Annotated in this window: 101 protein-coding genes (1 of these 101 only partly in view); 51 read left to right on the top strand and 50 right to left on the bottom strand. The window is 69.0% G+C overall.

What is annotated here, in order from left to right; translation table 11 throughout:
• Both ABD298_RS05930 and ABD298_RS05935 read right to left on the bottom strand, forming a co-directional pair.
• Positions 1-1,413 (bottom strand): FAD-binding oxidoreductase (locus ABD298_RS05930; protein ID WP_344298719.1); only part of this gene is annotated, 1,413 nt, incomplete at its 3' end.
• 191 nt (positions 1,414-1,604) lie between these two features.
• Entirely contained in the window at positions 1,605-2,690 is a 1,086-nt protein-coding gene (locus ABD298_RS05935) for an inositol-3-phosphate synthase (RefSeq protein WP_344298720.1), read from the bottom strand.
• Between the two features lie 113 nt (positions 2,691-2,803).
• On the opposite strand from ABD298_RS05935, the gene ABD298_RS05940 reads away from it, so the two are divergent.
• Complete coding sequence (locus ABD298_RS05940) at positions 2,804-3,115, top strand: PLD nuclease N-terminal domain-containing protein (protein ID WP_344298721.1); 312 nt, start codon at positions 2,804-2,806, stop codon at positions 3,113-3,115.
• Positions 3,116-3,175: 60 nt separating this feature from the next.
• Here ABD298_RS05940 and ABD298_RS05945 read toward each other — a convergent pair whose 3' ends face one another.
• Together ABD298_RS05945 and ABD298_RS05950 are read right to left on the bottom strand one after the other, a co-directional pair.
• On the bottom strand, positions 3,176-4,186 hold the full coding sequence (locus tag ABD298_RS05945) for an aldo/keto reductase (RefSeq protein WP_344298722.1): 1,011 nt from the start codon (positions 4,184-4,186) through the stop codon (positions 3,176-3,178).
• 36 nt (positions 4,187-4,222) lie between these two features.
• Entirely contained in the window at positions 4,223-5,119 is an 897-nt protein-coding gene (locus tag ABD298_RS05950) for a diacylglycerol/lipid kinase family protein (protein WP_344298723.1), read from the bottom strand.
• 177 nt (positions 5,120-5,296) lie between these two features.
• On the opposite strand from ABD298_RS05950, the gene ABD298_RS05955 reads away from it, so the two are divergent.
• Both ABD298_RS05955 and ABD298_RS05960 read left to right on the top strand, forming a co-directional pair.
• Positions 5,297-5,560 carry a GlsB/YeaQ/YmgE family stress response membrane protein gene (locus ABD298_RS05955; protein ID WP_208709711.1) on the top strand — a complete coding sequence of 88 codons (264 nt, stop codon included), beginning with the start codon at positions 5,297-5,299 and terminating at the stop codon, positions 5,558-5,560.
• Between the two features lie 211 nt (positions 5,561-5,771).
• On the top strand, positions 5,772-6,281 hold the full coding sequence (locus ABD298_RS05960; protein WP_344298724.1) for an Hsp20/alpha crystallin family protein: 510 nt from the start codon (positions 5,772-5,774) through the stop codon (positions 6,279-6,281).
• Positions 6,282-6,360: 79 nt separating this feature from the next.
• Here the strand turns inward: ABD298_RS05960 and treZ are convergent, their stop codons facing one another.
• The 4 genes from treZ to ABD298_RS05980 all read right to left on the bottom strand — a co-directional run bounded on the left by treZ (position 6,361) and on the right by ABD298_RS05980 (position 13,494).
• The gene (gene treZ, locus ABD298_RS05965) at positions 6,361-8,397 is read right to left on the bottom strand and encodes a malto-oligosyltrehalose trehalohydrolase (RefSeq protein ID WP_344298725.1); all 2,037 of its coding nucleotides are present in this window, start codon (positions 8,395-8,397) and stop codon (positions 6,361-6,363) included.
• On the bottom strand, positions 8,390-10,942 hold the full coding sequence (locus ABD298_RS05970) for a malto-oligosyltrehalose synthase (protein ID WP_344298726.1): 2,553 nt from the start codon (positions 10,940-10,942) through the stop codon (positions 8,390-8,392). The genes treZ and ABD298_RS05970 overlap by 8 nt, the downstream gene beginning before the upstream one ends.
• 27 nt (positions 10,943-10,969) lie before the next feature.
• On the bottom strand, positions 10,970-13,180 hold the full coding sequence (glgX, locus tag ABD298_RS05975; RefSeq protein WP_344298727.1) for a glycogen debranching protein GlgX: 2,211 nt from the start codon (positions 13,178-13,180) through the stop codon (positions 10,970-10,972).
• Positions 13,181-13,251: 71 nt separating this feature from the next.
• On the bottom strand, positions 13,252-13,494 hold the full coding sequence (locus tag ABD298_RS05980) for a hypothetical protein (RefSeq protein ID WP_344298728.1): 243 nt from the start codon (positions 13,492-13,494) through the stop codon (positions 13,252-13,254).
• 154 nt (positions 13,495-13,648) lie between these two features.
• Between ABD298_RS05980 and ABD298_RS05985 the strand changes: the two genes are divergently transcribed.
• Positions 13,649-14,155: a MarR family winged helix-turn-helix transcriptional regulator gene (locus ABD298_RS05985; RefSeq protein WP_344298729.1), complete on the top strand. Its 507-nt coding sequence runs from the start codon at positions 13,649-13,651 to the stop codon at positions 14,153-14,155.
• Positions 14,156-14,190: 35 nt separating this feature from the next.
• Here ABD298_RS05985 and glgX (ABD298_RS05990) read toward each other — a convergent pair whose 3' ends face one another.
• Entirely contained in the window at positions 14,191-16,341 is a 2,151-nt protein-coding gene (glgX, locus tag ABD298_RS05990) for a glycogen debranching protein GlgX (protein WP_344298730.1), read from the bottom strand.
• A 128-nt stretch (positions 16,342-16,469) separates the two neighbouring features.
• Here glgX (ABD298_RS05990) and ABD298_RS05995 point away from each other — a divergent pair, with 128 nt between their 5' ends.
• Together ABD298_RS05995 and ABD298_RS06000 are read left to right on the top strand one after the other, a co-directional pair.
• Positions 16,470-17,195 (top strand): hypothetical protein, encoded by a 726-nt coding sequence (locus ABD298_RS05995; protein ID WP_344298731.1) that lies wholly within the window; start codon positions 16,470-16,472, stop codon positions 17,193-17,195.
• A 111-nt stretch (positions 17,196-17,306) separates the two neighbouring features.
• Entirely contained in the window at positions 17,307-17,660 is a 354-nt protein-coding gene (locus ABD298_RS06000) for a hypothetical protein (RefSeq protein WP_344298732.1), read from the top strand.
• Positions 17,661-17,665: 5 nt separating this feature from the next.
• Here the strand turns inward: ABD298_RS06000 and ABD298_RS06005 are convergent, their stop codons facing one another.
• The 4 genes from ABD298_RS06005 to ABD298_RS06020 form a co-directional block, all read right to left on the bottom strand.
• A complete protein-coding gene (locus ABD298_RS06005; protein ID WP_344298733.1) occupies positions 17,666-18,382 on the bottom strand; it encodes a CGNR zinc finger domain-containing protein in 717 nt (238 codons plus the stop codon).
• Positions 18,383-18,553: 171 nt separating this feature from the next.
• On the bottom strand, positions 18,554-20,077 hold the full coding sequence (locus ABD298_RS06010; protein ID WP_344298734.1) for an FG-GAP repeat domain-containing protein: 1,524 nt from the start codon (positions 20,075-20,077) through the stop codon (positions 18,554-18,556).
• Positions 20,078-20,306: 229 nt separating this feature from the next.
• Positions 20,307-22,196 carry an FG-GAP repeat domain-containing protein gene (locus ABD298_RS06015; protein WP_344298735.1) on the bottom strand — a complete coding sequence of 630 codons (1,890 nt, stop codon included), beginning with the start codon at positions 22,194-22,196 and terminating at the stop codon, positions 20,307-20,309.
• Positions 22,197-22,211: 15 nt separating this feature from the next.
• Positions 22,212-23,672 carry an FG-GAP repeat domain-containing protein gene (locus tag ABD298_RS06020; protein WP_344298736.1) on the bottom strand — a complete coding sequence of 487 codons (1,461 nt, stop codon included), beginning with the start codon at positions 23,670-23,672 and terminating at the stop codon, positions 22,212-22,214.
• 233 nt (positions 23,673-23,905) lie between these two features.
• On the opposite strand from ABD298_RS06020, the gene ABD298_RS06025 reads away from it, so the two are divergent.
• Both ABD298_RS06025 and ABD298_RS06030 read left to right on the top strand, forming a co-directional pair.
• Positions 23,906-24,619 (top strand): class E sortase, encoded by a 714-nt coding sequence (locus tag ABD298_RS06025; protein WP_344299060.1) that lies wholly within the window; start codon positions 23,906-23,908, stop codon positions 24,617-24,619.
• A 2-nt stretch (positions 24,620-24,621) separates the two neighbouring features.
• Positions 24,622-24,789, top strand: a complete 168-nt coding sequence (locus ABD298_RS06030; RefSeq protein ID WP_344298737.1) for a hypothetical protein — start codon at positions 24,622-24,624, stop codon at positions 24,787-24,789.
• 36 nt (positions 24,790-24,825) lie between these two features.
• Here ABD298_RS06030 and ABD298_RS06035 read toward each other — a convergent pair whose 3' ends face one another.
• Both ABD298_RS06035 and rfbB read right to left on the bottom strand, forming a co-directional pair.
• Positions 24,826-26,292, bottom strand: coding sequence for a sugar nucleotide-binding protein (locus ABD298_RS06035; RefSeq protein ID WP_344299061.1), 1,467 nt, complete (start codon positions 26,290-26,292; stop codon positions 24,826-24,828).
• Positions 26,293-26,297: 5 nt separating this feature from the next.
• On the bottom strand, positions 26,298-27,293 hold the full coding sequence (gene rfbB / locus ABD298_RS06040) for a dTDP-glucose 4,6-dehydratase (RefSeq protein ID WP_344298738.1): 996 nt from the start codon (positions 27,291-27,293) through the stop codon (positions 26,298-26,300).
• Between the two features lie 54 nt (positions 27,294-27,347).
• Between rfbB and rfbA the strand changes: the two genes are divergently transcribed.
• Together rfbA and ABD298_RS06050 are read left to right on the top strand one after the other, a co-directional pair.
• A complete protein-coding gene (gene rfbA / locus ABD298_RS06045; protein ID WP_344298739.1) occupies positions 27,348-28,217 on the top strand; it encodes a glucose-1-phosphate thymidylyltransferase RfbA in 870 nt (289 codons plus the stop codon).
• Positions 28,218-28,852: 635 nt separating this feature from the next.
• A complete protein-coding gene (locus tag ABD298_RS06050) occupies positions 28,853-29,965 on the top strand; it encodes a hypothetical protein (RefSeq protein ID WP_344298740.1) in 1,113 nt (370 codons plus the stop codon).
• A gap of 118 nt (positions 29,966-30,083) precedes the next feature.
• Here ABD298_RS06050 and ABD298_RS06055 read toward each other — a convergent pair whose 3' ends face one another.
• From ABD298_RS06055 to ABD298_RS06115, 13 genes are all read right to left on the bottom strand, one after another.
• Positions 30,084-31,202, bottom strand: a complete 1,119-nt coding sequence (locus tag ABD298_RS06055; protein WP_344298741.1) for a glycosyltransferase — start codon at positions 31,200-31,202, stop codon at positions 30,084-30,086.
• 64 nt (positions 31,203-31,266) lie between these two features.
• Entirely contained in the window at positions 31,267-32,247 is a 981-nt protein-coding gene (locus tag ABD298_RS06060) for a glycosyltransferase family 2 protein (protein WP_344298742.1), read from the bottom strand.
• A gap of 148 nt (positions 32,248-32,395) precedes the next feature.
• A complete protein-coding gene (locus tag ABD298_RS06065) occupies positions 32,396-33,550 on the bottom strand; it encodes a hypothetical protein (RefSeq protein ID WP_344298743.1) in 1,155 nt (384 codons plus the stop codon).
• Positions 33,547-34,596 (bottom strand): glycosyltransferase family 4 protein, encoded by a 1,050-nt coding sequence (locus ABD298_RS06070; protein ID WP_344298744.1) that lies wholly within the window; start codon positions 34,594-34,596, stop codon positions 33,547-33,549. Before ABD298_RS06070 ends, ABD298_RS06065 begins: the two co-directional genes overlap by 4 nt.
• Complete coding sequence (locus ABD298_RS06075; protein WP_344298745.1) at positions 34,596-35,729, bottom strand: glycosyltransferase family 4 protein; 1,134 nt, start codon at positions 35,727-35,729, stop codon at positions 34,596-34,598. Before ABD298_RS06075 ends, ABD298_RS06070 begins: the two co-directional genes overlap by 1 nt.
• Positions 35,683-37,926 carry an N-acetylneuraminate synthase family protein gene (locus ABD298_RS06080; RefSeq protein WP_344298746.1) on the bottom strand — a complete coding sequence of 748 codons (2,244 nt, stop codon included), beginning with the start codon at positions 37,924-37,926 and terminating at the stop codon, positions 35,683-35,685. Before ABD298_RS06080 ends, ABD298_RS06075 begins: the two co-directional genes overlap by 47 nt.
• Positions 37,923-38,639 carry an acylneuraminate cytidylyltransferase family protein gene (locus ABD298_RS06085; RefSeq protein ID WP_344298747.1) on the bottom strand — a complete coding sequence of 239 codons (717 nt, stop codon included), beginning with the start codon at positions 38,637-38,639 and terminating at the stop codon, positions 37,923-37,925. The genes ABD298_RS06080 and ABD298_RS06085 overlap by 4 nt, the downstream gene beginning before the upstream one ends.
• Positions 38,636-39,673, bottom strand: a complete 1,038-nt coding sequence (locus tag ABD298_RS06090; RefSeq protein ID WP_344298748.1) for an RNA-binding protein — start codon at positions 39,671-39,673, stop codon at positions 38,636-38,638. Before ABD298_RS06090 ends, ABD298_RS06085 begins: the two co-directional genes overlap by 4 nt.
• Entirely contained in the window at positions 39,664-40,407 is a 744-nt protein-coding gene (locus ABD298_RS06095) for a CgeB family protein (RefSeq protein WP_344298749.1), read from the bottom strand. Before ABD298_RS06095 ends, ABD298_RS06090 begins: the two co-directional genes overlap by 10 nt.
• 248 nt (positions 40,408-40,655) lie before the next feature.
• Entirely contained in the window at positions 40,656-41,723 is a 1,068-nt protein-coding gene (locus tag ABD298_RS06100; RefSeq protein WP_344298750.1) for an NAD-dependent epimerase/dehydratase family protein, read from the bottom strand.
• Positions 41,720-42,301, bottom strand: a complete 582-nt coding sequence (locus tag ABD298_RS06105; RefSeq protein WP_344298751.1) for an acyltransferase — start codon at positions 42,299-42,301, stop codon at positions 41,720-41,722. Before ABD298_RS06105 ends, ABD298_RS06100 begins: the two co-directional genes overlap by 4 nt.
• Complete coding sequence (locus ABD298_RS06110; RefSeq protein ID WP_344299062.1) at positions 42,298-43,182, bottom strand: glycosyltransferase family 2 protein; 885 nt, start codon at positions 43,180-43,182, stop codon at positions 42,298-42,300. The genes ABD298_RS06105 and ABD298_RS06110 overlap by 4 nt, the downstream gene beginning before the upstream one ends.
• A gap of 169 nt (positions 43,183-43,351) precedes the next feature.
• A complete protein-coding gene (locus tag ABD298_RS06115; RefSeq protein ID WP_344298752.1) occupies positions 43,352-44,836 on the bottom strand; it encodes an oligosaccharide flippase family protein in 1,485 nt (494 codons plus the stop codon).
• Positions 44,837-45,369: 533 nt separating this feature from the next.
• On the opposite strand from ABD298_RS06115, the gene ABD298_RS06120 reads away from it, so the two are divergent.
• From ABD298_RS06120 to ABD298_RS06130, 3 genes are all read left to right on the top strand, one after another.
• Positions 45,370-46,482 carry an acyltransferase family protein gene (locus ABD298_RS06120; protein ID WP_344298753.1) on the top strand — a complete coding sequence of 371 codons (1,113 nt, stop codon included), beginning with the start codon at positions 45,370-45,372 and terminating at the stop codon, positions 46,480-46,482.
• 265 nt (positions 46,483-46,747) lie between these two features.
• Positions 46,748-47,761 (top strand): UDP-glucose 4-epimerase GalE, encoded by a 1,014-nt coding sequence (galE, locus tag ABD298_RS06125; RefSeq protein WP_344298754.1) that lies wholly within the window; start codon positions 46,748-46,750, stop codon positions 47,759-47,761.
• 232 nt (positions 47,762-47,993) lie between these two features.
• On the top strand, positions 47,994-49,466 hold the full coding sequence (locus ABD298_RS06130; RefSeq protein ID WP_344298755.1) for a sugar transferase: 1,473 nt from the start codon (positions 47,994-47,996) through the stop codon (positions 49,464-49,466).
• 168 nt (positions 49,467-49,634) lie between these two features.
• Here the strand turns inward: ABD298_RS06130 and ABD298_RS06135 are convergent, their stop codons facing one another.
• Positions 49,635-49,760 (bottom strand): hypothetical protein, encoded by a 126-nt coding sequence (locus ABD298_RS06135; RefSeq protein ID WP_255405261.1) that lies wholly within the window; start codon positions 49,758-49,760, stop codon positions 49,635-49,637.
• 14 nt (positions 49,761-49,774) lie between these two features.
• Between ABD298_RS06135 and ABD298_RS06140 the strand changes: the two genes are divergently transcribed.
• The 16 genes from ABD298_RS06140 to ABD298_RS06215 all read left to right on the top strand — a co-directional run bounded on the left by ABD298_RS06140 (position 49,775) and on the right by ABD298_RS06215 (position 69,796).
• Positions 49,775-50,014: a hypothetical protein gene (locus tag ABD298_RS06140; protein ID WP_344298757.1), complete on the top strand. Its 240-nt coding sequence runs from the start codon at positions 49,775-49,777 to the stop codon at positions 50,012-50,014.
• Positions 50,011-50,280 carry a hypothetical protein gene (locus tag ABD298_RS06145; RefSeq protein ID WP_344298758.1) on the top strand — a complete coding sequence of 90 codons (270 nt, stop codon included), beginning with the start codon at positions 50,011-50,013 and terminating at the stop codon, positions 50,278-50,280. Before ABD298_RS06140 ends, ABD298_RS06145 begins: the two co-directional genes overlap by 4 nt.
• Positions 50,281-50,340: 60 nt before the next feature.
• Positions 50,341-51,414: an FAD-dependent oxidoreductase gene (locus ABD298_RS06150; protein WP_344298759.1), complete on the top strand. Its 1,074-nt coding sequence runs from the start codon at positions 50,341-50,343 to the stop codon at positions 51,412-51,414.
• A gap of 53 nt (positions 51,415-51,467) precedes the next feature.
• Positions 51,468-51,836 carry a DUF3467 domain-containing protein gene (locus ABD298_RS06155; protein ID WP_344298760.1) on the top strand — a complete coding sequence of 123 codons (369 nt, stop codon included), beginning with the start codon at positions 51,468-51,470 and terminating at the stop codon, positions 51,834-51,836.
• Entirely contained in the window at positions 51,833-52,510 is a 678-nt protein-coding gene (locus ABD298_RS06160; protein WP_344298761.1) for an SGNH/GDSL hydrolase family protein, read from the top strand. Before ABD298_RS06155 ends, ABD298_RS06160 begins: the two co-directional genes overlap by 4 nt.
• A gap of 269 nt (positions 52,511-52,779) precedes the next feature.
• On the top strand, positions 52,780-53,940 hold the full coding sequence (locus ABD298_RS06165; RefSeq protein WP_344298762.1) for an extracellular solute-binding protein: 1,161 nt from the start codon (positions 52,780-52,782) through the stop codon (positions 53,938-53,940).
• Positions 53,937-54,902 (top strand): ABC transporter permease, encoded by a 966-nt coding sequence (locus tag ABD298_RS06170; protein ID WP_344298763.1) that lies wholly within the window; start codon positions 53,937-53,939, stop codon positions 54,900-54,902. Before ABD298_RS06165 ends, ABD298_RS06170 begins: the two co-directional genes overlap by 4 nt.
• The gene (locus ABD298_RS06175; protein ID WP_344298764.1) at positions 54,902-55,726 is read left to right on the top strand and encodes an ABC transporter permease; all 825 of its coding nucleotides are present in this window, start codon (positions 54,902-54,904) and stop codon (positions 55,724-55,726) included. The genes ABD298_RS06170 and ABD298_RS06175 overlap by 1 nt, the downstream gene beginning before the upstream one ends.
• A 7-nt stretch (positions 55,727-55,733) precedes the next feature.
• Entirely contained in the window at positions 55,734-56,837 is a 1,104-nt protein-coding gene (locus ABD298_RS06180; protein ID WP_344298765.1) for an ABC transporter ATP-binding protein, read from the top strand.
• A 5-nt stretch (positions 56,838-56,842) separates the two neighbouring features.
• The gene (locus ABD298_RS06185) at positions 56,843-58,522 is read left to right on the top strand and encodes an inositol monophosphatase family protein (protein WP_344299063.1); all 1,680 of its coding nucleotides are present in this window, start codon (positions 56,843-56,845) and stop codon (positions 58,520-58,522) included.
• Positions 58,512-59,471 carry a DUF6454 family protein gene (locus tag ABD298_RS06190; protein WP_344298766.1) on the top strand — a complete coding sequence of 320 codons (960 nt, stop codon included), beginning with the start codon at positions 58,512-58,514 and terminating at the stop codon, positions 59,469-59,471. Before ABD298_RS06185 ends, ABD298_RS06190 begins: the two co-directional genes overlap by 11 nt.
• Positions 59,472-59,694: 223 nt before the next feature.
• A complete protein-coding gene (locus ABD298_RS06195; protein ID WP_344298767.1) occupies positions 59,695-61,392 on the top strand; it encodes a phospholipase C in 1,698 nt (565 codons plus the stop codon).
• Positions 61,393-61,601: 209 nt separating this feature from the next.
• Entirely contained in the window at positions 61,602-63,266 is a 1,665-nt protein-coding gene (locus ABD298_RS06200) for a phosphodiester glycosidase family protein (protein WP_344298769.1), read from the top strand.
• Between the two features lie 110 nt (positions 63,267-63,376).
• On the top strand, positions 63,377-65,839 hold the full coding sequence (locus ABD298_RS06205) for an alkaline phosphatase family protein (protein WP_344298770.1): 2,463 nt from the start codon (positions 63,377-63,379) through the stop codon (positions 65,837-65,839).
• A 142-nt stretch (positions 65,840-65,981) separates the two neighbouring features.
• Entirely contained in the window at positions 65,982-67,547 is a 1,566-nt protein-coding gene (locus tag ABD298_RS06210) for a CehA/McbA family metallohydrolase (protein WP_344298771.1), read from the top strand.
• Between the two features lie 272 nt (positions 67,548-67,819).
• Entirely contained in the window at positions 67,820-69,796 is a 1,977-nt protein-coding gene (locus ABD298_RS06215) for an APC family permease (protein WP_344298772.1), read from the top strand.
• A gap of 48 nt (positions 69,797-69,844) precedes the next feature.
• On the opposite strand, the gene ABD298_RS06220 is transcribed toward ABD298_RS06215, so the two are convergent.
• The 3 genes from ABD298_RS06220 to ABD298_RS06230 form a co-directional block, all read right to left on the bottom strand.
• Entirely contained in the window at positions 69,845-71,449 is a 1,605-nt protein-coding gene (locus tag ABD298_RS06220; protein ID WP_344298773.1) for a bifunctional ADP-dependent NAD(P)H-hydrate dehydratase/NAD(P)H-hydrate epimerase, read from the bottom strand.
• 63 nt (positions 71,450-71,512) lie between these two features.
• Positions 71,513-71,863 (bottom strand): holo-ACP synthase, encoded by a 351-nt coding sequence (locus tag ABD298_RS06225; protein WP_208709797.1) that lies wholly within the window; start codon positions 71,861-71,863, stop codon positions 71,513-71,515.
• 30 nt (positions 71,864-71,893) lie between these two features.
• Positions 71,894-72,691 carry a dioxygenase family protein gene (locus ABD298_RS06230; RefSeq protein WP_208709799.1) on the bottom strand — a complete coding sequence of 266 codons (798 nt, stop codon included), beginning with the start codon at positions 72,689-72,691 and terminating at the stop codon, positions 71,894-71,896.
• A 318-nt stretch (positions 72,692-73,009) separates the two neighbouring features.
• Here ABD298_RS06230 and ABD298_RS06235 point away from each other — a divergent pair, with 318 nt between their 5' ends.
• The 4 genes from ABD298_RS06235 to ABD298_RS06250 all read left to right on the top strand — a co-directional run bounded on the left by ABD298_RS06235 (position 73,010) and on the right by ABD298_RS06250 (position 76,082).
• Entirely contained in the window at positions 73,010-73,840 is an 831-nt protein-coding gene (locus tag ABD298_RS06235) for an endonuclease domain-containing protein (RefSeq protein WP_344298774.1), read from the top strand.
• A gap of 254 nt (positions 73,841-74,094) precedes the next feature.
• On the top strand, positions 74,095-74,658 hold the full coding sequence (locus tag ABD298_RS06240) for a mycothiol transferase (RefSeq protein WP_344298775.1): 564 nt from the start codon (positions 74,095-74,097) through the stop codon (positions 74,656-74,658).
• A 91-nt stretch (positions 74,659-74,749) separates the two neighbouring features.
• Positions 74,750-75,730, top strand: a complete 981-nt coding sequence (locus ABD298_RS06245) for a polysaccharide deacetylase family protein (protein WP_344298776.1) — start codon at positions 74,750-74,752, stop codon at positions 75,728-75,730.
• A gap of 67 nt (positions 75,731-75,797) precedes the next feature.
• Positions 75,798-76,082, top strand: a complete 285-nt coding sequence (locus ABD298_RS06250; protein WP_344298777.1) for a hypothetical protein — start codon at positions 75,798-75,800, stop codon at positions 76,080-76,082.
• On the opposite strand, the gene ABD298_RS06255 is transcribed toward ABD298_RS06250, so the two are convergent.
• The 5 genes from ABD298_RS06255 to ABD298_RS06275 all read right to left on the bottom strand — a co-directional run bounded on the left by ABD298_RS06255 (position 76,079) and on the right by ABD298_RS06275 (position 84,638).
• The gene (locus ABD298_RS06255; RefSeq protein ID WP_344298778.1) at positions 76,079-79,270 is read right to left on the bottom strand and encodes a YcbK family protein; all 3,192 of its coding nucleotides are present in this window, start codon (positions 79,268-79,270) and stop codon (positions 76,079-76,081) included. The genes ABD298_RS06250 and ABD298_RS06255 overlap by 4 nt on opposite strands.
• Before the next feature lie 10 nt (positions 79,271-79,280).
• Complete coding sequence (locus ABD298_RS06260) at positions 79,281-80,408, bottom strand: hypothetical protein (RefSeq protein WP_344298779.1); 1,128 nt, start codon at positions 80,406-80,408, stop codon at positions 79,281-79,283.
• 19 nt (positions 80,409-80,427) lie between these two features.
• The gene (locus ABD298_RS06265; protein WP_344298780.1) at positions 80,428-80,853 is read right to left on the bottom strand and encodes a hypothetical protein; all 426 of its coding nucleotides are present in this window, start codon (positions 80,851-80,853) and stop codon (positions 80,428-80,430) included.
• A gap of 66 nt (positions 80,854-80,919) precedes the next feature.
• Positions 80,920-82,188 (bottom strand): hypothetical protein, encoded by a 1,269-nt coding sequence (locus tag ABD298_RS06270; RefSeq protein ID WP_344298781.1) that lies wholly within the window; start codon positions 82,186-82,188, stop codon positions 80,920-80,922.
• Positions 82,185-84,638, bottom strand: coding sequence for a hypothetical protein (locus ABD298_RS06275; RefSeq protein WP_344298782.1), 2,454 nt, complete (start codon positions 84,636-84,638; stop codon positions 82,185-82,187). Before ABD298_RS06275 ends, ABD298_RS06270 begins: the two co-directional genes overlap by 4 nt.
• Positions 84,639-84,874: 236 nt before the next feature.
• On the opposite strand from ABD298_RS06275, the gene ABD298_RS06280 reads away from it, so the two are divergent.
• Positions 84,875-85,564: an AfsR/SARP family transcriptional regulator gene (locus ABD298_RS06280; protein ID WP_344298783.1), complete on the top strand. Its 690-nt coding sequence runs from the start codon at positions 84,875-84,877 to the stop codon at positions 85,562-85,564.
• 351 nt (positions 85,565-85,915) lie between these two features.
• Here the strand turns inward: ABD298_RS06280 and glmS are convergent, their stop codons facing one another.
• On the bottom strand, positions 85,916-87,793 hold the full coding sequence (glmS, locus tag ABD298_RS06285) for a glutamine--fructose-6-phosphate transaminase (isomerizing) (RefSeq protein ID WP_344298784.1): 1,878 nt from the start codon (positions 87,791-87,793) through the stop codon (positions 85,916-85,918).
• Between the two features lie 73 nt (positions 87,794-87,866).
• On the opposite strand from glmS, the gene coaA reads away from it, so the two are divergent.
• Positions 87,867-88,832, top strand: a complete 966-nt coding sequence (gene coaA / locus ABD298_RS06290; RefSeq protein WP_344298786.1) for a type I pantothenate kinase — start codon at positions 87,867-87,869, stop codon at positions 88,830-88,832.
• Positions 88,833-88,957: 125 nt separating this feature from the next.
• Here coaA and ABD298_RS06295 read toward each other — a convergent pair whose 3' ends face one another.
• Positions 88,958-89,230: a GIY-YIG nuclease family protein gene (locus ABD298_RS06295; RefSeq protein WP_344298787.1), complete on the bottom strand. Its 273-nt coding sequence runs from the start codon at positions 89,228-89,230 to the stop codon at positions 88,958-88,960.
• A gap of 210 nt (positions 89,231-89,440) precedes the next feature.
• On the opposite strand from ABD298_RS06295, the gene ABD298_RS06300 reads away from it, so the two are divergent.
• Together ABD298_RS06300 and mscL are read left to right on the top strand one after the other, a co-directional pair.
• Positions 89,441-91,591 (top strand): transglycosylase domain-containing protein, encoded by a 2,151-nt coding sequence (locus ABD298_RS06300; protein WP_344298788.1) that lies wholly within the window; start codon positions 89,441-89,443, stop codon positions 91,589-91,591.
• A gap of 82 nt (positions 91,592-91,673) precedes the next feature.
• On the top strand, positions 91,674-92,063 hold the full coding sequence (mscL, locus tag ABD298_RS06305; RefSeq protein WP_344298789.1) for a large conductance mechanosensitive channel protein MscL: 390 nt from the start codon (positions 91,674-91,676) through the stop codon (positions 92,061-92,063).
• 292 nt (positions 92,064-92,355) lie between these two features.
• Here mscL and ABD298_RS06310 read toward each other — a convergent pair whose 3' ends face one another.
• Positions 92,356-92,826, bottom strand: a complete 471-nt coding sequence (locus tag ABD298_RS06310) for a hypothetical protein (protein WP_344298790.1) — start codon at positions 92,824-92,826, stop codon at positions 92,356-92,358.
• A 192-nt stretch (positions 92,827-93,018) separates the two neighbouring features.
• On the opposite strand from ABD298_RS06310, the gene ABD298_RS06315 reads away from it, so the two are divergent.
• Positions 93,019-93,468, top strand: coding sequence for a hypothetical protein (locus ABD298_RS06315; protein ID WP_344298791.1), 450 nt, complete (start codon positions 93,019-93,021; stop codon positions 93,466-93,468).
• A gap of 177 nt (positions 93,469-93,645) precedes the next feature.
• Here ABD298_RS06315 and ABD298_RS06320 read toward each other — a convergent pair whose 3' ends face one another.
• The 8 genes from ABD298_RS06320 to rplM form a co-directional block, all read right to left on the bottom strand.
• The gene (locus ABD298_RS06320) at positions 93,646-94,722 is read right to left on the bottom strand and encodes a methyltransferase (RefSeq protein WP_344298792.1); all 1,077 of its coding nucleotides are present in this window, start codon (positions 94,720-94,722) and stop codon (positions 93,646-93,648) included.
• 142 nt (positions 94,723-94,864) lie between these two features.
• Complete coding sequence (locus tag ABD298_RS06325; protein WP_344298794.1) at positions 94,865-95,194, bottom strand: hypothetical protein; 330 nt, start codon at positions 95,192-95,194, stop codon at positions 94,865-94,867.
• Positions 95,195-95,299: 105 nt separating this feature from the next.
• Positions 95,300-96,649 (bottom strand): phosphoglucosamine mutase, encoded by a 1,350-nt coding sequence (gene glmM, locus ABD298_RS06330; protein ID WP_344298795.1) that lies wholly within the window; start codon positions 96,647-96,649, stop codon positions 95,300-95,302.
• Between the two features lie 69 nt (positions 96,650-96,718).
• Positions 96,719-97,654 carry a polyphosphate kinase 2 gene (gene ppk2 / locus ABD298_RS06335; protein WP_344298796.1) on the bottom strand — a complete coding sequence of 312 codons (936 nt, stop codon included), beginning with the start codon at positions 97,652-97,654 and terminating at the stop codon, positions 96,719-96,721.
• A gap of 81 nt (positions 97,655-97,735) precedes the next feature.
• Positions 97,736-100,090 (bottom strand): coiled-coil domain-containing protein, encoded by a 2,355-nt coding sequence (locus tag ABD298_RS06340; RefSeq protein WP_344298797.1) that lies wholly within the window; start codon positions 100,088-100,090, stop codon positions 97,736-97,738.
• 261 nt (positions 100,091-100,351) lie between these two features.
• Positions 100,352-102,034, bottom strand: coding sequence for a PxKF domain-containing protein (locus ABD298_RS06345; protein ID WP_344298798.1), 1,683 nt, complete (start codon positions 102,032-102,034; stop codon positions 100,352-100,354).
• Between the two features lie 249 nt (positions 102,035-102,283).
• Positions 102,284-102,787: a 30S ribosomal protein S9 gene (gene rpsI / locus ABD298_RS06350; protein WP_208709852.1), complete on the bottom strand. Its 504-nt coding sequence runs from the start codon at positions 102,785-102,787 to the stop codon at positions 102,284-102,286.
• A gap of 38 nt (positions 102,788-102,825) precedes the next feature.
• Entirely contained in the window at positions 102,826-103,269 is a 444-nt protein-coding gene (gene rplM / locus ABD298_RS06355; RefSeq protein ID WP_208709854.1) for a 50S ribosomal protein L13, read from the bottom strand.
• Between the two features lie 521 nt (positions 103,270-103,790).
• Here rplM and ABD298_RS06360 point away from each other — a divergent pair.
• From ABD298_RS06360 to ABD298_RS06420, 13 genes are all read left to right on the top strand, one after another.
• A complete protein-coding gene (locus tag ABD298_RS06360; protein ID WP_344298799.1) occupies positions 103,791-103,988 on the top strand; it encodes a Flp family type IVb pilin in 198 nt (65 codons plus the stop codon).
• Positions 103,989-104,073: 85 nt separating this feature from the next.
• Positions 104,074-104,442, top strand: a complete 369-nt coding sequence (locus ABD298_RS06365) for a TadE/TadG family type IV pilus assembly protein (RefSeq protein WP_344298800.1) — start codon at positions 104,074-104,076, stop codon at positions 104,440-104,442.
• Between the two features lie 44 nt (positions 104,443-104,486).
• A complete protein-coding gene (locus ABD298_RS06370) occupies positions 104,487-105,452 on the top strand; it encodes a pilus assembly protein TadG-related protein (protein WP_344298801.1) in 966 nt (321 codons plus the stop codon).
• A gap of 77 nt (positions 105,453-105,529) precedes the next feature.
• Entirely contained in the window at positions 105,530-106,270 is a 741-nt protein-coding gene (gene cpaB / locus ABD298_RS06375) for a Flp pilus assembly protein CpaB (protein ID WP_344298802.1), read from the top strand.
• Positions 106,267-107,463, top strand: coding sequence for a CpaE/TadZ family protein (locus tag ABD298_RS06380; RefSeq protein ID WP_344298803.1), 1,197 nt, complete (start codon positions 106,267-106,269; stop codon positions 107,461-107,463). Before cpaB ends, ABD298_RS06380 begins: the two co-directional genes overlap by 4 nt.
• A gap of 209 nt (positions 107,464-107,672) precedes the next feature.
• Positions 107,673-108,989 carry a TadA family conjugal transfer-associated ATPase gene (locus ABD298_RS06385; RefSeq protein WP_425564347.1) on the top strand — a complete coding sequence of 439 codons (1,317 nt, stop codon included), beginning with the start codon at positions 107,673-107,675 and terminating at the stop codon, positions 108,987-108,989.
• A 5-nt stretch (positions 108,990-108,994) separates the two neighbouring features.
• Positions 108,995-109,936, top strand: a complete 942-nt coding sequence (locus ABD298_RS06390; RefSeq protein WP_344298806.1) for a type II secretion system F family protein — start codon at positions 108,995-108,997, stop codon at positions 109,934-109,936.
• A 10-nt stretch (positions 109,937-109,946) separates the two neighbouring features.
• Complete coding sequence (locus ABD298_RS06395; RefSeq protein WP_344298807.1) at positions 109,947-110,825, top strand: type II secretion system F family protein; 879 nt, start codon at positions 109,947-109,949, stop codon at positions 110,823-110,825.
• Positions 110,822-110,989 (top strand): Flp family type IVb pilin, encoded by a 168-nt coding sequence (locus tag ABD298_RS06400; RefSeq protein ID WP_344298808.1) that lies wholly within the window; start codon positions 110,822-110,824, stop codon positions 110,987-110,989. The genes ABD298_RS06395 and ABD298_RS06400 overlap by 4 nt, the downstream gene beginning before the upstream one ends.
• A gap of 138 nt (positions 110,990-111,127) precedes the next feature.
• Positions 111,128-111,910 carry a hypothetical protein gene (locus tag ABD298_RS06405; RefSeq protein ID WP_344298810.1) on the top strand — a complete coding sequence of 261 codons (783 nt, stop codon included), beginning with the start codon at positions 111,128-111,130 and terminating at the stop codon, positions 111,908-111,910.
• An 82-nt stretch (positions 111,911-111,992) separates the two neighbouring features.
• The gene (locus ABD298_RS06410; protein ID WP_344298811.1) at positions 111,993-112,574 is read left to right on the top strand and encodes a TetR/AcrR family transcriptional regulator; all 582 of its coding nucleotides are present in this window, start codon (positions 111,993-111,995) and stop codon (positions 112,572-112,574) included.
• Positions 112,575-113,046: 472 nt separating this feature from the next.
• Positions 113,047-114,246, top strand: coding sequence for a hypothetical protein (locus tag ABD298_RS06415; protein ID WP_344298812.1), 1,200 nt, complete (start codon positions 113,047-113,049; stop codon positions 114,244-114,246).
• Positions 114,247-114,304: 58 nt separating this feature from the next.
• Positions 114,305-114,601 carry a hypothetical protein gene (locus ABD298_RS06420; RefSeq protein WP_344298813.1) on the top strand — a complete coding sequence of 99 codons (297 nt, stop codon included), beginning with the start codon at positions 114,305-114,307 and terminating at the stop codon, positions 114,599-114,601.
• A 7-nt stretch (positions 114,602-114,608) separates the two neighbouring features.
• Here ABD298_RS06420 and ABD298_RS06425 read toward each other — a convergent pair whose 3' ends face one another.
• Positions 114,609-114,851: a hypothetical protein gene (locus tag ABD298_RS06425; protein WP_344298814.1), complete on the bottom strand. Its 243-nt coding sequence runs from the start codon at positions 114,849-114,851 to the stop codon at positions 114,609-114,611.
• A 225-nt stretch (positions 114,852-115,076) separates the two neighbouring features.
• Positions 115,077-115,343, bottom strand: partial view of a tRNA pseudouridine synthase A gene (locus ABD298_RS06430; protein ID WP_344298815.1) — the final stretch only. 612 nt of this gene lie beyond the right edge of the window; only the last 267 of its 879 coding nucleotides appear in the window; its start codon lies beyond the right edge, outside the window; it ends in the stop codon at positions 115,077-115,079.

Here is a 115,343-nt window from a genome sequence, read left to right on the forward strand (position 1 = left end):
CGCCGCTTCGGTCGACGCCGGCTCCGCGCCTTCGCTCGCGTGCGCGGGCTTGATGTTCTGGTTGATGTGGAAGAAGTTGTCCGGGTCGTAGACGGACTTGACCTGCGCCAGCCGGGCGAAGCTGGGGCCGTAGTTCGTCTCGATGCGCGCCTGGTCGTCGGCGTCCTGGAAGTTGATGTACCCGGCGGGCTCGGTGAACTCGTGCAGGGCGCTCCAGTAGCGGCGCACCCAGTCGATGTTGGCCTCATTGTCCGCCGGGTCCTCCCACGCCCCCGCGATGACGGGCGCGAAGTTCACGTCCCGGTAGGGGAACGCGGTGGCGCCGGCCGGCACGCGCTGCACCGCCCCGTCGATCGGGTAGAAGTGGTTGGCGGTGGAGAGGCTCGGAACCGTCGATCCGAACTGCTGGGCCACGCGCAGGATGTCGTCGCTGAGCTCGCGCGCGAAGTCCGCCTTCCAGTAGCCCTGCATGCCCGGCGGGTTGGCGGCGTCGAACGCGGCGTTGAGGAACGGGTACGGCATCGGGGCCACGAGGGACCCGACCGTCGGCGCTGCCTTGAGCACAGGGGCCCACCGCGACTCCCCCTCGGCGAGGTCCCCGGTCCACATCCCCACGATCAGCGCCACGTGCCGGCCGTGCCACTCCTCGGGGATGAACGGGACCGGCGGCGCCTGGTGGTAGGCGAAGAACGCGCCGAACTCCTCGGGCTGGGACGCGATCCAGTCGCGGTAGAACTCCCCGACGGCGATGCCCTCGGCGGCGGGGAACGCGACGATGCCCACGTGGACGGTGTCGACATCATGCAGCGCGAACTCGAACGAGGTCACCACGCCGAAGTTGCCGCCACCGCCGCGCAGGGCCCAGAACAGGTCCGGCTCGGATTCCGCGCTGGCCCGGACGAACCGGCCGTCGGCGAGGACCACGTCCGCGGAGAGGAGGTTGTCGCAGGCGAGCCCGTGCTTGCGTGCCAGGTAGCCGATCCCGCCGCCGAGTGTGAGCCCGGCGACGCCGGTGGTGCTGAGGATGCCGCCGGTGCTCGCGAGCCCGAAGGCGTGCGTGGCGTGGTTGTAGTCGCCCCACGTCGCCCCGGCCTCTGCCCGGGCACGCTTCTCCTGCGGGTCGACCCAGACGCCGCGGCGTACGGAGAAGTCGAGGACGAGTCCGTCGTCGACCGTTCCGAAGCCGGGTGCGCTGTGGCCGCCGCCCCGGATGGCGAGGTCGAGCCCTGCGTCGCGCGCGAACCGCACCGCGGTGATCACGTCGGCAGTCTGCGCGACGCGCAGGACCGCGGCGGGATGTTTGTCGACCATCCCGTTGAACACGTGCCGGGCGGCCTCGTAGCCCTCGTCATCGGGCTCGATCACGGCGCCGCGGACGCTCTCGCGGAGCGCGTTGAAGGCTGGGGTGGACATGTCCCCTCCTGAGGGGGTTCCATCCGAGACCAAGCCATGGCCGACCGCGCCTCCCGCGCCCCGCCGGTCGGCCCCTGACACCAACGGTCTACGCCTGCTGCGGCGAGGACACAAGGGGTCGTCAGAAGAGCGCACGACGGCGGGTGCGCCGCCGCCGCGGGCCGGGCACCCGCCGTCGTGCGCGGGGGGCGTCAGCGCTCGAGCTCGCCCCGGATGAAGGCCTCGACGTCGGCGCGCGCCGCGTCGTCGTTCTTCTGCACGGGCGGGGACTTCATGAAGTACGCGCTCGGGGACGTGAGCGGCCCGCCGATCCCGCGGTCGAGGCCGATCTTGGCCGCGCGGACGGCGTCGATGATGACGCCCGCGGAGTTGGGCGAGTCCCAGACCTCGAGCTTGTACTCGAGCGAGACAGGCGCGTCGCCGAAGTTGCGGCCCTCGAGGCGCACGAACGCCCACTTGCGGTCGTCGAGCCACTGGACGTAGTCCGAGGGGCCGATGTGCACGTCGCGGGCGGCGAGCTCGGCCTCGACATTGGAGGTCACGGCCTGGGTCTTGGAGACCTTCTTCGACTCGAGGCGGTCGCGCTCGAGCATGTTCTTGAAGTCCATGTTGCCGCCGACGTTGAGCTGGTACGTGCGGTCCACCGTCACGCCGCGGTCCTCGAACAGCTTCGCGAGGACGCGGTGGGTGATCGTCGCGCCGATCTGGCTCTTGATGTCGTCGCCCACGATCGGCACCCCGGCCGCGCGGAACTTCTCGGCCCACTCCGGCGTGCCGGCGATGAACACGGGCAGCGCGTTGACGAACGCGACGTGCGCGTCGATCGCGCACTGTGCGTAGAACTTCGCGGCCTGCTCGGAGCCGACCGGCAGGTAGCAGACCATGACGTCCACGCGGGCCTCGCGCAGCGCCGCGACGACGTCGACCGGCTCCTCGGCGGACTCCTCGATGGTCTCGCGGTAGTAGCGGCCCAGTCCGTCGAGGGTGTGGCCGCGCTGGACGGTCACGCCCGTGGGGGGCACGTCCGCGATCTTGATCGTGTTGTTCTCGCTCGAGACGATAGCGTCGGCCAGGTCGAAGCCGACCTTCTTGCCGTCCACGTCGAACGCGGCGACGAACTCGAGGTCGCCCACGTGGTAGTCGCCGAACTCGACGTGCATGAGGCCGGGGACGGTGCCCGCCGGGTCGGCGTCCCGGTAGTAGTGCACGCCCTGCACGAGGGAGGCGGCGCAGTTCCCCACGCCCACGATGGCAACACGGATCTTCTTCTCTGACACGTCACTCCTTGCGTTCACTGGGCCCAGCGGCGCTGCTGCGACGCCAGAGCACAGCCATCCTAACGGCGCGGCGCCCTTCCCCAGCCCGTGTGTCACCTGCCTACACTGGCCGCATGGCACGCAAGAAGAAGTGGAGTGAGCTTTCCGGCGGACAGCGCTTCGGGGTGGTGGTCGGCGCGGTCATCCAGATCGCGCTCCAGGCCGCAGCCCTGCGGGACCTCAAGAAGCGCCCGGCGGACCAGGTCAACGGGCCCAAGGTCGCGTGGGTTCTCGGGTCGTTTGTGAACACCCTCGGCCCGATCGCCTACTTCCTGTTCGGCCGGAAGTACGGCACCTCCGCCGCCTCGCGAGGCACCGGGGACAGCGCGTCCTCGGCCGGGCTCAAGACGTCCATGGGCGTCAACATCGGCAAGCGCATCGGCTGACCCCCTTCCCTCTGGGGGTCACCTCCGGGGGGTCACCTCCTGGGGGTCACCTCCGGGAGGTCAGGCCGCCAGGATCGCGTCGATGCGGTCCAGCTCCTCGGTGCTGAACGAGAGGGTGCGCAGGGCGCCGAGGCTGTCCTCGAGCTGCCGGACCGACGACGCCCCGATGAGCGCCGACGTGACCGGCGGCGCGCCGTTGGGCCGCGGGCGCAGGACCCACGAGATGGCCATCTGCGCGAGCGTCTGCCCGCGCTCGGCCGCGAGGTCGTTGAGCTTCCGGGCGGTGCCGAGGCTCTCCTCAGTCTGGGCCGTCGTCAGGAAGTGCTCCTGCGAGGCGCGGGATCCCTCGGGGATGCCCGCGAAGTAGCGGTCGGTGAGCCGGCCCTGCGCGAGCGGGCTGTAGACGATGGATCCGGCGCCGGCCTGGTCGAGGGCCTGGTACAGGTCGGGGCTCCCCTGCTCGGTCCAGCGGTCCAGCATCGAGTAGCGCGGCTGGTGGATGAGCAGGGGCGTGCCGAGGTCCTTCAGGATCGCCGCGGCCTCGAGCGTTTTCTCCGGCGAGTAGGAGGAGATGCCGGCGTACAAGGCGCGCCCCGAGCGCACGGCGTAGTCCAGGGCGCCCATCGTCTCCTCGAGGGGCGTCTCCGGGTCGAAGCGGTGGCTGTAGAAGATGTCCACGTACTCCAGGCCCATCCGGGCGAGCGACGCGTCGAGGCTCGAGATGAGGTACTTCCGCGAGCCCCACTCGCCGTAGGGCCCGTCCCACATGAGGTAGCCGGCCTTGGTCGAGATGACGAGCTCGTCCCGATACGGCCGGAAGTCCTCGCGGAGGTGCCGGCCGAAGTTCCGCTCAGCGCTTCCCGGGGGCGGGCCGTAGTTGTTGGCGAGGTCGAAGTGGGTCACGCCGAGGTCGAAGGCCCGTCGGAGGATGTCGCGCTGCACCTCGAAGGGCTTGTCGTCCCCGAAGTTGTGCCAGAGGCCCAGGGAGATGGCCGGGAGCTTGAGGCCGCTGCGGCCCACGCGCCGGTACTGCATTGAGGGGTAGCGGTCAGCCGCTGCGGTGTACGTCACAGTCCACGATCCTAGCCGCAGCGTCCGGCGGGCGTCCTAGGCCGGAATCCGCACCGTGAGCGCCCGGGGGTCCACCCGCACGGCGAGCGTCCTCCCAGTGCCCAGGTGGTCGCCGTCGATCTGGATGTCGTGGGGACGGGACGCGGCGACGTGGATGGTCTTGCCGGTGTAGTGCCCGAGGTCCGGGGGCGTGTGGCGCCGCCAGCGGGACAGGAGCGAGCTGGCCACCCGGAACCAGCCGACCACTCCGCTCGGCGCGACGGCGAGGACGTCGAGGATTCCGTCGTCCACGGTGGCGCCGGGGAAGACCTCGACGTCGCCCTGGATCTTCCCGCAGTTGCCGATCATGACGCCGCGCTGGCGACGCTGGAGCTCGAGCTTGCCGTCGACGTAGACCTTGATGAGGTACGAGTCCCCGACGATCGTCTGCGCCGCCGCGACGATGTAGGCGAACCAGCCCGCCTTGGCCTTCAGGTCGTCGTTCGTGTTCGCCATGATGGTCGCGTCGAGGCCCATCCCGGCCATCACTGCGAAGGCGAGCTCGTCGCCGTCGTCCACCTTCGCCCAGGCCACGTCCACGTCCCGGGTGGCCGTCCCGAAGGCGGCGTCGAGCGCCGTGCCGGGGTCGTCCACGGGGATCCCGAGGTTGCGGCAGAGCAGGTTGCCGGTCCCCAGAGGCACGACGGCGAGCGGGACACCGCTTCCGGCGAGCTCGCCGGCCGCCGCACGCACCGTCCCGTCCCCGCCGCCCACGACGACGAGCCCCGCCCCGCGCTCGAGGGCCTCCCGCGCCATGCCCCCGCCCGGGTCCTCGACCGTCGTCTCGAGGACGAGCGGCTCGTAGCCCTCGGCCTCGCACCGGCCGCGGAAGTCCGCGGTGAGCGGCTCCGCCCCGGCCTTGCTCGGGTTCACGATGAGTGCGCAGCGTTCCACGCGGTCTTCCCCTCCCGGTCGGCGCCAATGACCGCTACGTTACCGAACCGAAGCCGAGTAAAGATGTGGTGAAGGCGCGCTCTCGGGTCGTGACGGCGTGCGGCATCGGTGTTAGTACTGAGGAAGCTTGGGCACCATGCAAGCACCGGACATGATCGCACCACACAAGGAGTTGACATGAGCTTCATCGGTTTCCTCATCCTCGGCCTCATCGCCGGCGCTATCGCCAAGGCCATCCTGCCGGGCAAGCAGGGCGGCGGCTGGCTTGCCACCCTCCTCCTCGGAGTCGTCGGCGCACTGCTCGGCGGCTGGATCGGCGGCATGATCTTCAAGCAGGACCTCATGAACTCCTTCTGGAGCCTGAGCGCCTGGATCACCGCGATCATCGGATCCCTCGTGGTCCTGCTCATCTGGGGCCTCGTCACGAGGCGCCGCGCCTAGTCCCCCATCCCGTGGAGAGGGGCCGCACCCGCTGGGTGCGGTCCCTCTTCGCGTGCCCAGCGCTTTCCCCGCCCTATCCGGAAAATCCCCCGAAAAGGTCTTGGCACTCGCTGGGTGAGAGTGCTAAATAAGTGTGTGTCGGGAGCGTGCCCGACACCGAAGACAAGGAGAGACAACACGCCCGTTGGGGCAGACCTGAGGAGTGATTCCCATGGCTGACTTCGACCCGATCCGCGAGCTCGACCGCTTCGCCACGGCCCTGCTCGGGCAGCGCAGCGGCATGAGGCTCATGCCGATCGACCTCTTCCGCGAGGGCGACCACTACATCGTCCACGCCGACCTGCCCGGGATCGACCCGGGGTCCGTCGACATCGACGTCGACGGCCAGCTCCTCACGATCCGCGCGGAACGGACGGTCCGCGGGCGCGAGGGCGTGGCCTGGATTGCGCGGGAACGCGAGGGCGGCACTTTTTTGCGCCAGCTGACCCTCGGCCAGGGCATCGACACGGAGAACATCACCGCGAACTACAGCAACGGCGTCCTCGCGGTGACCATCCCCGTCTCCGAACGAGCCCGACCGCGCCGTATCCCCGTCGCGACCGACCAGGGCGGCGACATGAAGGTGATGGGCCACCGGAGTGGCGACGCCGCCCCGCAGGACCTCGGCGAGCGCCAAGGGGACCAGGGCGCGGCCGGCGGACAGAAGTCCGTCTCGGCCTGATCCGGACCCGCAGGACGTGACCTTCAGGAGCTGACCTTCAGGAAGTGACCTTCAGGAGGTGACCTCCAGGAGGTGACCCCTAGACGGAAGGAGGGAGGGCGAGCACGACGGCGGCGAGGCCAGCCAGGCGGACGGCTGCGCCGCCGTCGTGCGTCGCCTCGACGGAGCAGTCCTCGCTGGTCGCGACGGCAATCTGCGCCTGCGCGCCTGCGGGCAGCGGGATCTCGACGGGCCCCGGCCCGAAGCCGATGCACACCATGGCGCCCGGCCGCCGCCACGCGACCCACCGGGCCCCACCGTCCACGTCGCCTGCGCCGGCCTCTCCCCGTCCGGAGGTCACCTCGGTCTCGTCGAGCCGCCCCTGCCACAGCCCGGGCAGCTCCGCGCGCACTGCAATGAGCCTGCGGTAGAGGTCCAGCATGCGCGCCCCCTCGGGGGCCTCGGCCTCGGCCCAGTCCAGGACGGACCGCTCCCGCGTGGCAGGGTCCTGGGGGTCCGGCACGAGCGCCGGGTCCCAGCCCATGCGCGCGAACTCCTCGATGCGGCCCTTGCGGGTGGCCTCGGCGAGCTCTGGCTCGGGGTGGGAGGTGAAGAACTGCCACGGGGTCGTGGCCCCGTACTCCTCCCCCATGAACAGCATGGGCGTGAACGGCGAGGCGAGCGTCAGCACGGCCGCCACGGCGAGCCCGTCGCGGGACAGGGTCGCGCTGGGGCGGTCGCCGGTGGCGCGGTTGCCCACCTGGTCATGGTTCTGGCTGCAGACCACGAGCTGCGCGGCGTCCACGAGCGAGGGGTCGACGGGGCGCCCGTGCACCCTGCCGCGGAAGCTGGAGTACGACCCGTCGTGGTAGAACCCGCCCCGCAGCACCTTCGGCAGCGCGTCGGGGTCGGCGAAGTCCTCGTAGTAGCCGGACGTCTCCCCGGTCAGGGCGACATGCAGGGCGTGGTGGTAGTCGTCGCTCCACTGGGCGCCGAGCCCGTAGCCGGCGGGCCGGGGCTCGAGCAGGCGCGGGTTGTTCATGTCGGACTCGGCGATGAGCACCTTGCGGCGCCCGGTCCGCGCCTCGATGTCCTCGGCCAGCAGCTGCAGCTCCTCGAGCAGCGTCAGGGCGCGCCGGTCCACGAACGCGTGGACCGCGTCGAGCCTGAGCGCGTCCACCCGGTAGTCCTCGAGCCACATGCGGGCGTTGCCCAGGATGAAGGCACGCACCTCGTCGGAGGCGGCGGAGTCGAGGTTCACCGCGTCCCCCCACCCGGTCGCCGCGCCCGGGACGAGGTAGGGCCCGTACTGGGGCAGGTAGTTCCCGCTCGGGCCGAGGTGGTTGTACACGACGTCCTGCACGACGGCGATCCCCGCCGCGTGCGCCGCGTCGACGAACCGCTGGTAGGCAGCTGGGCCCCCGTAGCCCTCGTGGACGGTGTACCAGAGGACCCCGTCGTAGCCCCAGTTGTAGGGGCCGTTGAACCCGTTCACCGGCAGGAGCTCCACGAAGCCGACCCCGAGCTCGGCCAGGTACGGCAGCCGGGCGGCCGCGGCGTCGAGCGTGCCCTCGGGGGTGAAGGTGCCGACGTGCAGCTCGTACACGACCGAGCCGGCGAGCTCGCGCCCGGCCCAGCCCTCGTCGGCCCACTCGTGCGCGTGGGGGTCGAAGCCCGCCGAGAGGGCGTGGACGCCCTCGGGCTGGCGCCGGGAGCGGGGGTCGGGGAAGGGTCCGGCCCCGTCGACGATGTAGCCGTAGCGCTCCCCCGCCGCCAGAGCCCGGGCCACCCGGTCCCGGTCCGCGGCGGGCGGGGCCCACCAGCCGGAGCCGGGGCCGCCCGTCGGGTCGGACTCCTTGGCCGGGCCGGTCGGGACGGGCTCGAGCTCGATCCGCTCGTCGCCGAGCACGAGCTCGAGGTCTTCCGGGGCCGGGGCCCAGACGCTGCCAAGCGGGGGTTTCGACTCCGCTGCGCTCCGCTCAACCACCGTGGACTCCGCTGCGCTCCGCTCAACCACCGTGGACTCCCCTGCGCTCCGCTCAACCACCGTCGACTCCGCTGCGCTCCGCTCAACCACCGTGGACTCCGCTGCGCTCCGCTCAACCACCGTGGACTCCCCTGCGCCCCGCTCAGTCATGGTGGGCCTCCTCCGGGACGAGCAGCGCGACCGGGAGGGCGCGCAGGATGTCTGCGACCGGCACCTCGCCGGCCTCGAAGAGCTCGCCGGTGAACGCGCAGCGCGCATCTCGGGCGAGCCGCACCGTCGTCGTGCCCCAGCCGCCCGCAGCGGCGAGCCCGGCCGGCAGGCGCGTGGTGAGGGCGACGACGCCGCGCTCCCCCCGCCGGAAGCCGAACAGGTGCGCTGCGGCGGGGCCGGACGCCTCGACGGGCGCGTAGCCCGAGAAGAGCTCCGGCCGGTCGCGGCGCAGCCGCAGGGTCCGGGACACGACGAGGAGCTTGGCCTCCTCGGCGAGGGGCGAGATCACGGGCGCGCCGGCGTCGAGCGCGGCGAGGGCCTCGGCGCGGGCGGCGAAGTCGACCTCGCGGCGGTTGTCCGGGTCGCACAGGGACCGGTCCCAGAACTCGGTGCCCTGGTAGACGTCCGCGACGCCGGGCATGGCGAGCTGGACGAGCTTGGCGGAGAGGCCGTTGGAGGCGCCGAACAGCGCGATCCGGTCCGCGAACTCCGCGAGGAGGGTGTGCGCCTCGCCGGGCTCGGTGGCGGCGTCGACGAGCGCGCGCAGGCCGTCTTCGAACTCCTGGTTCGGGTCGGTCCAGAGCGTGTGCACCCCGGCCTCGCGCGCGGCCTTCTCCGCGTACTGCAGGAGCCGCTCGCGGTCCGCCGGCCACGCGCCGAGGACCGCCTGCCACAGCAGGTTCGCGAGGGGGCCGTCCACGGCGGCGGCATCCGGGGTCGCCGCGATGAGCCGCGGCAGCAGTGCGGCCCACTCGTCGGCGAGCTCGGCGAGGACCGTGATGCGGGCGCGGGTGTCCTCGCTGCGCTTCGTGTCGTGGGTCGTGAGGGTCGTCATGGAGTGCGGCTGGCGGCGCTCGCGCTCGGCGGCGGCCGCGTGGAACTCCGCTGGCGGGAGCGCGAACCGGGTCGGGTCGCCGCCCACCTCGGTGAGCGTGCCGAGGCGCGAGTAGCGGTAGAACGCGGTGTCCTCGACGGCCTTGGCCATGATCATGCCGGTGGTCTGCTGGAAGCGCCGGGACAGTTCCTCGCCCGGGTCGGCGAGCCGCGGGGCGAGCCCCTCGACCGTCGCGGCGAGGTCGGGGCGCACGACGGCGGCCTGCTCGCACGCGCGCGCCAGCACGGCGGCGTCGTGCTCGCCTGCGTCCCCGGCGCCGGTGCGCCCGGGGGCCAAGTACGTCCGGTAGACGGGGAACTGGGCGGCGATCTCGGCGAGCGCGTCGGCGAGCGTGTCGATGCCGAGGGGTTTCGACTCCGCTTCGCTGCGCTCAACCACCGTCGCCGTGTCGATGCCGAGGGGTTTCGACTCCGCTTCGCTGCGCTCAACCACCGTCGCCGTGTCGAGGCCGAGGGGTTTCGACTCCGCTTCGCTGCGCTCAACCACCGTCGCCGTGTCGAGGCCGAGGGGTTTCGACTCCGCTTCGCTGCGCTCAACCGCTGCGGCCGGGACCGCGGCCAGCCGCGCGAGCCGGCGGATCTCGGCGTTGAGGAGGCCGTCCGCCATCCACCGCTTGGTGCCATGGATCATGGCGGCGTAGTCGGCGGCCTCGCCGCGGAGCTTGGTGTCGAGGTCTGTCAGCGGCGCCTCCCCCGCCGGGTCCACGAAGACCCGGTCGATGAGGCCCAGGGCGTCGTAGCCGGTGGTGCCCTCGCACTCGAAGTCCTCGGGCAGCTCCTCACCGTCCTCGAGGATCTTCTCCACGAGCGTGTACGCGCCGCCCGAGAGCTCCCGCAGGCGGACGAGGTACTCGGCGGGGTCGAAGAGCCCATCCGGGTGGTCGATCCGCAGCCCGTCGACGAGCCCCTCCTCGATCCACCGCCTCACCTCGGCGTGGCTCTGCTCGAACACCCACGGCACCTCGACCCGCACCCCGGCGAGGCTGTTCACGGCGAAGAAGCGCCGGTAGTTCAGCTTCGTGTCCGCCTCGCGCCACGGGATGAGCCGGTAGTGCTGCCGCTCGTGCACCTCCTGGGCGGAGTCGCCCTCGGTCCACGAGCCCGGCGCGAGCGGGTACAGGTGCTCGTAGTAGCGCAGCCTGTTGCCCTCGATCGCGAGCAGGTCGAGGTCCTCGGCGCTGCCCAGCACCGGCAGGAGCACCTTCCCGCCGCCGGCGTCCCAGTCGACGTCGAACGCGTCCGCATAGCGCGAGGAGCGCCCCTCCCTCAGGAGCGACCACCACCACGGGTTCTCCTCGGGGGACGCGACGCCGAAGTGGTTCGGCACGATGTCCACGAGGACGCCCAGGCCGGCGTGGTGCGCCGCCGCGGCGGCGGCCGCGAGGCCCTCGCGCCCGCCCCGTTCCCGGTCCACCCGGTAGGGGCCGGAGACGTCGTAGCCGTGCTCCGAGGAGCCCACGGACTCCAGCAGCGGGGACAGGTAGAGCCAGTCCACGCCGAGGGAGTGGAGGTAGGGCACCAGGTCCGCGGCGTCGTTGAGCGTGAAGCCGGGGCGGATCTGGAGGCGGTAGGTCGAGGCGGGGGTCTTCATCGCGTTCCTTCGCTGGTCGGCACGCGGCTACGTCCCGCTGGCGCTGGTCGAGGGCTGGTTCGACGTCGACGATCCGGCCTGGGCGGCGAGGGATGCCGCCACCGAGTGGTCCACTTCCTCCGCGACGGGCTCGTGCGCGCGCAGCACCGCCATGCTCTTGGCAGCCACTGTCAGCACGGCCTCGGCCTTGATCTCGGCATCGCCCGCTGACTGCCCGGAGGTGTCCAGGAGCATGTCCCATCCGGGCGCGTACTCCTGGCCGGGGAGGTGGAAGTCCACGTCCGAGTCATCGGCGTTGAAGTACATGAGGAAGTGCGCGTCGGTGATGGGGCGGCCGTAGAGGTCTTGGCCGCGGATCCCGTGGCCGTTGAGGAACACGCCGACGCTGCGGCCCAGTGCGCTGTCCCAGTCCTCCGGGACCATGGGCTCGCCGTCGGCCCGGATCCACTCGATGTCCGGCAGCGGCTGGCCCTCTCCGCGGCGCACGGGCCTGCCGTCGAAGAAGCGGCTGCGCCGGAAGGTCGGGTGTTCGGCGCGCAGCCGGGTCACGGCCGCGGTGAATTCGATGAGGGGGTTGTCCGAGCTCTTCCAGTCGAGCCAGGAGAGCTCGTTGTCCTGGCAGTAGACGTTGTTGTTGCCCTGCTGGGTGCGGCCGAGCTCGTCCCCGTGGGCGATCATCGGCACGCCCTGGGAGAGCAGGAGCGTGGCGATGAAGTTGCGCTGCTGGCGGGCGCGCAGCTCGAGCACCGCCGGGTCGTCCGTGGGGCCTTCGGCCCCGCAGTTCCAGGAGCGGTTGTGGCTCTCGCCGTCGTTGTTGTCCTCGCCGTTGGCGTCGTTGTGCTTCTCGTTGTAGGAGACGAGGTCCCGCAGGGTGAAGCCGTCGTGGGCGGTGACGAAGTTGATGGACGCCACAGGGCGGCGGCCGTTGTGCTGGTAGAGGTCCGCGGAGCCGGTCAGGCGCGAGGCGAACTCGCCGAGCGTGGCGGGCTCCCCGCGCCAGAAGTCCCGCACGGTGTCGCGGTACTTGCCGTTCCACTCGGTCCACTGCGGCGGGAAGTTGCCCACCTGGTAGCCGCCGGGGCCCACGTCCCACGGCTCGGCGATGAGCTTGACCTGGGAGATGACCGGGTCCTGCTGGATGATTTCGAAGAAGCTCGAGAGCCTGTCCACGTCGTAGAACTCGCGCGCCAGGGTCGCGGCGAGGTCGAACCGGAACCCGTCCACGTGCATCTCGGTGACCCAGTACCGCAGCGAGTCCATGATGAGCTGCAGCGAGTGCGGGTGGCGCACGTTGAGCGAGTTGCCGGTGCCCGTGTAGTCCATGTAGTACTGCTGGTCGTCCTCGACGAGCCGGTAGTACGCGGCGTTGTCGATGCCACGGAAGGACAGCGTGGGGCCCAGGTGGTTGCCCTCTGCCGTGTGGTTGTAGACGACGTCGAGGATCACCTCGATGCCCGCGCGGTGGAGGGTCCGGACCATGGCCTTGAACTCCTGCACCTGCTGGCCCGTGTCCCCGCTCGAGGAGTAGCCGGCGTGCGGGGCGAAGAAGCCGATCGTGTTGTAGCCCCAGTAGTTGTGCAGGCCCTTGTCCTGCAGCGTGCTGTCGTCCACGAACTGGTGGACGGGCATGAGCTCGATCGCGGTCACTCCGAGCTTGGTGAGGTGGTTGACCACCGCCGGATGCGCGACGCCGGCGTAGGTTCCGCGGAGCTCGTCCGGGACGTCGGGGTGGAGTTCGGTGAGGCCCTTGACGTGGGCCTCGTAGATGACCGTGCGGTGGTACGGGATGCGCAGCTGCGCGTCGCCCTGCCAGTCGAAGAACGGGTTGGTCACGACGCCGAGCATCTGGTGCTTGGCCGAGTCCTCGTCGTTGCGGCTGCGCGGGTCGCCGAAGTTGTACGAGAAGAGCGGCTGGGCCCACTCGGGCTGGCCCATGACCGCCTTCGCGTAGGGGTCCAGGAGCAGCTTCTTGGGGTTGAAGCGGGCCCCGCTGTCCGGGTCGTAGGGGCCGTGGACGCGGTAGCCGTAGAGCTGTCCGGGCTGGACCTGCGGGAGGTAGCAGTGCCACACGAACCCGTCCACCTCGGTCATGCGCACGCGCGTCTCCTTGCGCCGGGCACTGAACAGGCACAGCTCCACCGACTCTGCGCCCTCACTGAACAGGGCGAAGTTCGTGCCCGTTCCATCGAAGGTGGCGCCAAGCGGGTAGGCGGTGCCAGGCCAGATGTCCTTCTCCATGAATCAGCTCCTTGCTGTGCGGCCGCGGTTGGCCGTGTGGGCATCTTAGCGAGTGTATGTGACCGCTCTGCTCACGCGGCGGAGGCTTCCAGCACGCTGGTTTGACCGGTGAACGCGAGGGGAATCATCCCTGCGTCCATCCGCAGCCCGCAGGCGCAGCGCCACTCGAGCAGGCCTCTTCCGAGGGCGGATCCGGGCGCCACGGGTTCCGAGACGAGCCGCATCGGGGCCTGGCAGTGGAAGGGCGCTCCGCTCCCCGCGCTGATCCGGGACGGGGTCGCGAGGACATGGACGGTGGCAGCGGACTCAAGCATCATCGGATCCCATCGCTAGTTAGATTATTTAGTAGCGTGTCAAGCTACTTACTTATATCCAACTCTCGGATTGTTGTCTAACCGCACCGATCCGGGGCGCTCCGCAGCCCGCGTATGATTAGCTAGCTCTTCTAGCTATCCGAAGGGAGCCCGGATGGAGACGCCTCACACCGGGGGCTACTGGTACGAGCAGGACCCGCCGCGCGGATCTCTGCCCGTCGCGGTGCTCAACGCGCTGCGCGACTACCGGGCCTCCGAGTCCGCGATGCGGCGGCGCACCCGAGAGGCCATGTCCATGGGCGAGACGGACCTGCTGGCGCTGCGGTACCTGCTGGAGGCGCAGGCCCGCGGCGTCTCTGTGAGCCCGAAGGACCTCCGGGGGCGCCTCGGGATCACCTCGGCGTCGATGACGAGCCTCGTGGACCGCCTCGTCCGCAGCGGCCACGTGACCCGCGAGCCGCACCCGACGGACCGGCGCGCGCTCATCCTCCGGCCAACCCCCGGCTCGGACCAGGAGGTCCGCCAGACTCTGGGCAGCATGCACGAGCGCATGATCGAGGTGGCCCGGTCCCTCAGCGAGGACGAGGCCAAGACCGTCCTGGCCTTCCTGACCCGCATGCGCGAGGCCGTCGACACGATCGACCCCGCGGCCCACCCGTAGCGGCCACCCGTAGCGGCCACCCGCAGGGCCCGGCCCTACCTCCGCGCGACCTCCTCGAGGACGACGGCGCTGCGTGCCGGCACGATAAAGTCCTCGCCCGCCGCGGTGGTCTCCCCCACGAGGTGGTGTGCGCACGTGGTCAGGACCGTGGACCACTTGGACGGGAAGTCCCCGCCCGGGATCCGGTACTCGACGTCGTTGGCCGCGGCGTTGAGGATCACGAGGAAGTCCGAGTCCCCACCGGAGCCGTGCCGTCCGGTCCCGGGGACGGCGTTGCCGTTGAGGAACGCCGCGAGGGACCGGGCCCAGTCCTTGTCCCAGTCCTCGGGCCCCATGGCGGTCCCGTCGGCGTCGAGCCAGACGATGTCCGGCAGGGCGTCGCCGTCGGCCGGGTCCACGGCGCAGCCGTCGAAGAAGCGCCGGCGCCGGAAGACGGGGTGGTCGGCGCGCAGCCGCACCAGGCGCCGCGTGAAGTCGAGCAGCTCCGTGTCCGCGTGCTCCCAGTCGATCCAGGTGGTCTCGTTGTCCTGGCAGTAGGCGTTGTTGTTGCCGCCCTGGGTGCGCCCGAGCTCGTCGCCGTGGCTGATCATCGGCACGCCCTGGGCGAGCACGAGGGTCAGGAGCAGGTTGCGCTGCTGCCGCGCGCGCAGCTCGAGCACCCCCGGGTCGTCCGTGGGGCCCTCGGCGCCGCAGTTCCAGGAGCGGTTCATGCTCTCCCCGTCGCGGTTGCCCTCCCCGTTGGCCTCGTTGTGCTTGTCGTTGTAGGAGACGAGGTCCCGCAGCGTGAAGCCGTCGTGCGCCGTGACGAAGTTAATGGACGCGCTGGGCTTGCGGCCGTCGTCCTGGTAGAGGTCGGCGGAGCCGGTGACGCGCATCGCGAGCTCGCGGAGCGTGCCCGGCTCGCCGCGCCAGAAGTCGCGCACGCAGTCCCGGAACCGCCCGTTCCACTCGGTCCAGCGGGCGGGGAAGTTGCCCACCTGGTACCCGCCCGGGCCGATGTCCCACGGCTCGGCGATCAGCTTGACGCGGGAGAGGACCGGGTCCTTCGCCACGAGTTCGAAGAACGGGGAGACCATGTCCACGTCCCCCTCCTCGCGCGCCAGCACGGTCGCGAGGTCGAACCGGAACCCGTCCACGTGCATCTCCGTGACCCAATATCGCAGGGAGTCGATCACGAGCGACAGCGCCAGCGGGTTCCCCACGTTGAGGGAGTTCCCGGTGCCGGTGTAGTCGGTGTAGTGGAACTCGTCTCCCGGAACCAGGTGGTAGTACGCCGCGTTGTCGAGCCCGCGGAAGCTCAGCTGCGGCCCGAGGTGGTTCCCCTCCGCCGTGTGGTTGTAGACGACGTCGAGGATGACCTCGATGCCCGCCCGATGGTAGGCCTTGACGAGCTCCTTGAACTCGTAGATCTGCTGCCCGCGGTCCCCAAGGGACGAGTAGAAGGAGTGCGGGGCGAAGAACCCGATGGTGTTGTAGCCCCAGTAGTTCACCAGGCCCTTCTCGCGCAGGCTGCCGTCGTTGACGAACTGGTGCACGGGCATGAGCTCGAGCGCGGTCACCCCCAGCTCGGCGAGGTGACGCACGACGGCGGGGTGGGCGGCTCCCGCGTACGTCCCGCGGAGCGCTTCGGGAACCTCGGGATGGAGCTGCGTGAGCCCCTTGAGGTGGGCCTCATAGATGACGGTCTCGTTGTACGGGGTGCGGGGAGGGGCGTCGCCCTCCCAGTCGTACTCGCCGTGGTCCACGACCACGCACAGCATGCTGTGGCCCAGCGAGTCCGAGGTGTCCATGGTCGCGGGGTCGCCGAACCGGTAGGCGTGCATCTCCTGGCCCCACTCGTTGCGGCCGGAGACGGCGAGCGCGCGCGGGTCCTGGAGGATCTTGGACGGGTTGAAGCGCAGCCCGCGGGACGGCTCCCAGGGGCCGTGGACGCGGTAGCCGTAGAGCTGGCCGGGCCGCACGTCGGGAACGGTCGTCTCCCAGCGGACGTCGCCGCCGTCGCCCGTTCCGGCCCGGGTGAGGTCCACGGTCCGCTGCCGGCCGTCCGCGTCGACGAGGCAGAGCTCCACCCTCTCGGCCTCGGGGGCGGTCGCGAGGGCGAAGCGGGTCCCGCGCGCCGTAGGCTGGGCCCCCCAGAAGGAATCTGTCCCGAAAGAATCCGTTCCTGCGTATCCACCCGTCGTCATGGGTAGGACGATAATGGACGGCATCGACAGTTCAGGGTGAACAGGTCCGGGTTCAGTGATGGGCTTGGACTGTCCCGGGTCTCCGCCGGTCCACAGCGTGAGGCGTCACAGGAGGGAAAGGCTCTGACATGGCCACAGCAGTCGATTTCGATTTCGAGTTCGAGGAGGTCGACGCTCCGGCGCCCGTGCGCCTGGGTCTCTGGCTGGGCGTCGTGGGGGTGGCCGCGCTGCTGCTGGTCCTCTTCGTCCTCGCTCCGAAGATCGCCTTCGCCTCCGGGCTCGTGGTGCTGGCGGCGGTTCCGCTGGCCGTGCTGGCAGGCGACGAACGCACCCGGCGCCCCCTCGTCGTCGCAGCCGCCGTGGCGCTCATGACACTGGGCGCCTCCGCGGCCTCGCTCGCCGCGCAGGCCCAGGGGGCCTACTCGGCCCGCGTCGCCGCGGCGCACAAGGTCTCGGACCGTGCTGTGGGCGAGCTCTCCGCGAACCCCGCGCCGGTCGCGGCCTCGGTCTCCCCCGCCCGGCCGCTCCCCGCGGCGGCCGACATCAAGCCGGCCCCGCCGGAGGCGTCTCCCGCCCCCGCCGAGCCTGCCCCCGACGCCGTGGCAGCGGCGGCTGTGCAGCCGGCTGCCCCGGCGCCCGAACCGGCACCGGCACCGGCACCCGCCCCGGTCGCCGCGCCCGTCCCCGCGCCGGAGCCCGCACCTGTCGCCGTCCCGGATCCGGCGCCCCTCCCCGTCGAGCAGAGCGTCGTGCAGAACGTCGGGTGGGGGAAGCTGTCCGCCGGGGCGAAGGATAAGTTCTGCGAAGCCGCCGAGGAATCAGGCGCCCAGCCCCCGAAGGGCATCTGCCACTAGCCCTGGTGGTGATCTGCGTCACATTTCCTGTGCGCGATGAAACATAGGGACTGCGCGGGTGTAAGCGCTTACGCTTGATCGGCACGCACTCGTTCTAGCAGGAGGACGACGATGGATTTCCGTGTCCTCTCCCTCGGGGACAAGGTGGTGTTCCACGACGCCGGCCCCCAGCCCTTCAACGTCCGCGCGGTCTCGCCGGACCACAGGATCGTGATCCTGAGCCGTCCGCTTGAGGGCGGGACCTCGGCCGAGTACACGATGATCGACTGGGACAAGGAGCGCCGCGGCGTGGACGGCACGAACGGCCGCGGCTTCGTGGTCGGCTCGAGCGTCCACGGCCACCTGCACCGCTTCTTCCACGGCCACCGCCAGGACGCCGGCGCGGAGCACCTCGCGACCCAGTCGGTCATGACCTTCGGCAACTGGACCATGGTGTCCATCGCCACCGTCAACGGCCAGCCGTAGCGCGCTCAGCCTGGCCCGAGCCCACGCCCCTCCGTCGCGGTCCCGGCACGGCGTTCCCGATGCCGCCGGGTGCTCGCCCGCGAGGTGCACTTCGCGGAGCAGTAGCGCCGGCGGGCGGAGTGCGTGCGGTCCAGGAACAGCGTCCCGCATTCGAGGTCCGCGCACGTGCGCATCCGCTCACGCCGCTCCGCCGGGGCGAGCAGCATGGCCGCCGGGACGAGCACGGCGGCGAGGCAGGAGACCACGTCGACCCTCGTGGGAAGGACCCGGGGCCTGCCCTCGTCGTCGACCGCCGGGAAGAGCCCGTACTGCCGGCTCATCTCGTTGAGCATCTCCGCCCGCCGCGCGCCGTCCGGTTCCGCGAGTGCCGCGGCGAGGCCGTCGCGGAGGTCCGCCACCGGCTCCACGTCGGCCTCGACGGGCGAGGGGCAGAGCATCCCCCACTGTGCGGCGGCGGCGCCCTCGTCCTCCCTCTCGGCGTCCGCTGACTCCCCCTCCCCCGCCGCGTCCCCGGCGTCCGCGCCGTACAGCCGCTTCCGGAGGTCGGCGAGGTAGGCGTCGAGGTCGTACTCGGGCTCGATCGGGACGCCCGCGACGCCCGCAATCCGCCGCAGCTGGCGCGGGTAGTGGAGCCCCTCGGGGATGCCGGGGATGCTCGTGCTGAGCAGTGCGAAGAGCGCGGCCAGGCCGGGCTCCTGCTCGGAGTTCGAATCGGCGGTCACGGACAGCACCCTTCCTCCTGCGCGGTGACGGGTCAAACCGCGTCTGACCCGTCACCCCGAAAGTGGTGACCCGCCCCGCCACCGAGCCCCCGCCGTCGTCCGCCAGCCCCCCCGCGGCGAGCGGCCCCGTCAGAAGGGCGAGCGGCCCCGTCAGAAGGGCGAGCGGCCCCGTCAGAAGACCGCCGTCATCCCGCCCCAGCCCCAGCCGATTGTGGCCTGGCCCTTGAAGCGGGCCGCCGCGTCGTAGCGCGTCATATCGGTGCCGGCTCCCCAGTACATGGTGAGCTGGCCGGCGGAGTCGATGGCGAAGAGGTCCACGTCGCCGTCGCCGTTGAAGTCCCCGGGCGCACCGACCGTCTTCAGGTCCCACCAGCCCCAGCCGACCGTGGTCGGAGCCGCGGTGCGGAACCCCCCGTCGCCGGCCCCGAGGTAGAGCCGCAGGGGGCCCTGGCCGTTGAGGTAGTCGACGCCGAAGACGTCCGGGGCGTGGTCGCCGCTGAAGTCGTCGGCGGAGGTGATGTGGTGCAGGGCCTGCCATCCGAGGCCCACCACGGAGGGCTCGAGCCAGCCCCCGCGCCCGTTGCCCGGGTAGAGCCAGAGGGCGCCGTCGGGGTCGCGGGCGAGGAGGTCGTTGGTGCCGTCCCCGTTGAAGTCCCCCGGGGCGATGATGGCGGTGAAGCCCTGCCACCCCTGGCCGACCTGCACGGCGTTCTTCCATCCGCCGCTGCCGTTGCCCTGGTACAGGTACAGGCGCCCCTGGTCGTCGCGGCCCATCACGTCGGTGAACCCGTCGCCGTCGAAGTCCCCGGGCGCCAGGAGGAGGTTGAAGCCGCCCCAGCCCCAGCCGATGGTCTGCGGGGCGAGCCAGCCGCCGCGCCCGTCTCCGGGGTACAGGAGGAGGTCGCCGGCGGCGTTGCGTGCGAACACGTCCGCCGTGCCGTCGGCGTTGAACCCGGCGCCCCGGCGGGTGGCGGGAACGAGGACGCCCGCGGCCGCCGCGGCGGAGGAGCCGTAGGTGCTCACGGTGACGGTGACCTCGAGGCGGTGGCCGCGGTCCTCGGACGTGACCGTGTAGACGGCACCCGTGCCACCGGGGATCGCGGTGCCGTCGCGCGTCCACGCGTAGGCGTACGTGAGCGGCAGCGGCGGCGTCGTCGCGGGCACTGCGGTGGGGGCAGGCTGGGGGTTCCCGGGGAACTCGGGCCAGAGCTTGGATCCGGCGTCGGGCTGGCCGATCACCGCCATCCGCGGGACGGTGATCCTGGTGGCCAGGGGCCCGACCTGGGCGGAGGCGCCGTGCTCGGTGCCGGTGTCGGTGACCTCGTCGGCGGTGACGCTGAGGAGCCTGCCGGAGTCGTTCTTCGGGTCGCGCCAGTAGCAGCGGTTGTCGAGGTCCGCGATGGACGCCCCGTCGAGGGACCACGTGTAGTGTGCGCGCCCGGCGGTGGTCCAGGGCACCACCGCGCACAGGTACGTGTCCGCGGTCGTGTCGCCGGTGACGGTGATGACGGACGCGGGCGCCGAGGCGCTCGGCGTCGGGGTTGGTGTGGGAGTGGGCGTCGTCGTCGCCGCGGCCGGTCCGGCGGGGAGCACGAGGCTCGCGCCCACCACGGCGGCGAGTACGACGGCGGCCGCCCGCCTGAGCCTCGCGGCTGCGGCTGAGGCGGATGCAGCTGGGCGCGGTACAAGGTTCATGCGAAGCCCCCCACTAGGCAGCCGGCGGAGACTGCTCTCCGACCGGGACGTCCCTGTCGCGCCGACCGTATCCCACCGCGGGCCTCGGAGGGATGGGACTTTGGGCCTGACGTCGCCGCGGCTCCGGGAAACATGTGTCCTCCTGCGGGGTGACGGGTCAAACCCCGGTTGACCCGTCACCCCGCAGGCGGGAACCCCTCCCGGCGGCCGCAGGTCAGAAGTCGGCTGCTCAGAAGACGGCCGTGAACCCGCCCCAGCCCCAACCGATGGTCGCGGCGCCCTTCCAGCCGGACGCACCGTTGCCGAAGTACATGGTGAGCCGGCCCGCGTCGTCGATCCCGAAGACGTCCGGCTTGCCGTCCGAGTCGAAGTCCCCGGCGGTGCCAATACGCTTCATGCCGCTCCAGCCCCAGCCGATGGCTGTCCCGGTGCCCGGGGCGAAACCGCCTTTGCCGTCGCCGGCGTACAGGCGCAGCGCGCCGGACGCGTCACGGGCGAGGACGTCATTGGCGCCGTCGCCGTTCACGTCACCGGGTGCGATGATCTGGTCGAGGCCGCGCCATCCCCACCCCACGGTGCGCGGAGGCAGGAAGCCGACTCCGTCGTCGCCCGGGTAGAGCACCAGGTCACCGGAACGGGTGCGGGCCAGGAGGTCGTTGGTGCCGTCGCCGTTGAAGTCGCCAGCGGGCACGATCGAGTCGAAGATGTCCCAGCCCTGGCCAATCTGGGTGTTCACGCGGCCGTCGCCGTTGAAGTAGGGCATCTCCCAGCCGCCCCGCCCGTTGCCGGCGTACAGGAGAAGCCGGCCGGCGGCGTCGCGCGCAATGACGTCCCCGCTGCCGGAGTTGTCGAAGGAGCCAGGGGCGAGCACGGCGTCGAAGGCGTTCCACCCCGTGCCGATCAGGCGCGGGGCAAGCCACCCGCCCCGGCCGTCGCCGGGGTAGAGCATGAGCTCGCCCGCGGCGGTGCGGGCGAACACGTCGGCGTTCCCGTCGAGGTCGAACCCCTGGGAGCGGTGGACGGCCGGGACCACCCGCTGCGCGGACCTGGTCGTCGCGGCGCTGGGGCCGAAGGAGATGGTGACCTCAACCGACAGCGTGTGCAGCCTGTCCTCGGGAGCCACGGTGTACCGGGCGGTGGTCGCTCCGGGCACAACCACGCCGTCCCGCTTCCAGATGTAGCTGTAGACGGCCTCCCCGCCGGCCGGTGTGACGGTGACGGGTTCCGGGCTGGTGAAATCGGGGTACAGGTCCTTGCCCGCCGCAGGGGTCCCCGCGATGCGGATCTGCGGCGCCGAAACAGGCCGCGGCATGGGGCCGAAGCCTGCGGAGGTGACCACGACCTCGCGGTAGCCCGGGGTCCGCGCGGTGACCTGCACGCTGATCATGGCCCCAGCATCCCGGGAGGGTTCGAACGCATACGTGTTCCCGCTGCGGCTCTCGATCGGCACGCCGTCCCGCAGCCACGTGTAGTTGAACAGCGTGTAGGGCGGCCAGGCGCCCATCTCGGCCTTGAGATAGGGGAAGTGCGGCTCGTACTGGTTGACCAGGGTCGGGGTGGGCGGGGACACGTGGTCGGCGAGGATCCTGTCTGGGTTGTCGACCGAGTAGTCGCCAGGCTCGAGCGCGATCGGGGCCACCTCAGTCACGCCGGGGACGCCGAAGACGTCAGTCTCACCGTTGCGATAGATCCACACGGTGGCCTGCCCGTCACGGAATTCGATGATGACGCTGTGCAGCGTGTAGGCGCCGCTCCAGTGGTGGGCCTGGACGGTGCCGCTGGCCACGGCCTCCAGCGGGCCCGAGCCCGTGGGGGTTCCCGTCCATTCGAGCGAATACCCGGCGTTGCCCTCCTCGTTGGCGTACACGAACCGCACCCTCTGGGCGGGCGCCGAGAGGGTGAAGCGTGTCTGCGCGATCTCGCCGGGCTTGAGGCTTGCTCCCGGGCCGACCACGGACGTGAGTGCCGGGACTGCTGTCCCGTCGGCGGCGGCTGGCCCAACGGCCAGCGCGACGAGGCTCGCTGCAAGCAGCAGTGCCGCGGTGAGCGCTGAGCGCACGACGGCGCTGAGCCGCCTCGCGCGCGATGGCGCGCCGGAGCGCGGGTCGACAGTGACCAAGGAGTCCCCTCCAGCTCAGAAGACGGCCGTGAACCCGCCCCAGCCCCAGCCGACCTTCGAGGCGCCCTTCCAGTAGCCCTCCGCCAGGCTGCGGCCCTTGGCCGTCGCGTTGGTGAGGTACATCGAGAGGCTCCCGCCGGCGTCGACCGCGAACACGTCCGGGTCTCCGTCGCCGGTGAAGTCGCCCACGGTGCCGATTCGCGAGAAGCTCCAGCCGGTGCCGATCGTCTGCGCGCTGACGTTCATGAACCCGCCGGCGCCGTCGCCGCGGAAGAGCCGCAGGCTGCCCTGCTGGTCGCGGGCCACGAGGTCCGTCTTGAAGTCGCCGTCCATGTCCACGGCGGTGAGCTGGTCCAGGCCGTCCCAGCCCCAGCCGACGGTGGCCGGGGCGAGCCAGCCGCCGCGCCCGTCCCCCGGGTACACGACGATGGTGTTCTGCGCGGTGCGGGCGAGGACGTCGTTGAAGCCGTCGCCGGTGAAGTCGCCGGCGCCGACGATGTCCTTCATGCCCTGCCAGCCCGCGCCGACCTGCCGGCTGCCCTTCCAGCCGCCCGCGCCGTTGCCGGCGTAGAGGAAGAGCCGCCCGGCGGCGTCGCGCGCGAGGACGTCGGTGGCGCCGTCGCCGTCGAAGTCGCCGGGGGCGAGGAGCTTGTCGAACCCGCCCCAGCCCCAGCCGACCGCGCGGGCGGGGAGCCAGCCCCCGGCGCCGTTGCCCGGGTAGAGCATGAGCGTGCCGTCGGCGGTGCGGGCGAAGACGTCGGCCCTGCCGTCGGCGTCGAAGCCACTCGTCTGGGCCGCGGCCCTGGCCCGGACGGCGGGCGTCGTGACGGTCTTGCTGGAGAGGCCGCCGTCGTAGGAGAGGGTGAAGTCGACGCTGAGGAGGTGGGCCACGTCGTCGGCGGTCACGGTGTACTGGGGCTGGACCGCCCCGGGGATGGGCGCGCCGTCGCGCTTCCACGCGTAGGTGTAGGTGGGGGTACCGCCGTCGGGGATGACCGAGGGGGGCACCGGCGAGCCGAACTCGGGGCGGATGCTCCCGCCGAGGGCGGCGTTGCCGGCCATGACGACCCGCGGGACCAGGACGGTGCGGGCAGCGGGTCCGTAGGGGGCGCTGGTGAACTGCGCGGGCTGGTAGCCCGGCGCGGTGGCGGAGACGGCGAGGGTGAGGTTCGTGCCCACCTCGGGGAGCCCGAGCCCGTAGTCCGGATTGGTGGCGCCGGGGATCGGCTGGCCGTTGCTGGACCACTGGTAGGTGAGGTCCGTGCCGGCCGGCCACGTGGTGGGGTTCCCGAGGAAGAGCCGCAGCCCGGGGACCCGCTCCTCGTTGATCTGCGGCGTGTACGCGGGGAATTCCAGCGTGTCCGCGGCGTGGGCGGCGGGTGCCAGGAGCACCGCGGCGAGGATGGCAGAGAGCACGACGGCGGCGAGTCGCCGCAGGCGTGCGGGCGCGCCGGAGCGCGGGTCGGCAGTGACCAAGGAGTCCCCCAAGGACGAGAGCGGCGGGGCGGTGCGGTGCCCGGCCGGATCGGATGCGATGAAGGAACTGTATCCCGGATTGGTATTCTGCTTTGGACCGGCGAACGAAGGGGGATCCGTTGCCAGCCGCGCCCACGGAGACAGACGCGAGTACTGACTCCGGCTCTTCTGGAACTGCGCTCCGACGGCGCCGCCGTGCCCCGCGCCCTCCCGCCCGCGGGGGGCTCTTCGCCCTGCAGGTGGTCGGGGAGCTGGTCTGCACGGTCGGGGCGATCATCGTGCTCTTCGTGGTGTGGCAGCTGTGGTGGACGAACGTCGAGGCCGACGCCCGCCAGGGCGCCGTGGTCCGCGAGTTCGTCCAAGACGCGGCCACGCCGGACCCCGCCCCCTCCCCCACCGCCACGGCGGCGCCGAAGCCCGGCGACGGGCCGGCGCCGGTCCCTGAGCAGCCGGGCAATCTGGGCGTGATCGGCGTGATGTACATCCCGCGGTTCGGGGAGGCGTATGCGCGGCCGGTGCTCGAGGGCACGGGCCGGGACGTCCTGGACACGCTCGGGCTGGGCCACTACGGGTCCACCTCGATGCCCGGTGCGCCGGGGAACTTCGCCCTCGCCGGCCACCGCCAGACGCACGGCGCGGTGCTGGACAACATCGATCTGCTGGAGCCCGGTGACAAGATCTACCTGCAGACCAAGGACGCGTACTACACGTACGTGTTCCGCAGCGGCGAAATCGTGCTCCCGGACGCCCTCGACGTCCTGCTGCCCGTGCCGCACAAGCCGGGCGCGAAGCCGACGGAGAGCCTCCTGACCCTGACCACCTGCCACCCGCGCTACGGCTCGACGGAGCGGTTCATCGCCTACTCGACGCTCGACTCCTGGCGCCCGACGTCGGCCGGTCCCCCGCCCGAGATCGCCGCCACCGTGGCCGCCGCCCAGAAAGGCTGACGATGTACGCCTGGATCTTCCGGAACCTCCCCGGCCCGCTGTGGCTGCGCATCCTCACCAGCCTGCTGCTCGTGGCGGCGGCGCTGTTCCTGATGGTGCGGTTCCTGTTCCCGTGGCTCGCTGAGGTGACGCACGCGGGCGAGAACACGGTGGGCATGCTGCTGTTGTGAACGGGCGGGGCCAGCGCGTGCTGGCCCGCCCTGCGTTCAGCGACCTTGAGGGACTCGTACCTGATCGTCGGCCCCGAGATAGGTGCGGAGTCGGTCTTCCCAGCGGTGGGGGATGAAGCCGGTGGCCTCGATCTTGCGCAGGTCCAGCGCAGAGTTCAGCGGCCTGGGAGCGGCGCCGGGCTTGTCGGCGAAGTAGGCGGCGGTGGTGGTGCGCTGGATGTCCCCGGGGTGGCGTCCGAGGACGGCGAACACCTCGGCGGCAACGTCGGCCCAACTGGCCACCTCCCCCGAGCAGCTGAGGTTGTAGGTCCCGTACGGAGCCCGGGTGTCGAGGAGGTAGCGGATGGCCGCCGCGAGGTCCTCGGTGAAGGTGGGCCGGCCAAACTGGTCATCCACCACCGCCGGGTTCACCTCGCGAGCAGCTAGGCGTGCCATGGTGCGCACGAAGTTGTCCCCGTCTCCGATCACCCAGGACGTGCGCACTGTGTAGTGCCTCGGCAAGGCGCCCACCGCGGCGTCCCCCGCCGCCTTGGACTGCCCGTACACCCCCAGTGGCGAGAACGGCTCATCCTCCGCATGCACTGCCACGGTGCCGTCGAAGACGTAGTCGCTGGAGACGTTGACCAGGGTGATCCGGTGCTCGGCCGCGACCCTGGCCAGCTTCGCCACCGCGGCGGCGTTGACCGCCCACGCGTCCCGGCGCCCCTCGGGCGTCTCTGCCTTGTCGACGGCGGTGTAGGCGGCGGCGTTGATGATCGTGGAGTACTGGGACCAGTCCCGCGAGGCGTACGAGTCCGGGTCGGCGAGGTCGAACTCGGAGCGAGAGGCGAAATCGACAGCGGCAGGTGAGTCATCGGCTCCGTACGCATTGCGGAGTGCCTTGCCGAGCTGGCCTCCGGCGCCGAGCACGAGGACCTTCTTCGGCCGCATCGGCTCAACGTCGGCCAACCGCGGGTGGGCGCGGTCCTTCTCCGACAGCTCCGCGTCCTCCAGCGGGATCGGCCACGGGATCGCCACGGTCTCGTCGGCAAGGTTCAAGAACGTGTACTCGCCCTGGGCCTCGGCAGACCAGTGGTCGTTGACCAGGTAGGTGTAGGCCGTGCCGTCCTGGAGGGTCTGGAACGCGTTGCCCACCCCGCGCGGGACGAACACTGCCCGCGACGGGTCCAGCTCGGCAGTGGCCACCGCCCCGAACGTGGGGCCCTGGCGCAGGTCCACCCACGCGCCGAAGATCCGCCCAGTGGCGACCGAGATGTACTTGTCCCACGGCTCGGCGTGGATCCCCCGCGTGGTCCCGGCAGTGGCGTTGAAGGAGACGTTGTTCTGCACCGGGGCGAAGTCCGGCAGCCCCAGCGCGCCCATCTTCTGACGCTGCCAGTTCTCCTTGAACCAGCCCCGGTTGTCGCCGTGGACAGGGAGGTCGTACAGGACGACGCCGGGGATGGTCGTCTCGTGCGCCGTGAGGGGCTTTGAGAACTCGATGCGGGATTCGTCGCCGGACATTGCGGTCACTGGCCCTGCACCTTGTACTTTGCCTCGGTGGCGGCCTTCTGCGGGCGCCACCAGTTCTCGTTGTCCCGGTACCACTGGATCGTGGCCGCAAGGCCAGTCTCGAAGTCCCCGTACTGCGGGCTCCAGCCGAGTTCGGTGCGCAGCTTCGTGGAGTCGATCGCGTAGCGCAGGTCGTGCCCGGCCCGGTCCACGACCAGGTCATACGCGTCCGGTGCCTGGCCCATCTCCTTGAGGATGAGTTCGACGACGTCCTTGTTGTTCTTCTCGCCGTCGGCGCCGATGAGGTAGGTCTCCCCGATGGCACCATTCTCGAGGATGGTCAGGACCGCCGAGGAGTGGTCGTTCGCGTGGATCCAGTCCCGCACGTTCTCGCCCTTGCCGTACAGCTTCGGCCGGACGCCGTCGATCACGTTGGTGATCTGGCGGGGGATGAACTTCTCCACATGCTGGTAGGGGCCGTAGTTGTTCGAGCAGTTGCTGATGGTGGCCTCGAGCCCGAACGAGCGCACCCACGCCCGCACCAGCAGGTCCGATCCGGCCTTGGTCGCCGAGTACGGGCTCGAGGGGTTGTACGGGGTGGACTCGGTGAACCGCGCCGGGTCCTCCAGCGCCAGGTCCCCGTACACCTCGTCGGTGGAGATGTGGTGGAACCGCGTCCCATGCCGGCGCACGGCCTCGATCAGGGTATACGTGCCCACGATATTCGTCTCCAGGAACGGGCGCGGGTCCCGCAGCGAATTGTCGTTGTGGCTCTCCGCCGCGTAATGCACCACCGCGTCCGCCCCCGCCACGAGGGAATCCACCAGGGTCGCATCCGCCACATCCCCCCGCACGAACCGGAACCGGTCCCCCGCCAGCCCCTCCAACGACGCCAGATTCCCCGCGTACGTCAACTTGTCGAGCACACATACTTCGTGCTCTGTGTTGTTAATCACATAATGAACAAAATTGGAGCCGATGAATCCCGCTCCCCCGGTGACGAGTACTCGCATGCCGTGAATGTATCGGTTTTGGGAACAGCGGCGCGAACCGTAAAGATGACTTCCATGAAGGGAATCATCCTGGCAGGGGGCACCGGGTCCAGACTCCACCCCATCACCCTGGGCGTGAGCAAGCAGCTCGTGCCCGTGTACGACAAGCCCATGGTCTACTACCCGCTCTCGACCCTGCTGTTAGCAGGCATCCGGGACGTACTGGTCATCACCACCCCGATGGACGCCCCGTTCTTCGAACGCCTCCTCGGCGACGGCAGCCAGTTCGGCATCTCCATCACCTACGTCCAGCAGCCATCCCCTGACGGCCTGGCCCAGGCCTTCATCCTCGGCGCTGAGCACATCGGCGCCGACACAGTGGCTCTCGTCCTCGGGGACAACATCTTCTACGGCCCCGGCCTGGGCGCACAACTCAGCCGTCACCATCACATCGATGGGGCCTGCATCTTCGGCTACTGGGTGAAGGACCCAAGCGCGTATGGAGTGGTCGAGTTTGACGGCGCGGGTCGCGCGGTCTCCATCGAGGAGAAGCCCGCCCAGCCCAAGAGCAACTACGCCATCCCTGGCCTGTACTTCTACGACAACGACGTCGTCCCCATCGCCAAGGACCTCAAGCCCTCCGCCCGCGGCGAGCTCGAGATCAGCGACGTGAACCGTAAGTACTTGGCCTCCGGGAAACTGCATGTCGAAGTCCTCCCCCGTGGCACCGCATGGCTCGACACCGGGACGATCGACGACCTCAACGACGCCTCCAACTTCATCCGCACCATCGAGAACCGGCAGGGACTCAAGATCGGCGCACCCGAGGAGATCGCCTGGCGCCAGGGCTTCCTCAGCGACGAAGAACTGGGAGCACGCGCAGAAAAATTGCTCAAGAGCGGTTACGGAAAATACCTTCTCGAACTCCTCGATAACCCCCGGTGAAGTGCCGAGGGCCGCGGAAGCACCCTTAGCTGCGATATCCGATTCGGTCTTCGCCTCTAACGTGCCAGCAAAATGATACAATTGCCCCCGACGTAGCGCCATGTGTGAGGGATAGAACTATGAAGTCATCATCGGTCGCCCGGTTTAGCGTCGCAGTCGCTACGATGGCCTTATTGGCGGGGTGCACCTCGCTAGTGAGCAGCGCTCCCGATACCGACGCTAATTCGAATTCAATTTCGACAGCACTTGCTGGCACTCGCCCGACATCGTATGCGCAAACGTACACTGTCGATCCCGCCAATGCAGGAGGCGGTGCCGGAGCCTATGCGACACTAGCCGCGGCTGTTTCAGCCGCGCAGAATGACATCAAGGCCGAAGGTAGTGGGATCCCATCGGACCTCGCTCGCTCCACTCCCGCCCAGCGGCGTCTGATAACAGTTGCTCCCGGCACATACAACGAACAGGTCAAGATGCCAAGTCACGTTGATATCCGTGGCCTAGGGAAAAGCCCGTCGGACACTGTCTTCACTTGGTCAGGGACGACGACTGGTGCGACGTTGGAGACAAGCGGCGCGTCTACGCACGTTTCGAACCTGAAAATCATCGACACATCCTCAGTGGACACTCGCCATCCCATGCGCGACGCCGGCACTGGCGGAGACGCGGATAAATTGCTCAATCGCGCACCTCGAACGGTGGTGATTGAGGATGTCGAGCTCGTCAGCTCGCCAACGTCCGGCGCGAAGGGGGGCGCGATCGATATGAGCCCTGGGCAAGGAACCGTGATGCTGTTCAACCGCGTTACCTTCGATGCGTATGCTCAGCCGCAAGCTATCAGTGCAGTCCTAGGCAAAGGCACGAATACCGACCCGGGCACCACAGTCACATTTGCCGACTGCACGATCATCGCCAACAAGTCAATTCCAGCTGGGGCAAGTGATCGACCAACATCCGAAGCGCATCCGGTTGGCCTCACGGACTTCGGCGGTGGTTCGCAGGACAGGTTCTTCTGGTATGGGGGCACCTTCGACGTTGCGGGTTTCGCCCCACTAGCAGGCGAGATAACGGCTAACTACGAGGCCCTCGCGGGGGGTAAACCGGCGGTTCAATGGTTTGTTGACCCAAAGGTTTCTGTAAAGGACCAGACTAAAGGCGCAGGAGTCCACTCGGTAGAAGAGGCTGAACCGGAAATCCCAAAGAAGGGGGTTTCCCGCGAGGAGGAAAGAGCCTACCTCCCCGACTTTGACAGCAACCCATCCTCTGGCGTCGCGCTCACGCCAAGTGCAAGGCCGACTCAAAAGGGGACCCTCGCTGCCGGCCGAATCTACTACGTGAAAGTGAGGGTCACAGAGGCCATGCGTCCAATCGCGGTGCGCATTGGGGTTGGAAGCGGGCCGGGAAAGGTCGCGGCAGGTTTTTATCTCGACCAGGCAGGGGAGCCAGCATCGGACGGGAATCTGCGCGGTATCGCTAGACCTGTCGAGGCGCGCGAGGGCGAGCAATCCATCCAACTACAAGCCCGCCGTCGTATTTGGCCAGGCCACCGGTACGTATGGATTGCTTTCGCCACATCGAACTCCGCTACCACAGTCGACGTGGTGGCGGACGCCGTAGCTGCGGGCTTCACTGTGAAGTATCAAGATGGATGGGACGGCGTATCCGCATTGGGAGCACCCGGGTCGTTGTCAGATCTGCCAGCCGGGCAGCCTGCGCCCATCCCGGCTCTGGTCCCGTTCGGATCACAATAGTGCGCAAGACAGGCCGCCCTTGACATTGGTCGGGACACGTCCGGCGTTTTCGGGGAGCCTGCCGCCTTCGGATCGCGCCGGTATCACCGGGCGGTGGCCGCGTCTGCGGACGGGTTCCTTATGCTCGCACCAGCCCCAGCACTTCTTGCCTGAGCCTCTCCCGAAATCGCTCCTCTGAGAACTGTTCGGTGTGCTTTCGAATAACGTCTGCATTCCATACTTCAGCGCGGAAGCTCTCTACGGCCTGCCTGATGAGCGCGGCAGTCGGTTCCTCGATGAACTGCCCAGTCACACCCTCTACGATTGTGTCGAGGTATCCACCGGCGCGTAGAGCGATCGTCGGCTTCCCCCAAGCTCCGCCCTCGAGCGGAGTGATGCCGAAGTCCTCATAGCTGGGCGCTATCACGGCTTTGGCGGACGCGTACGCCCACCGCATCTGAGCGTCACTGAGATGCGAAGCCAAGCGGACATTGTCCGGCATGTTCGCACGCAGTTTCTCTGCCATGGGCCCGGCTCCTATCACAAGCAGCTTGTCGTCGAGTCCGCGGAATGCCTCCACGGCCTGGTCGACGTTCTTGTAGGGCAGCAGGCGTGAGACGGTCAGGAAGTGGCCACCGCCGACAATGAAGTCTTCGAGTCCTGGTATGGGCTCGCGAATGCCTTGAATGTCCACGCTGTGTGGGGGGTGGACGACGTCGACTGTCTTGCCGTAGACCCTTCGGATGCGGTCTTGGACGATTGTGGAGTTGGCTACATACTTATCTGCCATTGCGGCTGAACGGCGATCCCAGCGGATCAGAAACGGCTTGAGTGCAGCAAGGGCGAGAGCCTTAGCGCCGCGCTGGCGGCCAGCGCCCAGGTATTGATCGGTCAAGTAGAGCCATCGGGCTGGAGAGTGGCAATAGACGAGCATCTGTCCGTCCGTGTCGAAGCCGTGCGCCCAACCGCTCGAGGATGCCAAGACGATATCTGCTGGAACTTTGAGCGCGCTCGAAGCCGGGGCGAGAAACGGTAATGCAGCCCGGTGGTCTCGCCGGAGCGCTGGGATGCGGTTAAGGGCCGACGTGACAATGTTCGCCTCCCGGAACTCAGGATACGTTCCTTCAGGATCGTAGAGCGTCGTGTAGATCTTCGCCGCGGGGAACGTGCGATGCATCGCCAAGACGACGCGCTCGGCGCCGCCCCGCTGCGTTAGGTAGTCGTGGGCGATCGCAACGACAGGATCAGAGCGGGTCACGGGCAGTCTCCTAGAAGGGTCTGTGCTGGCGAGAACGGCGGTACTGATTCAGGAGTATTCACTTTCAAAAGTCTTCGCTGGCTCGCTCTGGGCGTTGTGCGCCAGCTAGTCCTGCCGACTCGACTCCCAGTGCTATCAGCTTCTCTGCCAGCTTTATGGGAACGAAAGGAGCGATGGTGTCGACCGCCGCCCCGTAAGCCCGAAGGGTGCGCGTCGTCGCGAATCGCGCGCCCGCACCCACGATGAGGCCCCACGCACCGCCGCCGGCCGACGGCTCGGGCAGTGCCTGGGTTCCGTGAATCCCTACGAACGTTTCGCGTGCGCTGCCGGAATGCAGGGCTCGAACCGTTCGAACAGCGGTCGTCGTCGACGCACCATGATGGATCGCCATGAGATCCGGTGCCACGACAACGCGGACTCCCGCTGCATGCAGCCGATAGCCAAAATCAACGTCTTCCCAGCCATAGCGGCGGTACCGGGAATCGTAACCTCCCAGGTTCCGGTGAATGATCTTGGAAACTGAGACGTTGGCTGCCCAGAGTCGCCAGGTTGAATGTTCTGGCAGACGAAGGGCGTCCCGGATGAATCTACGGTCAGCTGCTCTCCCATAGGCGCGCGCGAAAGGAGTGTCCGGGTAGTGGTTCGTCGTCAGGCCCACAACTCCAATCGGGCCAGTCGCATGGCTGTGGTGGGCAATGTGCCCCCTTACGAAGCCGAAACCGGGTTCGAGATCGTCATCGGAACGGATGAGGATTTCCCCACTGGCTAGATCTGCACCAGCGTTGAGCGCCGCCGAGCGTCCGAGATTCTCAGGGAAAACGATCGTACGCAGCGGAAGTCGATCCGACCAGGAATCCAAGAGTCGAGCTGTTCCATCGATATCACCGTCAACGACGACAACCACCTCGAAGTCGTCCGTGTCCTGTAGAGAGAGTGCCCTCAAGAGCACGGGAAGCCGCTTGGCTCCGCCACGCGTCGGAACGACAATACTAGCTGCAGGGTTCACTTCACCGTCACCACCTTTCGTCGAAGCGTCATCAAGCATGTGCGCATGAGTTGGGTCCCCCTTTGCTCACCCAAGTAGTGCAGACCCCAGGCCGCGAGGAGAACCGCGTACGCTCCCGTGAAGTGGTAGACGACCACGGCTAGCAAAGCGATCACACGAAAGCCATCCAGCTCCCTGAAACGCCTCATCAGGCCCCCCTGTAGAAACGTTGGTCGACTGCTGGCCGAAAGGCCGCCCGCGACACAAGCAGGCATCCCAGAAGCAGAAATCCACTGAGTGACAGGAAGACTTCACCGAGCTTGAGGCCGCAAATCAGCAGTGCGACCATCGCTCCCTCAAGCGCAGGGATCCGACGGTATGCATGGCGCGACAATGGGCCGAGACCTAGAACCACAAAGAGGCCGACGACGCCGAAAAGCGCAACCCATCCGCCCTCGACATACAGTCCGAGATACGAATCATGGAAGAACCACGGGTGGCCGTTGATGGTTGTCATGGCTTCCCCCAGGCCGAGCCCATAGGGCGGAGACGTGGCGGCTTTGGCAGCGGCAGCCTCCCCGATCCGCTCGCGCAGCTCATCACTCCCGGCGCGGTCCTTGAAAATCCATGACTGGGAGAAATTTTCCTCGAGGTAGTTCACTAGTAGCATCGCGAGTGCAAGAACCGGAAGCTGGAAGACCCGGGGCATCCGCTTGGTCATCGTCAGCCATCCCACGGCAATTGCGAAGGCAGTCAACGATGTGCGGGAGCCCGTCAGGAATACCGTAACAAACCCATAAACCACCAAAGTTTTCCTCAGGCCGGCCCGTTCGACAAATGGCAGTAGAAGAAGCGGCGTGAGGCAGTAGAACATTCCCGCAACGTTTTTGTCGCCTAAGTATCCCATGAGGACTCCGCCATAGGTGTTTGGGGCAACGCCGAGATAGAAGAGAACGACATTGACTGCACCGCCCGCAAGCACTCCGACAAGTCCGTTGCGTAGGTTTACTCGGCCTGTTGCAATGACCATGGTGAGCGTCACCATGAGGCCCAAACGGGTCGCGCGGCGCACCCAATCGGCTTCGTTGACTATAGATTCGACCGCCAGATAAAAAAGGAGCCCAATCCAGAATGGAAGGTACCATTGCGCCGACGCCAGAGAGGCCCGGGGCCTTCGAAACAGCGTCCAAGCCACGAGTATCAGGACAGCAATGTCAGAACCCGGGACTGGCACCCCTGGGATGACCGCACCCTCAAGGACAAAACATGCGAACAGCAGAAACTCGAGGAACGAGGAGACTCGAATCTCCGCAACGGCCGAGAGCGCGGTCGGTCGGCTCCGGACCAGAGTCTGGGCCATCATGAGACATCCGTCCTTGTCATCGAGTCAGTGCCGGAGAGTTCCCAGCGCCGCATCATGCTGGCCGTCCGTCGCCGTCCTGCTTTCGGTGACCATTCGCGTTCCCACCGTGCGAATCCCTCCTCGGCACTCTCCCGCTTGCGTGGACTCTCGGCTGCACGACGAATCGCGCGCGCCAAGTCCACGGCATCTTCTGGGGTCGTAAGCCAAGCTGAGGCGCCCGTTACCTCGGGCAGGGCTCCGCTCCTACTGGCTACGATAGGGACTCGTGCTGACATGGCTTCTGCTGCTACTAATCCGAAGGGCTCGTTCCAGACGGACGGACATGCAAAAAGGTCCACTCTGCTAAAAAGGTTCCCCGGCTCAACCCAGCCGAGGCGGTCAACATTGGGCGCAATGCGGTCCAGCGCTTGGTCGACGAATCGCGCTGCCTTGTCGCTGACAAATCGCGGTTCGCCCGCGACGACAAGTCGGCAGTCAAAGCCCTCGTCGTTGAGGATCTGCACTGCCTCAGCGAGGACGTGTATCCCCTTGTCCGAGGAAAGCCGGCCTAGGAATCCGATGCGCAGCACATCCTCAGGGGCCGGCCTCACCGCTTTCACCTGCTCGACCCAGTTGCCAAAGACGATGCTTCCGGGCACATGGTGTGACATCCAATGCGACGGGACAAGGGTGTCAAGCGCTCCCTTGCGGGCGAGCGAGGCAAGCCATCGCTGCCCGCCTAGCGGCAGCTGATGCAGATGGACGATGCGGCGGCCCAGACCGGAGAGGGCAAAGGCTGGGACAAGGCCGTTGCACCACAGCAGCATGTTCCGCCGGGAGCGTGCCCAGAGGCGCAGGCGCAACGCGTACTCCCAGCGCGTTCGGCTCGCGATCCCGATAACGTCAAAGCCCCTCTGGCGCGCGGCCAGGACTACCCCGTTCGGCTGGGCCGGTCCTACGATAACGACACTGACGGCGAGCTCGCGAAGTGCCTCGGCAATGTTCAGGAGCATGACTTCGCCCCCGCCGATGTCTCCGTTGTTGCTCAGAAGCGCGACCGTCTGCATCAGGAGGTCCTCTCGTATACGGACACCGTCCGCTCGGCCATGTCCTCTCTTGTCAGCCACGCCGACGGGGGCCGGAACCCTGCCGCGGCCTGAGCCGCAATCGTGGCAGCGACGGCAGCAGTGTCGCTGGCATCCACGAGGCAATGGTCGGGGAGGATCTCCGGATTCCCGCCGACGGGAGTCGCGACGACGCCGAGTCCTGCTGCGATCGCGTCCAGGAGTGTGTAGGAGCAGTTCTCCCATACCGAGAGCTGTACGACGACATCGACCTGGGCCATTGCTGCGCCGGCATCGACGAAACCAGGGAAGGTCACTGCGTCTTCGAGGCCGAGCTCTTTTGCCCGGGCCTGAAGATCCTCCCGGTCCGGCCCCTCTCCGGCGATGGTGAGCGTCGCCTTTGGATGCGTGCGACGCATCTCGGAGAACGCGAGCAGAAGTTCGGGTATGCGCTTCTCAGGGGAGAGCCGTGAGAGCGAGAGGATCCGAGGACCCTCTCCTGACTGAACTGACTGGCCGACCTGAACCGAATGGACCGCGCGTGACCGTACCTCCTGGGCATCCACACCGTTTGGGACCACCACGATGTCCTGGGCGGGACGCCACTTGCGGACCATCGCGCGCTTGGTCGCCTCGGACACGGCGATGACGGCGCGTGCTCGTCTCAGCCTGGCGGTGTGGAGGAGTGCCTTAAGCTGGGACCTCCAGGCCCTGCCGTGGTAGACGGTATCGTCGGCGGCGATGCCGTGCTCAGTGGTCACGTAGCGAGCACCAGTGCCGATCGTAGCGACGGCCGCGACAACATCCGCGTAGGCCAAGTGTGCGTGCACCACGGAAGGCTGCAGCGCCCGAATGTTCGTTCGCAGCGTGCTCACCGAGGCGCGGAAGCCCGCATCGGGACCGAACGCACCGGTCAAGACTGCGGCGCCCATCCCGCGCAGGCGTGTGGCGAGCGGGCCCTCGGGGCACAGGACCACGAGCCTCCAGCCGGGGAGCCCCACCGCCGCCATGTCAAGGACGTGACGGGCTACACCCCCAATGTTGGACACCGGGATGGCCCACAAGGCGATTGGCTGCGGCACGAGAACCTCAGAACCAGGCTTCGAGCCGGTCGAGCGCAGTCCAGAAGCCCTCACCCGAATTGACGTGCCCCTGCCAGATTTCTGGGATGAAGCCGACGCCGGGCGCAAGCCGGTCGAGCTGTTCGGCCAGAGCGGCCCAGTCCACCTCGCCCTCGCCCACCTGGACGCCCTCGCCGTCCACGCCGGTCGCGTCGACCAGATGCAGGTGGATGGTGTGCGGCGCGAGCAGTTCGACTGCCTCCGAGAAGGGGATGCCGAGGTGGTTCGCGGCGAGCTTCGAGTGCGAGATGTCAAGGCACAGCTTGGTACCTGTCGATCCGGCAAAGTCGGCGGTGTCCCTCGGGTCGAGGAAGAGGTTGTGGAACTGCTGGCCGCCCATGAGCCACGGGTACGGCGGGAGGGTCTGAGCGGCGATCCGCACACCCGAGGTGTCCAGCCGCCCCAGGGCGTCCGCGATCCGCGCGTACATGGCGGCCCGCTCGGCGGGCTGCACATGGTGGTCCTTGGTGAACCCGCCCATCGTGACGACCATGATCGGCTCGTCCTCCCGCTTGAACCACTTCGTCAGCGAGCGGGTGATGTCGATGGTCCGCTGGACCTCGGCGATCGAGCGCTCCCACACCTCGGGGTCGGCGGAGGCAAGATCCACGAGGAAGTCGCCGGCGAACAGGTCCGGCAGGTGGGTCGTGAAGCCCATGTCGAGGGGCTCGGTGAAGGCGGTGTCGGGATCGATCTCGAGGTCCTTGTAGGAGAAGTGGAACTCGAGGAAGTCCGGGGTGCAGTCCGCGATGAGCGCGGCGTGGTCGTGGTAGCGCACGGGCAGGCCCCACGGGCGGCGGAAGCGGAAGTCGCGGCCGATGGGCACCACATCGGCGAGGTCGCCGTCGAAGAAGAAGTCGCCTTCCGCGAGGTCACGTCGCAGCGTGCGGCCCAGGAGCTTGGGCAGGGCGTTCGGCTGGAGGCCACGTCCGGGGCTTTTGACGTCCACGTCAGCCTCGCTGATGACGGTACCCCGTGGAATCGAGCGTGCCGCGACCAGGGATTTGGCGAGGTTGACGCGATTCATCATCTCCCCCGTGGAAACCTGCCGCGGTGTGCTCTCGCCGATCGACTCCTCGACCTCGCGGATCCGTACCACCATGGCGGCGAACTCCTCGGGGAGGAGGGACACCTTGTGATCGTTGCCCTCCATCGAGGTATCCACGGTGAAGTGCTTCTCGATGATCTTGGCCCCGCGAGCCACAGCGGCGACGGGCACGTGGTAGCCGCGCTCGTGGCCCGAGTACCCGACCGGGGCTTGGGAGAGCTCCGCGAGCCGTTCCATATAGGCCAGATTGATGTCCTTGAACGGTGCCGGGTAGGTGGACTGGCAGTGCAGCATCGCGAAGGCGGTGCCCTGTCCGCGCAGCACCTCGACCGCCTCCCGGATCTCTTCTTCGCGGGACATTCCGGTGGAGAGGACGAGCGGGACGCCACGGGATCCGGCGTCGCGGATCAGTTCGTGGTTCGTCAGATCGGCGGAGGCGATTTTGAAGCCGGGCACGCCGTACTCGGCGAGCACCTGCACTGATGGCACATCCCACGGGGTGCACATCGCCGTGATCCCGCGCTCGGCCGCGTGGTCGAAGACCGTCACGAGCTTTTCGGCAGGGAGCGAGTACTTGGCCAGGAGGTCGAGGGTGTACTGGGCGCCGAGATCCTCCCCCGCGCTCGAACCGCCGGACTGCCGGTAGAGGGCGTCCAGATCGCGCAGCTGGAACTTCACGGCGTCCGCGCCGGCCTCGGCGGCGAGGTCCACGAGCCGTTTGGCAAGGTCCACGGAGCCGTTGTGGTTGTTGCCGATCTCGGCGATGACGAAGGCGGGGCTGCCCGGGCCGATCTGGTGCCTGCCGATCCGCAGGACGTCCGACCGGTCCACGGCGATAGCCATGAGGTGTCCGCGCGCATCGACGAGGGGCAGGTGGGTGACGTCACGCGCCATGTACGCGCCGAGCTCTCGGGGCGGCGTCGTGTGGCTGACACTGCGGACGCTGCGATTGGCAACGTCGAGGGCAGAGACCGTCAGGCCCGCGGTGGGGTTCTCGACGATCCAGCGGCGGAAGTCGCCATCGGAAAGGGAGCCTTGGAGGATGCCGTGCTCGTCGACACAGAAGACGATCCGCTCCTGGTTCGCCGTGATCTTCTGCAGTGCCGTGAGGACTGGGTCCTCCGAAAAGACGACATATGGCGTAATGTTCCGCTCGACTATCATCGCGCGCGATCTCCCCCCTCCAGCTCCTTCCGGAACCGGCTTAGCTGCTGTTCGGCGATGGAGAGGTCGAGCTCAGTGTCGACGTCGATGCCCTCCCCCTCATCCATCACGAACAGGCCGATCCGACCACCGAGGCGGTTGTCGAACTGTTCGTAGATGTCGGTCCGCGTCAAGTAGAGGGACCCGGTCTCACGGTACCGGTAGTCCTGCTCCCCGAGATCCTGACGGCGCGGCCTGCGACCCACAGTGTACGCGGCGCTCGGGCGCTCCCCGTCCGCGCCCATCGTCCAGAGGAACGGGGTCTGCGGCACAACGCCCACGAGGGAGTCGACCGCTGTCCGCTCGAACTGCTCGACGGCGCGGTCCAAGGTGCCGTGGAAGCGCACGGGCGAGGTGGCCTGCAAGAGCATGACGACCTCGGGCCTGCGGCCCTGGGCGGTGCGGAAGTCGATCGCGTGGCGGACCACGGGCTCGGTCGCCGTGGTGTCCTGGGCGAGCTCGGCAGGACGCAGGAACGGGACGTCGGCGCCGGCCTCGCGGGCGACGTCGGCGATCTCAGGATCATCGGTTGAGACGAGCACGTCGAGTCCGCTGGCACTCAGCGCCTGCTCGATCGTCCAGACCACGAGCGGCTTGCCCGCCACCGGGCGGATGTTCTTCCTTGGCACGCCCTTGGAGCCGCCGCGGACGGGGATGACGCAGAGGATGATCATGATGTCTCTCCAGAAAGTCTGAGGACTGCCGCGAGAATGCTCTCCACTGGTCTGCTTGCGGGCAGTGGGGGGGCTGGCGTGGGACCAACGTCGACGGCCCAGCGACTCATGCGGTACCGCGTCCAGAACTCGGAAAGCCAAGCTGGAGGCGAGGGGTAGTAGACCCAAGCGGGAATCCCTCGTGCAGCGGCTTCGAGGACACCCGTCGAAAAAGCGGCAACAACGGGCGCGGAGATCTCCGACAGCGGTTTCCCGCTCAGGTCGATCGCCATCCCCCGCTTCGACCACAGCGAATGCTGAAGCCTTGACAAGCGATCCGTCTCCGACGGGTGGGGTCGGTATAGGCACCCAGTCTGCCGCCAGAACTGACCCGCGGCACGGCTCATACCCCATCGGGAAAGCTCTGCGCCATGCAGCTGGCCCAGGAACACAGGCTGCCCATCGAGATCAGCTGAGTTGCCTTTGGCGTTGGCGGCGTCCCAGAACAATTGCGAACCGACGACCTCGTACGTGATATCCGTCCGTCCTGATTTCCAGAACTCGGCGTCACTCTCGCTGATGGCGAGCAGGTGCCCATTCGGGGGAAGCGGAGGCGCGAACGGCGTCATGAGGCCATGCTGGACGACCACGTGAGATGTATTCCGCGTCCTCGCCCAGGCTTCGGCTGCCGCACCTGCTGGGAGAAAATGACCAGCTGAAACGACGGTTTTCACAGAATCGGGGATCGCCGCTGCGTCCGAGACCCTCTCGGATGGTGCGCCGACAATCTGGGTCAGCCCTTTGGTGTCATGCACCGAACTCAGCACGGCGAGATCGAGGTCAGCGGCCAAGATTCCATATAGCGAACGAACCGTTGTCACGGATCTCGAATCGAGCGCCAGAAGCACTTTCGGATGAGCACCTCGCACGGAAAGGGAAAGGTGCTCGGGGCGTTTCCTGCTGGCATTGAACAGTGTCTGCCACCGTCGCAGACCTTTACGGCGTTCCTGCCAGGCCTTCCAGTCGTCAAGGTTCTCCGGGTGAATCACGCCCACAATGTCTCCAATGTCCGCATCCGGTGAACAAGCGTATGTTCCGCCAAGGTGCGCTTTCGGCCCCGCTCTCGAATACTGCCAGCCCAAACCGGATCCGCGAGCACGCGGTGACAGATCTCTGCCAGTTCCTCCTCGGTACTGAAGACCAAGGTTTCAGCACCAATCTCGTAGTGCATAGCAACATCCTGCCGATCGCAGATGTGCACCGCCCCAACACCTGGCGCTTCGAACGTGCGCATCGTGAAGCCGTCCTGATCGCCGTGGAGATTTAGGGTCGCCGCCGAAGCTTTCATGAGCCCATAGGACTCCGAGCGGTCCAGCTGCGGGCCACTTGCCACGCCAGGATGGCGGAACTGGCCGCTGCGAATGATATCAAGGGGCCTACGGGACCACCCCCTGCCGAATGCCTTGACGGTCACCCCGGCCGCCACTAGCCGGCGAAGCGTGGCTTCCCTGCCCGGATACCTCGCCCCTACAAAACTGATGCCTTCGTGACTTCGATCGACGACGTCGGCCAGAGCGTCAAATCCAAGGGGAACGTGTGTGACCGTTATTCCTGACGCAGCCAGTGTTCGCACATCGCAGGCACTATAAGTGGCAATGGGTCCGACGACCGAGAGCTGTTCGGCCGAATAGCGCATGCGCCGCAACTCATCGTAGAACCAGGTGACGTGAGGCACACCCGATTCTGACAGCGCCTCCCACCAATCGGAGCCAAACTGGTCCCCTTTCACGACCAACACTGCTTCAGGCCTGATGGACCGGAGGGCCCCGATCGCCCTGACAGTTAGTTCGGCTCTCGCCCATACCGCTTGACCACCCTCCGGTGGGCGGTGCAGGAGCCGCATGCCGACGCGACTCCTCATGTCGACCGGGCGATCATATAAATGAACGCTCACCTCATGTCCTATGGCACCGAGGGCCATAGCCATCGCCCTCGCGTACCCGTGGAATGCAGGGCTGACGAGTAGGACTCGCACAGCTACTCCGTCAATCCTCGAGACGTCAACTCGCTTAGCGCGGTTGACCAAGCAGATACAGCCGCTCCCTGCTTGTCCCAAGAATCCCGAACGAAGTCCGCGATTGCATCTTCGGTGGTCCACATAGGCATCGGCGCACCCGTTCGCAGCACGTGGCGGAGGTCTGCACACGCGTGGTCGATGTCGCCCGCACGCTTGATGTCCACATGCTTGATCTCCGTCTCCACACCGGGTGCGGCATCGATGCAATACCGGGCCACATCGTCGAGAGTCGTCCTCACTCCCGTACCACAATTGAGCACCCGTGGATCCTCCAGAACCCCTGGAAGATTGTCGAGATTCCACATGATGAGCCGCGCGACATCCTCCACATGCACGAAGTCGCGGGTCTGAGTGCCATCTCCATACACGGTGAGATCCGCCCCTTCCTTGAGCATGGCCACGAACGCGGCGAGCACACCGGTGTACGGATTGTGCAGAGCCTGTCCTGGCCCGATCACGTTCTGGGGCCGGAGGACCACTGACGGAACCCGGCCTAGGACGACGCCTCGGAGCGCATTTTCGGCTTCAGATTTGGACTCGCCGTAGACCGACAAGGGCGCATGGGCGTCTTCCTCGTGCGATGGCCTGAGTGTGCCGTCTGGGCCCGTGTCAAAGATCCCAGGCAACGAGGGTCTCGGAAAATCAAGCCGTCGCCCTTCGCCATATACCGCCCGTGAACTCAGGAAGACGATCGGCGCACCCCAGCTCACAGCAGTCTCGGCCGCCAGCTTCGTTCCCCTGACATTGACGCGACGATAACGGTCCTGTTCGTACATTGACTGTGCTGTACCGGTCTCTGCGGCTAAGTGGACAATCGCGTCGTGCACCGGGAGGTCGTCCCAACTTCCGGATTCGGCCACATCCGCTTCAATGAGGCCCCCGGGGAAGGCTGCACGGTCACCGTCAACGTCTTGGTGAACTTGCGGCAGCATCGTATCCATGGCGGTTACTGCGTGGCCACTCGCCGCAAGAAGCCTCGCAAGGTGCCTTCCGATAAAACCGGCGCCGCCCGTAATGAGAATCTTCACAGCCGCCCCTTCATTTCTGTGCGAATCGCAGCGGTTCGTCCATTGTGAAGGGGCCGCGCAGGAACTCCACCCACTACCGTCCCCGACGGGACATCGCGAGTCACGACCGCTCCCGCGCCGACGATCGCACCATCCCCAATGCTTACGCCCCCTAGGACTGTGGCGTTCTGTCCAATGAAGCAATCCCGTCCGATGACTATTGCGCCTGAGCCCACCGCAGATTTTGCATTGTCCATCACATGCCCGCCCGAGCTGATGAGTACGCCATCGGCAAACATGCAACCGTCCCCGACGGTGATGTCATCTACCGCGTGAAGATGCACTCTATGGCCAAGGTATACGTTGTCGCCGACCGACAGACGCGCATGTGGCTCAGCTTCAAGCCAACAGCCCTCATAGATGGCCGTGTTCGAGCCGACGCTAATTCTTTCTGTCCCGCGCAGCCTCTGCGGTGACACTATGACGGAACCATGGCCGAATGATCGGAAGGCATGACGCCAAACCAGTCCCGTTGCCAACTGCCCCAAGCGCCACCTCAACGACGGAGGCGCCTCTGTGATCATTCGCGCGATGTTCATCTGCTGCCTTCCCGAAGGTATGCCAGTTCTTGCCGTAGCGTTGCCAAAGCATCGATATCGCGGCCAGCGAGCTGGCGCAGCACGTTGACGCCGAAGTTCAGGGCAGAGGCGGCCGCCAAAGAAGCTCTGAGCTCCGCTGCTCCTCCCCACTTCCGGGCATAGCGCAAGCGCGAATCGACGACCCACTGGCGCCGACGCTGAGGATCCGAGGATCCACCGCCCTCATGCTGAACCGAGACTCCGCCAACAAAGACGCTGGGAATCCCCAGTCTGCGCAGCCGGCGTTGGAGGTCCACCTCTTCGGCGTTCATGAAGAATCCTTCATCGAACCCGCCCAGTGCTCGAACCTCTTCCGTTGGAAGAAGCATTACGGCGCCCACGACCCAGTCCACACAGACAGTGACACCATCGACACAACGCGTGTCATGGCCCACGGCTTCATGAAGGGTACGCAGGTCGCGATAACGGGCGAGGGGGGTGAGCCATTCTATGAACTGATGCTTCACGGCCGGGAAATGCCGGCCAACCCACTGTGGGCTGCCGTCAGGGCTGTGCACCTGAGGGCTCACCACGGCAGGCATCCAAGGCTCCGCGGCAGCGAGAAGATCGTCAACGAATGTTCGCCCCACCTCAACGTCGCTGTTGAGTACGAGTGCGTATTTCGTATTGACCAGCGCCAAGCCAGAGTTTACAGCGGACCCGAAGCCACCGTTCGTCCTACGCTCAACAAGTTGCACTCCCTCCGTCTCGGGGAATCGAATGGGCGACGCATCGTCACAAACGATGACCTCAGCCAATGCATCACCAGCCTGGTTCTGCAGGCTGCGCACAAGGGACATTGTCGGTTCGATATCACCGTAATGCGGAATTATCGCCGTCACGCACGACTGACCCAACCCAAAGCCCCCAAACAATAAGCCGAAGCCGCGGATGCCACATCCGCGAAACCCGAAACGATCGACAGCGGACAGGAATCCCTGCTGCCCGGGATGGTGACCTAACGACACAGGCCCCAAAGTCACCTATACCACACCAACTTTGACACTTTGCCTACACCAAGCGCTTCACGGTACGGATGACCTGCAGCACCTCGCGCCTCACCACAGGCACGAGCATGGCGACACCCGGAAAGGCCATGACTCCCGCTGCAATAGCGGTCAACGAAGGCCAAGGGGCCCAGTCGCTGGTCCGAAGGCCCGCAATGAAGCCCAGTCCCGCGGCCGGCGCCCAGATCAGAATCGCTCTGACTCCCTGCTCGATCAGCGTACGGGTCTCAACTCCCGACACCCTGCGAACAATGAGCAACGATACAACCCACATAACGCAATGGCTCACGAAGAAGCCGATTGCAACGCCATGCGGGCCCAGGAACCCCATGGCCGCCATGACAGCGATCCGAATGCACGTCGCCCACGCTGTAAAGCGGGCCAAGCTTCCCGCGATCCCCATCGCTGAGAAGATCCAATTGGCGCCACCCGCCAAAGTTGACATGGCTTCTCCCGCAATTAGCAACTGCAGGTATGGAACAGCGGCGGTCCACCGTTCTCCCAGAACGAGGGGCACCATGACCGGGGCAGCCGCCACGGCGAAGGCAGCTAGTGCGAGGACCGGATATACGACGACGACATTTGCGGAATTGACATATCGAACCAGGATCTCTTTCTCCGACTGAACCTTCGACAGCGCGGCGACGCCCACTTGGTCCAGGGGGCCGCGGAACTGATTCAATGGGACTCTGGCCAGTTGAACGGCGCGATTATAGAGTCCAGTCGTCGAGGGCGAATGCAGGATGCCCATTATAACGGTATCAGCATTATTTCCAACGTAATGAAAAAGCTGCGAAATAAAATAGCCTCCACCGATCCGCCAGAACTGCCCCATAGGCACCCCTCGGTCATACCGCTTTGGAATCCAACCGGCGAGCACCGAAATACCGATCAAAGAAAACACGCCCCCTGCAAGCTGCTGCAGGACGAGGGCTTGGGCGCCCCATCCAGAAAGAGCCGCAGCTACGCCTGCTGCGAGCCCAAGGAACCCGCAAGAAATGTCAACCGCCGTTAGCGCCCCGACCCGGAGCTGTCGCGCAAAACTAGCTCGGTACTGCGTTGTAAGCGATGCCAAGAAGATAGTAGGCGCCAGCCCAAGCGTTACCCCCAATACGTCTGGGTTCCTGTAGAGCACTGCCAGGATAGGCGCAATGAGAAAGCCGGCCATAGTCAAGGCCAAGCCGATTCCAGCATTCATCCAGAAAAGATTAGAACGCTGAGCAGGCGAGACCCGCAAGGCCTGAACGGCCGCGGTCGCCAACCCGGCATCCTTAACAATATGCCCTATTCCTATGATCGCCCATGACATTGCAAACACGCCGAAATCGACATCCGTGAGAACGCGCGCGAGCAAGATCAGGTTGAGCGCCTGAAGCGTGAAACGGACTACTTGTCCTCCCACCATGTGGGCCGCACCCCTGGCTGCCCTCGATGACAGCGGCCGCTGAAGGTGCTCAGCTTCGGAGTCAACTTCTGGAATGTCGCTCACGATCCTCCCCCAACGACCGGCTCCCCAAGCCCATAGCAATTCACCACGCCGACGACCAGCCTATACCTCGTCGACGCCGCTGAAATCTTGACCATGCCCGACGAAGTTTGGGGCCACGGCCACAAGACCAGCATGAGCATACTCGCGCTCGCGGCCCTGACTCGACCCTGACCTAGCGAGCGTCTCGGGCGTGCTCCCTCCCGGACGAGGATCCTGCCAACGTGAACTCGGGCAGCTTTCTCGCCAAACACCACTGCACAGCAGGACCAGACCAGGTCCACTACGGAGGGAAAGTGACGAACTTCACAAATGAAATGGCCGCTTTGGCTGCAGGCGTGCCCGTACGAAGGCGCTAGTCTGACGCCAGAAGCCGGATGGGCCGCTCGTCCGCACTTTCCCCCTGTGCTGGCCGAGCCCTCCGCGCGTTTGGGATTGATCCGCTCATTTTGGCTCAGTGGCAGAAAATTGGTGCGGCCATCGGCGGCGCCTGTCACTGCTAGCAATCAACCATTTCTGAAGGATGCGCGGCCTTTATGAATACCATACCGGTGAATGTGACGCTGCGGGAGCGACTAAGAGAACGCAACAACAGTTTGAATATCCTTCGGCTGATGCTTGCATCTCTGGTTATTGTCGGCCACGCTTGGCCGCTCACTGGCAGCAATACCGAACCGCGGTTGGAGTTTATCAGCCATGTCGCCGTTGACGCCTTTTTTGTGATAAGCGGCTATCTCGTTTCAGCAAGTCGAGTCAGCGCCAATTTGCTAGTCTACACTTGGCGGCGAATTCTCCGGATCTTCCCTGGACTAGTCGTCTGTCTCACTATTACTGCCGGAGTCGCGGCACCTCTCGCCGCTTGGGTCGCTGGAACTTCTCTCTCTTGGCCCAGTGCCCTCAATTACGTGGCGAAAGGATCGCTCCTGCTCAACCGCCAGTGGGGAATCGACGGAACTCTCACGGCGGTGCCTTACCCCAACGCTTGGAACGGCTCCCTGTGGACACTCCAGTTCGAATTCTTAGCCTATGTTATGCTTGCTGCGTTGCTTACCCTTCCCTGGGTCCGCAGGCACTCCACCTTCGCTATTCCGGCGCTAAGCATTGTCGCGATCATCTCGTGGGCAATGGCGCCCGGCCTCCTCAACATACACACAAATTTCTATCTCAGTGCTCTCCGTCTCGGGAGTTACTTCCTGACCGGTGTGGCGTTCTTCTTCCTCTCGCCACATATCCGCATCCGCCCCGTCGTGAGCGCCGCCTCTGCCTTGATCCTCATTGGGCTTTCATTTCTGGGCATTGCAGGTAATATCGGGCAGATTCCACTGGCGTATCTCCTGCTACAGATTGGCTCACTGAGCACGTCGAGCCCATTCACCAAGACCGACGTCTCGTACGGCGTCTACATCTATGCGTGGCCGATACAACAGCTGCTTGCGCTTTGCGGGTCGGCTTCGTGGGGCGTCATCGTCAATTCACTTTTGACTCTAGTCCTCACACTTCCTATTGCTTGGTTGTCGTGGACATTCGTTGAGAAGCCGATGCTTCGATTCAAGGAGGTTATGGGCGCAAGGAAAAAGTCTGGAGGGGTCGAGCTTGTGACCACCGCTCCGCAGTCCACCTTGGCTTCGGGGGCAGAGCCGCGAGCGTGATCTTATCGGTGTTCTTCGTTCGGTACTATGACGGGTATTGAGTTCCCGCCGGCCGCTGTCCTCTTGAGCGTGGCCGTGCCGTTGGAACGTCTTCGCTTTCTTTGGGGGGGTAATGAGCGCAGAGTGCCTTCAGATCGGGAGGCCGGAATCAGTGGTGCGCCCGGAGATGCGGCAGGGCTTCCCTGTCGCAGGGGGCGAGAGCGCACCCAGGGCGGTGAGGATATCACGCCTTCGAAACCGCATCCTGTTCAAAGGGGTCCGCTGAATGCGGGTCCTCGTGACCGGCGGAGCCGGATACCTCGGCACACATACGTGCGTTGCGCTGATGTCCGCGGGACACACGGTCGTCGCCTTCGACAACCTATCGAACTCGTCGAGGGAAGGCCTCCGGCGCGCATCGCAACTCGTCGGCCAGCACGTTCCCCTGATTGAGGGAGACCTCCTCGACCCTGCCGCTCTCGAGGAGGCCATCCACGCCACCCAACCGGACGCCGTCGTGCACTTCGCTGGGCTCAAGGCGGTAGGTGAATCCAGCGCGCGGCCACTCCGCTATTTTGACACCAACGTTTCCGGCACCCTCAACCTCCTCGGAGCCATGGACGCCCTGAGCGTCCGCCGTATCATCTTCTCCTCTTCCGCGACGGTATACGGCGCCACCGAGGCGGTACCGGCTCGTGAGGATCATGCCCTCTTGGCGACCAATCCGTATGGACGTACCAAGATCATGGTCGAGGAGATTCTGCAGGACCTGGCGGCGGCTGACCGGCGGTGGAGCATTGGGATCCTGCGTTACTTCAACCCGGTCGGAGCGCATCCCTCCGGCAAAGTCGGCGAGGACCCTCGCGGCGTGCCGAGCAACCTTGTCCCATTCGTCGGACAGGTGGCCGTGGGCCGCCAAAAGATGGTCAGCGTCTACGGCGACGACTACCCCACCATCGACGGCACCGGCGTGCGGGACTACATCCACGTCATGGACCTAGCAGAAGGACACGTGGCAGCGCTCGCACGGGTAGCGGCCACCAGTGGGGTGAACGTCTGGAACTTGGGCACTGGACGCGGACACTCGGTGCTCGAGGTCATCAACACCTACGCTGATATCTCCAGACAACCCGTTCCTTATCGGATTGTGGGGCGCCGTCCGGGAGATGCCGCCGTAAGCTACGCAGACCCATCCAAAGCCGAACGCGAACTGGGATGGACGGCTTCGCGGGAGATCGCGGAGATGATCGAAGACCACTGGCGTTGGCAGTCGACTAACCCGGACGGCTACGGGGATTGAACTCCATGCTTTCGAACGCAAGAGGGGGCAACGTGATCGCCGACAGAAGTCGGTCGATCTGTTGTGCGGCCTGGGCCACGAAAGCGCTGTCAGCCAGTTCTGTTGTCCGCGCAGGTCATACAAATGTGGACGTCGGCCGTGCTGAAGCGCTGCCTAGCAGCCAAAGCCCAAAATCGACGTCTTCTGATGGGGGAATCATGACAACTGAATTGATCGAGAAGCGTGCTGTCCGATGAGCCTTCCGCAGACTCTCCACTCAGCGGCCCAGCGCCGGGCTTCTGAAGCCTCGAAGCACCGACGCCGGCTCCAGCTGACTGATCTGGGGTGCGTCATCTGGTCCGCCACAGGCGCCCAATTGGTGCGCTTCGGCACGGTCAACGACTCACTCGTCGGCAGCTCGCACGAATGGCATGCGCCCTACTGGCTCGTGACGATCGTCCTGGCTGCCCTCTGGTGGGTGGTCCTCGGCGCCTGGGGCACAAGGGAGACAAGCATTCTGGGCTACGGGCCCGAGGAGTACAAGCGCGTCGTCACGGCGTCCCTGTGGCTCTTCGGCGCCATCGCCATCGTCTCCTACGTCTTCCAGCTCGACACCGCGCGCGGGTATGTCGCCGTCGCGTTGCCGCTGGGCATCGTGACTTTGCTCGGAGCCCGGTGGGTCATGCGTGCTGTCTTGGTGTCGGCTCGCAGCAACGGCAAGCACCTGCGGCGGGTGCTCGTCGTCGGCTCCCCCGCGGCTGCCGCCCACACCGGGCGTCAGCTCAGCGAGCACCTCGAGGCCGGCTACCTCCCGATCGCCGCCTACCTGCCCGGCTACCCTGGTGCCGAGCTGCGGACGCCGGTGCGCGAGCTGCCCGTCCTGGGGTACGCCGAAGACCTCGACAGCATCGTGAGCATCGTCGAGCGGACGGGTGTCGACGCCGTCGCCATCTCGGGCGCGGCCCTCCCCCCGCAGGTCCTCCGGCAGCTCGGATGGCAGCTCGCCGCCCGCGACGTCGGAATGATCGTGGCCCCCGCGCTCACCGACATCGCCGGGCCCCGCATCCGGACCCAGCCCGTAGCGGGCCTGCCGCTCATCCACGTGACAACCCCGAAGCTCACGGGCGGCAAACGGGTCCTCAAGCGGAGCGTGGACATCGTCGCGAGCCTCGCCATCTTGGCAGTGCTGAGCATCCCCATGCTCCTCGTGGCCCTCGCCATCTTCATCGACGACCCTGGGCCCGTCATCTTCCGCCAGACCCGCATTGGCCGGGCCGGCAAGCCGTTCCAGATGCTCAAATTCCGCTCCATGGTCGTCGACGCCGAGGCACGCCTCAAGGAACTCCAGCGCGACAACGAGGGCGCTGGGCTGCTGTTCAAGATGAAGCACGATCCCCGCATCACGCGGCTCGGCCGCTTTCTGCGCCGCTACTCCGTCGACGAGCTCCCCCAGCTGATCAACGTGCTCCGGGGCGAGATGAGCCTCGTCGGACCCCGTCCGCCGCTTCCCTCCGAGGTGGCCGGCTACGACGACTTCGCCCACCGCCGGCTCCTCGTCAAGCCCGGCGTCACGGGCCTCTGGCAGGTCTCCGGGCGCAGCGACCTCTCCTGGGAGGACTCCATCAGGCTCGACCTCTACTACGTGGAGAACTGGTCGCTTACTCAGGACTTCATGATCGTGCTGCGGACCCTCCGAGCCGTGGTCGGGAAGAGCGGGGCATACTGAGCCGGGACTTCCGGCCCTGCTCAGCCGGCCGCCCGCTCAGCTGCCCGCCGCCGTCCGCACCCCCGTCTCGATCGCTCCGCTTCGAGCGCGCGTTCCCTCGAGGAACAGGACGGACCGCGCCGCCGTGCGCACGCCGGAGTAATTGGATCGGCGCCGCTGCCGGCCCTGCTACCGGTTCAGGTTCAGCAGGATGAACGCGGCCACGGCCAGCGCGGCGGCCACCACCAGGACGCCCGAGACGGCGTTGATCCTGTGCTCGTTGCGCAGCGCCCATTCACGGCGCCGGTAGCTCATCTTCCGACTCATTCTTGGCCCCCATCGTCTTGACCGGCGCGGCAACGGAAACCGCGGCAGCTGCTGCTGCAGCACCAGACTGGCAGGGCGCTGGCACGAATTCAAAACAGGCGCAAGTCAATGACGAAATGCTACCGAAAGGGGCGCTCGCGAAGGGGTATATCATTCGTTTTGGGGATTCCAGCGCGCGCCGCTGGACCTGGACGAATTTCTTCGCCGGCTTGGCCGGCATCTTGATGGGGGACACATCATGAAGTGGCGTTATGCCCTGCCTTTTTCCGTCTGCGCTGCGCTCGTCGCGGCCGCGATCCTCGGATCGGGGGAGGTGCCAGAGGCCACCGCCGTCGTGCTCTGGGCGGGCGCAGGAACGTTCGGCTTCGTCTACGGCGTCGTCGTCGCCCTGACCTCCCGGCGGGGTGCGCCGCGCACCCGGGGCCCGCTCGCCGCGGCCCCGACGAAGCCGCTCCCCGCGCCAGCAGCCGCAGCCGCGCCCGCGCCGGAGCTGCAGCCGGCCACCTGACCTGAGGACCGCCAGCGAGCGGGCCGAGCAGCCGCGACTGCGGAGCAGTAGCGTGGAGGCATGAAGGGCACAGCAGCCATTGTCGGTGCCGGCATCGCAGGCCTCGCCGCCGCCCGCTCGCTCACCGAGGGCGGCTGGGACGTGCAGGTCCTCGAGCGCAGCAGCACCCTCTCCACCTCAGGGACGCTCATCGGGGTATGGCCCACGGCCTACACGGCGCTGGAACGACTCGGCGTCGCGGACCGCCTGCAATCCATCGACATCACCTCCGGCACCCTCCTCCGCCCGGACGGCCGGGTCCTGGCCAGCCTCACGCTGCCGCAGAAGTCCCACGCGGTGAGTCGTATCAGCATCAACGAGGGCCTCTACGCGGGCCTGCCGGAGGGCACCGTCCGCTTCGGGGCCGCCGTGCGCTCGCCCGCGGACCTGCCCCAGGCGGACGTGGTCATCGCGGCCGACGGCGTCCACTCCTCCGTGCGCGCCGCCGCCTTCCCCGACGCGCGCCTCAGGGACGGCGGGACGGTCGCCTTCCGCGGCGTCGCGCCCGTGGCAAGCACCGGGCCCACCGAGACGTGGGGCCGCAACCTCATCTTCGGCCGAGCGCCCTTCCCCGGCGGCGGCTCCAACTGGTACGCCGGCGTCCGCGCCGACCTCGCCGGCACCCGCGACGACGATCCCCTCGCCGTCCTCCAGGCCCTCTACAGGGACTGGCACCCGGCCGTCCACGAGGTCCTCGACTCCCTCACGCCCCAGGACATCGACCGCCGCCGCATCGAGGACCTGGCCCCGCTGAAGAGCTACGTCTCCGGGAACATCGTCCTCGTCGGCGACGCCGCCCACGCCATGTCCCCGCACCTGGGCCGCGGCGGGTGCGAGTCGCTCGTCGACGGACTGGCCCTCGGCGAGGCCCTCCTGGCCGCGCCCAGCGTCGCGGAAGGCCTCGCGCGGTACGACGCCGAGCGGCGTCGTCCGAGCCAGAAGTCCGTCCTGGGCTCCCGCATCATGGCGCGCCTCACCAACCTCCAGTCCCACCCGTGGGCCCGCGACACGCTCGTCGCAGCGGTCGGCGCGCTGCTCGCACGACGCCGCCCCGCGCCGTCGTCCGCCGGCTCGCCCGGGCGGGCCGCGCCGTGAGCCGGGCCGGACGGCACTTCGCGTAGCGCGCCGGGCTGCACCATGATGGGGGGATGACCGACGACGAGCTACCCAAGGTCTTCCAGATCTCCCTGCCAGAGGAAAACATCGAGGGCCGGTTCGCCGACTTCGCGAATCTATGGCACACGCCGAACGTGTTCGTGCTCGACTTCGTCGCCCTGACGCAGCCCCCGACCCCCGGCGAGGGGCCCGAGGGGACCCCGTCCGAGCTGATTCCCGGCCGGGTCGTGAGCCGCATCCGCATCCCCCCGGAGCAGGTCTTCGAGCTCGCCGCCGCCCTCACCCGCCAGCTGGGGCTGTGGGAGCAGGAGACCGGGCGGAAGCCGCCGGCGCGGCCGCTGTTCGACTCCCAGGGCCGTGAGATCCGCATCGACGACGAGGGCGTGGACGGCGAGCCGTGAGCCGTCGCACGCGGTGGGCGTCCGCGCTCGTGGGAACGGTCGCCGTCGTGCTGGCGGCGGCCGCCGTCACCGCGCCCCGCTGGGCAGGCGCCGGCCTCGACCCGCGACAGCTGTTCGGTGTCCCCGCGCCGGCGGGGACCGAGACGGTGAGCGTGCTCGGTGACTCGCACTCGGGGTGGCCGGGCTCGTGGTTCCGGCAGTCCGTGGGCGACGGCGGTGTCCCCGGCGCCCAGCTCGGCACCCTCGCCTCCTACCCCGGCTGGACCTCCGTGGCGCTCCTGACCCGCGTGCCTGAGGCCACCCGGCGCGGCGGGACCGTCCTGGTGCAGGCCGGGACCAACGACATGCTGCTCGCCGGCTCCTCCCCCGCCCGGGCCGCGGACGACGTCGAGCGGCTGGTGGGCGCGGTCGGCGAGCGCAGCGTGCGCCCCATCCTCGTCTCGGTGCCGCCCTCGGCGACGCAGGGGCCGCAGGTGCTTCAGCTGAACGCGCGCCTGCACGGCTGGGCTGACGAGCGCGGGATCGGGTGGCTGGACGTTACCTCCCCCGTCATGGCACCGGACGGGACCTGGCGCGCGGGCCTGAGCGACGACGGCATCCATGCGAACGCCTCGGGCGGGTCGCTGATGGCCGAGGCCGTGGTGGCGGAGCTGCCGGCGCTGCTGCGCGGGTGAGGCCATCCGGCGACCCGCAGTGCTTTACCTTCCAGTAACCCTGACTTTGACCGTTAGTCAGGACAAGCCTGTTTAGTTTCGGTGGGGGTCGGCGCCGTCACGCGGCGCGCCGACGCGCTCTGCCCGGTTGAGGTGGGGCGCGGTGACGACCTATCGAAACCAGACGAAGGGCCCGGGCGGCCGCTCCTGTACGCGCACACTGTGCCTGCAGGAACCGGCAGAACGCGCGCCTCCGGCGTGCCCTTCGTCCACGCTCTTGGGAGAGATCCATGAAGATCACTACTGTGCTGCGCTCTGCTGCCGCAGTCACCGCGCTGGCGTTTGCCGTCACCGGGTGCGCTCAGAGCAGCACGGCCGCGAAGAACAATGCGGCCGGTGATGCGGGCTCGAAGACCGTCCGGGTCTTCATCAGCGGCGACACCAACATCCAGAACCTGTGGGAGAAGGAGCTGGCCCCCGCCTTCGAGAAGGCGAACCCCGGCTACAAGGTCCAGGTCCAGATCGACCTCCACGGTGAGCATGACGCGCAGACGCTCGCCAAGCTCACGAGCTCGGTCGAGCAGAAGAAGGACGCGGACTTCGACCTGGTCGACGGCGGGTTCGTCGCCAAGGCCTCCGGAGCGGGCCTGCTCGAGCCGATGGACACCGGCAAGGTCGCCGCGCTGGGCGACGTCCCCGCGGACGTGGTGAAGGCCGGGGGCACCGGCGGCATCCCGTATCGCGGCTCGTCCGTGCTGCTCGCGTACGACACGAAATCCGTCCCGACACCGCCCAAGACCCTGGATGACCTGCTGGCCTGGATCAAGGCGAACCCCGGCAAGTTCACCTACAACTCGCCGAAGTCCGGCGGATCCGGCGCGTCGTTCGCCGCCACCGTGCTCGACAAGTACATCCCGGCCGACGCGCGCCAGAAGATGACGGTCGGCTACGAGAAGGACCTCGAGTCCACGTGGGACCAGGGCTTCGACACGCTGCGGAGCCTGAACCCGTACGTGTACCAGAAGGGCGTCTACCCCAACGGGAACAAGCAGACCCTGGAACTGCTGGCCAGCGGCCAGATCTCCATGGCCCCGGTCTGGTCGGACCAGTTCATCACCGGGTCCGCGAACGGCTCCATTCCCGCGACGGTCAAGGCCGCCCAGATCTCGGACCCCTCCTTCACCGGCGGAGCCGCCTACCTCGGGATTCCGGCGAACACCCCGAACAAGGACGCCGCCCTCAAGCTCGCCAATTTCGTCCTCGAACCGGAGCAGCAGGCGGAGATCGTCAAGGAGATCTCCGGCTACCCGGCGATCTCCCTCGACAAGCTTCCCGCTGACGTCCGGGAGAAGTTCCAGAACGCGGACACGAACAACCTCCGCAAGGGCTACTTCGACCAGATGTCCAAGGACATGAACAACCTCTGGGACCAGAAGGTCCCCGGCCAGTGACAGCCGAATCCACCAAGGTCCGCGAGCAGCCGCCCGCTCCCGCCCGTCCCCTCCGCCCGACCGCGCGGCGGGCGGGGGCGGGCCGGGCCGCCGGCTTCGCGATGGCCCTGCCGCCCATCGTCCTGATAGCGCTCTTCATCGGTTTCCCGATCGTCCTGGCGTTCGCCTTCAGCCTCGGCTTCACCGGCGGCCTCAACCGCACCATCTCGGTGATCGGCCAGAACGTGCACGAGGCCGACGGCGGCGCCCCCACCCTCGGCGCCTACACCGACATGTTCACGAGCCCGCGGTTCCTCGGCGACCTCGCCGTGACCGTCGTCGTCACCCTCGTGAGCACCACGGTGGTGGTGCTGCTCGCCGCCGGGATCGGCCTCTACCTGAAGTTCAGGGGCGGCATGATCGGCAAGGTGCTCTCCGCGCTGGCCGTCGTGCCGCTGTTCATCCCCGTGGTGATCGCCTCGTGGGCCATCCTCGGCTTCTACTCGGCGGATGGCTTCCTGCGCAGCGCCGCGGCCCAGCTCGGGCTGGACTTCCCGGTGTGGTCCTTCACCATGGTCACGGTGGTCATCGGGTCGGTGTGGACCTCGCTTCCCTTCGCGACCCTGCTCGTCACCTCCGGGCTCCAGGCCGTGCCCCAGGCGATGATCGACGCCGCGCGCGACGCCGGTGCCTCCTTCTGGAGGGTCGTCACCGCCGTCGTGGTCCCCATGGCAGGGGTCCCGATCATCATTGCCACGACGTTCACGGCCATCGGCATCCTCGGCTCGTTCACCGTCCCGTACTTCACGGGCCCGAACTCGCCGAACATGCTCGGGGTGGACATGTCGAACTACTTCTCGGCGTTCAACCAGCCCCAGCAGGCCGTCGTCATGGCGTTCGTCGTGTTCGCGATCGCCTCGGGCATCGCCGCCGTCTACGTCTGGGCCAACTTCCGCTCGGCCAAGGAAAGCGGGGCCGTCTGATGCAGAGCTCCTCGGCACGCCGTGCCCTCACCGGAACCCTCGCGGTCCTCTTCGCCCTGGCCTTGGCCGTGTTCATCATCGGCCCGCTCGCATGGCTGGCTGTGCGCGCGTTCGCCACCAACTGGACCTACCCGAACCTGCTGCCGGACGGGTGGACCCTGAAGTGGTGGGGCCTGGTGTTCAACGACAGCGCCCTCGGCGTCGCGGTGCAGAACTCGCTGTTCTTCGCCCCGATCACCGTCCTGGCCTCCGCGGTGATCTGCCTCCCGGCCGCCTACGCGTTCGCACGCTTCGAGTTCCCCGGGCGGCGGTTCTTCCTCATCGGGCTCTTCGCGGCCAACGCCTTCCCCAAGATGGGCCTGTTCGTCTCCCTCGCGGCGCTCTTCTACACGCTGAACCTCATGAACTCGATCCTGGGCATCCTGATCGTGCACCTCCTCGGCACCGTCGTGTTCATGACGTGGATCCCGTCGGCCGCGTTCGCAGCCGTGCCCCGCAGCCTGGAAGAGGCTGCGCGGGACGCCGGTGCGTCGAAGCTGCGCGTGTTCTTCTCCGTGACGCTGCCCATGGCACTGCCGGGCATCCTGGTCGCGGCGATCATGAGCTTCCTGGCCTCGTTCGACGAGGCCCAGGGCACGTACCTCGTGGGCGCCCCGGACTACTTCACCATGCCGACCCAGATGTACACGCTCGTGCTGAACTACCCGACCCAGGTGGCGGCGGTCTTCTCGATCCTGCTCGCCATCCCCTCCGTGGCGCTGCTCCTGGCCGCGCACAAGCACATCGTCGGCGGCCAGCTCGCCGAGGGCTTCCAGATCAAGTAGAGGCACCATGAACACCACGACCTCCACCACACCGAACACCGACAGCGCGAAGGCGTCCCCGGCCGCAGGACGCGTGCCGTCCGCCGCCGGGCTCGAGGTCCGCGGGCTGCACAAGGTCCTGGGCGGCCGCACCATCATCGACAACCTCGACATGGCCGTCCAGCCCGGGGAGCTCGTCTCCCTCCTCGGCCCCTCGGGCTGCGGCAAGACCACCACGCTGCGCATGATCGCCGGCTTCCTGGCCCCGGACTCCGGCTCCATCAGCGTCGGAGGCCGCGAGGTGGCCCACCTGGGACCCGAGCAGCGGCCCAGCGCCATGGTCTTCCAGAACTACGCGCTCTGGCCCCACATGACCGTGGCGAAGAACGTCGGCTTCCCGCTCAAGCTCCGCAAGAGGCCCAAGGCTGAGATCGCCGAGCGGGTGGACGCCGCCCTGGCCCTGGTGAACCTGCTCCACCACAGGGACTCGCGGCCCGCGCGGATCTCCGGCGGCGAACAGCAGCGCACGGCGCTGGCCCGCGCGCTCGTCCAGGAGCCCGAGCTGCTCCTGCTCGACGAGCCCCTCTCCAACCTGGACGCCAAGCTGCGCGTCAAGGTCCGCGAGGACATCCGCGAGATCCAGCAGCGCCTCGGCATCACGACCCTCATCGTCACGCACGACCAGGAGGAGGCCATGTCCATGTCCGACCGGATCGCCGTCATGAACGAGGGCCGGATCGAGCAGTTCAGCACGCCGGCCGAGCTCTACAGCGCCCCGGCCACCGAGTTCGTGGCAACGTTCATCGGGAGCCTGAACCGGCTCGAGGGCCGCATCCAGGACGGCCGCCTCACGCGCGGCAGCGGGATGGTCGGAGTCCGTCCGGAGGACGTGGTCTTCACCGCGGACGTCCTCGGGACGGATGCGACGGGAAGCGGCTGGACGCCGGCGACCGTCGACCGGGTGGTGCCGCGCGGCCATTTCGCCGAACTGCACCTCACACGGGAGGACGCAGCCCTGCGCAGCTTCGTGACGGGGACCCCGCCCACAGTGGGGACCCGGGGGTACGCGAGGATCACCAAGTGGCTGGACTTCGAGGACGGCAGGCTCTCCGGAAAGGGCTCGGCCGCGTGAGCGCGATGCCTGCACGGGCGCCCTTCGAGGTCCGAACCGGCGCCCCGAGCGCCCACGGCCCCTTCGCCACCGCCCACCGCGGGCATGTCGAACGGCACCGCGAGAACACCATCGCGGCCGTCCGGGCGGCGGTGGAGGCGGGTGCCGACTTCGTCGAGATCGACGTCCGCGTGACGCGCGACGGGCACGTGGTGCTCCTCCACGACGCCACGCTCGAGCGACTCTGGAACGACCCGCGGCACATCGCCGACATCGACTGGGCCGAGGCCGCAGGACTGGGCGACGGCGACTGCCGGATCCCGCTCCTCGCCGACGCCCTCGACGCCGTGGCCGGGACTCCCTCGGTGCTGGTCATCGACATGGACGAGCCCCGCCCCGCCGAGGCGAGCGTCGCCGTCGTGCATGCCCATGCGGAGGCGGCGGCCCGAGCGGGACGTGAGGCGGCGCGGGTGGCGTGGTGCGGGAACCTCGAGGCCATGACGGTGATCCGCGACCTTGATGCGGACGCGTGCGTGTGGCTTCCGTGGAACCGCCGGGACCTGCCCCCGGGAGAGCTCCTGGAGCGGCTCCGCCCGGCCGCGGTCAACTCCGACTACGCCGTCCTGAGCCCGGCGCTCGTGGACGCAGCGCACGCCGCGGGCGCGCTCATGACCTGCTGGACGGTCGACTCGGCGGACGGGATGCGCTGGGCCCTGGCCCTCGGCGCGGACGCGATCACCACCAACCGGCTCTCGCTGCTGCACCGCGTCATCGCGGAAGCCCCCGAGACGTGGGCTGCCGCCCAGCCGCCGCGGCACCTCGCCGGAGACGAACTCCTCGCGGCCGCTGCCGTGGCCCACGAGCTCGCCCAGTGGGCCATCGACCACACCCGCGCCGCCGCCCTGGGTACCGTGCGGACCAAGGCGAACGCCGCCGACCACGTCACGGACGTCGACCTCGCGGTAGAGCGCCACGTGCGGGAGATCATTTCAGCCCGGCTCCCGGGCCACCTCGTGGTGGGAGAGGAATTCGGCGGCGCCCCCGAGCCGGGCGTCCCCTGCTGGTACGTCGACCCAGTCGACGGCACGGCGAACCTCGCCAACGGCATGCCGTGGACCGCCTTCTCGCTCGCCCTCGCCATCGACCGCGAACCGCTCGTCGCCGTCGTGGCGGACGTGTGGCGCGGGCACCTGTACTCCGCCGTCGCAGGCTACGGCGCCGAGGCAGACGGCACCCGGCTGCACCTCGCCCCCGGGCAGTCGCAGGCACCCACCGAGCACGACGGCGACGCCGCCGCACAGGCGAGCACGCTCGCCGGCACCGTGGTCGCCACGGAACTGCTCGGGCATGAGCCCTGGCCCGGCTTCGACGGCTTCCTCGCGGCGCTCAGCGCGCGGTTCTCCACACTCCGCGTCATGGGATCTGGGACGCTCACGCTCGCGGGTGTCGCCGTCGGGCGGGGCGCCGGCAGCGTGATCGCCCGCTTCAGCCCCATCGACCACCTCGCCGCCGCACTCCTTGTGCGCGAGGCCGGCGGGACCCTGCTCGACGAGCAGGGCCGGGAGACGGCATGGCCCGAGTCCGGGGGCATCATGGCGGCCCGGCCCGACCAGGCGGCTGAGCTGCACGCAGTCTGGTCCGCGGCCCTGCGCGCCGGACGGGAACGCTCGCGAACCGTGGCTGTGGAGGCGCCCCGTGTGGGCTGAACCCGTACGGGACGGCAGCCTCTCAGCCGAGGTCGCCGGCTGGACCCGGCGCACGGGCTTCGAGCTCGTGCGCCGGCTCCCCCTCGCCTTCGCCACCCACCACCCGCAGGGCATGACCCTCGCCGCTGGCCGGGTCTTCCTCACCACCGTCGAGGTCCTCGACCCGCCTGAACCCCTCGCCGACGCGGACGGCGACCCCGCCCGCCGCTCTCCGGGCCGTGGGCGCGGCCACGTGCTCGTCATCGAGAGCGACGGGACGCTGGCCGCGGACATCGCCGTGGGCGAGGGCGACGCCTACCATCCGAGCGGGATCGACTACACCGGCGGACTGCTGTGGGTCCCGGTGGGCGAATACCGTTCCCACTCGCGCAGCCTCATCTACACGCTCGACCCCGTGACCCTCGACCTCGTCGAGCGCTTCGAGGTGGACGACCACATCACCTGGCTCGTCCCGGACCCGCAGCGGAACATGCTCCACGGTGCGAGCTGGGGATCGCGGCGCTTCTACCGCTGGAGGCTCAGCGAGGCAGCGGGTGGCCGGCTCGTCGCCGGAGAGCCCGACGTCTGGGACAACCCGAGCCAGCACCTCGACTTTCAGGAAGCCCAGCACGACGGCGCCGGCAGGCTCATCTGCGCGGGCATCAGCGAACTGCCCGACGCGCACGGTGGGACGTATGAGCTCGGAGGCGTCGCCGTCGTCCATGTCGACGAACGCCGGATCGCCGCGGACGTCCCGGTGGCCCTCTTCAGCCCGGCGGGGCACAGCGTCTTCCGCAACCCGTTCGTGCTGACCCGCGAGGGCGACGACGTGCTCCTGCACGTGGCGCCGGACGACGGCCATGAGCGCTGCGGGACCGAGATCCTCACCTACCGGGTCATGCGTGCCTCCGAGCCCGCACCCCGGTCCGGAAGACTGTGCTCCGGCGCCGCCGATGCCCCCGCGCGGTGAGGCCTCCTCGGACTCGGAGGAAACCGGTTGTTCACCCCCGGTTCAATCCACGCCGGTAGGGTGCCGAGGGCACACGGAACCTCGACGACACTCCGAGTCCTGCCGTCAAGCAGAGGGGGCACGCTGCGGCTGGGGCGCCTGGTTCCGGTACCCGCACCTGTGGAGAGATGGAGCCGCCGGGAGACCGATCCCGGACGGTAGGCACCGAAACGATTGGACTCCCATGCACAACCCCTCACGGCCTCGGCCGCGCCGGCGCCTTCTGGCCGCCACCGGCGCCGCCGCCCTGGCCACCACTGCCCTGACCGCCGGGGCCCTGGGCCTCGGCTCAGCGCCGGCCACCGCCGGCGAGCAGGCGTCCACCGCGACCCCCATCAAGCATGTGGTGGTCATCTTCGGGGAGAACGTCTCCTTCGACCACTACTTCGCCACCTACCCCAACGCGAAGAACGCCGCAGGCGAGACCCTCCAGGGCTCCACAGCGAAGGCCCCCTCGTTCACCGCCTCCGATGACACGCCGAAGGACATCGCCACCCTGTCCCACGATGGCCTCCTGGCCCCGAACAACCCGAACACTGTCCAGCCCGACCGGCTCAGCCCGATGCAGGCCGTCACGTGCGACCAGGACCACACCTACACGGCCGAGCAGAAGGCGTACAACGGCGGCGCCATGGACAAGTTCGTCCAGTTCACCAGCCGCGACGCGTGCGCGCCGGGGCAGTACGGGCGCCCCGGCCTGACGATGGACTACTACGACGGGAACACCGTCACCGGGATCTGGAACTACGCCCAGAACTACGCCATGAGCGACAGCCACTTCAGCACCGTCTTCGGCCCATCCTCCCCCGGCGCGATCAACCTCGTCTCCGGCCAGACCCACGGGACCCGGGAGTTCACGGCCGCCGGCCAGCCCGTGGTGCCCACCGCGAGCGACTACGCCGTGCGCGTCCCCGACGCCCAGGGCGTGGGGACGATGATCAACGACCCCGACCCGGTCTACGACGACTGCTCCAACAACAGCCACGCCAAGGCCAACAACCTCGCCGGGATGACCGGGAAGAACATCGGCGACCTGCTCAACGACAAGGGCGTGAGCTGGGGCTGGTTCCAGGGAGGCTTCACGCCCACCACGGCGGCCACCGGCACCGCCCCCGCCGCGTGCCTCGCCAAGCACAGCAACGTCGCCGGGGTCTCCAGCACGGACTACAACCCGCACCACCAGCCGTTCCAGTACTACGCCTCCACCGCCAACCCGCACCACCTTCCCCCGGCCGGCGAGGCGGAGATCGGGCACAGCGGCCAGGCCAACCACCAGTACGACCTCACCGACTTCGACAAGGTCGTCAACAGCTCGAACATGCCCGCGGTCTCCTTCCTGAAGGCCGCGAACTACCAGGACGGGCACGCCTCCTACTCGGACCCGCTGGACGAGCAGAACTTCATCACCGCCCAGATCAACGCGATCCAGAACTCCCCGAACTGGGACTCCACGGCGATCGTGCTGGCCTACGATGACTCCGACGGGTGGTACGACCACGTCGCCGCCGCGGTGAAGAACTCCTCCAACAGCCCCGACGACGCCGCATGGTGCCTGGACGCCTACAACAAGGGCGTCCCGCAGGCCGGCGGGTACGCCGACCGCTGCGGGCCCGGGCCGCGCCAGCCGCTGCTGGTCATCTCGCCCTACGCCAAGAAGAACTTCGTGGACCACACGCAGACCGACCAGGCCTCGATCCTGCGCTTCATCGAGGACAACTGGGGCACCGGCCAGATCGGCGACGCGTCCGCGGACGCCGGCGCCGGCTCCCTCGAGGCGATGTTCAACTTCCACCACGAGCGGAAGGACAAGGTCTTCCTCGACGAGCAGACCGGTGCAGTCGCCTCCATCACCCACGCGAACAACGGCGGCGGAAACGGCTGACCGCCCTGGGATCGCGCTGACCCCCTGAGCCGAAAGAGGCCGGGCCGGAACCCTGTGGTTCCGGCCCGGCCTCGCCGCATCGCTGCGGTCCGGGTATCCACGCCGTGGCGTGAACGCGCCGTGAACACCTTTCCGTGCCGCGCCAAGGCTCGGTGAACAGTTGCGAAACAGGGCCTTCACAGCTCAGCAGCGCACCTACGCTGGACGCCGTGTCTGCCCCCATCTGGAACTCCCCCCGCCTCTACGCCACCTGTGCCGCCGCAGCGGCCGCCGCCCTCATCGCCACAGGGGTGCCTGCGTCAGCCGAAGCCGCCCCGGCCAGTGCCATCGCGGCGGCCCCGGCCCAGTCCTCACATCTCGACCTCGGCGCCCCCGACCTCCCCGAGACCCGCACTGACGCCCAGCTCGCGCCCGGCGTGACCCGCACCTCGATCACCCGCGGCGCCCCCAGCGCCTCGCTCTTCTGGACCGCAGAGGTCGCCATCCCCTCCGACTCCCCCGACCCCGACGCCCCGGCGGCGGCCCTCTCCAGCCAGGCGGCCGCCGAGCGGACCGCCGAGCGCCTCCGCGCCGCGGGCGTGGAGGCCCGCGTGGAGTCGGTCGACTCCCCGCAGCTGGCCGACGCCGGCGGCCAGCTCGGCTACCGCGTCCGCGCCGGGAACTTCGCCGCCAAGGCCGACGGCGCCGCGCTGGTCGCGCAGATCAAGGCCGCCGGCTACGCCTCGTCGCTGGTCTACACCGGCTGGGACGGCGACTCGGCCAGCGGGGACAACAGCCACGGACAGTGGAAGCTCGAGGTCCTCACGATCGACCCCCACGAGTACACCGGCCAGCTGAGCGCATCCTTCGGCCCGGACCTGCAGCGCCGCGAGACCGTCAGCGCGCTGGCCCAGGCCGAAGGCGCCCTCGCCGGCGTCAACGGGGGCTTCTTCACCTTCGATCCGAAGGCCGGCGCTGAAGGCGACCCGGCCGGCGTCGGCGTCTACGGCGGCCGCACGCTCAGCGAGCCGGTGGGCGACCGTCCGGCGCTCGTCGTCGACGGCCAGCACAACCGCACCTCCGTCGAACGGCTGGCCTGGCGCGGGTCCGTCCGCGCCGGCAATGACGAGCTGGTCCTCGACGGCATCGACCGGGTGCCCGGCCTCATCCGCAACTGCGGCGGTACCGGCGACAGCCCCACCTCTCTTCCCCTCCACGACGTCACCTGCACCCACGCCGACGAGCTCGTGGCCTTCACGCCCGACTTCGGCCCCCAGACCCCCTCGGGCGATGGGCTCGAGGTCGTCCTGGACGGCTCCGGGCGCGTCTCCGAGGTGCACGAGCACCGAGGCATGGCCGTCCCCGCGGGCGGCCGCACGATCCAGGCCACCGGGTCCGCCGCCGCCCAGCTGCGCGCCCTGGCCCCCGAGGGGCGCCAGCTCCAGCTCAGCACCGACCTGCTCGACGCGAAGGGCAAGGCCCTCACCGCGGACAAGTCCACGAGCGTCGTCAACGGCGGCCCCCTGCTGATCCAGGACGGGGCCGAGAACATCACCGCACGCCGCGATGGCATGGTCCACACCGGGGACAGCAACAGCTTCTACTACGGCTGGGTCCACAAGCGGAACCCCCGCACCTTCGCCGGGGTCGACGCCCAGGGCCGCACCCTCATCGTCACCGCCGACGGCCGCCAGACCGACCGCCTCGGCCTGAGCATCAAGGAGACCGCGGACGTGGCCGCCTCGCTCGGCATGGTCCAGGCCATCAACCTCGACGGCGGGGGCTCGACGGCGATGGTCGCCGACGGCGCCCTCGTCACCCGCCCCTCCGGAGGGTCCGAGCGGGCCGTCGGAGACGCGCTCCTCGTCCTCCCCGGACGCAAGGCCACCGACTGACGACTCACTGACGGTCACCCGGACGTCACCGAAGGACGGGGTGCAGTTAAGCTGCCCTCCGTACTGTCATGGGTATGACAAGACTGTCAAAGACCTCCCGCAGAACCATCGTGGCCACGGCAGCCCTCGCCCTCGTGGGCGGGGGCATCGCTGTCGCAGTGGCCCCCCACGTTGCCGGGCCCTCCGGCGACGGCACCGCGGTCACCCCGACCGGCCAGCGCGTCACCCCCTGGGGCGAGCAGACCGTCCTGGGCGACCTCCCACTGAACTCGGCCCTCTCCCCCGACGGCAAGCGCCTCCTCGTGACCAACAACGGCCAAGGCACCCAGTCGCTCCAGCTCGTCGACGTCGCCGACCGCGAGGTCGAGCAGACCCTGACGTACAAGACGCCCGAGTCCCTCTACGTCGGGCTCGCCTGGAGCCCCGACGGCACCAAGGCCTACGCCTCCGCTGCGGCGAACGCCAAGATCCGCACCTTCGCGTACGACGGCGGGAAGCTCACCGAGGGCGCGCCGCTCGCCCTCCCGACGAAGACGCCCGACGGCAAGGCCCTCAACCTCTACCCCGCAGGCCTCGCCGTCACGCCCGACGGCGCCAAGATCGTCGTCGCAGACCAGCTCGGCGACGCCGTCTCCGTCATCGACACCGCCACCGGCGCCGTGCAGACCGCCCCGGCGGGCAGCAAGCCCTTTGCCGTGTCCCTCTCCCCGGACGGGAAGACCGCGTACATCACGAACCAAGGCGGCTCCGACGTCAGTGTGGTCGACGTCTCCGGTGACCAGCCCGCCGTCGTGCGTACGCTCCCCGTGGGGCTGCACCCGAACAAGTCCACGATCACCGGTGACGGCAAGACCCTCTTCGTGGCCAACGGCGACGCCGACACGGTCAGCGCCGTCGACACCGCCACGGGTGAAGCGAAGACCATCAGCCTCTCGCCCTACCAGGACGCCCCCGTCGGCACGAACCCGACCGGGCTCGCGCTCGACGAGAAGGGCGGGCGCCTGTTCGTCGCGAACTCGGGGAACAACGACGTCGCGGTGGTGAGCCTCGCCGACGGCAGCGTGGCGGGCGTCATCCCGAGCGCCTGGTACCCGTCCTCGCTGGCCTTCCGCGACGGCGCCCTCCACGTGACCAACGCCAAGGGCCTCGGCGCCGGGCCGAACGACGGCCCCGGCCACCCCGACCCGACGTCGCCCAATAAGACCGCCGAGGACCAGTACTCCGGCTCCATGATCAAGGGCACCCTCAGCAGCTACGCCGTCCCGACCGGGGGCGAGCTGCAGAAGGCCACCGAGCAGGTCAAGAACAACAACCGGCCGGCAACGACGGGAGTGGGCGCCGTCGTGCCCGCCCAGCCCGGCGGCCAGAGCCCGATCAAGCACGTGATCTACGTGGTCAAGGAGAACCGGACCTACGACCAGGTGCTCGGCGACATCGGCAAGGGCAACGGCGATCCGAGCCTGACCCTCTTCGGCGACGACTCCGCACCCAACACCCGGGCCCTCGCGAAGCAGTTCACGACCATCGACAACTTCTACGCCGACGCCGAGGTGAGCGCGAACGGCTGGAACTGGGTGACCCAGGCCAACTCGAACCCGTACGCCGAGCAGATGTGGCCGGCGAACTATTCCGGCCGCAAGGCGCCCTACCCGAGCGAGAACAGCAACCCGGAGAACGCGGCCCAGGAGCCGGGCAACTCGTACGTCTGGCAGCGGCTCGACAAGGCGGGCGTGAACTTCCGGAACTACGGCTTCTTCGTCAACAACACCGCCAACGGCGCGGTCTCCTCCGACCCGGTGCTCGACGCGAAGACGGACCGTGCCTACCGCGGCTACGACCTCAAGTGCCCCGACTCCACCGGGACGTTCGCGCCGCTCGCGGCCAACTGCGGCACGCCGCGCGTGGACGAGTGGATCAAGGACTTCACCGGCCAGGTCTCGGCGGGGACCGTGCCGACGGTGCAGTTCGTCCGCCTGCCGAATGACCACACGCAGGGCACCAAGGCCGGGGCGCCGACGCCGCAGGCGTACGTCGCGGACAACGACTACGCGCTCGGCCGGCTCGTCGACACCGTCTCGCACTCCTCCATCTGGAAGGACACGGCGATCTTCGTGACGGAGGACGACGCCCAGAACGGCGCCGACCACGTCGACGCCCACCGGACGCTGGCGCTGGCCATCAGCCCGTACACCCAGACGGGCAAGGTCGACTCGACGTTCTACAGCACGGCCTCCATGGTCCGCACGATCGGGCTCATCGCCGGCTTCAAGCCGCTCACGCAGTTCGACGCCTACGCGACGCCGATGAGCGCCTCGTTCACCGCGAACCCGAACCCGGCGGCGTACACGGCGGTCAAGCCCAGCTACCCGATGACGGCGCTCAACGGCGCGAACGCTCCGCTGGCCGCGCAGTCCTCCGCGCAGGACCTGACCAAGGAGGACCAGATCAACGAGGCCACGTTCAACGAGGCGATCTGGAAGTCCGTCAAGGGCGCGGACTCCGAGATGCCGGCGCCGCAGCACCACGTGATCGGGGCGGGCTCCGCCTCGGCTGCCGGGGACAGCGACGACTGAGTCCGGTTCCTGCCACACACGCAGCCGCCGCGGGTCCGCCCGCGGCGGCTGCGCTGTCCCGTGCGGGGCCTCAGCACTGAATTAGCAGCACGTTGGGCCGGACTTTGCCAAATGTTAAGTCCGCATGGTGAACATGTCGCGAGTGACATCCCCCTGCAAGGCTCACGAGGCCGACACCCCTGCCCTCCTCTCCCCCTCCCGCCGCGGGTTCCTGACCGCAGCGCTCACCGGCGCGGCGCTGACCCTGGCCCCGATGTCCTTCGCGGCCGCGGACAGCGGCACCCAGAAGACCCAGACGCTCACCGGCCACCTCGACCCGGGCGCCGCCGACTTCGTCTACCTGCCCGTTGAGGTCCCCGCGGGCGTGAACAGGATCAGCGTCTCCTACACCTACAGCAAGCCCTCGGTGGCCCCGGGCCTGCTCTCGAACTCGTGCGACATCGGCATCTTCGACGAGCAGGGCACCAGGCTCCAGGGCAAGGGCTTCCGCGGCTGGTCCGGCGGCTTCCGCACCGAGTTCTTCATCAGCGCCTCCGAGGCGACGCCCGGTTACCTCCCCGGCCCCGTCGGCAAGGGCACGTGGAACATCGTCCTCGGGCCCTACCAGGTGGCCGAGGCAGGCCTCGACTACACCGTCAACGTCACGCTCGACTACGGGCCCGACGGCGCCCCGTACCAGCCCAAGTACCCGGCCCAGGCAGTCGCCGGCAAGGGTGCGGGCTGGTACCGCGGAGACGCCCACCTGCACACGGTCTACTCGGACGGCAAGCGGACCCCGGAGGAGGTGGCCGCGGGTGCCCGGGCCAGCCGCCTCGACTTCATGATCTCGACCGACCACAACACGCCCGCCTCCCACGGGGCGTGGGGGCCGCTCGCCGGCAACGACCTCCTGATCCTCACGGGCGAGGAGGTCACGACCCGCAACGGCCACTACCTCGCCCTCGGCCTGCAGCCTGGAGACTGGATCGACTGGCGGTACCGCGCCCGGGAGAAGGGCTTCGAGGACGCCGCGCAGCTCATCCACTCCCGCTGTGGCCTCGTCGTCCCCGCCCACCCCTACTGCCCGTACGTGGCATGCCGGTGGAAGTTCGGCTACGACGACGCCGACGCCGTCGAGGTCTGGACCGGTCCGTGGACCCACGATGACGAGATGTCCGTCAGCACGTGGGACTCGATGCTCGTGCACTCAGTGCGGAGCAACGGCCGCTGGCTGCCGGCCATGGGCAACAGCGACGCACACAGCGCCCCGCAGGTCATCGGCTGGCCTCACAACGTGGTCAACGCCGCGGCCCTCTCCCATGACGCGATCCTCGACGGCATCCGGAACGGCCGGTCCTGGATCGCGGAGTCCGCCGACATCACCCTCGACCTCACCGTGAAGTCCGGCGGGAAGAGCGCGGGCATCGGCGAGCGGCTCGACGTTGCCCCGGATGCCCCGGTCACGGTGACGGCGAAGATCGGCGGGGTGCCGAACGGCGTCGTCCGCTTCATCACCGACGAGGGCCAGACACAGCAGGTCGCGCTCCCCGCCTCAGGGCAGGGCACCGTCACGTGGCGCACGACGCCGCAGCTCGCCGCCTACCTGCGGGTCGAGGTCCGCCACCCGAAGGGCGACGGCACCTCCGGCAGCGGCACCGAGATGGGCCCGAACCTCCCGCTCGGTCCCATGGCGGCGCTCACCAACCCGATCTTCCTCGGCGCCAAATAGCACAGGGCTTTCGGCGAGTGCGCGCTGTCAGGAGGCCGTGGGTCGCGAACCCCGGCCTCCTGGTCGCCCGATGTGATCGAGACCGCCGCGGCGGTCGATCAGTACCCGCGAATCCGGGGCGGACCATGTGTTCACCGGTGCGAGTACTCAGGGGCCGTTGAGGCGTGCGCGTCGGGATAAGGATTGCGTAAATGCCGACGGGGCCGCTGGTCCGTGGGAGTAGGCTCGCCATCGTCCTCATGTGGGGAGACAGCAGCGGGAAAGGCACTTCGGTGACTACTCTGAGCCGGCCACCGGCCGAACCGAGATTGAAGAAGAAGACCGCGGTCGGTTCGTTGAGGGCGTGGCTCCTGCACGACCTCCACCAGTCGCAAGCCGTGCACCAGGGACCGCACGCGATTCCCCAGGGCCACGAGAAGAAGCACCGGTGGTGGCAGGTCATGTGCCTGACCGGCGTCGACTATTTCTCAACCCTCGGATACCAGCCTGCCATCGCCGCCGTCGCCGCAGGGGTCCTGTCCCCCCTGGCAACCTTGGTGCTGATAGCGGTGACGCTGTTCGGTGCCCTGCCGGTCTACCGCCGGGTCTCGGTCGAGAGTCCCCACGGTTCAGGCTCGATCGCGATGCTCGAGAGGCTCCTGCCGCGGTGGGGCGGGAAGTTCTTCGTCCTGGCCCTGCTCGGCTTCGCCGCAACCGACTTCATGATCACCATGACCCTGTCCGCCGCCGACGCCGCCGCCCACCTCATCGGGAACCCTCTCGTGCCCGGGTGGCTGCAGGGCCAGAACATCGGTGTCACCCTGTTCCTGCTCGCCCTGCTGGCAGCCGTGTTCCTTCGGGGCTTCAAGGAGGCGATCGGCGTCGCCGTCGTCCTCGTCGGGCTCTACCTGTCCCTCAACGCCGTGCTGGTCGTCGTCACGATCGCGCAGGCGCTCGTTCACCCCCTCCAGATCACCGACTGGTGGCAGGCGATGCTCACCTCGCACGGCAACCCCGTCCTCATGCTCGCGGTCGCCGTCCTGGTGTTCCCCAAGCTCGCACTCGGAATGTCGGGGTTCGAGACCGGGGTCGCCGTCATGCCGCAGATCCGAGGCGATGCCAGCGACACGGAAGCGGACCCTGCCGGCCGCATCAGGGGCACCAAGCGCCTGCTCACGACGGCGGCGGTCATCATGAGCGCCTTCCTCGTCACCACGAGCTTCACCACCGTGGTGCTGATCCCCGAGCAGGAGTTCCAGCCCGGGGGCGCGGCCGACGGGCGCGCCCTGGCCCTGCTCGCCCACGAGTACATGGGTGTCGTCTTCGGCACCGTCTACGACCTCAGCACGATCGCGATCCTCTGGTTTGCCGGCGCCTCCGCGATGGCCGGGCTCCTGAACCTCGTTCCCCGCTACCTGCCGCGCTACGGCATGGCGCCTCAATGGACGAAGGCGTCACGCCCGCTCGTCCTCGTCTTCACCGCGATCGGCTTCCTGATCACCCTGATCTTCGCAGCCAACGTCGAAGCCCAAGGCGGCGCGTATGCGACCGGCGTCCTCGTCCTGATGACCTCCGCGGCCATCGCCGTCACGCTCGCGACCCGACGCCGGGGCGAGCGGAAGCTCACCGTCGGCTTCGGGATCATCTCCGCGGTCTTCGTCTACACGACTTCTGCGAACATCATCGAACGGCCCGAAGGCATCCAGATCGCGTCGGTCTTCATTGCCGGGACCATCGTGATCTCCTTCATCTCCCGCGCCCGGCGCTCCTTCGAGCTGCATGCGACGAGCATCCACTTCGACGAGAGGGCCATCGAATTCGTCGCGGCCGCTGAGTCCGGGCCGATCCAGATCATCGCTCACGAGCCATTGAGGTTGACCGGCCAGGCCTACCGCGACAAGCTCCATTCCGCGAGCGAGGTCAGCCACCTGCCGCTCGACGAGAACGTCCTCTTCCTCGAAGTCATCGTCGATGACTCCTCAGACTTCGAAACCGAGCTGGAGGTCCACGGCATCACGCGCCACGGCTACCGCATCCTCGAAGTGCACGGCCCCGTGGTCCCCAACACCATCGCTTCAGTCTTGATCCACGCCAGGGACATTACCGGGCTCATGCCGCACATCTACTTCCGCTGGACCGAGGGCAACCCGGTGAAGAATCTGCTGCGCTTCATGTTCTTCGGCGAAGGCGAGATCGCACCCGTGACGCGTGAAGTGCTCCGACAGGCCGTGCCGGACATCACCCAGCGCCCATGGGTCCACGTCGGGTGAGAGAGGTCGGGCCGTGATCGGACCAGCGCGGCCGCGCAGGCCGCTGTGTCAGCGTGCCCTGACCAACGCTGCCATGGCTGTGCGGACGGCCGAGGCCAGTTCACCCGCACCGTAGGGGCCGTCCTCGGCCGCGACCCGGCCGGCGAGGCCGTGCACGAGGGCCGCGAGGCCGGCGACCTCCACGGGCCGGGGCGCCTCGCTGCCCTGGGCGGTGTCGGTGTGTGCATTGCCCGTCTGTGGGTTGCCGGTCTGGGCGCTCCGGGTGTGTCCGGTGCCGGTGGTCGCGAGGAGTGCCCCGAGGATGCCGGTGAGGGTGTCGCCGCTGCCGGCTGTCGCGAGGAGCGGGTGGCCCTGGCCCTGGACGAACGCCGTCCCGTCCGGCGCGGCGCACACCGTCGCGGGGCCCTTGAGCAGGACCGTCACCCCGAGCCGGGCTGCGGCCTCGCGGGCCCAGTGCAGCGGCGCGGCCTCGATCTCCCCGCGTTCCGGGGGCTCGAGGTCCGTCTCGCCCGCGGCGAACGTGCCGAGCAGGGCCGCGAGCTCGCCCGCGTGGGGCGTGAGGACGAGATGCTCGCCAGCCACGGTCCGGTCCTCCGCCAGGCGGACCATGACCTCGCCGAGCCGGGCATCCTCCCAGTGGGCGCGGTTTCCCTGCTCCTCGGCGAGCATCCGGCCGAGGATCTCCAGCGCGGAGGCGTCCACCACCGCGGGGAGCCCCGAACCGAGGGCGACGTGGAGCGCGTGGTGCTGGTCGTCGTCGTCCGCGATGCCCGGGCCAGCCGCCCAGGCCTGGACCCGCCCCTGCGGCGCCCGCGTGCCCACCACCTCGGGGTGGGCAGCGAGGACGAGGTGCCGCACGGCGTCGGGCGCGACGAGCCGGACCATGCCCACCCCGGTCGCGAGGGCGCCGGCGGTGGCGAGGACGGCGGCGCCCGGGTACGCCTCGGAGCCGGCCACGAGTCCCAGGACGCCGCGGGAGTACTTGTGCCAGTCCGGGCAGGGGGCGGGGAGGAGGCGGTCGGCGTCGGCGGGCTCGAGGACCGTCACGTCGGGGGCGGGCAGGTGCGGTGCGAGGCCGATGTCGACCACCTCCACCGCGCCGGCGAGCGCCTTGCCGCGGCCCACGAGCAGGCCGGTCTTGAGGGCGCCGAACGTCACGGTGGCGTCGGCGGGCCAGACGCCGTCGCCGGCTGCGCCGGTGTCCGCGTTCAGGCCGGAGGGGATGTCGCAGGCGATGACGAACGCGTCCGGGCGCGGTGCCGGGGCGCGGAACTCGCCGGTGAAGCCGGTGCCGAGGACGGCGTCGATGACCACGTCCGCGGGCTCCAGCTCCTCGGCCACGCGGCCGCCTGCGGCGCGGAGGGCGGCGAGGCCCTCGGTGTGCGCAGCGCCCGAGGTGAGCACCGCCGTCGTGCGCACGCCGCGACGGGCCAGCTCGGCGAGCGCGAAGAGCGCGTCGCCGCCGTTGTTCCCCTTCCCGACCAGGGCGGCGACCCGGGCGCCGTACACCCGGCCGCGCCGGGTGTGGAGGGCGTTGACGACGGCGAGGGCGAGCCCATGCGCGGCACGCGCCATGAGCGCCGGGCCCTCGCCTGACTCGAGGAGCGGACGTTCAGCGGCGCGGACCTGGGCGCCGGTGTAGGCCGTGATCATGGGGCGAGTCTAGGCCGTGGGGCCGGGGCTGCGGCTGGGACTGCGTTGGCGCTGCCGGGCGGGTCAGCCCTCGGCGACGACCATCGCGGTGGCGATCCCGCCGTCGTGGCTCATGCTCAGGTGCCACGTCTTCACGCCGTTGGCCTTGGCGACCGCGAGCACCGTCCCCTTCACCTGGATCTCCGGGCCCTTCGACCCCAGCCCGATCCAGCAGTCCTGCCAGTTCATGCCGGCCGGGGCGCCGAGGACCTTGGCGACGGCCTCCTTCGCCGCGAAGCGGGCGGCGAGGGAGCGGGGGTGGAGATCGCGCTCGGCGGGGACGAAGAGCCGCTCGCGCAGCCCAGGGGTGCGCTCGAGCTGACGCTCGAACCGTGCGATGTCCACGACGTCCACGCCGATGCCGATGATAGCCATGCGGCTACTCTAGCGGGCCGCCACGCCAGGTCAGGTGAGCGTCCAGGAGCGCTTGGAGAGGCCGAACCAGAAGCCGTCGATCGCGGTCTGGGCGTCGATCCCGCCCGAGGCCGAGGCCGCGCCGAGCGCGACGTACAGCGGAGCCCAGTGCTCCGAGCGGGGGTGCGCCTCGCGGGCGGCGGGGGCCTTGTGGATGAAGTCCAGGATCGCGTCGACGTCGCCGCGGGCCATGGCCTCCTCGGCCCAGTGGTCGAACTCGGAGGAGGCGGCCGGCGGGGTCCCGTCCGGGCCCGCTGCCGGGTTGAACCAGCGGAGGTTGTGGGTGGTGAAGCCCGAACCGACGATCAGCGTGCCGCGGTCGCGCAGCGGGGCGAGGGTGCGGCCGAGCTCGAAGAGGCCCTTCGGGTCCAGAGTGGGCATGGACATCTGCACCACCGGGACGTCCGCCTTGGGGAACATCTCCTTGAGCGGGACGTACGCGCCGTGGTCCAGGCCGCGGGTCTCGTCGCGCTCCACGTGGTGGCCGTGCTGCGAGGTCAGCTTCTCCACCTCGTCGGCGAGCTCCGGGGCGAGCGGGGCGTCGTACCGGACGTCGTAGTACTTCTGCGGGAAGCCCCAGAAGTCGTAGACGAGCTCCTGCGGGCGCTGCGTGGCGCTCAGGCTCACCGGCGCGTTCTCCCAGTGCGCCGAGATCATGAGGATGTCCTTAGGCTTGGAGAAGGTTCCGGACCAGTCCTTGAGCTCGCGGGTCCAGGTGCGGTCGTCGGCGAGGGGCGGGGCGCCGTGGCTGAGGAACAGGATCGGGGGGCGGGTGGCGGTGGCGGTCATGGTTCTAGGGTAGGGGAATTTGGTTGATGCTTCAAGTAAATTGGGTGCGGGTGGGGTGTTCGGTTGGTCACGCGATGGTTCTGGCCCGGGTCCGGGCCTCGCCCGTCCGTTCCGGAGCTCGCCCGTGCGTTCCGGAGCTCACCCGTCCGTTCCTGCTCGCATTGGGGCTGCCGGTGCCGGCTGCGACGGCGAGTCGCATCCGGCTCGCCGAGGCGCAGGGGCCAATGCGAGCAGGAAGGGACGCACTCCGGAGCCCACTTATCCACATAGGCGCGCACTCCCCTGTGCCCGAGCCCGCCCGGGAGCTGACATGGCCTCATGGAACCGGTCCAATACCTCCGATCGCTCGGCGGCGTGGCTCGCACCGCGACCCTCCTCCGAGCCGGCATCACCAAACGCCAAGTCGCCGAACTCGCCGAACTGGGCAGCAAGCCCGTCAGAGGGGTCATCGCCCTGCCCGGCTGCGACTCGGACTACCTCTTCGCCCTTGCCCACAACGGCCTCCTCACCTGCGCCTCGGCGGCCACGCGGCACGGGCTGTGGATCCGGGACAGGCCTGCGCGCCGGCATCTGGCCGTCACCCACGCTCGCGTGAAGGCCTTCATCCCCCACAGGACCATCCGCTTTCCAGCGCATGAGCACCTCCCGGTGGCATCCGTGGCGGACACGGTGCTGCACGCCCTCGGGTGCCTCGAACTCTCGGAAGCGGTCTCCGTGGCGGAATCGGCCGTGAAGAGCCGACGGGTGCAGCTGCCCCTGCTCAAGAAGCTCCTGGCGCCCAACCGGAGTGCCCGGGCCCGGCACGCACTCTCGCTGGTCACCGGCACTGCCGGCTCGCAGCCCGAGGTGGAAGCCAGGCTCCTGTTCATCGCGCAGGGCTGGCGCGTGGTGGCCCAGGCCCAGATCCCAGGAGTGGGCCGAGTTGACTTCCTCATCGAAGGCATCGTCATCGTCGAGATCGATGGCCACGCCTTCCATGACGACCGGGGCTCCTTCGTTGAGGACCGACGGCGGACGAACGTAGCCCTCCTCCGCGGCCACCCCACGTTGAGGTATCCACCTGAAGTGGTGTGGCGGGACCCCGAGAGGATCCTGCGCGAGGTAGAGGAACTCCTCCTCAACTGGAGGATGGGGCGCCGGGGCCAGTGATGCAGAAGGTGACCGCGTCCGCTCATGCTCGGTATGGGCTCCTCCCGGTGGCGCTTCTGCCGGGACACGCCGGAGTGGGCCAGGTCGGAACCTTCAAAGTGAGCAGTAACGGACGGCAACCGGCCCGGCTGGCACCCTGCACCCTGCAGACCGCGCACCCCCTACCGGCACAGCACCTGCAGACCGCGCACCTGCAGCCCGCGCACCCCGCCCACCACGTCCCCAGACCCGCTGCCGCGCACTAGGGTGGCCCCATGAGCGGCGAGCACCAGTGGGCCAAGGACATCCTCGAGGACGGCTTCGAGCGTGTGCGGGAGAGCGTGGAGCATGTGCTCCTCGGCCTCTCCCGCGAGCACCTGCTCTACCGGCCAGGACCAAGCGCGAACTCCATCGCGTGGATCGTCTGGCACCTCACCCGCGTCGAAGACGACCACATCGCCAGCCTGATTGACGTCTTCAACGGCGCAGAGCCTCCGGCGCGGGGCACCCACGAGGCCCCCGAAGGCCAGATCTGGCCGGAGTGGGCGGAGCGGTTCGGCCTCCCGTACCCGGTGACCGCGACAGGCTACGGTCACCGCCCGGAGGACGTCGCTGCCTTCAGCGCCGGGGATGCAGACCTCCTGCGCGAGTACCACGAGGCCGTCCACGCTCGGGTCCTCGAAGTGGTCCGCGGCCGCCGGCCGGAGGATCTGGGCCGGGTGGTCGACCGTCGCTGGACCCCGCACGTGACCGCCGCAATCCGGCTTGTGAGCATCCTCAATGACGCGACACAGCACGTCGGCCAGGCAGCGTACGTCCGAGGGCTCGTCCTCGCCTGAACCGGGCCGCCCCGAGCCATGGGACCTGCGACCCTCCCTCTCGCTTCCCCGCGGGAGTAGTGTCATAGCACAGGAGTGCTAGGAGCACACCATGGCGGTTCTTGAGGGTCGGCGTCTGGCGCTGGTCATCGGCGCGGCGCTGGTCCTTGTGCTCGCCGCGGCGGCGGTGGCCATCGCCGTCGTGCGCAATGGCTTCCTCGGGCAGTCACCCTCGGCCCAGCCGACCGCGAGCGCCACGGCCAGTGCCAGCCTCACGCACTCCCCCAGCCGGAGCACCTCCACCGGCATCGCCTCCGGCGAGCCCACGGCCACGCCCTCCGACAGCGGCGCCCCCGTCCCCGAGCCCCCGCCCAGCGACGTTCCGGCCCCCGCACCGCCCAAGCCCGGCTCTCCCATTCCGAGCCCGGCCCCCGCACCTCCGCCGGCGATGGCGCTCCCGCCGGGCCTGCGCGGGATCGACGTCGAGCGGTTCATCACGTCCCAGCGCGTGGTGGCGCTCACGTTCGACGCCGGCGGCAACGACGCCGGCCTGGCCAGCATCCTCGGCACCCTCGCGGCCCAGGGAGTCAGGGCCACGTTCTTCGTCACCGGCACCTGGGCGCAGGCGAACCCCGCCAAGGTGGCCGAGATCGCGGCCGCCGGCCACCGGATCGGCAACCACTCGATGACCCACCCCTACTTCACACAGAAGACCGACGTGGAGATCGCCGCCGAACTCGCGGGTGCGCAGCGGGCCATCCTCGCCGCCGGCGCCGAGCCCCGGCCGTTCTTCCGCTTCCCCTACGGCGACCGGGACGCCCGCACGATCGCCGCCGTGAACGCGAACGGGTACGCCGGGATCCGGTGGACCGTGGACTCGCTCGGCTGGCAGGGCACGATGAAAGGCACGCGGGGGCCCTCGTTCGTGGTCCAGCGCGTCATGGCCACGGCCCAGCCCGGGCAGATCGTCCTCATGCATGTCGGCTCGAACCCCGACGACGGCTCGACGCTCGACGCCGACGCCCTCCCCGCGCTCATCGCGCAGTACCGGGCGGCCGGGTACGGCTTCGTCACCCTGGACGCCCTCCTCTGACCGGTGCGCACGGGACCCCGCAACGCAGGACCCAGGGCTCTGGCGCCCGGGATTCGATGACCGCACAATGGGCAGTACAGCCGAAGAGGTGATCAAGATGCGCTGGCTCCGATTGTTCAAGCCCTCGGGCTCGACACGCCTGCACTGGTCGGGGGTCCCGACGCACGGGATGGGCCGCGACACCGCGATGCCAAACCTCGCGGCCGCCCAGAACCCCGGCCCGGGCGTAGGACACGTGGTGAGCGGAGACCGGTACCGGCCCTCGGACGACGCCGCCGACCCCGCCGAGAAGGAAGGCCACGAGCTCCCGAACCGCGGCCCCAGACGCAGGTCGAGACACCGGAAGGGCTAGAGCCCGGGCACCCCTCCCCCGAACAGCGTGCTCGGAGTGAGCGCGCCCTCCCATGACAGTTCGACGTGGGCGTGGTCCGTGTGCGGGCTCGCGCCGTTGTAGGGCCGCCACCCGGCGCTGCGCCGCGGCCAGCTCCACTGCCGCCGGTTCCAGATGATGTACCCCACCTGCAGCTCCACCGCATGGGCGATGAGCCAGGCGATGTACGCCTCCGTCTGCGCACGCTGGGCTGGGTCGTCAGCGCGGGCGTAGATGTCGATCGCGCGGCCTTCCCCGTGGATGGATGGCTTCCCGCCGGTCCCTGCGATCGACCGGCAGTTGTACGTCCCGCCCTTCCGGCCCGTGAGCCGCAGCCACTGGTCGGCGAGCGCCCGCGCCCCGGGCTGCGTCCTGCCGGTGCAGGCCTTGAACGCGGTCTGGCGCACGACGCCGGCGGCCCGGTCCGGCGTCGTCGCCCCCGGGGTGGGGCTCGGGCTGGGGGACGGCGCGGGCGTCGGTGCCGGTGCGGGTGCGGGCGCGGACAGCCGCTGGCGGCGGTGCTCGGCGACCGTGCGCATGGCCTCCTGGCCCGAGGAGCCGCCCAGATAGGTCCACAGGGCCCACGACCCGCGGACGTCCACGTGGGCGAACGTCCCGCCGACGCCGATCCCGAGCCGCGTGCCGCCGGCGTCGATGGCGAGCTTGGCGATCTCGGTCCCGCTGAGCCCGCGGATCGTGATGTCCGCGGCCTGGCCGGAGCAGTGCCGGCTGAGCGTCGGCGTCTTGCCACGCGCCTCGTAGAGTGCCTTGTTCCGTGCCCAGGAACGGTACCCGGAGCCGATCCTCACCGGTCTGCCTGCGCGGTCGCGGATCGCCTGCAGCAGGCGCACGAGGTCCGGCGAGATGCGCGCGACGTCCGCGGCGCGGCCCCCGCTCGTGACGAGCTCGCCGACGGTGAAGTTCCGCGCGAGCCTGACCGAACGGACCGAGGGGCCGGTCGCCAGGAGCGGGAGCCCGGTGCCGTTCGGGTCCCAGTGCTCCTCGCCGCGGCCGGTGGCGCCCGATCCGCGCTCGAGTACCGCGCCCGACGGGAATGCCTCCGCCTCTGGTTCGGGAGCCTCGGCCCCAAGCCACTCCTGCTCCTCGGCCTCGACCTCGAAGGCCTCGGACTCGTCCGCGCCGGAGGACTCGGCTTCGGGCTCGACTGACTCCGGTTCGTACGATTCCGTCACTGCCTCGAAGGACTCCGATTCATAGGACTCCGGCTCTGGCTCGAAGGACTCCGGTTCGTATCCCTCCGACGCCGGGTCAAAGCCCTCGGGGCCTTCGGCCTCGAATGCCTCTGCCTCCGATTCCTCCGGCTCGGCCTCCCACTCCTCACCGGAGGACCGCGCCTCACCGGAAGACCACGCCTCCCCGGTCTCGTCGGCCTCCCACGCCTCGCCGAGGTCCACTTCGTCGGCCTCCCAGGCCTCAGACGCCAGTCCGGCCCCGTACTCCATCTCGTCGCCCTCCGTCTCCGCCTCTCGGGCCTCGGCAGGCTGCCCGCCGCAGGACACGCGCTTGGTGCGCGGGAGGTCACCGGCCGGGTCGGCCAGGAGCCGCCACCCGAAGACCCGCGGGATGTCGTTGTGGCCCACGCCCGTGGACTCGACCCGGAAGCGCGGCGCGAGCCGCGCCCCGCCGGGCACGGACAGCGCCGCGCAGACCTGCTTCGCGAGAGCGCCGCTCGCCGGAGCCGTGCTCTTGGGCCCGCCCGGGATGAAGAGGACGCGCAGCGCCGGCGGCGCCGCTGACGGCGCAGAGAGCTCGCGCGCGATCCTCTGCCGCATCCACGTCGCCAGCGCCCCCGCCGGCTGGTACAGGGCGTCGAACACGTGCACCTCGTCGGGATTCGTGTGCCCGAGGATGGCCAGCAGCGGCGCTCCGCCGCCCGAGTGCGCCGTGAGGATGAGCCGTCCGAGCGGCGCGCTGATCCCCGTCTGGGCGGCGAACCGTGTGAGCCCCTCGCGTACGAGCTCCTGGATGGCCCCCCGCGGCGTGAGCGCGGGGAAGACGAACCGGTCGGCGCGTTCTCTGCTCGGCGCCGACTTCCCCCGGGGCAGCAGCGCGAGCGTGGGACGCGTCCTGCCCCCCGGCTCACGGCCCGCAGGGTCGGAGAAGTCGAGCCCGCTGATGGGCTCCTTGTCCCGCGGCAGGCGCATGCCCCCGGCTGGGGGCGAATAGCCATGGAGATGCACGACGACGTCGATCGCCTCCGGATTCCGCATCCCGTTCCAGCGCAGCACCAGATCCGGACCGGCGCCGCGGTGCGCCGCCAGGAGGGGCACGCGCGCAACCTCGAGCCGGCCGCCTGCGGTCTGGCCCGGCGTACGCGGCACCGGCGGCGGCACCGGGGCGGGTGGCACGGGCCCAGGCGGGACAGGCGCGGGCGGCGCGCCCCGCCGTCGTGCGTCCCGGTAGGCGCGCACATCGCGCACGGTGCTGGCCGCCACGCCTCCGTAGGACCACAGTGCCCAGGCGCCGCGGACGTCGACGTGCGCGAAGGTCGTGCCGATGCCGATGGCAAGCTCGGGGCCTGCGGCGTCGATCGCGAGCCTGGCGATCTGGGCGCCGCTGAGTCCGGGGATCGTGATGTCGGCTGCCTGGCCCGAGCAGTGCCGGCTGAGGGTGGGCTTCTTCCCGTACCCCTGGTAGAGGGCCTTGTTGCGCGCCCACGAGCGGTAGCCGGAGGTGATGCGCACGGCCTTCCCTGCGCGGTCGCGGATGGCCTGCAGGACCCGGACGAGCTCAGGGGAGATCCGGGCGACATCCGACGCCCGCCCTCCACTGCTCGCGAGCTCGCCCACCGTGAAGTTCGGCGAGAGCCTGGTCGTCCGCAGGGCCGGACCGGTGTCGAGGAGGGGCAGGCCCGAGCCGTTCGGGTCCCAGTGCTCTTCGTCGCGGCCGGTCGCCCCGGAGGCCCGCGCCAGCACCGCACCGGACGGGAAGGCGACCCCGCCGGACGACTCGGCCTCGCCGGCCCACGGCGCCTCCCCCCACGGCGCCTCAGTCCACGGCGTCTCAGTCCACGGCGTCTCGCCCCACGGGGCGCCGACGACGGCGGGCGGGCCGGCCGCCGTCGTGCGCTCTCCGGACGCCGAGGGCGCACCGAAGGGCGACTCGAAGCCCCACGGGTCGAGGGCCTGGGAGAGCGGGTCCGCGGTCATGGCTGCCTCCTCAGCGCGAGAGCGCGGGCGGGCGGGACTCTACCCGGACCGGGCGCGGGATCCGCTTGAGGTCCTTGCCTGTCGCGGCGGACCACTCCGTGATGACGCGGCGGCTCTCGGCCCCGAGCGGCGCGGCGCCCGGCGGGAGCGGCGGCGCGGCCGGGGACTGCTCGGAGTAGAGCAGCCACGCGAACTCGGGACCGCTCACGTACCCGGCCTCGAGCGTGCGCAGGAGCAGGGACAGGTCGCCGGCCATTGCGAAGAACGCGCCCGAGCGGCTGTGCGGGGCAAGGCCGACGCGCTCGCCGATGAGCCGCAGCCTGTCGGCGGCACTGGTCGCCTCGGCCCGGAGGTCGACGACGACCGGCGTGTTCGCGCTCAGGCTCAGCTCGATCCAGCCGAGGGCGGTCGCAGCGGCGAGCTCTTCCCGGGCGATGAGGGCCTTCTGCCGCCGCACGCGCAGGATGTAGCCGAGCTGCTCGGCGATGCGGAAGATGCGGTCGTCGTCGGCCTGGTTGGCGCCGGAGGTGTTGCGCAGGTTGGACAGGGCCTGCCACAGCTCGTACAGGAGTTCCTCGAACAGCGGGACGAAGGAGGCGTTCGCCGCGACGGCCTTGTCGAAGACGAAGGGCCGGTTGTCGTCGGTCCCAAAGGCCAGGTCCATGCCGAAGAGCCGCCAGTAGGCGTTGCGGCGCACCGACTCCGGGTCCTGGCGGACCGTGGACGTGGACAGCCACGCCGAGAACAGGTTGGGGGCGCCGAACACGATCGCCTCGGTCGCGTCGAGCCAGCGCATCGTCGCGATCGAGGGGATCCCCAGGCCCTCGCCGGCGCGCAGCTCGCGCACTACCCGGCGGATGATCTGGACTGCCCGGGTGTTCTCGAGCACGAACGAGTAGCCGAGGTGGTCCCAGGCGGGGCCTGCGGCGGGGCCGTTCCCGGCGAAGCCCCCGAGCTGGATGAGCGCGCGCCGGGCCGGGCCCGCGGGGCCCACGGGGTCCTGCCACAGGTTCGCCGCGTCCCACACCTGCTCCATGTGGAGGATGAGGTCCATGGGGTCCGCTGTCAGGACCCTTGCGGCGGCCTGCTGCTGGGTGGTGCCGCCGCCGGTCAGCCGCCGGACAAGTTGCTGGATCATTGCCGTGCACTCCTTGGCGCTAGAGGGACTTCTTGTCCGACTCGGGCTGGGCCTGTCCGATGAAGCCCACATCCGGCTCGACGATCCCGAGGGGTCCGACCGCGGTCCAGTCGAGCCGCTGGAGGGAGGCCCGCAGCCGCAGGAGGGCCTCGACGGTACGACGGGGCAGGGCCCTGCCGTTGCGGGGCGGCACGAGGTAGCGCAGCGGCTCGAGCTCGCTGACGATGCTCGAGAGGCCGCGGCCGATCTGGTCGAAGCCCAGGGCCGCCGTCACGGATTCGGTGAGGCCGTCGAGGCGCTTGCGCAGGTCCTCGTTCTCCTCCCTGAGGTCCCGCACGTGGAGTGCGAGGGCCTCCATGTCCTGGGACTCGGCTTCCTCGGGTGTCCCCGAGCCGGCACCCCTGTCCTCGGCGGACGAGTCGCCGGACTGCTTCCTCGTGGCCATCGCTCCTCCTCGTTGTGTCGCCTTGCTGCTTGCCCCAACCCGTGCCTGTGCCCCCTGGCTGCGCGCCTAGCCCCCGGCGGGCGGAGCCGAGCTCATCCAGGCGCGGGCCCGCTCGATCCACGCGGGCGCGTGGTCCGGGTCCTCCGCCTCCCGCAGGCCTGCGAGCGCCACAAGCCTGATGCCCTCCGCCCGCCGCCAGTGCGGCGAGGTCCACGCCCCGGCCCCGGCGGAGCGCTCGAGGGCAGCGAGCGCGGCCGGGGACACGCGGCCCGGGTCCAAGGCCGACGCCATCGGCCGCCCGCCGAGCGCCGGCACCGGTGCCCCGAGGCAGGCGCCGGCGAGAGCCAGCAGGTACTCCGCGGAGCGCGCGAGCAGGTCCGCCACCGACGGATCCGCGGACGACGCCGGGTGGGCAGCGAGCATCGCATCCTCGAGCCCGTCCCACGGTCCCGCGCCCCAGCCGGCGGCCCGGCACAGTGCGCAGCCGAGTCTGGTCCTCAGCCACCCCACCGGGTGCGGGTCTCCGAGCGGCCAGCGCAGGATGGTCCGGGCGTCCCCCACCACGTCGTACAGCGCCGCCACCGAGGCGTACCCGGTGCTCAGGAAGGCGAACACGTCAGCGGCGATCTCGGATGCCCACGGCTCCCACATCCGTGCCAGGCCGGGCTCCCCCACGAGCACACCGGCGATGGCGTCCCGCACGCTGCCGGTCCAGAGCGTCAGATGGGCCACCTGGTGGCCCGTCTCGTGGAAGAGGGACGTGGGCCGGTAGAGGTTGTGCCGCACGACCTTGATCGCCGCGACCGGGTTCACCGTCCCCGGGTGCCACAGCCGGATCCCTGCCCGCAGGATCGACGCCCCGAGGCCCTTGTCCACGTAGCACAGCACCGGCGGCACGGGGATCCCCGCAGGGACCAGGACGGGGGCCATGCCCTGCACTGCGAGGCTGTCGAGCAGCCGCAGCGTGGCCCGCAGGCCCGCGGAGGTGCGGGAGTTGACGGCGTCGCCGAAGAACTCCAGCGTGGTCTCGACCTGGGTGTACCGGCGCCGGAACACCTGGACGGCGCGTGCCGCCGCGGGGAGCCGGGACGCGTCGGTGCGGGCCGCCGTCGCGAGGGCGTGCGCCTCGCGCCCCAGCGCCACGAGCTCCCGCACGGCCGCCCCCAGCTGACGGCGCAGCGGCAGCCCGGTCTGTGCCTCCACGGAGGCCCACGCCTGTGCGGACGCGAACTCCTCGGCGTCCTCGAACGTCACGGCCGCAGAGAGCCAGTGCGCGCTCTGGCGCTGGAGGTCGGCGGCAACGAGGGCCTCGCGCGGGAGGGCCAGCACGGTCATGGCAGCTGCCACCCGGAAGTCACCGTGACCTGCCCCTGTGGCGTGCCCCTGAAGGCGGAGCCGTCGAGGACGGTCCGCAGCGAGTCGGCACTGAGGCGGCCGTTCACGGCGTCGTGCACGAGCGCGAGGCCAGGCACCCCGGTGAGCCCTACCCGCACGGTGACGCCCTTACCCTGTCCTGCTGCGCGCGCGAACTCCTCCCCCCGCGACCGCGCCCACTGCGCCAGCTGGGTCAGGAACCATCCCCGCACGCGCTTGCGCAGCGCCCCGAGCACGGCGGGGGCCACGCCTCCCGTGATCCCGGCGAGCGAGAAGTCCTCGCCCTCCCCCGTTTCCTTCCGGATCACGACGCCGCGCCCGGGCCGAGCGAAGTCCAGGCCCCTGAACGCGCCTGAGAGCGCCTTCAGCAGCGCGGGCACCCCGGCGCCCTGGCGCACGGCGGCGGCGATTCCCTGGGCGTCTGCGTCGGCCAGGTGCACGACGACGTCGATCCTCGCCTGGGGGAGGTCGACGACGACGCGCGGCTGGCTCGGGCGGTCTGCGGCGCCGGCCGGGGGCCTGCCCGCGGCCGGGCCTCCAACGGGTTCGAGGACGTAGAACCGCTGGCCCGCAGCGACGCGGCCGCGGGACCTGAGGAATGCCGCCGGCGCGGCGACACCGAGGCGCGGCTCGCGCAGCAGCAGCCCCGCGGCCTGCGGGGTGAGCGGGTGCATGCGGCGCCAGGGCCGGCGGCCGGCTCCGGCCCGGCCGGCCCCTCTGTCTCTGGCCGCGATCCCGGGCAGGGTGGTGCCTGCAACCGCCTCGTAGATGTGCACCCGGGCGCGCAGCGGCAGGGTGAGCCCGGCCGCGCGCAGAGCCGCGGCGAGGGTCACGCCCCCGAACGTCCGCACGGCCTCGGCGACCTGCGGGGTGATCTCGACCTCGGGCACGCGCGTGTAGCGGCGGAACGGGTGCACCGAGCGGGCCCGGCGGGTGACGAAGCTGCCGGCGAGCGTCGGCGCCTGCTGGAGGCCCCGGCGGACGAGCGCGGAGGGGAAGTTCGTCGCGACGGCCTGCTCGAATGCCTCCGCGACGGCGAGCTGGAGGAGGTCCTCGCTGTCGAGGGTGTAGTCCTCTGCCTCGGCCAGGCGCCGGACGGTGTCCTCGACTGTCGCCGCTAGGAGCGTCGGAGCCGCCTCGGATTCGGACTCGTCGGAAGGCGACTCGAGCTGCAGGAGGCGCAGGCCGGCGTCGACCACCGCGTGAGCGAGCGGACCGGAGAGCTGCGGCCCGGTCCAGCGGCCGATCAGCTGGGCCACGTACTTGGCCAGGAACCCGACCACGCGCGGGCGTCCGATCAGTCGGATGCCCAGCCGGAGGGCGGCGAGGAGCGCAGGAACGAAATTCTCGACGGCCGGTGCGAGGTCCTCGCCCTCGCCTGCGGAGCCAATCCGGTCGATGAGCTCGGCACGGGCCTCTGCGAGGGCCTCGAGCTCGCGTCCCTCGTCGCCGCGGAGCTCGTCCTGCGCGCCGAACGACTCGGGCTCCTCCCGCAGCGAGGCAGCCACGGCATCGCCGCGGGATGCGGTATCGGCGGCAGAGGCCAGGGCCTCGGCGACGACGGCGTCGAACGACTCCGCGAGCAGCTCCGGGTCCGTGGGCATCGCCGGGGCGGCCGCAAGCCCCTCCGTCCCCTCGTAGGCCTCGGCCTCGGCGAGCGCCTCGGCCTCGAGGGTGATCTTGGCCGCGAGCGCGCGGGCGGCCGGCTGGAGGGGGGCGGGCAGTCGGCCGATCGCGAAGGCGAGCACCCGCTTCAGCAGCGGGCGCACGAGGCCCTTGAGCTTCGCCAGCGCACCCCTGAGAAGGGGCCCAACGACCGTCCCGGCCACCTTCTTGGCGGCGTTCGCGACGAACTTCACCGCGCCTTTGGCCTTGCGGATCAGTCCCCCGAGGAATTCCTCCCCGGCCGGCGTCAGGCCCTCGCCCGCCGTGTCCATGCTGTCCAGGAGGGCATCGAACTGCTCTCCTGTCAGGGATGCGACGTCGGTTTCCCCGATCGCGTCGGAGAGCCTGTCCAGATACCGCTCCGCCTCGAGGCCCAGCGGGGCAAGGTGGGCATCCCCAATCCGTTCCCGTTCAGTTCCGTAGCCTGTGGATTCGGACTCGAAGCGCTCGTCCACGGCTCCGGCGGTCTCGGCGACGAGGTCGGTGAGAGCTTCGTCGAAGGCTTCGTCGTGCAGCTCGGCCAGCGCCTGCGCGTAGAGGACGTCCTGCCCTCGGGCCGGACCAGGGCCGCTGGCCGGCTCGGCGAACGGCGTGAGGCTCTCCGTCCATGGCAGGAGCCCGACACTGGCCACGGGCTCGGGCGCTGTCAAGGCCTCGGAGAACGGATTCTCGTACCCGCCTGCGGGGGGCGTCTGGGAGTCCCGGGCCTCGGTTGGGGCGGGAAGCGACTCCTGGGTGATGGACATGGCCCTCCCTTGCTTGCGCTCACGCTTCTCTGGGACCAGTGGACCACCCGAGCCGTCCCCGGCGGAGGGTGCTGCCGTCCGCCCGGGCGGGTGGCGCCGTCGTGCGTCCTGCTGCACGGCGTGCGGGGCGCGTCCGGGGGCCGTCCGGGCTACGTCCGAGTAGGCCCTGCGCTTCCCGCCCGCGGGTTGACACCCGGGGACGGCCTGCCGATAGTGCCTGACAGAGGTGGACGATCATGGCCGGTGACGTTGATCCGATGATGCCGCCACCCGGGCGACGAGTGGCTGTCGTCGGGCGGCTCGGCATCTACCCAATGGTCCCGTTGGCGCTCCCCGCGCGGAGGGTGCTCGCGTTCCTCGCGCTGCACGAGTCCGCAGTGCCGCGCGGGGCCGCAGCCGAGCTCCTCTGGCCCGACACGCCCGAACCGCAGGGCCGCGCGAACCTGCGGCGTGCGCTCTGGCAGCTGCCGCACGGATGGGTCGAGAGCGTCGGCGAGGACCTCGTGCTCGAGGCCGAGGTGGACCTGCACCGGGCACAGGCTGTCGCGGGGCGATGCCTCGAGGGCTCAGGCGCGACCCTCGAGGAGATCCGGCTCCTGTCCGAGGACCTCCTGCCCGGATGGCACGAAGAGTGGACCACCGCGGCGCAGGCCGCCTTCCGGCAGCTGCGTGTCCAGGCCCTCGAGGCCGCGTGCCGCACCCTCGCCGGCGCCGGCCAGCACGCCCTCGCGACTCAGGCCGGCATCGCGGCCCTCGCCGCCGAGCCGCTCAGCGAGTCAGTGGCCGAGGCGCTCGTCGCCGCGCACCTGAGCCAGGGCAACCGGTATGCAGCGCTGCGCTGCTACCGGGACTTCGCGCGCGTCCTGCGGGCCGAGCTCGGCGTGGACCCGGCCTTCGCCGCCCCCCTCGGCCTCTCCCCCCTTTAGCCTTTCGGGTACACCAGATCCCCCACCAAACCCTTTCGGGTACACCAAATCCCCCACCAAACCCTTTCGGGTACACCAAACCAAGCCCCCCACGCACGACGTCGGCGGCCCCGCCGCGCGCGGCCGGCGCACCCGCCGTCGTGCGCACCCGAGCGGCGCGGACGGCGCGTACCCGGAATCGTAATAGTGGGGCACTTCGCGTACCCGAAACACAGGGGTTCAGCGGTTAAACGCCTCTCGGGCACGAGGCGCATGGCGCCGCGTACCCGAGAGCTCGTATTCGCGAATTACCTGTACCCGAAAGGGCGTTTTGGGCGCTTGATCTGTACCCGAAACGAGGAGGGGCGGGGGCTACTCGACCGTGACCGACTTCGCGAGGTTGCGCGGCTGGTCCACGTCGTAGCCCTTCGCGGAGGCGAGCTCGGCGGCGAAGATCTGCAGCGGCACGGTGGTGAGCAGCGGCATGAGCAGGACGGGCGTCTCGGGGACGTAGAAGACGTGCTCGGCGTAGTCGCGCACGGCCTCGTCGCCCTCCTCCGCGATGACGAAGGTGCGGGCGCCGCGGGCGCGGATCTCCTGGATGTTGGAGACGACCTTCGAGTGCAGCGACTCACGCCCGCGCGGGGACGGCACCACCACGAAGACCGGCTGGCCCTCGTCGATCAGGGCGATCGGGCCGTGCTTGAGCTCGCCGGCGGCGAAGCCCTCGGCGTGGATGTACGCGATCTCCTTGAGCTTGAGCGCGCCCTCGAGCGCCACCGGGTAGCCGACGTGGCGGCCCAGGAACAGCACGGACGTAGCATCCTTCATGCTGCGGGCGAGCTCGCGCAGCGGCCCGGCGTTGTCCAGCACGGTCTGGATCTTCTCGGGGATCTTGTTCAGGTCCGCGAGGACGTCCTTGATCTGGCCGGAGAAGATGTTCCCGCGCAGCTGTGCCAGGTAGAGCCCGAGGAGGTACGCGGCGGTGATCTGCGCGAGGAACGCCTTGGTCGAGGCGACGGCGATCTCCGGGCCGGCGTGCGTGTACAGCACGGCGTCGGACTCGCGCGGGATCGTGGACCCGTTCGTGTTGCAGATGGAGACGGTCTTGGCGCCCTGCTCGCGGGCGTACCGGACCGCCATGAGCGTGTCCATGGTCTCGCCGGACTGGCTGATGGACACGACGAGCGTGTTCGAGTCCACGATCGGGTCGCGGTAGCGGAACTCGTGCGCGAGCTCCACCTCGGTGGGGATGCGGCACCAGTTCTCGATCGCGTACTTCGCGACGAGGCCCGCGTACGCGGCGGTGCCGCACGCGAGCACGATGATCTTGTTGACCTTCTTCAGCTCGGCCGGGTCGATGCGCAGCTCGTCGAGGATGAGGCGGCCCGAGGTGTCGGAGCGGCCCAGCAGGGTGTCCGCGACGGCGGCCGGCTGATCGTGGATCTCCTTCTCCATGAAGGAGCTGAAGCCGCCCTTCTCGGCGGAGGCGGCGTCCCACGAGACCTCGAACTCCTTGCCGTGCGCGGGCGCCCCGAAGAAGTCGGTCACCTCGAAGGAATCGGGGGTGATCGTCACGATCTGGTCCTGGCCGAGCTCCACAGCGCGGCGCGTGTAGTCGATGAAGCCGGAGACGTCGGAGCCGAGGAAGTTCTCCCCCTCGCCGAGGCCGACGACGAGCGGCGAGTTCCGCCGCGCAGCGACGACGACGCCGGGCTGGTCCGCGTGGACGGCCAGGAGCGTGAACGCCCCCTCGAGCCGCTGGCAGGCGAGCTGCATCGCACGGGTGATGTCGCCGTCGGCCGCGCCGCGGTACAGGTCCCCGATCAGCGCGGCGGCTACCTCGGTGTCGGTCTCGGAGAGGAACGTCACGCCCTTCGCGGCCAGCTCGGCCTTGAGGGTGGCGTAGTTCTCGATGATGCCGTTGTGGATGACGGCGAGCTTGCCGCCGTCGGCAAGGTGGGGGTGGGCGTTGGCGTCGGTCGGGCCGCCGTGGGTGGCCCAGCGGGTGTGCCCGATCCCGGTGAGGCTCTCGGGCAGCGGGTGCGCGCTGAGCTCGTTCTCGAGGTTCTTCAGCTTCCCGGCCTTCTTCCGGGACTCGATCCCCCCGTCCGCGACCACCGCGACGCCGGCAGAGTCGTAGCCGCGGTACTCGAGGCGGCGCAGGCCTTCGATCACGACATCAAGGGCACTGTGACTTGCATCGGGGCGCGACTGGGCGCGGCCCACGTAGCCGACGATTCCACACATGCGCTCCATCCTACCGGGGCGCCCGCCCCGTCTGTATTTCGCACCTGCGCCGCCAGTTGGCAGAATCACACAAGTGAGTCTGCAGAGAAGCGAGTTCAGTGGCGACGGCGCGACGCCTTTCGTCGAGCTAGACCGTGCCACATGGGCCCGCCTGTCGGACCGCGTGGAACAGCCCCTCAACCAGGAGGACATCGAGCGGATCAGGGGCCTCGGCGACCCCCTGGACATGCGCGAGGTGCGCGACGTGTACCTCCCGCTCTCCCGCCTGCTCTCCCTCTACGTCGAGGCGTCCGGCCAGCTGCACACCGCCACGCAGACATTCCTCGGCGAGCGCACGCAGCGCACGCCGTTCGTGATCGGCGTGGCCGGCTCGGTGGCCGTGGGCAAGTCCACGATCGCCCGCGTGCTGCGGGAGATGCTGCGCCGCTGGCCCTCCACCCCGGACGTGCAGCTCGTCACCACGGACGGCTTCCTCTACCCGCTCTCGGAGCTGACGCGCCGGGGGCTGCTCGAGCGGAAGGGCTTCCCCGAGTCGTACGACCGCCGCGGGCTCCTGCGCTTCGTCGCCGAGATCAAGTCCGGCGCCGAGGAGGTCCGGGCGCCCTGGTACTCGCACCTCACCTATGACATCGTGCCCGGCCGGGAGGTCGTGGTCCGGCGCCCGGACGTGCTCATCGTGGAGGGCCTCAACGTCCTCGCCCCCGCCCGCCAGCGCCACGACGGCACCACCGGGCTGGCACTGAGCGACTTCTTCGACTTCTCCGTCTACGTGGACGCGAAGACGAGCTACATCGAGAAGTGGTACGTGGAGCGCTTCCTCAAGCTCCGCTCGGGCGCGTTCGCGCAGCCGGAGAGCTACTTCCACCGCTACGCCTCCCTCTCCGACGAGGAAGCCGTCACCACCGCGCGCAGCATCTGGAAGCGCATCAACGAGCCGAACCTGATCCAGAACGTCCTCCCTACGCGCGGCCGCGCCCAGCTCGTGCTCACCAAGGACCAGGACCACTCGATCCGCCGCATGCTCCTGCGGAAGGTCTAGCGGCGGCGGCTCCCGCAACCCCGGTGGTTGAGCGGAGCCGAAACCCCGGTGGGTGAGCGGAGCCGAAACCCCGGTGGTTGAGCGGCGTTCCGGCGACCGCCAAAATCCCGCGGCCGAGAACCCGTTCACTCCTTCATGTTTGACTTCAGGTCTGCATAGCGACCCTCAACGACGCATCTTCGCTTGGCGCGGCTCCAACCCTGGAGCTTCTTCTCGAGGTAGTAGGCCTCGGCGATGCTGTCCATCTGCATCGACCACGCGAGCTTCACCGGCCGGCGCCGTCGTGTGTATGCAGCACCCTCACCGGCGGCGTGCTGCGCGACCCGGCGTTCCAAGTCCGTCGTGCTGCCCGCGTAGTAGCTGCCATCGGCGCATTCCAGAATGTAGGTGAAAGCCATGAAGCCAAAGCTAACCGGGGGCTCACCCGTCCGGAGGGTTATCCACAGGAGCTGGTGAACGGGTTTCGACTCCGCTGCGCTCCGCTCAACCACCGTCCGCCATGGGTTGCGACTCGGCTGCGCTCCGCTCAACCACCGCGCCCCGCTCAACCATCGGGGGTCCAGCTTTCGCACAGGGTCTACCTAGGCGGGTCGCATAGCCTACTCCCCATGTCCTCTGGCAGCAAGAAGCTTTTCGACACCACGACCGCCCTCGGCAGGGTCCTCGCGTTCTTCGCCGTGAGCGCATTGTGCGGGGTGCTGGTGGCCGGGCTCATGTCCCCGGCCCTGGCGCTCACCGGCGGCGCCGCGACCGGCGCCACGGAGGCCCTGGCCGCGGCCCCGAGCGAGCTCACGAGCACCCCTCCGGGGCAGGCGACCAGGGTCCTCGCGGCGGACGGTTCCGTGATCGCGAACCTCTTCACCGAGAACCGCACCGACGTCCCGCTCGAGAAGATGTCCCCGAACATCAAGAACGCCATCGTCGCGATCGAGGACTCCAGGTTCTACGAGCACGGAGGCGTGGACCCCATCGGGATCCTCCGGGCGCTCGCCACGGACCTGGCGGGCGGCCGCCAGGGCGCCTCGACCCTGACGCAGCAGTACGTGACCAACGTGCTCAACGAGCAGCTCGTGGCCCAGGGGCAGAGCGCGGACATCGTGCTCAACGGCCAGAAGGGGGTCAGCGACAAGCTGCGGGAGATGCAGCTATCCATCGCGCTCGAGAAGAAGTTCTCCAAGGACCAGATCCTCCAGGGCTACCTCAACGTGGTCCCCTTCAACGGCAACGCCTACGGGGTCCAGGCCGCGAGCCAGTACTTCTTCTCCCTCGACGCCAAGGACCTCACCCTCCCGCAGGCCGCGCTCCTCGCGGGCCTGGTCAACGGGCCGGCCTACTACGACCCGTCCCAGCACCCCGACCGGGCCAAGGACCGGCGGGACCTCGTCCTGAATGCCATGCTCGCCCACGGCTACATCAGCCAGCGCGAGCACGACGACGCCGTCGCCGCCCCCATCCAGCTCAAGCTGAACCCACCGCGCGAGGGCTGCGCCTCCGCCGCGCAGGCCCCGTACTTCTGCGACTACGTGCTGCACCAGATCCTCAATGACCCGGCGTACGGCGCGGACCCGACCGCCCGCCTGAACAAGGTCATGCTCGGCGGCCTGACGATCAAGACCACCCTCGACCCGCGCCTGCAGGGCCCCGCCCAGAAGCAGGTCGACTCGACCACGGGGACCAACCCGGACAAGTGGGGCGCCTCGCTCGTCACGGTCCAGCCGGGCACGGGGAAGGTCGTCGCGATGGCCCAGAACAGCCGCATGGCCGAGGGCCAGGGCTCGGGCTTCGTCACGTCGTACAACTTCAACGTGGACTCCGCGGACGCCAGCGGCAACGACCTCGGGGGCGCCGGCGGCTACCAGCCCGGGTCCACGATGAAGCCCGTGACCCTCGCCGCGTGGCTCATGGAGGGCAAGGGGACGGACCAGACCGTGGACGCCTCGCGGCGCCGGTACGGCTCGAACTTCCCGTGGAAGTCGACGTGCGGCCCAGTCCACGGCGTCTTCGACAGCACCGTGCCCGGCTCCACGGACCTGCAGAACGACGAGGACGGCTACTACCGCCCCATGACCGTCCGTCAGGGCATCTACAACTCGATCAACACGGCCACGTTCGCCTCCGCCGCGGGGCTGACCGACTTCTGCGACATCCAGCGCGCCGCCGACGCGCTCGGCATGCACCAGGGGGACGGCAAGGACCACAAGCTGGACCTCTCGACCCTCGGGAATCTGCTCGGCGGCGAGAACGTAGCGCCCATGACCATGGCCAACGCGTTCGCGACCTTCGCCGCCAACGGCACGTACTGCACCCCGATCGCCATCACCGAGGTGGACGACAACCAGGGCAAGCAGATCGGCGGCCAGTCCCAGCAGTGCACCCCGGGCGCGGTGAACCCCGACGTGGCCAAGGCCGCCACGAACGTGCTCCAGGACGTCCTCACCAAGGGCTCGGGCCTCCTGATCCCGCAGAAGCTCGGGGTTCCCGACGCCGCCAAGACGGGCACCAACAACGAGAACAGCCAGACGTGGGTGGTGGGCTACACGCAGGGGCTCGCGACGGCGTCGTTCTTCGGCGAGGCGCTCAACGGGCCGTCCGTCCGGATGGGCCGCGACATCACGGTCAACGGGAAGTTCTACCCCGTGGTCGACGGCGCGTACATCGCCGGGCCGCAGTGGGCCGGCTACATGCAGCAGGTCGCCAAGTACTACGACCACGGCAGCTTCGACGCCCCGCCGCAGCGGCTCATCAGCGGCCGGGGCTGAGCCGGGCCGCGTGCAGGCGGCGCGGGAAGGATTTAACCGCTCGTTCATTCTGGTTCGGCGGCGGCAGGTCTACTGTGGGCCCATGCTGAGTGGATTCAAAGAGTTCATCATGAAGGGCAACGTCCTCGACCTTGCCGTCGCCGTCGTCATGGGCGCCGCCTTCGGCGCCGTCGTGGACGCTCTGGTCAAGAACGTCCTCATGCCCGCCATCTCCGTTCTCGTCGGCCAGCCCAACTTCGACAACTTCCTCGCGGTCGGGCCCATCAAGTTCGGCGTGCTCCTCACCGCGATCATCAACTTCCTCCTGATCGCCGCCGCGATCTACTTTGTCGTCATCGTCCCGATGAACCACATGATCGCGCGCCGCAACCGCAAGCTCGGCATCAAGGACGAGGAGGCCGGCGAGAAGGTCGACCCGCAGATCGCCCTCCTCACCGAGATCCGCGACTCGCTCAAGACCCGCCAGAACTAGCGCTGGCAGGCTGGATGCCGGCACCCGAGGCGCGGGTGCCGGCGTCCAGCGTGCCTTGAGGCTCGGTGTGCAGACTCGACCCCCATCATTGCGTCACTGACCGCAGAGTCGCCCTTGCAGCCTCGGCGACACCCAGCGCCAGCTCGACCTCCCCGGGCACAACCTCCTCAGGCACAACCTCCTCGGGTACGGCCAATGGCTCCCAGGGTCAGGCCGCGGCCCGGGGGCGTGGGGCTGTACCGCCGTCGCGCCAACGGGCCCCTCGCCCTCCGCGACCGCTAGGACCCGGCCCTCACCCGGAGAGCCCCGCCTCGGCGAGGCGCTCGGCCCCGTCACGGAAGGCACCGCGGAGGTCGCTCTCACCGAGCCGGGACGCCGCCGAGGCGAAGACGACCGCGCCCACGATCCGCGCCTCCTGGATCCGCCACGGCTCCGGGAACGGCCCCTCGTCCGGCCGCGGTCCGGGCCAGGGCCACGGCCAGCGGCGGGGCCACGGGGAGCCGCACCAGTCCTCGACGAGCTCGCTCACCCAGCCCGCGGGATTCTCACCGCGCAGCTGCGCCTCAATGGCCAGGTGCACCACGCGGTTCGCCATGCTGACGGCCCCGACGGCGATGTCGTGCGGATCCTTCGGCGGCAGCGGCTGCGGGTTGAGCGCCACCGACTCGACCCTGCGCCCGTTGACCGGCCCGTGCGGGATGATCGCATCCCAGATCTCGGGGCGAAGCCGGCTGATCGCAGCCAGGAGCGGAAAGTGGTCCATGCTGTCCTCCCGGACGGAAGCAGAGTGCGAATCCCCAGCCGGAGCCCTATCTCCTGCCGCAAGTATCCTCACCCCCCACCTGCCGCGGAAGAGCGCACGACGCCGCGCCTCACCGACTGTTGACCGGCTCGCCTCGGCGCGGCACTCTGGCGGCAGATCAACGTGCGGGGGATCTCCACGAGGAGGCGAACCATGGTTCCGTGGACGCGGATCACGCTCGGCGTCCTGACCGCCCTCGGCGGCGTCACCGCGCTGGCCGGCGGCGCGACGCTGGTGTGGGGGTCCCTGTCCGTGAGCAGGGTCGAGTGGGCCACGCCGCCCGAGACGATGCTGGTGGGCAGCCCGTTCACGTCCTACCTGATCCCGGGCCTGCTGCTCGCACTGGTGATCGGCGGCACGCAGATCACCGCGGCGGCGATGCTGCTGCGGAGGGCGCGGGGCGCTGCCCTCGCGACGGCGGTGGCGGGCTACGGACTGCTGATCTGGATCTTCGTGCAGATGATCGTCATCCCCTTCAGCCCGCTGCAGGCCATCTACTTCGCCTGGGGCGCCGCGGAGGTGGGGCTCCTCCTCGTGGCCCTCGGGCTGTTCCGGCGCCCCGCCGCAGACACCGCGGAACGGTGGACCACGGCGTCCCGCTGAGGGACCGCTGACGGAAGGCATAGGCCCGTGTGCGCGGTGACGGGTCAGACCGCCTCTGACCCGTCACCGCACAGACCGGACCCCTGCGCACCGGAACACTGCACGCTCAACGACCAGGGGGTCTCAGGACCTGTGAGCCTCGACGACCCCGCGCACCCCGCGACTCCGGGCCCAGCCCTACACCGCGACGAGTTCGACGATCCCGTAGACGCCCGTGTCGATGACGCGGGCCGGCTCGAAGCCCGCGGCCGCCCCCAGTGCCTGGTGCTCGGCAGCAGAGCGCTGGCGGCCCTCGGTCTGGGCGAGCATCATGAGGTCCGAGACCGAGACCGGGAACGCCGCGACATTCTGCTCCTGGAGCCACTCCAGCACGAGAACCGTCGCGCCCGGCACCGCGGCCGCGCGGACGTTGCGGAGGATCTGCCGGCACTGGTCGTCGTCCCAGTCGTGCAGGACGTCCTTGAGGAGGTACAAGTCGGCCCGGGCCTCGAAGCCCTCGAACAGGTCCCCCTGGACGGCCTGCACCCGCTCCCCCACGCCCCGCGCGGCGAGGTACTCCCCCGAGGCAGCGAGGGGCCCCGCCTGGTCGACCAGCACGCCGTCGAGCGTCGGCCGTGCCCGGAGCACCTCGGCGAGCATCGAGCCGATGCCGCCGCCCACGTCGCACACCGTGCCATGCTCGGGCCACGGGTAGGCGGCGACGATGAGCGGAGCCGCCAGGAGCGTGAGCTCGTGCATGGTGCGTGCGAAGCCCGCCTCCTCGTCGGGGTGCGCCGCCATGTGCTCCCACAGGGTGGTCCCGGTGGCCTCGTTGAAGGCGGGCTTGCCGTCGGCGAGGGTCTCGGGGAGCCGGAGCCAGCCGGCGAGGACCGCGTCCGAGGTCACGTAGCGGATCCACCCGGCCATGGAATGCGGGCTGTCCTCGATCAGGAGCCTTCCGGTGCGCGTGAGCGTGAAGCGGCCGCCGGCGTCGAGCCTCACAAGCCCGTAGACGGCGAGTCCGCGCAGGACGCGGTGGACGGTGTCCGCGTGGAGGCCCAGCTCTGCGGCGACCTGCTGCGCCGTCTTCCGCCCGGTGGCCAGCGGCTCGATGAGGCGGGTCTTCACGGCCGCGCGCATCAGCGCGACCGCTGCGACTCCCCCGCTGACCTCCAGGAACCGGGCCTGGGCGGGCTTGAGCGCGGCCGAGGCCCGTTCGAGGGCGGCGCTGAGCCGTTGGACGGCGCGAACGACAGGTGGCGGCGGCGGGCGCATGAGGCGAGCGTACCGTTCTGCTCAGGCTGGGGTTCCCGGGCGGCGTGTCGGCGCACGACACGCCGGGCCAGCACGCTCCAGCCGCCTCAAACTGAGCAGGAACGGACCGGCCCCGCCGGCGCGAGCGCGGTCCTGCGAGGCCTCAGCCCTCAGTGCTCTGCACGCCGGGCATCGCCAGGAACTCGAGGACCTCGATGGTGCCGCCGGATTCGGTGTGCGGGTGGCCCTCCAGGAGGCCCTGGACCTCGCCGAGCGAGCCGCCCTGCATGATCGAGAAGCCGCCGATGGGATCGCCGCCGCCGGGACCCGCGACGCTCTGGACCGGCGAGCCCATGTCCACGAGGGCCGCGGCGGCCCGCTCGCCCCACGCGTTCCACGCGTCCATGCCGGCGGCGGCCGCTGCAGAGTCTGTGTTGGCCATCTGCTCACGGGCAGTGCGCGGCGAACGGTAGAGGATCAGGAACTTGGCCACGGCGACTCCTCAGCTCAGCGGGACGGCCCGGATCAGGACCAAGCTCATGGTTCAGCCGGGGAGCGGCCGCGGCAAGGGCCAGCGCCCTCGCCCGCGGCGGGAGTCCTACGTCAGGGCGAGCTGGCTCTCGACCACTCCCGCGAGCCGCTCGGCGATGGCCTCGGCGGTCGCCTCGTCGGCGGCCTCGACCATCACGCGCACCAAGGGCTCGGTGCCGGAGGGACGCAGCAGAACCCGCCCGGTCTCCCCGAGCTCTGCCTCGGCGGCAGCGACAGCCGCCGCGACGCCGTCGTCCGCGCTGACGCGAGCCTTGTCCACGCCCTTGACGTTGATGAGCACCTGCGGGTAGCGGGTCATCACGGCGGCGAGGTCCTTGAGCGGCCGGCCGGTGCGGGCCACCTGGGCGGCGAGCTGGAGGCCGGTGAGGACGCCGTCGCCGGTGGTGGCGTAGTCGGAGAAGATGACGTGGCCGGACTGCTCGCCGCCGAGCGAGTACCCGTGCGCGCGCATCTCCTCGAGGACGTAGCGGTCCCCCACGGCGGTCTCGCGGATGGTGACGCCGGCCTCGCGGAGGGCGATCTTCAGGCCGAGGTTGCTCATGACGGTCGCGACCAGGACGTTGTCGCGCAGCTTCCCGTCGTCCTTGAGGGCCAGGCCGAGGATGGCCATGATCTGGTCGCCGTCCACGACGGTGCCCTCGTGGTCGACGGCGAGGCAGCGGTCGGCGTCGCCGTCGTGCGCGATGCCGAGGTCGGCGCCGTGGGCGATGACGGCGGCCTGGAGCTGCTCGAGGTGGGTGGAGCCGACGCCGTCGTTGATGTTGAGCCCGTCCGGCTCGGCGCCGATGACGACCACGTTCGCGCCGGCGTCCTTGAAGACCTGCGGGGAGCAGCCGGAGGCGGCGCCGTTCGCGCAGTCGAGGACCACCGTGAGGCCGTCGAGGCGGTGCGGGAGGGTGGTGAGGAGGTGGACGATGTAGCGGTCCTCGGCATCCGCGAAGCGCTGGATGCGGCCGACGCCGGCTCCGGTGGGACGGACGGGCTCCTCCGAGAGGAGGGCCTCGATCTGGTCCTCGGTCTCGTCGGGGAGCTTGTGGCCGCCGCGGGCCAAGAACTTGATGCCGTTGTCCGGGGCCGGGTTGTGGCTGGCGGAGATCATGACGCCGAAGTCCGCGCCAAGGTCCGCGACCAGGTAGGCGGCGGCCGGGGTGGGCAGCACGCCTGCGTTGAACACGTCCACGCCCGCGCTCGCGAGGCCCGCCTCGACGGCGGCGGAGATGAACTCGCCGGAGGCGCGGGGGTCGCGGGCGACGACGGCGCGGGGCCGGGCGCCGTCGGCCACCTGCCGGTGCCCGAGGACGACGGCGGCCGCCTGGGAGAGCTTGAGGGCGAGCTGGGCGTCGAGAAGGCCATTGGCCAGTCCGCGGACGCCGTCGGTACCGAAGAGCCTAGTCACAAGCGCCTAGTCTACGGCGGTTGAGCGAAGTCGAAACCCGCCCCGGCGGTTGAGGCCGATGCCGAAGCCTCAGTCCCGCAGCACCGGGAACCGCGCGGAGTACGTCTCGCCCTCCTCGAGGACCTCCGCTGCGGGCCCCACGATGAGCGGATCCGGCGCGTGGGCGACCTTGAGGTCCTTCTTGTCATAGGGCGTCACGTGGAGCACGTAGCGCATGGCCTCGAGGCGGGCACGCTTCTTGTCATTGCTCTTGATGACGGTCCACGGCGCGTCCCCGGTGTCCGTGTAGAAGAACATGGCCTCCTTCGCCTCGGTGTAGGCGTCCCACTTGTCGAGGCTGGCCATGTCCGTGGGCGAGAGCTTCCACTGCTTCACCGGGTCCGTCTCGCGGGAGGCGAAGCGGTTGAGCTGCTCCTCGCGGCCCACGGAGAACCACAGCTTGTGCAGCCGGGTGCCGGAGTTGACGAGCATCCGCTCGAATTCTGGGGCCTCGCGCATGAACTCGTGGTACTCGCTCGGGCTGCAGTAGCCCATCACGCGCTCGACGCCGGCCCTGTTGTACCAGGAGCGGTCGAACATGACGATCTCCCCGCCGCTGGGCAGGTGCGCGACGTACCGTTGGAAGTACCACTGCGTGCGCTCTTCGTCGGTGGGCTTCTCGAGGGCCACGATCCGCGCGCCGCGGGGGTTGAGGTGCTCGTTGAACCGCTTGATCGCCCCGCCCTTGCCGGCCGCGTCGCGGCCCTCGAAGAGGATGAGGACCTTCTGGCCGCTCTCCTTGACCCAGAGCTGGAGCTTGAGGAGCTCGATCTGGAGGGCGCGCTTCTGGCGCTCGTAGGCGGGCCGGGAGAGCTTCTCCGTGTAGGGGTAGCCGTGGCGCCACGCGTGCGGGTCGGCGCTGGGCCTGACCTTGTGGTCGACCTTGCCGATCTCGCGGAGCTCGTCCAGCTCTGCGGCGTAGTCCTCGGTGACGGAGAGGCGCGGATCCTCGGGGTTCGGTCCCATGAGTGAAGGGTAACGCCGCGGGCGACGACGACGAACGCCCGGGTGCCGAACGGCACCCGGGCGTCCCCCAACTCGGTTGAGCTACTTGCCGGGAACGAGGCAACCGCCGTTGGCGATGGTGCCGTCGATCGCGGTGATCTGGGCTTGGACGGAGGCGAGCTTGTCCTGAAGGCCAGCTACGACAGCCTTCTGGGCAGCGACCGCATCCCTGTTCGTTTTCTTCTGCGTCTGGAGATTACGGAGGGTGGCCTGTGCATCGCTGACCTGCTGGTCGAGGGAGACAGACTGCTGCTGCAGGCCAGCGAGCTGCTTCTCCGTGTCCGAAACCTGCTGGTTGAGGCTGTCGAGCTGTTCCAGGAGCGGATTAACCAGGTTCTGCAGATCAAGGACTTTTTGCTCGGCAACCTTGATCTGCGCGTTCAGGTCAGTGAGCTTCGCGACGAGGACGTCGCTAGCGGCGTTGAGCAGGACGAGCTCGCCCTGCTTCGTGTTCACAGCAGCATTCGCCTGATCGACAGCATCCTGAAGCGCCGGCAGCTGGTCCTGGAGGGACTTGAGCTCTGCCTGCTTGTCCCTCACGGCCTGCTGGGCCGCGGTCAGGGCGTCATTTGCCGCTGTGAGTGCGCTCTGGAGCTGGGTTAGCTTGTCCCGCTGCGCTGACACTTCCCTGACGGCCGCATCACGGTTCTCAGTCAAGCCCGGCAGTGCGTCCTCCAGATTCTTGACCACGGCCGCCTGCGCGTCCACGGCGGCCTGAGCAGCAGCCGCGGCACTCTGCAGGGTGCCAAGGTCAGACTGGAGGCCCTGAAGCTCCGCCTGCTTTGCCCCGACGGCGGTGTTGGCGGTGTCCACGGCGGACTGCAGCGCGGGCAGCTGGCCCTGGAGCGTGGTGAGATCAGCCTGCTTGGTCGTCACAGCGTCGTTGGCGCTCGCGAGCGCTGCCTGGAGTGGCGCCGCCTGCTGCTGGAGCGCGCTGCTGTTCTGCTGTGCCGTCAGGAGCTGCGCGTTCAGCGTGTTCACGTTCGCCTGGAGGGCCGTGAGATTGCCCTGCAGGGAGGCGATCTGACCGTTCGTCGTGGTGATCTGGTCGTTTACTTGGTTCAGCTGCGTCTGGTCCTTAGCCAGCTGGGCCTGCGCATCCAACTTTTTCCTACCCTGGGAGTTCGTCGGATAAGAGTCGATGATCGCCTGCTGGGCGGCGATATCGGCCTCCAGGCTCGTCTTCTGCTGCTGCAGAGGCGCGAGGGCGTTCTGGGCGGTGGTGAGTTCAGCCTGCTTCGCCGTCACCGCCTGCTGCGCGGCGGCGACCTGGGACTGGAGGGTGGTGATCGACGCATTGGCGTCGGCGATTGCCTTCGTGTTGGCGTCGACGGCGTCAGCGGCCTGCTTGGCCGTGGCCTGCAGCGAGGCCAGGTCGGTCTGGGCCTGAGCGATCTGAACCTTCTTGGCTGCGAGGGCGGCCGCGGCCTGCTGCGCCGTCGCCTGCAGCCCGGCGAGGTCCGTCTGGGCTTGGGCGACCTGAGCCTTCTTGGCCTCGACGGCGGCCGCGGCATCGCCCGCCGTCTTCTGCTTTGCCGCGAGGTCCGCCTTGGCGTCAGCCACCGCCTTGAACTGAGCGTCGAGCGTGGACTGCGCGGTGGTTGCGATTCCCTGGAGCCGGGTCAGCTCGGCCGTTGCAGCGTCGACTGCGCTCTGCGCGGCCTTCACATTGTCCGCCGCCGTCTGTGCGGCCGCCTGGAGGTTCGCGAGTTCACCTGCAGCCGAGTTGATCTGGAGCTGCTTGGCGTCCAGGGCGCTCTGGGCGTCGGCCGCGGCCTTCTGGAGCGTGGCCTGCTCGGCATTGGCCGCGGCGATCTCCTGGTTCTTGGCGTCGAGTGCTGCCTGAGTGCTGGTGGCCTGGTTCTTGAGGTCGGCGCTGGCCGCCTGCGCTGCAGCGAGCTCGTCCTGGAGAGGCGAAAGCTGGGAGGTCAAGTCCGCCTGCTGAGCGCGGAGCGTCGCGAGTGTGGATGTCGCAGTCTCGATCTCCTGCTGTGTGGCGGTCTGCTGCTGTGTCAGCGACTTGACCGAGGCCTCAGCGGTCGAAATCTGTTGCTCGAGTGCAGCGAGGTCGTCGTCAGCCTGCTTGATCGTTGCGTTGAGGCCAGCGATCTCCGTGTTGAGCGCGTCCGCCTGCTTCTGCAGATCCGCCCTCTTGGCCTGAAGCACGGCGATCGCGTCAGCGTTCCGCTTCGTCGCGGCCTTGAGCAGGTTCTCCTGGATTGCGCCACGGTGCGCCAGCTGGTTGACCACACCGTTGCAGACGCCCTGCGTGCCCGCAGGCCCGTCGGCCTGCGCGGGCAGCCCGACGGTGAGCAGCGTTCCCGTGATGCCCGGGACCAGGACGGCAGCCGCGAGGGCCCGCCTGAGCCGGGTTGTGCGGGTAAGCGAGTAGTTCATGATTCCTCCGAGTGGGTGCGAAGGGACACCAACCGAGACCTGAGACGCCGAGGTGGCAATAGCAGAAGGTTGAGATCCCGTGAGCCGGGGCTCGCGGTGGCGCCGAAGCGCGAATGCACGATGTGTCCCCTTCATCGTTGGCATTGCGCCCGACTCTGGACGCATTTCAAACGCTATGCGCCTCCCGCGAGCCCCGCACCACTTGTTTTGCAAACCGAGTACTCGAAAACATCTGTCATGAAAACGGCAGCGCCGCCGGCACTACTTCGTGAACGAGAACACTGCCGAGTGCACGGTCCCGTCGGCAAGCCGCACGGACACCGTCCCGCTCTTTCCGGCCCACGCCCGGTCGGTCTTCCACAGGTACGTGTACTGGCCGCTCGCGGCGTCGTAGGTCAGGCCCGCACCGGGGAGCTTGCCGCTCTGGTCGATCGCCTCCCCCGCGAGCGCGCCGCCGCTCACCGCGAAGGTGGGCGCGCCGTCGAGCACCCCGAGGCCGCGGTCCCCGCCGAGGCTGAAGCTCAGCGCGACGTCCCGCCCGGCCCTGGCCACGTTCACCCTGTCCGTGTCCACGCTGCGGAAGAAGCCCGCGAACGGGTACACCACGCGGTAGGAGCAGGACGCGGACGACGTCGCGTGCCCCACCCGGTCGCTCGCCGCACCGGCCGCGAGGGTCTCCGTCCGCGCGCCCACGGCGTCGGTCACGAGGCTGAGGGAGCCGGCCGACGCGCCGGCGACGCCGGACCCGCCCGCCTCGTCCGAGGCAGTCCAGGTCCCCGACGTCGCCGAGCCGACCACCGCCTCGGCCGGGCAGTCGAGCGCGACGGTGGGTGCCGCGCCGTCGACCGCGCCGGAGACCACCGCGTGGTTCTTGTTCAGCGCCGCGTCACGGGCGACCCCGGTGATCCGGAACGGGCCCGCCGCGGCCACGGTGGCGCTGCCGGTCACGCTCGTGACCCCGCTGCCGGCGGAGCCGTCGGGCAGGGCCGGGTCGCCGGCGCTGGCGAAGGCCACGCCCACGGAGTCGCGCCACCAGCCGGTCCCGTCAGGGGCCGTGTACTCGGGGCCGCGGCTCGTGGTGTACGACGGCGCGTTGGGCGCCCCGCGGTCGACGACCACTGCCGCGCTCGGCGCGCTCGGGGCGCTCGAGAGCGCGGGCGCCGTCGTGCCCGCTTCGACGGCGGTGACCCGGTAGCTGCGCGTCCCCTCCTCCGGGGCGGCCAGGGTGAGTGCGGTCGAGGTGAGGCCGGTGATGACGGTCTTCCACTCGAGGTCGTCGCGGTCGCGGGTCTCGACGGTGTACGTGAGCGGGTCGCCCTCGGCATCGGTGGAAGCCGCCCACGAGAGCGTGAGCGACCCGCCCGTGACGCGGGCGGAGACGGACGGGGTGCCCGGCGCGGTCGGGGCGGTGTCGGCGTCGCGGCACCCGGCGGTCTCCCAGGTCACCCGCGTCTCGGCGTTGAGGACGACGGGTGCCTCCCCCGGTGTCGCGGAGGTCCCGCCGGCCCACCAGCGGATGGTGGTCTCCCCCGGCCCGTTCACCGTGGAGCGCAGCGCCATCTGGAACTCCGCGGAATCGCTGCGGGTGCCGTCGGGACGGGCGGTCCAGTCCGAGGGCAGCGTCAGCTCGGGCCAGGCGGTCGGGAAGTCGACCGTCATGCCGGCGGGCCAGCTGAGCACGCTCGCATCGAAGCTGACGGTGGAGCCGTCGGCGTAGACCGGCGCCGTGCCGCGAGCTCCCTGGCGGACCGCGGAGAGGAGCGTGCTGAACGGGATGGCCTGATCGCAGGCGATGATGCCGAGGGCGACATCCGTGCCCTCGGTGAGCACGTCGCCGTCGGCATGGAGCGTATCGGCGTGGGCGGGGACGGCGAGCCCCAGGGCGAGGGCTGCGGTCGCCGCGGAGGCGAGGGCGGGCCGGGAAAGATGTCGAGAACGGGTCATGACGGGGTCCCCCAAGGATTTTTTCCGACGGATCGGCGCCGCTGTCTGCGGCCCCGCCGCGAACCTAGCGCCCCACCCGGCCCCGTGCACCACTTGTTCCTGAACGCGTGTACTCAAAAACACCTGTTTGGCGAATTCCGGCCGGTTGGGGACCCGTCCGGGGACGCGGAAAGGCCCGCCCCGCGCAGTGCGGGACGGGCCTTCCGAACGGTGGTCGAGCGAAGTCGAAACCCCGCCCAACCAGCCGAATCAGCGCTTCGAGTACTGCGGAGCGCGGCGGGCCTTCTTGAGACCGGCCTTCTTGCGCTCGACCACGCGGGCGTCGCGGGTCAGGAAGCCGGCCTTCTTCAGGGCCGGACGGTTGTTCTCGACGTCGATCTCGTTGAGAGCGCGCGAGACACCGAGGCGCACAGCGCCGGCCTGGCCGGAGGGGCCACCGCCGTGGATGCGGACGATCACGTCGTAGGCGCCCTCGAGGTCGAGGAGCTTGAACGGGTCGTTCACCTCCTGCTGGTGCAGCTTGTTCGGGAAGTAGTTCTCGAGCGTGCGGCCGTTGATGGTCCACTGGCCGGAGCCGGGGACGACGCGGACGCGGGCCACGGCCTCCTTGCGGCGGCCGACAGCGGCACCGGAGACGGTGAGCGCCGGGCGCTCGCGCTTCGGGGCCTCGGCACCGGCGGGGGCGCTCTCGGACGTGTAGCTGGTCAGGTTCTCCTCGGCCTCGGCCGGGGCAAGCTCTTCGTTCTGAGCCACAGTGTTCTCCTTGATGAATTCTTGACTAGTGGCCAGGACTACTGGGCGACCTGGGTGATCTCGAAGGTCTTGGGCTGCTGGGCAGCGTGCGGGTGGTTCGGGCCCGCGTAGACCTTGAGCTTGGACAGCTGCTGCGCGGCCAGCTTGTTGTGCGGGAGCATGCCCTTCACGGCCTTCTCCACGGCGCGGACCGGGTTCTTCTCAAGGAGCTCCGCGTAGGTGACGGAGGTCAGGCCGCCCGGGAAACCCGAGTGGCGGTAAGCGCGCTTCTGCTGGAGCTTGGCGCCGGTGAGGGCGACCTTCTCAGCGTTGATGATGATGACGAAATCGCCCATGTCCATGTGGGACGCAAAGGTCGGCTTGTGCTTCCCGCGCAGCAGCGTTGCGGTCTGGCTGGCAAGACGACCCAGAACGACGTCGGTGGCGTCGATGACGTGCCACTGACGGTCGGCGTCGCCGGGCTTCGGAGTGTACGTACGCACAGTTGTTGCCTTCGTTTCTTGGTCTGGTGGGATGCCGGTGAGATACATCCCGTTCTTCGGTGCGCTACCGGACCAGAGGTGAGGGCTCCCAGACCAGTCATCCCGTGACACTCGAATGCGCCTCGGGAGCCGGCGTCCTGCAACTGGACACTCCCGCGGCGCGCACCATCGAGTCGAGACACGCACAACGACTATCAAGGATAGCCCGGCGCGGCAGGGCGGGTCAAAGCGGGTGCGGCGGCGGGGCGACCGCCCGCCTCATCCAGTCTCGCACGCGCGCACGACGCCGCTCGGCCGGCTCCCGGGGCACCCTCGCCTCTTCGCGGGCCGCCAGCGGGCCAGAACCGAGTACTCAGCCACCGGACCGAGTAGTCCCGGGGGTTATCAAAACAAACAAAAACAAGTACCGACCGAGTGTGGCGGATCTTTTCGCCCGGCATCAAGACTACCGGCATGGAACCCGACGGCGTTCATCTGGGGGTCGTTGCCCTGGTTCCACGGATTTCGAAAGAGGAATTCCCATGAACAAGTTCCTGGTCACCCTGCACATCTTCTGGAACGACATCACGAACACCGAGAAGGAGAAGGGAGCGACCGCGACCGAGTACGCGCTCCTGGTTGCATTCATCGCTCTCGCCATCGTTGGCGGCGTCACCGCCTTCGGCGGCCAGCTCAACACCTTCTTCACCGGCCTCGGGGCCGCAATCGGCATCCTCTGAGCAGGGTCTCGCAGCGCAGTCGTTTTCCGTGGCGGGCGCACGCCCGCCACGGAAATGACGTCTCTACTCGGGGAAGGGGGAAGAAATGCCACAGCTTCAAAGTAAAGAGCGCGGCGCTGCCGCCGTCGAGTTCGCTCTCGTCCTGCCCATCCTGCTCCTGCTGGTCGTGGGGATCATCGAGTTCGGCCGGCTCTACAACGCGCAGATCGTCATGACGAATGCCGCTCGAGAGGCGGCCCGGACCATGGCGGTCACCAAAGATGCGGGGCTGGCGGTGTCAGCGGCACAGGCTGTGGCGGGGGGCTACACCATCAATGTTGCTCCGGGAACCTGCACGCCCGACACCCAGGTGACCTCCACAGTCACCTCGCAGGTCGATCTTCTTACAGGCTCATGGTTCACCTTCGGCCCGGTCAACCTGACGGGGATAGGTGCCATGCGATGCGGCGGCTGATACGGCGCCTCAGAGGCGCTCATCCAGAGCGGGGTGCAACCGCAGTGATGGTCACCGTGCTCATGCTGGTCCTCGTTGGGGCTGGCGCTCTGGCCGTCGACATCGGCCGCATCGCGGCCTACAAGGCCCAGATTCAGAACGGGGCCGACGCGTCCGCCCTAGCTGTCGCGGCCTACTGTGCGAAGAACAAGACCTCGTGCACCACTACGGGAGCCAGTCTTGCGAATCAGTACACGCCGGCCAACTCGAATGGCGGAACCGCGGTACCGGCTTCAGTCACCTTCCCTACGTCCACCTCGGTCCGCGTGGTCAGTTCGTCACCAGCCGGAGGACTTCAGCTCACTCTCGCCAACGCCCTGAACATTGACTCGCAGGTTGTCGAGGCAGCGGCAACGGCCGTCTGGAAGCCGCCCGGCGGTGACGGAGGCTTCCCGCTCGCGCTTTCGGACAGCTGCTTCGATCTCGCCAACGCGTCGAACTCCGGCGACCTGCAGAAGTTCTCCTACAAGCCGGGCAGCGGCAAGAACGCGACGCCGACGAATATGCAATGCACACGGAACGCGAGCGGCCAAACCGTCCCGGGCGGGTGGGGATGGCTCAAGGAGTCGGACCCATGCGAGGCCACCACCTCAGCCAATGGAACCATTCCCTCAGATCCGGGGAACGATCCCGGAGACTGCAAAACCATCCTTGAGGGTTGGATCTCCACCCTTTCACAGAATAAGCCGGTCGAGGTTCTCTTCCCCGTCTTCAGCTACGCCGACTATCAAGGGAATTCGGCTCAGTATCACATTCTCGGATACGCAACACTGCAAATCTACGCTTGGCAGTTTAGTGGAACAGGGAACAGCCCCTACACATATATGCCTGGCAGTATTCCCGCGAAGGTCAAATGCACCGGCAGCGAGCGCTGTGTTGTGGGCAAATTCGTCCGCTTTGTCACCACCGAGGCGGAAACCGGCCCCGGCGGCAAGGACTACGGGTCCTACGCCGTCGCGCTGACGCAGTAAGAGTCGCACCGACGCCCGAGAAGCGCCGGCGCCCAAACAAGAAGGAGCTCGTCGTGAGGACCCGCCTACTGGGAGGCGTGGCCGCACTGATTGTCGCAATCATCGGCACCGTCCTGCTCATCACCTACGTCAACGGCGCCGATGCGCGCGCCCTTGCCAACACCGAAACGTCCGACGTCTACGTCGTGCAGAAGGCCGTCCCGGCGGGCACGCCGTCGGCAAGTCTCGGCGATGCCATCGCCAAGAAACCAATCCCCAAAGGTGTCACAGCCGTGGACGCCGTAAGCGATCTCGGCGACCTCCAGGGCCGGGTCGCAGCGGTCGACCTCCAGCCGGGCGAGCAACTCTTGGCTACTCGCTTCGTCGAGCCTGCAGAGCTGCGCGGACCGAGCAGAGCGGAGGTGCCTGCCGGAATGCAGGAAGTCACTGTCCGCCTGCCGATCGAACGTGTCGTGGGTGGGACTGTCTCTGCCGGCGACACCGTGGGCGTCTTCCTTTCATTTGCGAAGGAAGACGCCGCCTCCGCTCAGACGCAGCTGACGTATCACAAGGTCCTCGTGACGGGCTTCCAGATGGCCAGCGGTGCCAACGCTGAGAGCCCTCAGAACCAGCAGTCCGGCCAGAGCAGCGGTGGCATCAACAGCAACCGCAGCGCCGCGAACAATGGAGAGTACCTCGTGACCCTAGCTGTCCCCGCAGCCCAGGCCGAACGCATTGTCTTCACCACTGAATTCGGCAAGGTGTACCTCTCGAAAGAACCAAAGAACGCTGCGGAGGACTCCGCGGGCGTCGTAGACAGGACGAAGGTCTTCCGATGAGCCGCTATGCACTCGTCACGGCCGACGCAGGGTTCGAGCACCTCGTGCGGCTTGCCGTCGCCGGGCTTCCTGGTCTCCTCCAGAGCTTCCAGGCGGACTACCTGCCGACAGATGTGGATGACATTTTCGGTCAGCTGGTAGGCGACCCCCTCGAGGTCCTCATTCTCGGCCCAGACCTCAAGCCGGAGGAAGCACTCACCTTTGCGTCGGTGGTAGATGCAGCCCACCCCCACGTGAGCGTAGTCCTCACAGCGACGCCGACGCCGGACTTGGCTTTGGCCGCGATGCGCGCCGGCATTCGGGATCTCGTCCCCCCAGAGACGTCGATGGAGGGGCTCCGTGCACATATCGAACGGGCAAGGGCAGCAGCTGAGACACGTAGGGCGGCCGCGCCTCCCGCCGATGATGCCGCGGCCGGCGGGGGGCGGGGGCGGGTTATTCCAGTCATGTCGCCTAAGGGCGGCGTCGGAAAGACGACCATCGCGACGAATCTCGCCGTCGGCCTCGCAAAGCTGGCCCCCCTGTCGGTGGTCCTCGTGGACCTCGACCTCCAGTTCGGGGATGTCGCAAGCGGACTCATGCTGACTCCGGAACGCAGCGTCCTGGACGCTGTGAGCGGCCCCGTCGACTCCCTGTCGCTCAAAACATATCTGACACCGCACGACACCCAGATCTATGCGCTCTGCGCTCCCCGCAATCCTGCGGACGCAGACCGGATCACGACGGGAAGCGTCTCTGACCTCATCGACAGGCTCGCGAGCGAATTCCGGTACGTGGTGATCGATACCTCGCCCGGGCTTGGGGAACACGTGCTGGCCACCCTTGAGCATGCCACCGATGTGGTCTGGGTATGCGGTATGGACATCCCGAGCGTCCGCGGGCTCAAGTCTGGCCTCGAGATCCTTGAGGAGCTTCACATGCTCCCCGAGAACCGTCACGTCGTGGTCAACATGGCTGACCGGAAGGCAGGGATCACGGTCCAGGACATCGAAGCCACAATCGGCGTGCCAGTCGACATCATCCTCCCCCGCTCGCGTCAGCTCCCGCTCGCGACCAACCGAGGCGTTCCAGTGCTCCAAGACGGGATCCGCGACCCCGTGGCCAAGGGCCTGCGCCGACTAGTCGAGCGGTTCCGACCCCAATGGGACGAGCGTGACCACAAGCAGCTCCACCGAAGGGCGGTGTTCCAGTGAGCCTCTCCCAGCGACTCCGTCAGGCGCGCGGGACCGATGCGCCCGCTCCTCTGCAGATAGAGAAGGAGACACCGTCGGACGGCGGGGATCGCTCTCACCCCCCGCTGCCCGTCGGCCAACCGGATTTGGCTGAACCGACGAGCCAGCACGCGAACCTCGCGGTGCGCGTCGAGGCCAAAGCCGCCGCGGACGCCGAAGCTCGTCTGGCCGTGGGCGAGATCGCCACCTCGGGCGCTGTCCGGACGAGCCAAGCTCTGCGGGACCTCAAAGGAAAGGTGACGGCGGACCTCTACGAGCGAGTGGGAAACCGCATCACCGACTCCTCACTGAGCGAAGCAGAGCTGGGCGACTACGTCCGCAGCGAGCTGCGGACAGTGGTCGCCGAGCAGCACGTTCCGCTCACGTCGAGCGAGCGGGACCGGCTCATCAACGAGGTCATGGACGACGTCCTTGGTCTCGGCCCGATCCAACGCTACATCGAGGACCCCAGCGTCACCGAGGTCATGGTCAACCGGGCAGACCAGGTCTACATCGAACGACACGGGCAACTGTTCCCCACCGAGACGACCTTTGATTCCGAGGACCAGCTTCGCCGCGTTATCGAGCGCATCGTGTCCCGAGTCGGCCGCCGCATCGACGAGTCCTCGCCACTTGTCGATGCCCGGCTCACGGACGGGTCACGCGTTAACGCGATCATTCCGCCCCTGGCCGTGAACGGCGCCGCGCTGACGATCCGCAAGTTCTCACGGGAGGCCCTGAGCGTCGAGAAGCTGATCGAGCTCGGCACGCTCTCCCCCGAGATGGCTGAACTCCTGAGAGCGTGCGTCCAGGCGCGCCTCAATGTCATCGTCTCCGGCGGCACAGGCACCGGAAAGACCACTCTGCTGAATGTCCTCTCCTCATTCATCCCCCACAGCGACCGCATTGTCACCATTGAGGACGCTGTCGAACTCCAGCTGCAGCAGGAACACGTCGTCCGGCTCGAAAGCCGCCCGCCGAACATTGAGGGCCTCGGCGCGATCACCATTCGCGATCTGGTCCGCAACTCGCTCCGTATGCGGCCCGACCGGATCGTCGTAGGCGAGGTCCGCGGCGGAGAGACACTCGACATGCTCCAGGCCATGAACACTGGCCACGACGGCTCCCTCTCAACGGTGCACGCCAACACGCCCCGCGACGCGATCGCCCGCCTCGAGACCCTCGTGCTCATGGCCGGCATGGACCTGCCGCTGCGCGCCATCCGCGAACAGGTCTCGTCCGCCGTCAACGTAATCGTCCACCTGACCCGCCTCCGAGACGGGACGCGTCGCGTCACCCACGTCACAGAGGTGCAAGGAATGGAGGGAGACATCGTCACCCTCCAGGATGCGTTCCTCTTCGACTACAGCGCCGGCATAGACGCAAACGGCCGCTTCCTCGGTCGCACCATCGCCACGGGTGTGCGGCCGAGATTCACGGAGCGCTTTGCGGAACTGGGAATCCGGCTCAGTCCCAGCGTCTTCGGCAGCCAGTTCGGACGGATGTGATAGCCATGGATTCTCCTCTCGTCCTGGTTCTCGGGCTCCTCGGGGTGTACGTGGGACTCGGAGTCATCGTCGGCATCATGGTCAAGTCACGCAGGACTGTCTCCGCCGAGCGCAGGAGACCCGGGGTAGCCGCTGGTCCCTCCGCCCTGACGAAGTTCACCGACTCCGCCGTCGGTGCGATCAACCGCAAGCTGCGGGGACGCGATCTCCGGCTCGTCCCAGCGGACAAGTTCGAACAGGCAGGGGTCAGGTTCAGCGCTGGGGATTTCCTGCTCATGTGCGCGGCTGGCGCGGTTGCGGGCGCGGTCTCAGGGTTCCTTCTCGGGGGGCTCGGACTCGCCGTTCTGTTCGCGCTGCTGATGCCGGCGGCCATGCTTGTGTGGCTCAACCTCAAGGCATCGCGGCGCCAAGGGAAGTTTGCCGACCAGCTGCCAGACACACTGCAGATGCTGTCGGGCAGCCTTCGAGCTGGTCACAGCCTCCTGCGGGCTGTGGACGGAGCTGCTGACGAGGCCGAGTCTCCGATGGGGGACGAGCTTCGTCGGGTGGTCAACGAGACCCGGATCGGCAAGGACCTCATTGAGTCGCTCCTGGAGACGGCGGGACGTATGAAGAGCGAGGACTTCCTGTGGGCGGCGCAGGCCATCGAGACCCAGCGCGAGGTCGGCGGCAACCTCGCAGAAGTGCTTGAGAACGTCAACGACACGATCCGAGAACGAGCGCAGCTAGGTCGACAGGTGAGGGCCCTGAGCGCCGAGGGCCGCATGTCTGCGGGCGTGTTGCTCGGTCTCCCCATCATCATGCTCATTCTGCTCTCATTGATGAACCCGACCTATCCGCGGACCTTCTTCGGCTCGTTCGCCGGCTGGCTGCTGTTGGGGGTCGCGACCGTTCAGTTGGGCGTGGGCGCGTTCTGGCTCAGCCGCATCATCAAGCCGAAGTTCTGAAGGAGGATCCGTGTCCCCAATAGCGCTTGCCTCGATACTCGCGATCGTCGCGCCGCTCGTCTACTTCACGTGGGCACTTGCCGGCACCGACCGCTCGGTCCGGCGAACCATCGAGCAGAACCTCGGTTTGGGCAAGGCAGCCGCAAAGCACAGCACGAAGACGCTGCCTGAGGCCCTTCAAGAGATCTCGCGCAAGATCATGCCCGTCGGCTACGCCGCTTGGCTCGACCGAAAACTCGCCGGGATCGGCAGGCCCCGCAGCTGGCCGATCGAGCGAATCCTCGTCATCAAGCCGGTGCTCTCGCTTGCGGGTCTGGCCTTCGGGCTCCTGTTCTACCTGCGCTCCCCCAGCCCGCCTCTGGCCCTGCTGACCATCGGCCTCACGGCCCTGTTCTACTTTCTTCCCGACATCCTCTTGCACAACGGAGCCCAGAAGCGGCGCGAGGCGATGCGCATCGCGCTTCCCAACATGCTGGACCAGATGCTCATCTCGGTCGAGGCCGGCGTGGGGTTCGAAGCCGCCATGTCCCGAGCCGCCGAAAGCTCGACAGGCCCCCTCGCTGACGAGTTCGTTCGGACCCTCCAGGACATCCAGGTGGGAAGGTCCCGTCGGGAGGCCTACCTCGACCTCGGGGCGCGCACCGATTTCGCCGAACTTCGTTCCTTCATCCGCGCAGTCGTCCAAGCCGATCAGTACGGCATCGCCATAGCCAAGGTCCTTCGCGGCCAGGCCAAGGAGATGAGGGTCAAACGGCGTCAGCGTGCTGAGGAGCATGCCATGAAGATCCCCGTGAAGATCCTTTTCCCACTCATCGTCGCGATCCTTCCAGCGCTCTTCATCGTCGTCCTTGGCCCCTCGGTCCTGAACATCATGAAGCTGTTCTCATGACTCCCACGCACGAGGACGAACAGGGGGCCGTCGCAACCGAGTACGCGCTCCTCATGATGTTCATTGCGCTAGCCATCATGGGCGGAATCATCGTCTTTGGTACCCAACTCGAGCAGTCGTATCTCTTGATGGTGCAGCAGGTTGCCAATGCTCTCGGCGGATAGCCCGCTCTGGGCTTTCACCAACGGTCGGCCCCCGCACTAGCCCTCCACAGACCGGAGCCTCCTCCCGGCACCCAGAACCGGGAGGAGGCTCCTACCACCCGTCCTGCGCTCACCCCCAGACCTGAACCAGGAACCACCATGAACGGCAGATCTCCGACGGCCGCGTCCGCGCTCGACCCCACGCAATGGGCCTGGTACCGGGAATTCGGTGGCCTCCCCGCCGTGCCAGTCGGCACTCGCCGCCGGAACCGACGAATCGCCCGCAAGGCGGTGTTCCGCGGTGGCGCGTTGCTCGCTCTGGCGGGTGCCGCCGTCGTCGTTTCAGCCCTCCTGACAGTCCTCGGCGTCATCGATCCACTTGTAGAGCTGGCTTTTGGCTGGCTTGTTCTCGCCGTCCTCCCCGCCTGCCTCGCGAGCTTGGGAGTAACGGCCGTCCGCGCGCGACGCCGGAACATGACGGCGGCTTCCCGATGCGCGCGTGCTGAGCGGATCCTGGGCGATGCGGCGCCGGAGACCGCCACCGTCGCCGCCCTCCTCGAGTCGCTCCTGTCGATCCCGGGCACCGAGATCTTCCACTCGCTCCGCCTCGGCGGCGCCGCCCCCGCGAGCGCGGACCACGCCGTCGTGCGCGGGAACATCGTCTTCCTCCTCGAAGCGCAGCGTCGTCCGGGCCGGCCGAGCTCCCTGCACTCCGCGGCCGACGAATTCAAGGCGCTCCTCGGCCCCGACATCGAGGTCATCCCCGTCATGCTCGTCCACCCTCAGCGCGCCATGCCCTGCCCCACGATCTCGGCCGACGGCGTGCACCTCGCCTCAGTCGGGCAGGCGCTGGAACGCATCGGGGACACCCTCGCGTACTCGTTCGGCGACTGGCGGATGCGGCCAGACGTGCGCGCGTCACTCGTGTCGACGCTGGCCTAGCATTTTGCACACACGTTCGCTCTATGATTCGGGAGTGGACCCGCACACGCTTGGCCCCCCAGAACGCACCGGAGGTGCGAGCATGGTGCGCGACCACATCGTCGAGGCCGCCTATGAGCTCTTCTCCCGTCAGGGCCTCCGGGGGGTCAGCGTAGACGACCTCATCGCCGCCTCGGGAGTCGCGATCTCGACCTTCTACCGGCACTTCCGCTCCAAGGACGATCTCGTCCTCGCCTACCTCAGGCACCGCTTCACCGAGCGCCAGGCCGCCATCAGCGCGGCCCTCCACGACCGCGACGACCTCGAGAACTTGGTGCTGACGGTCTTCGACGTGTTCGACGGATGGTTCCGGCAGCGCTCCCCCGAGGTCGTCGGGCTCCTGCAGGTCCTCATAGAGATGGGCCCCGAGCACCCGCTCGGGCAAGCGAGCGCCGCCTACCTGTCGCAGACGAGGATGGGACTTCAAGCGGCAGCCGCCGCAGCGGGCCTCCGGGACCCCGAAGGCTTCGCGTGGTCCTGCCACGCCATCATCCAAGGCTCCATCGTCGCCGACCGCGAAGGGGACGCGGATGCCGCCGAGCACGGGCGCCGGCTCGCCGAGCTGCTGATGCGCCAGCACCGCGCCGCTGAACCAGATCCACAGGGGCAGGATCTGGCCTCCTGAGCCCTGCACGCCTTCCGCGACACACCGCGAAGCGAGGCCTCCCGACCGGGCGAGCGATGTTACAAAAGACGCCATAACATATTCAGCCTCGTGTCATGTAGACAGAACGCTCGTTCTACCTCCATGCTTGACCTTGTGACACACCACATGGCGGCTGGGGCCGTGAAGGTGCCGACGATGGCTCGGGCATACTCCCATGACTTCATGGGAAGCCCGCCCGGGCGAGGGCCCGGCTCGTCCGGGCCGACTCCGGCGTCACACTGCGCGGTGATCGAACGGACTGGCGTCCAGGACCTCGTCCTCCGCCCCCGGTCTTCCCCTGAGTCGCCGGCATGGCTCCCAGCACCACTCGCCGTCGTTCCCCGGTGCCCCACCGCCCCGGGCCCCGCGGAACGCAGCGAACTGATGGACCAGCTGCGCATCCTCTGCGGACTGCAGCACTCCACTCCCTCGACCAGACAGGAAGGCAGCCATGGGTATCCGATTCGGCCAAAGGCTCTCAGCTGAACGGCGCCGGCTGGCACTGAGCGTCGACCAGCTCAGCCGCGGCCTCTGCACCCCCAAGCAGCTTTCCCTCCTGGAGGCCGGGCAGCAGGAGCCCACCGACCGTCTCGTCCAGGGCCTCGCCGGCGCGCTGGCACCCGTACAGCAGCTCCTGCCGTCGCTGCTTGCCGAGGCGGCCTGGGACGTCCGCGACTACGCCGACTGCGCCCTGTACGCCCAGTCCGCCGCCCGTCTCGCCCTCGACTCCGGCGACCAGCGGCTCTGGCTCGAGATGACCGTCCTCCAGTCCGAGTCCCTCGCAGCGGAGGGACGCTTCAGCGAGGCGAGGGACGTCCTGCAGCTCCTCCTCATGGATTCCGACACCGGCCGCGAAAGCGCCGCAGTCCAGATCCTCCTCGCCCAGGCGTTCAGGGCACTCGGCGAACTCACGACGGCGATCGAGCACGCCTCCGAAGCCGTCGCCGTCGCCTCGAACGCCTCCGCCGACGCGGCAGACCGCGCCAAGGCCCTGCGGGAACTGGTCGCGGCCCTGACGGAGGCGGGACGGCTCGACGAGGCACGAGAACGCTGCGCCGAGCTCGAGTCACTCATCACCGAGCTGCCGCCCCAGACCGCGGGCGAAGCGCACTGGAGCATCGGGAACACCGCCTTCCTCACCGGCGACAACCGGCACGGGAGGGACCAGCACCGCCACGCATCCGAGCTCCTGCTCCCGCTCGAGGACATGCGCCTCTGGGCGCAGTTCAACCTCGACGCCGCCTCCGCGCGTCTCTCCGCCGGGGTCGCCGACGCCGACACGCAGGCCATGATCGAGCACGCCGAGATCGCGCTCGCCATCGCGGGCGGCACCGACCGCGACCGCGCCCTGGCCGACCTGAACCGCGCCCACTGGCTCTACCTCGAGGGCAAGATCTACGACGCCGCCCTGAGGCTCGACCACGGACGCCGCCGCCGCGCAGACCTCGGACTCCGGGCTGCGGGGGACGCGTCGATGCTGCATGCGACCATCGCCCAGCGCCTCGACTCCCCCGGCGAGGCACTGGAGCTGTTCCACGAGGCCCACACGAGGTTCGCCGACGCAGGCGCCTGCGCCAAGGCGCGGGACGCCCTCGCCGCGATCGTCCAGCTTGAGTCCCTGGCCGAAGTTGCGGAGGGCGCCGGGCGCTAGGACCGGTGCCGCACCGGCAGCCGTTCCCGCTGTCGGACCCCGGGCGCACAATGCGTCCATGCACACCGCGACCATGCCGAGCCGCCGCGTTCCGCGGCCCGTTCCGTCCCCGGCTCCGTCGGGGAACATCACGCGTGCCCTGAAGGCGCGCCCGGTCTGGGTGGACGTCCCCACCGACGACGGCGGCGAGACCCGCACCGCGGGCTTCGCCCTCGCCTGGACCCGCGATGCCGTGGAGGTGCAGGTGCTCTGGCGGAAGGAGTACTACGTGGCCGCCACGGAGTTCTGGGTGGGAGCCTCGAGGGTCCAGCGGCGCGTAATCGAGCCGCAGTGGCTGGGCCGTCCGGTGGCCTGACCGCCCGTCAGCGAGCTGCCGGGACCGGCCCGAGTCCCTCGCGCGCCAGGTCGTGGATCATCTGGTGGTAGCCCGAGAGGGCCAACGGGGGCATCTGGTGGAGGTCCTCGATGGTCGCATGCGGGCGGTCCACACGGACCAAGGAGAGGATCGCCAGATCCTCCTGGTCGTCGTCCAGAGCCCGGTACGGACCGACAGGACGCTCGGCAACCAGAGCCCGCGCGTACCGGCCGAGGCGCTCAGCGCCCATCGGAGTGCCCGTCAGCGTCCAGACTCGCACTAGATCATCAACGCCCACCATTGCTCTGCCCCCGTCCTACTGCTGATCCAGTGGTCCCACTGTGACAGCCAGGAGGGTGCGCTGTGATGAGGACTTTGTACTCGAATCCGGAGGAAATCTCCCCGGCCACCACCTGTGGCCGGGGAGCCTGTACTCAGGAACCGTCCTGCGCGCGGGCAGAGGCGGCTGCAGAGGTCAGCCCGCGATCTCGTCCCGCAGCGCCCGCGTCTGCTCGGCCCGGGCGGCCATCTCCTCGGCCGTCTCGGGGTACCCGACCTCCTCGAGCACAAGCGGGTGCGCCGGCGCGAGCCGCGTCTTCGCGTCCCGCACCCGCGCGAGCATCCGCTCGTGCAGCCACTCGGTCCGCTCGAGCCCCTCCCCGACCCGCAGCGCCGACCCGACGAGGGCCCTGACCATGTTGTGGCAGAAGGCGTCAGCGCGCACATGGGCGAGCACCACGCC

It is taken from the genome of Sinomonas flava (assembly GCF_039531875.1).
Classification (GTDB): domain Bacteria; phylum Actinomycetota; class Actinomycetes; order Actinomycetales; family Micrococcaceae; genus Sinomonas; species Sinomonas flava.

Bases quoted from the DNA above. Each gene is read 5' to 3' on its own strand.
- ABD298_RS06260 (WP_344298779.1), bottom strand. From the start codon at position 80,408: ATGATCCAGCAACTTGTCCGGCGGCTGACCGGCGGCGGCACCACCCAG.
- ABD298_RS06365 (WP_344298800.1), top strand. From the start codon at position 104,074: ATGCCACAGCTTCAAAGTAAAGAGCGCGGCGCTGCCGCCGTCGAGTTC.
- ABD298_RS06275 (WP_344298782.1), bottom strand. From the start codon at position 84,638: ATGTCCATCACCCAGGAGTCGCTTCCCGCCCCAACCGAGGCCCGGGAC.
- ABD298_RS06000 (WP_344298732.1), top strand. From the start codon at position 17,307: ATGGATTTCCGTGTCCTCTCCCTCGGGGACAAGGTGGTGTTCCACGAC.
- ABD298_RS06070 (WP_344298744.1), bottom strand. From the start codon at position 34,596: ATGCAGACGGTCGCGCTTCTGAGCAACAACGGAGACATCGGCGGGGGC.
- ABD298_RS06155 (WP_344298760.1), top strand. From the start codon at position 51,468: ATGACCGACGACGAGCTACCCAAGGTCTTCCAGATCTCCCTGCCAGAG.
- ABD298_RS05970 (WP_344298726.1), bottom strand. From the start codon at position 10,942: ATGAAGACCCCCGCCTCGACCTACCGCCTCCAGATCCGCCCCGGCTTC.
- galE (WP_344298754.1), top strand. From the start codon at position 46,748: ATGCGGGTCCTCGTGACCGGCGGAGCCGGATACCTCGGCACACATACG.
- ABD298_RS05960 (WP_344298724.1), top strand. From the start codon at position 5,772: ATGGCTGACTTCGACCCGATCCGCGAGCTCGACCGCTTCGCCACGGCC.
- ABD298_RS06120 (WP_344298753.1), top strand. From the start codon at position 45,370: ATGAATACCATACCGGTGAATGTGACGCTGCGGGAGCGACTAAGAGAA.
- ABD298_RS06400 (WP_344298808.1), top strand. From the start codon at position 110,822: ATGACTCCCACGCACGAGGACGAACAGGGGGCCGTCGCAACCGAGTAC.
- ABD298_RS06130 (WP_344298755.1), top strand. From the start codon at position 47,994: ATGAGCCTTCCGCAGACTCTCCACTCAGCGGCCCAGCGCCGGGCTTCT.
- ABD298_RS05980 (WP_344298728.1), bottom strand. From the start codon at position 13,494: ATGCTTGAGTCCGCTGCCACCGTCCATGTCCTCGCGACCCCGTCCCGG.
- ABD298_RS06390 (WP_344298806.1), top strand. From the start codon at position 108,995: ATGGATTCTCCTCTCGTCCTGGTTCTCGGGCTCCTCGGGGTGTACGTG.
- rfbA (WP_344298739.1), top strand. From the start codon at position 27,348: ATGAAGGGAATCATCCTGGCAGGGGGCACCGGGTCCAGACTCCACCCC.
- ABD298_RS06085 (WP_344298747.1), bottom strand. From the start codon at position 38,639: ATGATCATCCTCTGCGTCATCCCCGTCCGCGGCGGCTCCAAGGGCGTG.
- ABD298_RS06235 (WP_344298774.1), top strand. From the start codon at position 73,010: ATGGAACCGGTCCAATACCTCCGATCGCTCGGCGGCGTGGCTCGCACC.
- ABD298_RS06300 (WP_344298788.1), top strand. From the start codon at position 89,441: ATGTCCTCTGGCAGCAAGAAGCTTTTCGACACCACGACCGCCCTCGGC.
- ABD298_RS06035 (WP_344299061.1), bottom strand. From the start codon at position 26,292: ATGTCCGGCGACGAATCCCGCATCGAGTTCTCAAAGCCCCTCACGGCG.
- ABD298_RS06380 (WP_344298803.1), top strand. From the start codon at position 106,267: ATGAGCCGCTATGCACTCGTCACGGCCGACGCAGGGTTCGAGCACCTC.
- ABD298_RS06230 (WP_208709799.1), bottom strand. From the start codon at position 72,691: ATGACCGCCACCGCCACCCGCCCCCCGATCCTGTTCCTCAGCCACGGC.
- ABD298_RS06185 (WP_344299063.1), top strand. From the start codon at position 56,843: ATGCCTGCACGGGCGCCCTTCGAGGTCCGAACCGGCGCCCCGAGCGCC.
- ppk2 (WP_344298796.1), bottom strand. From the start codon at position 97,654: ATGGGACCGAACCCCGAGGATCCGCGCCTCTCCGTCACCGAGGACTAC.
- ABD298_RS06220 (WP_344298773.1), bottom strand. From the start codon at position 71,449: ATGATCACGGCCTACACCGGCGCCCAGGTCCGCGCCGCTGAACGTCCG.
- ABD298_RS06340 (WP_344298797.1), bottom strand. From the start codon at position 100,090: ATGAACTACTCGCTTACCCGCACAACCCGGCTCAGGCGGGCCCTCGCG.
- ABD298_RS06060 (WP_344298742.1), bottom strand. From the start codon at position 32,247: ATGCTTGATGACGCTTCGACGAAAGGTGGTGACGGTGAAGTGAACCCT.
- ABD298_RS06135 (WP_255405261.1), bottom strand. From the start codon at position 49,760: ATGAGCTACCGGCGCCGTGAATGGGCGCTGCGCAACGAGCACAGGATC.
- ABD298_RS06080 (WP_344298746.1), bottom strand. From the start codon at position 37,926: ATGATAGTCGAGCGGAACATTACGCCATATGTCGTCTTTTCGGAGGAC.
- ABD298_RS06415 (WP_344298812.1), top strand. From the start codon at position 113,047: ATGGGTATCCGATTCGGCCAAAGGCTCTCAGCTGAACGGCGCCGGCTG.
- ABD298_RS06270 (WP_344298781.1), bottom strand. From the start codon at position 82,188: ATGACCGTGCTGGCCCTCCCGCGCGAGGCCCTCGTTGCCGCCGACCTC.
- ABD298_RS06175 (WP_344298764.1), top strand. From the start codon at position 54,902: ATGCAGAGCTCCTCGGCACGCCGTGCCCTCACCGGAACCCTCGCGGTC.
- ABD298_RS06295 (WP_344298787.1), bottom strand. From the start codon at position 89,230: ATGGCTTTCACCTACATTCTGGAATGCGCCGATGGCAGCTACTACGCG.
- glgX (WP_344298727.1), bottom strand. From the start codon at position 13,180: ATGGAGAAGGACATCTGGCCTGGCACCGCCTACCCGCTTGGCGCCACC.
- ABD298_RS06180 (WP_344298765.1), top strand. From the start codon at position 55,734: ATGAACACCACGACCTCCACCACACCGAACACCGACAGCGCGAAGGCG.
- ABD298_RS05995 (WP_344298731.1), top strand. From the start codon at position 16,470: ATGGCCACAGCAGTCGATTTCGATTTCGAGTTCGAGGAGGTCGACGCT.
- ABD298_RS06030 (WP_344298737.1), top strand. From the start codon at position 24,622: ATGTACGCCTGGATCTTCCGGAACCTCCCCGGCCCGCTGTGGCTGCGC.
- ABD298_RS06315 (WP_344298791.1), top strand. From the start codon at position 93,019: ATGGTTCCGTGGACGCGGATCACGCTCGGCGTCCTGACCGCCCTCGGC.
- ABD298_RS06360 (WP_344298799.1), top strand. From the start codon at position 103,791: ATGAACAAGTTCCTGGTCACCCTGCACATCTTCTGGAACGACATCACG.
- ABD298_RS06065 (WP_344298743.1), bottom strand. From the start codon at position 33,550: ATGATGGCCCAGACTCTGGTCCGGAGCCGACCGACCGCGCTCTCGGCC.
- ABD298_RS06150 (WP_344298759.1), top strand. From the start codon at position 50,341: ATGAAGGGCACAGCAGCCATTGTCGGTGCCGGCATCGCAGGCCTCGCC.
- treZ (WP_344298725.1), bottom strand. From the start codon at position 8,397: ATGACTGAGCGGGGCGCAGGGGAGTCCACGGTGGTTGAGCGGAGCGCA.
- ABD298_RS06225 (WP_208709797.1), bottom strand. From the start codon at position 71,863: ATGGCTATCATCGGCATCGGCGTGGACGTCGTGGACATCGCACGGTTC.
- ABD298_RS06105 (WP_344298751.1), bottom strand. From the start codon at position 42,301: ATGAACATCGCGCGAATGATCACAGAGGCGCCTCCGTCGTTGAGGTGG.
- ABD298_RS06010 (WP_344298734.1), bottom strand. From the start codon at position 20,077: ATGAACCTTGTACCGCGCCCAGCTGCATCCGCCTCAGCCGCAGCCGCG.
- ABD298_RS06310 (WP_344298790.1), bottom strand. From the start codon at position 92,826: ATGGACCACTTTCCGCTCCTGGCTGCGATCAGCCGGCTTCGCCCCGAG.
- ABD298_RS06255 (WP_344298778.1), bottom strand. From the start codon at position 79,270: ATGACCGCGGACCCGCTCTCCCAGGCCCTCGACCCGTGGGGCTTCGAG.
- rfbB (WP_344298738.1), bottom strand. From the start codon at position 27,293: ATGCGAGTACTCGTCACCGGGGGAGCGGGATTCATCGGCTCCAATTTT.
- ABD298_RS06425 (WP_344298814.1), bottom strand. From the start codon at position 114,851: ATGGGCGCTGAGCGCCTCGGCCGGTACGCGCGGGCTCTGGTTGCCGAG.
- ABD298_RS06280 (WP_344298783.1), top strand. From the start codon at position 84,875: ATGGCCGGTGACGTTGATCCGATGATGCCGCCACCCGGGCGACGAGTG.
- glgX (WP_344298730.1), bottom strand. From the start codon at position 16,341: ATGACGACGGGTGGATACGCAGGAACGGATTCTTTCGGGACAGATTCC.
- ABD298_RS06250 (WP_344298777.1), top strand. From the start codon at position 75,798: ATGGGCAGTACAGCCGAAGAGGTGATCAAGATGCGCTGGCTCCGATTG.
- ABD298_RS06405 (WP_344298810.1), top strand. From the start codon at position 111,128: ATGAACGGCAGATCTCCGACGGCCGCGTCCGCGCTCGACCCCACGCAA.
- ABD298_RS06145 (WP_344298758.1), top strand. From the start codon at position 50,011: ATGAAGTGGCGTTATGCCCTGCCTTTTTCCGTCTGCGCTGCGCTCGTC.
- ABD298_RS06165 (WP_344298762.1), top strand. From the start codon at position 52,780: ATGAAGATCACTACTGTGCTGCGCTCTGCTGCCGCAGTCACCGCGCTG.
- ABD298_RS06345 (WP_344298798.1), bottom strand. From the start codon at position 102,034: ATGACCCGTTCTCGACATCTTTCCCGGCCCGCCCTCGCCTCCGCGGCG.
- glmS (WP_344298784.1), bottom strand. From the start codon at position 87,793: ATGTGTGGAATCGTCGGCTACGTGGGCCGCGCCCAGTCGCGCCCCGAT.
- ABD298_RS05985 (WP_344298729.1), top strand. From the start codon at position 13,649: ATGGAGACGCCTCACACCGGGGGCTACTGGTACGAGCAGGACCCGCCG.
- ABD298_RS05955 (WP_208709711.1), top strand. From the start codon at position 5,297: ATGAGCTTCATCGGTTTCCTCATCCTCGGCCTCATCGCCGGCGCTATC.
- ABD298_RS06320 (WP_344298792.1), bottom strand. From the start codon at position 94,722: ATGCGCCCGCCGCCGCCACCTGTCGTTCGCGCCGTCCAACGGCTCAGC.
- ABD298_RS06420 (WP_344298813.1), top strand. From the start codon at position 114,305: ATGCACACCGCGACCATGCCGAGCCGCCGCGTTCCGCGGCCCGTTCCG.
- ABD298_RS06410 (WP_344298811.1), top strand. From the start codon at position 111,993: ATGGTGCGCGACCACATCGTCGAGGCCGCCTATGAGCTCTTCTCCCGT.
- ABD298_RS06240 (WP_344298775.1), top strand. From the start codon at position 74,095: ATGAGCGGCGAGCACCAGTGGGCCAAGGACATCCTCGAGGACGGCTTC.
- ABD298_RS06245 (WP_344298776.1), top strand. From the start codon at position 74,750: ATGGCGGTTCTTGAGGGTCGGCGTCTGGCGCTGGTCATCGGCGCGGCG.
- ABD298_RS06265 (WP_344298780.1), bottom strand. From the start codon at position 80,853: ATGGCCACGAGGAAGCAGTCCGGCGACTCGTCCGCCGAGGACAGGGGT.
- mscL (WP_344298789.1), top strand. From the start codon at position 91,674: ATGCTGAGTGGATTCAAAGAGTTCATCATGAAGGGCAACGTCCTCGAC.
- ABD298_RS05940 (WP_344298721.1), top strand. From the start codon at position 2,804: ATGGCACGCAAGAAGAAGTGGAGTGAGCTTTCCGGCGGACAGCGCTTC.
- ABD298_RS06195 (WP_344298767.1), top strand. From the start codon at position 59,695: ATGCACAACCCCTCACGGCCTCGGCCGCGCCGGCGCCTTCTGGCCGCC.
- ABD298_RS06050 (WP_344298740.1), top strand. From the start codon at position 28,853: ATGCGCGACGCCGGCACTGGCGGAGACGCGGATAAATTGCTCAATCGC.